At 57.7% G+C, this 114,115-nt stretch carries 103 protein-coding genes and 5 pseudogenes (2 of these 108 cut by a window edge); 44 read left to right on the plus strand and 64 right to left on the minus strand.

Translation table 11 applies throughout. The features are described from left to right. Positions 1-860: the 3' portion of an aromatic amino acid DMT transporter YddG gene (yddG, locus tag MKleb_RS14130; RefSeq protein ID WP_004850709.1), read on the plus strand. 19 nt of this gene lie to the left of the window's left edge; 860 of the gene's 879 nt are visible here — the last part of the coding sequence; the start codon falls outside the window, past its left edge; its stop codon occupies positions 858-860. Here yddG and benD read toward each other — a convergent pair. The 7 genes from benD to MKleb_RS14165 all read right to left on the minus strand — a co-directional run bounded on the left by benD (position 857) and on the right by MKleb_RS14165 (position 7,105). Next, complete coding sequence (benD, locus tag MKleb_RS14135) at positions 857-1,630, minus strand: benzoate diol dehydrogenase BenD (RefSeq protein ID WP_025108252.1); 774 nt, start codon at positions 1,628-1,630, stop codon at positions 857-859. The genes yddG and benD overlap by 4 nt on opposite strands. A gap of 9 nt (positions 1,631-1,639) precedes the next feature. Next, positions 1,640-2,656, minus strand: a complete 1,017-nt coding sequence (gene benC / locus MKleb_RS14140) for a benzoate 1,2-dioxygenase electron transfer component BenC (RefSeq protein WP_025108251.1) — start codon at positions 2,654-2,656, stop codon at positions 1,640-1,642. Positions 2,657-2,665: 9 nt separating this feature from the next. After that, positions 2,666-3,151, minus strand: coding sequence for an aromatic-ring-hydroxylating dioxygenase subunit beta (locus tag MKleb_RS14145; protein ID WP_217075946.1), 486 nt, complete (start codon positions 3,149-3,151; stop codon positions 2,666-2,668). Then, a complete protein-coding gene (locus tag MKleb_RS14150) occupies positions 3,151-4,533 on the minus strand; it encodes a Rieske 2Fe-2S domain-containing protein (protein WP_046878380.1) in 1,383 nt (460 codons plus the stop codon). The genes MKleb_RS14145 and MKleb_RS14150 overlap by 1 nt, the downstream gene beginning before the upstream one ends. Before the next feature lie 105 nt (positions 4,534-4,638). Further along, positions 4,639-5,565: a catechol 1,2-dioxygenase gene (gene catA, locus MKleb_RS14155; RefSeq protein ID WP_046878381.1), complete on the minus strand. Its 927-nt coding sequence runs from the start codon at positions 5,563-5,565 to the stop codon at positions 4,639-4,641. Between the two features lie 70 nt (positions 5,566-5,635). Continuing rightward, a complete protein-coding gene (gene catC / locus MKleb_RS14160; RefSeq protein WP_004101911.1) occupies positions 5,636-5,926 on the minus strand; it encodes a muconolactone Delta-isomerase in 291 nt (96 codons plus the stop codon). Positions 5,927-5,938: 12 nt separating this feature from the next. Further along, entirely contained in the window at positions 5,939-7,105 is a 1,167-nt protein-coding gene (locus MKleb_RS14165) for a muconate cycloisomerase family protein (protein WP_162557314.1), read from the minus strand. Positions 7,106-7,277: 172 nt separating this feature from the next. Between MKleb_RS14165 and MKleb_RS14170 the strand changes: the two are divergent. Continuing rightward, positions 7,278-8,115 (plus strand): annotated as a pseudogene (locus MKleb_RS14170) (IclR family transcriptional regulator domain-containing protein). Between the two features lie 3 nt (positions 8,116-8,118). On the opposite strand, the gene MKleb_RS14175 reads toward MKleb_RS14170, so the two are convergent. Further along, positions 8,119-9,609 (minus strand): MFS transporter, encoded by a 1,491-nt coding sequence (locus MKleb_RS14175; protein WP_109240334.1) that lies wholly within the window; start codon positions 9,607-9,609, stop codon positions 8,119-8,121. Between the two features lie 118 nt (positions 9,610-9,727). On the opposite strand from MKleb_RS14175, the gene MKleb_RS14180 reads away from it, so the two are divergent. The 6 genes from MKleb_RS14180 to narI all read left to right on the plus strand — a co-directional run bounded on the left by MKleb_RS14180 (position 9,728) and on the right by narI (position 18,628). Then, positions 9,728-10,303 (plus strand): TetR family transcriptional regulator, encoded by a 576-nt coding sequence (locus tag MKleb_RS14180; protein WP_163586390.1) that lies wholly within the window; start codon positions 9,728-9,730, stop codon positions 10,301-10,303. A 189-nt stretch (positions 10,304-10,492) separates the two neighbouring features. After that, complete coding sequence (locus MKleb_RS14185) at positions 10,493-11,881, plus strand: NarK family nitrate/nitrite MFS transporter (protein ID WP_025108243.1); 1,389 nt, start codon at positions 10,493-10,495, stop codon at positions 11,879-11,881. A 93-nt stretch (positions 11,882-11,974) separates the two neighbouring features. Continuing rightward, positions 11,975-15,715: a nitrate reductase subunit alpha gene (locus tag MKleb_RS14190; RefSeq protein ID WP_217075947.1), complete on the plus strand. Its 3,741-nt coding sequence runs from the start codon at positions 11,975-11,977 to the stop codon at positions 15,713-15,715. After that, positions 15,712-17,256 carry a nitrate reductase subunit beta gene (gene narH, locus MKleb_RS14195; protein WP_004101903.1) on the plus strand — a complete coding sequence of 515 codons (1,545 nt, stop codon included), beginning with the start codon at positions 15,712-15,714 and terminating at the stop codon, positions 17,254-17,256. The genes MKleb_RS14190 and narH overlap by 4 nt, the downstream gene beginning before the upstream one ends. Next, positions 17,256-17,951, plus strand: coding sequence for a nitrate reductase molybdenum cofactor assembly chaperone (gene narW, locus MKleb_RS14200; protein WP_014229273.1), 696 nt, complete (start codon positions 17,256-17,258; stop codon positions 17,949-17,951). The genes narH and narW overlap by 1 nt, the downstream gene beginning before the upstream one ends. Continuing rightward, positions 17,948-18,628, plus strand: a complete 681-nt coding sequence (narI, locus tag MKleb_RS14205) for a respiratory nitrate reductase subunit gamma (RefSeq protein WP_014838419.1) — start codon at positions 17,948-17,950, stop codon at positions 18,626-18,628. Before narW ends, narI begins: the two co-directional genes overlap by 4 nt. Positions 18,629-18,776: 148 nt before the next feature. Here narI and nhoA read toward each other — a convergent pair whose 3' ends face one another. The 4 genes from nhoA to MKleb_RS14225 all read right to left on the minus strand — a co-directional run bounded on the left by nhoA (position 18,777) and on the right by MKleb_RS14225 (position 23,305). Then, positions 18,777-19,622 (minus strand): N-hydroxyarylamine O-acetyltransferase, encoded by an 846-nt coding sequence (gene nhoA / locus MKleb_RS14210; protein ID WP_014229271.1) that lies wholly within the window; start codon positions 19,620-19,622, stop codon positions 18,777-18,779. 76 nt (positions 19,623-19,698) lie between these two features. Next, positions 19,699-21,354 carry an ABC transporter permease gene (locus MKleb_RS14215; protein ID WP_025108241.1) on the minus strand — a complete coding sequence of 552 codons (1,656 nt, stop codon included), beginning with the start codon at positions 21,352-21,354 and terminating at the stop codon, positions 19,699-19,701. Positions 21,355-21,635: 281 nt separating this feature from the next. Next, a complete protein-coding gene (locus MKleb_RS14220; RefSeq protein ID WP_025107866.1) occupies positions 21,636-22,604 on the minus strand; it encodes an ABC transporter substrate-binding protein in 969 nt (322 codons plus the stop codon). Further along, on the minus strand, positions 22,601-23,305 hold the full coding sequence (locus tag MKleb_RS14225) for an ABC transporter ATP-binding protein (protein WP_025107867.1): 705 nt from the start codon (positions 23,303-23,305) through the stop codon (positions 22,601-22,603). The genes MKleb_RS14220 and MKleb_RS14225 overlap by 4 nt, the downstream gene beginning before the upstream one ends. A gap of 210 nt (positions 23,306-23,515) precedes the next feature. On the opposite strand from MKleb_RS14225, the gene MKleb_RS14230 reads away from it, so the two are divergent. Further along, entirely contained in the window at positions 23,516-24,097 is a 582-nt protein-coding gene (locus MKleb_RS14230) for a flavin reductase family protein (protein ID WP_004850682.1), read from the plus strand. 146 nt (positions 24,098-24,243) lie between these two features. On the opposite strand, the gene MKleb_RS14235 is transcribed toward MKleb_RS14230, so the two are convergent. Then, complete coding sequence (locus MKleb_RS14235; RefSeq protein ID WP_014229266.1) at positions 24,244-25,065, minus strand: helix-turn-helix domain-containing protein; 822 nt, start codon at positions 25,063-25,065, stop codon at positions 24,244-24,246. A gap of 203 nt (positions 25,066-25,268) precedes the next feature. Here MKleb_RS14235 and MKleb_RS14240 point away from each other — a divergent pair, with 203 nt between their 5' ends. Genes MKleb_RS14240 through MKleb_RS14250 form a run of 3 tightly spaced genes read left to right on the plus strand, consistent with a single transcriptional unit; the run spans position 25,269 to position 29,898 of the window. Next, positions 25,269-26,840, plus strand: coding sequence for an alpha-L-rhamnosidase-related protein (locus MKleb_RS14240; protein WP_025107868.1), 1,572 nt, complete (start codon positions 25,269-25,271; stop codon positions 26,838-26,840). Between the two features lie 26 nt (positions 26,841-26,866). Further along, the gene (locus MKleb_RS14245) at positions 26,867-28,249 is read left to right on the plus strand and encodes a glycoside-pentoside-hexuronide (GPH):cation symporter (RefSeq protein ID WP_025107869.1); all 1,383 of its coding nucleotides are present in this window, start codon (positions 26,867-26,869) and stop codon (positions 28,247-28,249) included. 44 nt (positions 28,250-28,293) lie between these two features. Then, complete coding sequence (locus MKleb_RS14250) at positions 28,294-29,898, plus strand: carbohydrate porin (protein WP_025107870.1); 1,605 nt, start codon at positions 28,294-28,296, stop codon at positions 29,896-29,898. 248 nt (positions 29,899-30,146) lie between these two features. Here the strand turns inward: MKleb_RS14250 and nadS are convergent, their stop codons facing one another. From nadS to MKleb_RS14275, 5 genes are all read right to left on the minus strand, one after another. Beyond that, positions 30,147-30,443 carry a NadS family protein gene (gene nadS / locus MKleb_RS14255; RefSeq protein WP_004138143.1) on the minus strand — a complete coding sequence of 99 codons (297 nt, stop codon included), beginning with the start codon at positions 30,441-30,443 and terminating at the stop codon, positions 30,147-30,149. Positions 30,444-30,518: 75 nt separating this feature from the next. Beyond that, positions 30,519-30,836 carry a type II toxin-antitoxin system RelE/ParE family toxin gene (locus tag MKleb_RS14260; protein WP_014229262.1) on the minus strand — a complete coding sequence of 106 codons (318 nt, stop codon included), beginning with the start codon at positions 30,834-30,836 and terminating at the stop codon, positions 30,519-30,521. 249 nt (positions 30,837-31,085) lie between these two features. Beyond that, positions 31,086-31,313, minus strand: coding sequence for a tautomerase PptA (pptA, locus tag MKleb_RS14265; RefSeq protein ID WP_004850668.1), 228 nt, complete (start codon positions 31,311-31,313; stop codon positions 31,086-31,088). Positions 31,314-31,382: 69 nt separating this feature from the next. After that, positions 31,383-32,000: a glutathione S-transferase family protein gene (locus MKleb_RS14270; RefSeq protein ID WP_025107871.1), complete on the minus strand. Its 618-nt coding sequence runs from the start codon at positions 31,998-32,000 to the stop codon at positions 31,383-31,385. 125 nt (positions 32,001-32,125) lie between these two features. After that, positions 32,126-33,130: a LacI family DNA-binding transcriptional regulator gene (locus MKleb_RS14275; protein WP_029946962.1), complete on the minus strand. Its 1,005-nt coding sequence runs from the start codon at positions 33,128-33,130 to the stop codon at positions 32,126-32,128. A 304-nt stretch (positions 33,131-33,434) separates the two neighbouring features. Between MKleb_RS14275 and MKleb_RS14280 the strand changes: the two genes are divergently transcribed. Together MKleb_RS14280 and MKleb_RS14285 are read left to right on the plus strand one after the other, a co-directional pair. Next, positions 33,435-34,631 (plus strand): L-talarate/galactarate dehydratase, encoded by a 1,197-nt coding sequence (locus tag MKleb_RS14280; protein ID WP_025107872.1) that lies wholly within the window; start codon positions 33,435-33,437, stop codon positions 34,629-34,631. A gap of 218 nt (positions 34,632-34,849) precedes the next feature. After that, positions 34,850-36,160 carry an MFS transporter gene (locus MKleb_RS14285; protein WP_025107873.1) on the plus strand — a complete coding sequence of 437 codons (1,311 nt, stop codon included), beginning with the start codon at positions 34,850-34,852 and terminating at the stop codon, positions 36,158-36,160. A 65-nt stretch (positions 36,161-36,225) separates the two neighbouring features. On the opposite strand, the gene MKleb_RS14290 is transcribed toward MKleb_RS14285, so the two are convergent. From MKleb_RS14290 to MKleb_RS14325, 8 genes and pseudogenes are all read right to left on the minus strand, one after another. Then, positions 36,226-37,119 carry an ABC transporter substrate-binding protein gene (locus MKleb_RS14290; protein WP_029946963.1) on the minus strand — a complete coding sequence of 298 codons (894 nt, stop codon included), beginning with the start codon at positions 37,117-37,119 and terminating at the stop codon, positions 36,226-36,228. Then, positions 37,116-37,895 carry an amino acid ABC transporter ATP-binding protein gene (locus tag MKleb_RS14295; protein ID WP_014229256.1) on the minus strand — a complete coding sequence of 260 codons (780 nt, stop codon included), beginning with the start codon at positions 37,893-37,895 and terminating at the stop codon, positions 37,116-37,118. Before MKleb_RS14295 ends, MKleb_RS14290 begins: the two co-directional genes overlap by 4 nt. Beyond that, positions 37,879-38,805, minus strand: coding sequence for an amino acid ABC transporter permease (locus MKleb_RS14300; protein WP_014229255.1), 927 nt, complete (start codon positions 38,803-38,805; stop codon positions 37,879-37,881). The genes MKleb_RS14295 and MKleb_RS14300 overlap by 17 nt, the downstream gene beginning before the upstream one ends. 9 nt (positions 38,806-38,814) lie before the next feature. Continuing rightward, positions 38,815-39,324, minus strand: coding sequence for a GNAT family N-acetyltransferase (locus tag MKleb_RS14305; protein ID WP_025107874.1), 510 nt, complete (start codon positions 39,322-39,324; stop codon positions 38,815-38,817). 11 nt (positions 39,325-39,335) lie between these two features. Then, positions 39,336-41,609 (minus strand): annotated as a pseudogene (locus MKleb_RS14310) (NtaA/DmoA family FMN-dependent monooxygenase). A 30-nt stretch (positions 41,610-41,639) separates the two neighbouring features. Then, positions 41,640-42,757 (minus strand): annotated as a pseudogene (locus MKleb_RS14315) (amidohydrolase). Further along, positions 42,754-43,755 (minus strand): annotated as a pseudogene (locus tag MKleb_RS14320) (LLM class flavin-dependent oxidoreductase). The pseudogenes MKleb_RS14315 and MKleb_RS14320 overlap by 4 nt, the downstream one beginning before the upstream one ends. A gap of 578 nt (positions 43,756-44,333) precedes the next feature. After that, positions 44,334-44,873, minus strand: coding sequence for an AAA family ATPase (locus tag MKleb_RS14325; RefSeq protein WP_025107877.1), 540 nt, complete (start codon positions 44,871-44,873; stop codon positions 44,334-44,336). Positions 44,874-45,141: 268 nt separating this feature from the next. Here MKleb_RS14325 and ansP point away from each other — a divergent pair, with 268 nt between their 5' ends. Continuing rightward, a complete protein-coding gene (ansP, locus tag MKleb_RS14330; protein WP_025107878.1) occupies positions 45,142-46,602 on the plus strand; it encodes an L-asparagine permease in 1,461 nt (486 codons plus the stop codon). A 44-nt stretch (positions 46,603-46,646) separates the two neighbouring features. Here the strand turns inward: ansP and MKleb_RS14335 are convergent, their stop codons facing one another. Continuing rightward, positions 46,647-46,868, minus strand: coding sequence for a YgdI/YgdR family lipoprotein (locus MKleb_RS14335; protein WP_009652277.1), 222 nt, complete (start codon positions 46,866-46,868; stop codon positions 46,647-46,649). 232 nt (positions 46,869-47,100) lie between these two features. Next, positions 47,101-48,162, minus strand: a complete 1,062-nt coding sequence (locus MKleb_RS14340; protein WP_014229249.1) for a 7-bladed beta-propeller protein YncE — start codon at positions 48,160-48,162, stop codon at positions 47,101-47,103. Between the two features lie 263 nt (positions 48,163-48,425). On the opposite strand from MKleb_RS14340, the gene pqqU reads away from it, so the two are divergent. Then, positions 48,426-50,537, plus strand: a complete 2,112-nt coding sequence (pqqU, locus tag MKleb_RS14345) for a TonB-dependent receptor PqqU (RefSeq protein WP_025107879.1) — start codon at positions 48,426-48,428, stop codon at positions 50,535-50,537. A gap of 73 nt (positions 50,538-50,610) precedes the next feature. On the opposite strand, the gene MKleb_RS14350 is transcribed toward pqqU, so the two are convergent. Beyond that, positions 50,611-50,910: a DUF406 domain-containing protein gene (locus MKleb_RS14350; RefSeq protein ID WP_025107880.1), complete on the minus strand. Its 300-nt coding sequence runs from the start codon at positions 50,908-50,910 to the stop codon at positions 50,611-50,613. 293 nt (positions 50,911-51,203) lie between these two features. Here MKleb_RS14350 and rihA point away from each other — a divergent pair, with 293 nt between their 5' ends. After that, positions 51,204-52,139 carry a pyrimidine-specific ribonucleoside hydrolase RihA gene (rihA, locus tag MKleb_RS14355; RefSeq protein WP_025107881.1) on the plus strand — a complete coding sequence of 312 codons (936 nt, stop codon included), beginning with the start codon at positions 51,204-51,206 and terminating at the stop codon, positions 52,137-52,139. A 42-nt stretch (positions 52,140-52,181) separates the two neighbouring features. Here rihA and MKleb_RS14360 read toward each other — a convergent pair whose 3' ends face one another. The 3 genes from MKleb_RS14360 to MKleb_RS14370 form a co-directional block, all read right to left on the minus strand. Continuing rightward, a complete protein-coding gene (locus MKleb_RS14360) occupies positions 52,182-53,219 on the minus strand; it encodes an NADP-dependent oxidoreductase (RefSeq protein ID WP_025107882.1) in 1,038 nt (345 codons plus the stop codon). Positions 53,220-53,284: 65 nt separating this feature from the next. After that, entirely contained in the window at positions 53,285-53,860 is a 576-nt protein-coding gene (locus MKleb_RS14365) for a helix-turn-helix domain-containing protein (protein ID WP_025107883.1), read from the minus strand. A 162-nt stretch (positions 53,861-54,022) separates the two neighbouring features. Continuing rightward, on the minus strand, positions 54,023-55,318 hold the full coding sequence (locus MKleb_RS14370) for a porin (protein ID WP_025107884.1): 1,296 nt from the start codon (positions 55,316-55,318) through the stop codon (positions 54,023-54,025). Positions 55,319-55,829: 511 nt separating this feature from the next. Here MKleb_RS14370 and MKleb_RS14375 point away from each other — a divergent pair. Together MKleb_RS14375 and MKleb_RS14380 are read left to right on the plus strand one after the other, a co-directional pair. Next, the gene (locus MKleb_RS14375) at positions 55,830-56,348 is read left to right on the plus strand and encodes a GNAT family N-acetyltransferase (RefSeq protein ID WP_025107885.1); all 519 of its coding nucleotides are present in this window, start codon (positions 55,830-55,832) and stop codon (positions 56,346-56,348) included. Further along, positions 56,345-56,794 (plus strand): DMT family transporter, encoded by a 450-nt coding sequence (locus tag MKleb_RS14380; RefSeq protein WP_025107886.1) that lies wholly within the window; start codon positions 56,345-56,347, stop codon positions 56,792-56,794. Before MKleb_RS14375 ends, MKleb_RS14380 begins: the two co-directional genes overlap by 4 nt. 8 nt (positions 56,795-56,802) lie before the next feature. Here MKleb_RS14380 and MKleb_RS14385 read toward each other — a convergent pair whose 3' ends face one another. Then, positions 56,803-57,036, minus strand: a complete 234-nt coding sequence (locus MKleb_RS14385; protein ID WP_014229241.1) for a DUF2526 family protein — start codon at positions 57,034-57,036, stop codon at positions 56,803-56,805. A gap of 17 nt (positions 57,037-57,053) precedes the next feature. Further along, a complete protein-coding gene (locus tag MKleb_RS14390; protein ID WP_025107887.1) occupies positions 57,054-58,652 on the minus strand; it encodes an ABC transporter substrate-binding protein in 1,599 nt (532 codons plus the stop codon). Positions 58,653-58,921: 269 nt separating this feature from the next. On the opposite strand from MKleb_RS14390, the gene MKleb_RS14395 reads away from it, so the two are divergent. Then, positions 58,922-60,355 carry an aldehyde dehydrogenase gene (locus MKleb_RS14395; protein ID WP_025107888.1) on the plus strand — a complete coding sequence of 478 codons (1,434 nt, stop codon included), beginning with the start codon at positions 58,922-58,924 and terminating at the stop codon, positions 60,353-60,355. Between the two features lie 3 nt (positions 60,356-60,358). Here the strand turns inward: MKleb_RS14395 and MKleb_RS14400 are convergent, their stop codons facing one another. The 3 genes from MKleb_RS14400 to MKleb_RS14410 form a co-directional block, all read right to left on the minus strand. Next, a complete protein-coding gene (locus MKleb_RS14400; protein ID WP_217075948.1) occupies positions 60,359-61,615 on the minus strand; it encodes a putative acyl-CoA thioester hydrolase in 1,257 nt (418 codons plus the stop codon). An 80-nt stretch (positions 61,616-61,695) separates the two neighbouring features. Beyond that, on the minus strand, positions 61,696-62,466 hold the full coding sequence (locus tag MKleb_RS14405; RefSeq protein ID WP_025107890.1) for an alpha/beta fold hydrolase: 771 nt from the start codon (positions 62,464-62,466) through the stop codon (positions 61,696-61,698). A 71-nt stretch (positions 62,467-62,537) separates the two neighbouring features. Beyond that, entirely contained in the window at positions 62,538-62,711 is a 174-nt protein-coding gene (locus tag MKleb_RS14410; protein ID WP_217075949.1) for a GhoT/OrtT family toxin, read from the minus strand. Between the two features lie 197 nt (positions 62,712-62,908). Here MKleb_RS14410 and yncL point away from each other — a divergent pair, with 197 nt between their 5' ends. Further along, positions 62,909-63,001: a stress response membrane protein YncL gene (gene yncL, locus MKleb_RS14415; protein ID WP_004101822.1), complete on the plus strand. Its 93-nt coding sequence runs from the start codon at positions 62,909-62,911 to the stop codon at positions 62,999-63,001. A 52-nt stretch (positions 63,002-63,053) separates the two neighbouring features. On the opposite strand, the gene MKleb_RS14420 is transcribed toward yncL, so the two are convergent. Then, positions 63,054-63,338, minus strand: a complete 285-nt coding sequence (locus MKleb_RS14420) for a hypothetical protein (RefSeq protein ID WP_014229236.1) — start codon at positions 63,336-63,338, stop codon at positions 63,054-63,056. Between the two features lie 559 nt (positions 63,339-63,897). On the opposite strand from MKleb_RS14420, the gene MKleb_RS14425 reads away from it, so the two are divergent. Continuing rightward, entirely contained in the window at positions 63,898-64,020 is a 123-nt protein-coding gene (locus MKleb_RS14425; RefSeq protein WP_004138919.1) for a small membrane protein, read from the plus strand. Positions 64,021-64,376: 356 nt separating this feature from the next. Here MKleb_RS14425 and patD read toward each other — a convergent pair whose 3' ends face one another. The 6 genes from patD to MKleb_RS14455 all read right to left on the minus strand — a co-directional run bounded on the left by patD (position 64,377) and on the right by MKleb_RS14455 (position 71,585). Continuing rightward, positions 64,377-65,804: an aminobutyraldehyde dehydrogenase gene (patD, locus tag MKleb_RS14430; RefSeq protein ID WP_025107892.1), complete on the minus strand. Its 1,428-nt coding sequence runs from the start codon at positions 65,802-65,804 to the stop codon at positions 64,377-64,379. A 22-nt stretch (positions 65,805-65,826) separates the two neighbouring features. After that, positions 65,827-66,633 carry an ABC transporter permease gene (locus MKleb_RS14435; RefSeq protein WP_004850598.1) on the minus strand — a complete coding sequence of 269 codons (807 nt, stop codon included), beginning with the start codon at positions 66,631-66,633 and terminating at the stop codon, positions 65,827-65,829. After that, positions 66,623-67,552: an ABC transporter permease gene (locus MKleb_RS14440; RefSeq protein WP_025107893.1), complete on the minus strand. Its 930-nt coding sequence runs from the start codon at positions 67,550-67,552 to the stop codon at positions 66,623-66,625. The genes MKleb_RS14435 and MKleb_RS14440 overlap by 11 nt, the downstream gene beginning before the upstream one ends. Before the next feature lies 1 nt (position 67,553). Then, positions 67,554-68,564 carry an ABC transporter ATP-binding protein gene (locus tag MKleb_RS14445; protein ID WP_014229231.1) on the minus strand — a complete coding sequence of 337 codons (1,011 nt, stop codon included), beginning with the start codon at positions 68,562-68,564 and terminating at the stop codon, positions 67,554-67,556. A 19-nt stretch (positions 68,565-68,583) separates the two neighbouring features. Further along, positions 68,584-69,729, minus strand: a complete 1,146-nt coding sequence (gene ydcS / locus MKleb_RS14450) for a putative ABC transporter substrate-binding protein YdcS (protein ID WP_025107894.1) — start codon at positions 69,727-69,729, stop codon at positions 68,584-68,586. 443 nt (positions 69,730-70,172) lie between these two features. Continuing rightward, positions 70,173-71,585: an aminotransferase-like domain-containing protein gene (locus tag MKleb_RS14455; RefSeq protein ID WP_004850592.1), complete on the minus strand. Its 1,413-nt coding sequence runs from the start codon at positions 71,583-71,585 to the stop codon at positions 70,173-70,175. Between the two features lie 784 nt (positions 71,586-72,369). Here MKleb_RS14455 and MKleb_RS14460 point away from each other — a divergent pair. From MKleb_RS14460 to MKleb_RS14475, 4 genes are all read left to right on the plus strand, one after another. Next, entirely contained in the window at positions 72,370-73,767 is a 1,398-nt protein-coding gene (locus tag MKleb_RS14460) for a cytochrome ubiquinol oxidase subunit I (protein WP_014229228.1), read from the plus strand. Beyond that, complete coding sequence (cydB, locus tag MKleb_RS14465; protein ID WP_004850589.1) at positions 73,767-74,777, plus strand: cytochrome d ubiquinol oxidase subunit II; 1,011 nt, start codon at positions 73,767-73,769, stop codon at positions 74,775-74,777. Before MKleb_RS14460 ends, cydB begins: the two co-directional genes overlap by 1 nt. Further along, a complete protein-coding gene (locus MKleb_RS14470; RefSeq protein WP_064572360.1) occupies positions 74,777-74,902 on the plus strand; it encodes a DUF2474 domain-containing protein in 126 nt (41 codons plus the stop codon). The genes cydB and MKleb_RS14470 overlap by 1 nt, the downstream gene beginning before the upstream one ends. Positions 74,903-75,071: 169 nt before the next feature. Further along, the gene (locus tag MKleb_RS14475; protein ID WP_004850586.1) at positions 75,072-75,305 is read left to right on the plus strand and encodes a DUF2554 family protein; all 234 of its coding nucleotides are present in this window, start codon (positions 75,072-75,074) and stop codon (positions 75,303-75,305) included. Between the two features lie 11 nt (positions 75,306-75,316). Here MKleb_RS14475 and MKleb_RS14480 read toward each other — a convergent pair whose 3' ends face one another. Together MKleb_RS14480 and MKleb_RS14485 are read right to left on the minus strand one after the other, a co-directional pair. Continuing rightward, a complete protein-coding gene (locus tag MKleb_RS14480; RefSeq protein ID WP_032693487.1) occupies positions 75,317-77,281 on the minus strand; it encodes a peptidase U32 family protein in 1,965 nt (654 codons plus the stop codon). A gap of 166 nt (positions 77,282-77,447) precedes the next feature. Next, a pseudogene (locus MKleb_RS14485) lies at positions 77,448-78,060 on the minus strand (helix-turn-helix domain-containing protein). Positions 78,061-78,239: 179 nt separating this feature from the next. Between MKleb_RS14485 and MKleb_RS14490 the strand changes: the two are divergent. Continuing rightward, positions 78,240-79,406, plus strand: a complete 1,167-nt coding sequence (locus MKleb_RS14490; protein WP_025107897.1) for a benzoate/H(+) symporter BenE family transporter — start codon at positions 78,240-78,242, stop codon at positions 79,404-79,406. Here the strand turns inward: MKleb_RS14490 and MKleb_RS14495 are convergent. Continuing rightward, positions 79,386-80,252 carry an AraC family transcriptional regulator gene (locus tag MKleb_RS14495; RefSeq protein WP_025107898.1) on the minus strand — a complete coding sequence of 289 codons (867 nt, stop codon included), beginning with the start codon at positions 80,250-80,252 and terminating at the stop codon, positions 79,386-79,388. The two genes, MKleb_RS14490 and MKleb_RS14495, sit on opposite strands and share 21 nt — an antisense overlap. A gap of 182 nt (positions 80,253-80,434) precedes the next feature. Between MKleb_RS14495 and MKleb_RS14500 the strand changes: the two genes are divergently transcribed. Further along, a complete protein-coding gene (locus MKleb_RS14500) occupies positions 80,435-81,352 on the plus strand; it encodes a DMT family transporter (protein ID WP_014838374.1) in 918 nt (305 codons plus the stop codon). A gap of 75 nt (positions 81,353-81,427) precedes the next feature. Here the strand turns inward: MKleb_RS14500 and MKleb_RS14505 are convergent, their stop codons facing one another. Together MKleb_RS14505 and MKleb_RS14510 are read right to left on the minus strand one after the other, a co-directional pair. After that, positions 81,428-82,096, minus strand: a complete 669-nt coding sequence (locus tag MKleb_RS14505; RefSeq protein WP_025107899.1) for a DUF3313 domain-containing protein — start codon at positions 82,094-82,096, stop codon at positions 81,428-81,430. A 139-nt stretch (positions 82,097-82,235) separates the two neighbouring features. Continuing rightward, positions 82,236-83,828 (minus strand): ABC transporter substrate-binding protein, encoded by a 1,593-nt coding sequence (locus MKleb_RS14510; protein WP_025107900.1) that lies wholly within the window; start codon positions 83,826-83,828, stop codon positions 82,236-82,238. Between the two features lie 113 nt (positions 83,829-83,941). On the opposite strand from MKleb_RS14510, the gene pepT reads away from it, so the two are divergent. Continuing rightward, positions 83,942-85,171 (plus strand): peptidase T, encoded by a 1,230-nt coding sequence (gene pepT, locus MKleb_RS14515; protein ID WP_025107901.1) that lies wholly within the window; start codon positions 83,942-83,944, stop codon positions 85,169-85,171. Here pepT and tehB read toward each other — a convergent pair. Further along, on the minus strand, positions 85,168-85,764 hold the full coding sequence (gene tehB, locus MKleb_RS14520) for a tellurite resistance methyltransferase TehB (RefSeq protein ID WP_217075950.1): 597 nt from the start codon (positions 85,762-85,764) through the stop codon (positions 85,168-85,170). The genes pepT and tehB overlap by 4 nt on opposite strands. 2 nt (positions 85,765-85,766) lie before the next feature. Then, a complete protein-coding gene (gene tehA, locus MKleb_RS14525; RefSeq protein WP_025107902.1) occupies positions 85,767-86,765 on the minus strand; it encodes a dicarboxylate transporter/tellurite-resistance protein TehA in 999 nt (332 codons plus the stop codon). A gap of 110 nt (positions 86,766-86,875) precedes the next feature. Here tehA and ydcK point away from each other — a divergent pair, with 110 nt between their 5' ends. After that, a complete protein-coding gene (gene ydcK, locus MKleb_RS14530; protein ID WP_025107903.1) occupies positions 86,876-87,856 on the plus strand; it encodes a YdcK family protein in 981 nt (326 codons plus the stop codon). Positions 87,857-87,937: 81 nt separating this feature from the next. On the opposite strand, the gene rimL is transcribed toward ydcK, so the two are convergent. Then, the gene (rimL, locus tag MKleb_RS14535) at positions 87,938-88,522 is read right to left on the minus strand and encodes a 50S ribosomal protein L7/L12-serine acetyltransferase (protein WP_217075952.1); all 585 of its coding nucleotides are present in this window, start codon (positions 88,520-88,522) and stop codon (positions 87,938-87,940) included. 75 nt (positions 88,523-88,597) lie between these two features. Then, positions 88,598-90,253: a glucan biosynthesis protein D gene (locus MKleb_RS14540; RefSeq protein WP_217075953.1), complete on the minus strand. Its 1,656-nt coding sequence runs from the start codon at positions 90,251-90,253 to the stop codon at positions 88,598-88,600. Positions 90,254-90,375: 122 nt separating this feature from the next. Between MKleb_RS14540 and MKleb_RS14545 the strand changes: the two genes are divergently transcribed. Continuing rightward, positions 90,376-90,525, plus strand: a complete 150-nt coding sequence (locus tag MKleb_RS14545) for a hypothetical protein (RefSeq protein WP_157835621.1) — start codon at positions 90,376-90,378, stop codon at positions 90,523-90,525. Here the strand turns inward: MKleb_RS14545 and ycaC are convergent. The 3 genes from ycaC to MKleb_RS14560 form a co-directional block, all read right to left on the minus strand. Next, positions 90,503-91,126, minus strand: coding sequence for an isochorismate family cysteine hydrolase YcaC (ycaC, locus tag MKleb_RS14550; protein WP_004850558.1), 624 nt, complete (start codon positions 91,124-91,126; stop codon positions 90,503-90,505). The genes MKleb_RS14545 and ycaC overlap by 23 nt on opposite strands. Positions 91,127-91,299: 173 nt before the next feature. Continuing rightward, on the minus strand, positions 91,300-92,808 hold the full coding sequence (locus MKleb_RS14555) for a carboxylesterase/lipase family protein (protein WP_025107904.1): 1,509 nt from the start codon (positions 92,806-92,808) through the stop codon (positions 91,300-91,302). 42 nt (positions 92,809-92,850) lie between these two features. Next, positions 92,851-94,194 carry a 2-oxoadipate dioxygenase/decarboxylase HglS gene (locus MKleb_RS14560; RefSeq protein ID WP_004850554.1) on the minus strand — a complete coding sequence of 448 codons (1,344 nt, stop codon included), beginning with the start codon at positions 94,192-94,194 and terminating at the stop codon, positions 92,851-92,853. A 239-nt stretch (positions 94,195-94,433) separates the two neighbouring features. Between MKleb_RS14560 and pcaH the strand changes: the two genes are divergently transcribed. The 5 genes from pcaH (at position 94,434) to MKleb_RS14585 (ending at position 99,991) form a co-directional block, all read left to right on the plus strand. Continuing rightward, positions 94,434-95,174 carry a protocatechuate 3,4-dioxygenase subunit beta gene (gene pcaH / locus MKleb_RS14565; RefSeq protein WP_004850552.1) on the plus strand — a complete coding sequence of 247 codons (741 nt, stop codon included), beginning with the start codon at positions 94,434-94,436 and terminating at the stop codon, positions 95,172-95,174. Next, entirely contained in the window at positions 95,171-95,791 is a 621-nt protein-coding gene (gene pcaG / locus MKleb_RS14570; protein ID WP_004850549.1) for a protocatechuate 3,4-dioxygenase subunit alpha, read from the plus strand. The genes pcaH and pcaG overlap by 4 nt, the downstream gene beginning before the upstream one ends. Before the next feature lie 172 nt (positions 95,792-95,963). Continuing rightward, a complete protein-coding gene (locus MKleb_RS14575) occupies positions 95,964-96,887 on the plus strand; it encodes a LysR substrate-binding domain-containing protein (protein ID WP_004850547.1) in 924 nt (307 codons plus the stop codon). A gap of 292 nt (positions 96,888-97,179) precedes the next feature. Next, positions 97,180-99,552 (plus strand): membrane-bound PQQ-dependent dehydrogenase, glucose/quinate/shikimate family, encoded by a 2,373-nt coding sequence (locus tag MKleb_RS14580; RefSeq protein ID WP_025107906.1) that lies wholly within the window; start codon positions 97,180-97,182, stop codon positions 99,550-99,552. A 163-nt stretch (positions 99,553-99,715) separates the two neighbouring features. Continuing rightward, on the plus strand, positions 99,716-99,991 hold the full coding sequence (locus MKleb_RS14585; protein ID WP_025107907.1) for a hypothetical protein: 276 nt from the start codon (positions 99,716-99,718) through the stop codon (positions 99,989-99,991). 52 nt (positions 99,992-100,043) lie between these two features. On the opposite strand, the gene MKleb_RS14590 is transcribed toward MKleb_RS14585, so the two are convergent. The 3 genes from MKleb_RS14590 to cybB all read right to left on the minus strand — a co-directional run bounded on the left by MKleb_RS14590 (position 100,044) and on the right by cybB (position 102,157). Further along, positions 100,044-101,162, minus strand: a complete 1,119-nt coding sequence (locus MKleb_RS14590) for an S-(hydroxymethyl)glutathione dehydrogenase/class III alcohol dehydrogenase (protein WP_014229209.1) — start codon at positions 101,160-101,162, stop codon at positions 100,044-100,046. 22 nt (positions 101,163-101,184) lie between these two features. Further along, on the minus strand, positions 101,185-101,460 hold the full coding sequence (locus MKleb_RS14595; RefSeq protein WP_004101746.1) for a metal/formaldehyde-sensitive transcriptional repressor: 276 nt from the start codon (positions 101,458-101,460) through the stop codon (positions 101,185-101,187). A gap of 169 nt (positions 101,461-101,629) precedes the next feature. Then, a complete protein-coding gene (gene cybB, locus MKleb_RS14600) occupies positions 101,630-102,157 on the minus strand; it encodes a cytochrome b561 (RefSeq protein ID WP_217075954.1) in 528 nt (175 codons plus the stop codon). Between the two features lie 224 nt (positions 102,158-102,381). Here cybB and MKleb_RS14605 point away from each other — a divergent pair, with 224 nt between their 5' ends. Together MKleb_RS14605 and MKleb_RS14610 are read left to right on the plus strand one after the other, a co-directional pair. Beyond that, positions 102,382-102,624 (plus strand): DinI family protein, encoded by a 243-nt coding sequence (locus MKleb_RS14605; protein ID WP_004101739.1) that lies wholly within the window; start codon positions 102,382-102,384, stop codon positions 102,622-102,624. A 21-nt stretch (positions 102,625-102,645) separates the two neighbouring features. After that, positions 102,646-102,810: a hypothetical protein gene (locus MKleb_RS14610; protein WP_004850538.1), complete on the plus strand. Its 165-nt coding sequence runs from the start codon at positions 102,646-102,648 to the stop codon at positions 102,808-102,810. A 120-nt stretch (positions 102,811-102,930) separates the two neighbouring features. On the opposite strand, the gene MKleb_RS14615 is transcribed toward MKleb_RS14610, so the two are convergent. Continuing rightward, entirely contained in the window at positions 102,931-103,128 is a 198-nt protein-coding gene (locus MKleb_RS14615; protein WP_014229206.1) for a hypothetical protein, read from the minus strand. Positions 103,129-103,419: 291 nt separating this feature from the next. On the opposite strand from MKleb_RS14615, the gene ydfZ reads away from it, so the two are divergent. Continuing rightward, positions 103,420-103,623 carry a putative selenium delivery protein YdfZ gene (gene ydfZ, locus MKleb_RS14620; protein WP_004850536.1) on the plus strand — a complete coding sequence of 68 codons (204 nt, stop codon included), beginning with the start codon at positions 103,420-103,422 and terminating at the stop codon, positions 103,621-103,623. Between the two features lie 65 nt (positions 103,624-103,688). Here the strand turns inward: ydfZ and MKleb_RS14625 are convergent, their stop codons facing one another. Next, positions 103,689-104,660 carry a GGDEF domain-containing protein gene (locus MKleb_RS14625; RefSeq protein WP_014229205.1) on the minus strand — a complete coding sequence of 324 codons (972 nt, stop codon included), beginning with the start codon at positions 104,658-104,660 and terminating at the stop codon, positions 103,689-103,691. Between the two features lie 132 nt (positions 104,661-104,792). Next, on the minus strand, positions 104,793-105,716 hold the full coding sequence (locus tag MKleb_RS14630) for a LysR family transcriptional regulator (RefSeq protein ID WP_162557344.1): 924 nt from the start codon (positions 105,714-105,716) through the stop codon (positions 104,793-104,795). Between the two features lie 89 nt (positions 105,717-105,805). Between MKleb_RS14630 and MKleb_RS14635 the strand changes: the two genes are divergently transcribed. Both MKleb_RS14635 and gap read left to right on the plus strand, forming a co-directional pair. After that, entirely contained in the window at positions 105,806-106,300 is a 495-nt protein-coding gene (locus MKleb_RS14635; protein WP_014838362.1) for a GNAT family N-acetyltransferase, read from the plus strand. A gap of 255 nt (positions 106,301-106,555) precedes the next feature. Continuing rightward, on the plus strand, positions 106,556-107,554 hold the full coding sequence (gap, locus tag MKleb_RS14640; RefSeq protein WP_004850532.1) for a type I glyceraldehyde-3-phosphate dehydrogenase: 999 nt from the start codon (positions 106,556-106,558) through the stop codon (positions 107,552-107,554). Positions 107,555-107,719: 165 nt separating this feature from the next. On the opposite strand, the gene aldA is transcribed toward gap, so the two are convergent. Then, entirely contained in the window at positions 107,720-109,159 is a 1,440-nt protein-coding gene (gene aldA / locus MKleb_RS14645; protein ID WP_025107910.1) for an aldehyde dehydrogenase, read from the minus strand. Between the two features lie 271 nt (positions 109,160-109,430). Further along, positions 109,431-110,222 (minus strand): YdcF family protein, encoded by a 792-nt coding sequence (locus MKleb_RS14650; protein WP_025107911.1) that lies wholly within the window; start codon positions 110,220-110,222, stop codon positions 109,431-109,433. Between the two features lie 411 nt (positions 110,223-110,633). Here MKleb_RS14650 and MKleb_RS14655 point away from each other — a divergent pair, with 411 nt between their 5' ends. From MKleb_RS14655 to MKleb_RS14665, 3 genes are all read left to right on the plus strand, one after another. Beyond that, positions 110,634-111,908, plus strand: a complete 1,275-nt coding sequence (locus tag MKleb_RS14655) for a Glu/Leu/Phe/Val family dehydrogenase (RefSeq protein WP_025107912.1) — start codon at positions 110,634-110,636, stop codon at positions 111,906-111,908. 175 nt (positions 111,909-112,083) lie between these two features. Beyond that, entirely contained in the window at positions 112,084-112,515 is a 432-nt protein-coding gene (locus MKleb_RS14660; protein ID WP_014229199.1) for a MarR family winged helix-turn-helix transcriptional regulator, read from the plus strand. Next, positions 112,515-114,115: the 5' portion of an MFS transporter gene (locus MKleb_RS14665; protein ID WP_025107913.1), read on the plus strand. The gene runs 52 nt beyond the window's last position; 1,601 of the gene's 1,653 nt are visible here — the first part of the coding sequence; its start codon is at positions 112,515-112,517; its stop codon lies off the right edge, out of view. The genes MKleb_RS14660 and MKleb_RS14665 overlap by 1 nt, the downstream gene beginning before the upstream one ends.

Raw genomic sequence — 114,115 nt, forward strand, 5'->3', positions numbered from 1 at the left:
CGCTCATTGGATTGGCCGCTATCGTCTTGTGGAGCACCATGGTCGGGCTGATTCGTGGCGTAAGCGAAGGGCTTGGTCCGGTGGGCGGCGCGGCGATGATCTACAGCCTGAGCGGCCTTTTGCTGATCTTTACCGTCGGCTTCCCGCAAATACGCCAGATCCCTCGCCCCTATTTACTGGCAGGGAGCCTGCTGTTCGTCAGCTATGAAATTTGCCTGGCGCTGTCGGTCGGATTAGCCGGTAGCCGCCAGCAGGCTATTGAAGTGGGCATGGTTAATTATCTGTGGCCCAGCCTGACGATTTTATTCGCCATTCTGTTTAACGGCCAAAAAAGCAGCTGGTTGGTTATTCCGGGATTATTTCTCGCTTTATTCGGCGTCACCTGGGTATTAGGCGGTGAGCATGGTCTGAATGTAGATGAAATTACCCGCAACGTGGTTTCCAGCCCGCTGAGCTATATTCTGGCGTTCATCGGCGCGTTTATCTGGGCGGCCTACTGCACGGTCACCGCTAAATACGCGAAGGGCAAAAACGGGATTACCCTTTTTGTTCTGCTTACCGCCCTGACCCTGTGGCTAAAGTTCCTGTTCAGCGAACAGCCGCCCATGGTCTTTAGCTGGCCGGTGATAGCCAAACTGATCGCGCTGTCCGTTGCTCTGGGATTAGGCTACGCGGCGTGGAACGTCGGGATCCTGCACGGCAACGTCAGCCTGCTGGCCGCCGCCTCCTACTTTACGCCGGTGCTCTCCTCGGCGCTGGCGGCGGCACTGCTCAGCGCCGCGCTGTCGTGGTCGTTCTGGCAGGGCGCCGGAATGGTGTGCGCCGGCTCCCTGCTTTGCTGGCAGGCGACCCGGCGCTAACCGAGATCGCCGCCGGCGACCGGCAGCGTCACGCCGGTGATATAGCTGGCCTCATCGCTGGCGAGAAACAGGATGGCATTGGCCTGCTCCGCCAGCGTACCGTAGCGATGCATCAGGCTGCTGGCCACCGTCTGATCGACCACCTGCTGATACCACGCCTGCTCCTGCGCCGACGGCAGCTCCTCATTCCGCGGCGTCCGGCGCGCTGGCGCCTCGGTGCCCCCCGGCGCCACGGCGTTAATGCGGATCCCGTTTGCGCTATATTCAAGGGCTAGCGAACGGGTCAGCGCATTAACGCCGCCTTTCGCTGCGGAATAAGGCACCCGATTCACGCCCGCCGTCGCCACCGACGAAATATTAACGATACTGCCTTTGCCCTGCTTCAGCATCCACGGTAGCGCAGCCCGACAGCCCCACAGGGTCGGAAACAGCGAGCGACGAATCTCCTTCTCTATTTGCTCCGGCTGATATTCCGCGAACGGCCGCGCCCAGATGGTGCCGCCGACGTTGTTAATCAATACATCCAGGTGGCCAAAATGGGCCACGCCGTCGGCAAAAGCCCGCTCGGTGCTTTCCCATTGTTCAAGATCGGCTTCCAGCGCCAGCGCCTGGCTACCGGCGTCGTTCAGCGCCGCCGCCAGTTCATGAACATAGCGAGAGCGGTCAATCAACAGCAGTCGCGCGCCCTCACGCGCCGCTTGCTCTGCGGTCTGTCGGCCAATCCCCTGCGCGGCGCCGGTAATAGCCACGACTTTATGGTTAAATCGCATCGTTGCTCCTTATGCCGCCGCGCTCTGGCTGGCGATAAATTTTTCATACCAGAACCCCGACGGCGAAATTCCTCTCTCGCGCAGCGCCGTGGCTACCGCATTGACCATCGGCGGGGGCCCGCACAGATAGATATCCACATCCCCGTCGTTGAGTATTGCGTCATTAAGATGTTCGGTAACAAAACCGCGCTGCGGGCATTGGCTTTGCGCATCAGCAACCACCGGCAGCCAGCGATACGCGGGAAGCTGACCGGTAAATGCCTCAAGCTCGTCAGTTTTCACCAGATCGCAGTCGCGGGTCACGCCATAGAGCAAGGTGATGGGTCGGGTGCTGCGCTGGCTGGCCAGCGTTTGCAGCATTGATAGCAGCGGCGCTAAGCCGGTGCCCCCCGCCAGCAGTAGCAGCGGACGCTCGCCGCCGCGCAGGTAAAAGCTGCCCATCGGGCCGCTTAGCGTCAGACGATCGCCGGGAATGGCCCGCTGCGTCAGCCACTGGCTCATCAATCCGCCGGGCACGTTACGGATCAGGAAGCGCCCCTCACGCCCACCCGGCAGGGAGCTAAACGAATAGGCGCGAACCTGCGGCGTTCCGGGAACCTGAATATTGATGTACTGACCCGCCAGGAAGTCCAGCGGTTCATCCAGCACGATCGCCAGCTCAATGGCGGTGTCAGACAGGAGATTGACCGCTTTCACCGTCGCGCCCACGCTCGCCAGCGCGGTCTTGCAGCGGGCTGCCGCCGCCGGTACATCAATGACGCAATCGCTGGTTGGCACCATCTGGCAGGTCAGCACCTGGCGCTCTGCGGCTTCCTCTTCGCTGAGCGCCTCTTCAAGAAACTCATTGCCCAGGCCATATTCGCCGCTGACGCAGCGGCACTTGCAGGTGCCGCAAACGCCGTCCGAACAATCCATCGGCAGATTGACCTGCTGACGATAGGCGGCATCGAGAACTTTCTCCCCGGCGTTACACTGAATAAAGCGGGTGATGCCGTCTTCAAAATTGAGAGCAATATTAAAGGTCATAAGTGCCTCTTAAATATGGTAAACGTCAATCACATGACGGATGTAATCGTTATTCAGGCGCACGGTTTTACGGATGATTTGCGGTTTGCCGGAGTCCTCACTCAGCGTGCAGCAGGTCGAACCAAACCAGGTATCCGTCTGCTGATACCGGTGACAGTAGGTGACCCAGCTGTAGCGTACTTCCATGCCCTGTTCGGTTTCGCCAAGCAGTTCAACGTTGCCGATCATATGGGTGGTGCGCGGTTCCGGGGTGCTGGCCCCTGAGCGCTCGGTTTTGATGCGGTAAACCCGGTCTTCGAGGCCGTCGCGGCTCGGGTAATAGATCAGCGAAATTTCACGCTGAGGATCGCGGGTGAGCTTGTCGTCATCCCCCCAGGCGGGCATCCAGTACACCACCTGTGGACTGTAGCAGTTCAGCCACTCATCCCACAGGCGGTCGTCAAGCAGGCGGGCTTCGTAATAGAGAAACTGGCGAACCTGTTCGAGAGTGAGCATCAGACCACCTCCACGCGTTGTGTGATCGACTGCTCGTAACGCCGCTGCTCTGCTTCCAGCGCCGCCAGCATCACGTTTTGCCAGTGATGATGGTGGGCGATATACAAAGCTTCGTCTTCCGATTTCACGCCGCTCAGCAGCGGCCGCAAGCCGGCCTGCCGGGCGTGTTCGTCCGGACCATCGACCCAATGTAGCGCCCCGCGGCTGAGGTCGCTCCATGCGAGATTTTCCCCGAGATAGCCGCGCTGGCAGGCGCTGAACTCTTCCAGATCGTCAGGCGTTCCCATGCCGCTGACGTTAAAAAAGTCCTCATACTGGCGAATACGCAGCGCCCGCGCCTGGTCAGATTCGCCCTTCGGCGCAAAGCACCAGATGGTGACTTCGGTTTTATCCACCGCGATGGGGCGTATCACGCGGATCTGCGTCGAAAACTGATCCATCAGGTAGACGTTTGGATAGAGGCACAGGTTGCGCGTTTCGTTGACCATCTGCCCGGCGCGAGACTCGCCGAATTCCGCCTGCAGCCGTTCACGATGTTCGTAGACCGGCCGCACTTCCGGGTTCAGCACCCGGGTCCACAGCAGCATATGCCCATTATCAAAGCCGTAACCGCCGCCGACGCTTTTCGACCAGCCGTTTGCGTCTACCGCGTGCGTCCCTTCCGCTTCGTAGTTGCGGCGCGACATGGTGGAAGCGTAGTTCCAGTGGACCACGCTAACGTGATAGCCGTCAGCACCGTTTTCCGCCCCCAGCTTCCAGTTGCCTTCGTATACATAGCTCGACGATCCGTTAAGCACCTCCAGCCCTTCCGGCGCCTGGTCCACGATCAGGTCGATAATTTTGCAGGTTTCGCCCAGGTACGCCTCCAGCGGCTGCACATCGGCATTCAGGCTGCCGAACAGGAAGCCGCGATAGGATTGAAACCTCGGCAGCTTCTTTAAGTCGTGGGAGCCTTCATGCTTGAAAGTCTCCGGGTAACCGCCGGTACTTTCATCTTTGGCTTTTAAAAGCTTGCCGTTATTACTGAACGTCCAGCCGTGAAACGGACAGGTAAATGAACTTTTATTACCGGTTTTGCGACGACATAGCATCGCCCCGCGATGGGCGCAGCTGTTAATTAGCGCATGTAGTTCGTTCTTTTTATCGCGCGTTATTATTACCGGCTGGCGCCCAAGGGTCAGGGTGTAATAATCTCCAGGCTGCGCAATCTGGCTTTCATGAGCAAGGAACAGCCAATTCCCTTCAAAAATATGCTTCATTTCAAAATCAAATAGCTGCGGATCGGTAAATATTGAGCGATGGCAGCGATAAATATGTTTTTCACGATCAACAATTAATGCATTGTTGATTTTATCTTTTAATGTGGTGAACATTTTTTGCATGAGTCGGCCCTCCTGCATAATTCAGGAATAGAAAAACGGTGAAGTCGCAATTTCGCTTTATTCTCCGACCACGGCCTGGCCGGAGAAGAGAATTAACGCCGCGCGTTACTCCTGCGCACGCAGGCGCGTACCGCGGTGTTCTTCATCGGCGTTAAGCGCTTTACACAGAGTAAAATCAAAGCGCACTTCGGTATGTTCACCTTCCAGCTCACGCCGCTGAATAAGCTCGCGGTCGCTGACTTTTACCGGATCGGCAATCAGGCCGTCGCGGGTAGCGAACGCGAAATCATCCCACAGGTATTTGTCGCCGTTGAGATTGATTTGGCTGGTCAAATGTTTATGACCCGGCGCGGAAACGAAGAAGTGGATATGCGCCGGACGATTACCGTGACGCCCCAGCTGGTCAAGGAGTTTTTGCGTTGGCCCATCCGGCGGGCAGCCGTAGCCGGATGGCAGAATGCTGCGCACGCTATAGCAGCCATCGGCGCCGGTACGAATGCGGCGACGCAGATTATATTCACTCTGGCTTTGATCGAAGAAAGAGTAGTTCCCGAGGGTATTGGCATGCCAGATATCAACGATAGCGTTAGCTACCGGGTGGCCCTGGGTGTCGCGAACCTGGCCATAAAGCCACATCACCTCCCCCGCATCTTTACCATCATCCATGCGGGTATGTCCGTCTGCCAGCGGCGCATTCGCCACGTACAGCGGGCCTTCAATGGTACGAGGGGTGCCGGTTTCCCGCTGCGCTGCGGCATCAATCGCGTCCTGGCGCAGGTCGAGGAAGTGTTCAAGGCCGAGGCCCGCCGCCAGCAGTGCCGCTTCCTGGCGGCCGCCTAATTCATGCAGATAATTCACCGCATGCCAGAACTCTTCTTCAGTGACGTTATAGTCATCAATCAGCGTGCAGAGGTTTTCCAGCAGACGATGAACAATCATTTTAAAACGCTCGTCACCACCGGTTGCATTTAAACCCGCACTTTCACGCAATAAATGTTGCACAGCATCTTGTTGTACGAATGCATTACTCATAATATTTCTCACTTATCGTTGTAGGATATTCGCCGAATAGTTTCGGCGCGAGGTTAGTTATTATTTTTTATTAACGGTCGTCTTCGCGAATCGAGGAGGGATGACGACAGAGCGCCTCCACGCGAATTTGCATAAAGGGATATAATGGTAGAGCCATTAAAATTTGATGCAGCTCTTCAGCATCTTTCACATCGAAAATACTGACATTGGCGTAAAGGCCGGCGACGCGCCAGATATGTCGCCATTTACCTTCGCGCTGAAGTTGTTGTGAATACTTTTTTTCTCGCTGCTTAATTTCCTCAATTTCGTCGGCAGGAAATCCCAGCGGAATATTCACGGTCATATCGACTTTAAATAGCATAAAAATCCTCCATTATCCTTTGCGGCTATAGAAGCGCAGTTTGTCTTCATCCAGTTCAGCGCCAAGACCCGGCGCTTGCGGTAGCGTCACCTCGCCTTCGGCGAACGTTAGCGGCACGCTGACAATATCGTCCTTCAGCAATAGCGGGCCAAACATCTCGCTGCCCCACTGTAGGGGTAGCGTCGACCAGGCGTGCAGCGAGGCCAGTGTGCCAACGGTCCCCTCAAGCATCGTGCCGCCGTAAAGCCCAATTCCCGCCGCTTGCGCCACCTTCGCCAGCGCCAGCACGCTGTTTGGCCCGCCCGCTTTGGCAATCTTCAGCGCATAGGCCCCGCTGAATCCCTGCTGCGCCAGGCGATAGCCTTCGTAATGGGTCGCTACCGCTTCATCGGCCAGAATAGCCGCGTCGATGTGATGGCTGAGGCGCACCAGCGCAGCGTTGTCCTGAGCGCTGACCGGCTGTTCAATCAGATCGACACCCATCGCCGCCAGCTCGCGGCAGCCCTTTGCCGCGACGGTGGCTTCCCACGCCTGATTCACGTCGACGCGGATGCTGGCCCGATCGCCCAGGGCTTCAACAATCGCGCGGGTGTGGCGCAGATCCGTCGCCAGTTCGCGCGCGCCGATTTTTAGCTTAAACGCGCGATGGCGACGCTCCGCCAGCAGCCTTTCCCCCTCGGCAATATCTTTCTCGGTATCGCCGCTCGCCAGCGTCCAGAGAACCGGCAGCGAGGTCGTCAGCGCGCCGCCAAGCAGCGCGGAAACCGGCAGGCCAAGCGCCTTACCCTGCGCATCCAGCAGCGCGGTTTCGATCGCTGATTTGGCAAAGGTATTGCCTTTAACCGCGCCGTTTATCCGCGCGGTCAGGACATTCAGATTATCGGCCGCCTGGCCCTTGAGCAGCGGCGTCAGGTAATGATTAATCGCCGACACGATAGCTTCCGGGCTCTCCACGCCGTAGCTCAATCCACCGATGGTAGTGGCTTCGCCAATACCGCAAATCCCGTCCGAACGGGTTATGCGGACGATCGCCAGCGTCTGACAGCCCATCGTGGTCATGGAGAGTTTGTGCGGTCGAATGGTCGGGATATCTACCAACCAGCTTTCAATACGTTCAATGGTCGCGGTCATCTTTTTTTCCTGGTGATGAAATACATAACTTTTCATACCCCTGTTCATAACGCGGGGTAACGATTCTGTTGACAATAGGTCTGCCCAATCGTGACGGTCAACGGCGATAATCGAAATGTTGTGCGATTATCGACGCGGTTGTTAAATTGGGGTTAATAATGTGATCGACGTGGTAAAACCAGAACAAGGAATCGCCGCGTTTTTCACCCGCGATATAGTGATGCCCCATGAACTTTTATCTTCAATAAAAGAGGGGTTGTATGAGCGAAAAAAAACCAGGTACTCTCAGCGCCCGCCAGTCTGAACACGACCCTAACTTTATGCTGTCCCTGGCGCGCGGGCTGGAAGTCCTTAACGCGTTTACCCCGCAGCGGCAGCGCCTGACCATCTCCCAGCTTAGCCAGAAAACGCAGATCTCCCGCGCGGCTGTGCGCCGCTGCCTCTATACCCTCGCCGCGCTGGGTATGGTGCATAGCCCGGATGGCCGCAGCTATGAGCTGCTCCCCCGCGTGCTGGCGGTGGGCCACGCCTACCTGGCCGGAACGCCGCTGGCGAAAGTCGCGCAGAGCGCCCTGGATAATCTGGGCAAAAACCTCGGAGAATCCTGCTCCGCCGCCACGCTGGACGGCGATAACGTCCTGTATATTGCCAGAGCGGCGGTGAATAACCTGCTCAGCGTGGATATCGGCCGCGGCAGCCGTCTGCCTGCGTGGGCCACGTCGATGGGACGCGTGCTGCTTAGCGCGTTGCCGGAAGAACAGCTTGAAGTGACACTGTCACGAGCCAATCTGATCCGCTATACCCCGTATACGCTATGCGATATGCCGGGTTTACGGCAGGAAATCACCAGAGTGCGCATGCAGGGCTACGCGCTCGCTGACCGGCAAATTGAGGTGGGATTATGTTCGCTGGCGGTACCGCTGCTCTCCCGCAGCGGCCAGGTGGTGGCGGCGCTTAACGTTGGCGTTCCGGCAGGCTATACCAACGCCGCCGCGCTGAAAGAGAAAGCCCTCGCCCCGCTACGGCGGGCGGCGATGGCGCTTTCTCTTCAGCTGTAAGGGTTAATTCAGCTCAGGCGCTTTTGCCAGACTACGCCAGATGCCGGCCGCCAGCAGCAGAAGCAGGACGCCAGCCGTCGCCAGCACGATGCTGTGCGAATGAATAAACGCCGCCTTCGCCGCTTCAAGCAGGCTTTGCGCCGGTATGGCGGGCAGCGACTGCGTCAGCTTAATCGCCTCGCTGATGGAGGACGACGCCTGCTCCGCCGCCGCGCCCTCAATTCCACCCGGCAGAACAATTGACGAGGTGTAGCTGCGGGTCAGGATCAGGCCAAACAGGGCAATCCCCAGTCCCGCGCCCAGCTCATAGGCCATGGTTTCGATGGCCCCTGCCGCCGCCGCTTTTTCCTTCGGCGCGGCGGCCATGATCGCCGAGCTGGAGGCCAACAGCGCGCTGGCGACGCTGAAGCCCAGCAGCGTCATCAGTCCCCAGGCCTGCCACTGCTGGGTACTGAAATCGGTCATCGACAGGCCGAGGAAGCTCAGGGCGCTGAGCAGCATTCCGCCGGTGGCGACCTCGCGCAGCCCCAGCCGCGATACCAGCATGCCGGCAATGGGCCCGCTGAAACCGCTCGCCACCATCACCGGCAGCATAAACAGCCCGGCTTCAAAAGGCGTTTTGCTGTGCACAAACTGCAGCTCCTGGGCCATCAGCAGTTCAAAACCCACCAGCGTAATCAGCGCGGTCATCGCCATCATCACGCCGCTTAAAATAATGCGATGGGTAAACAGGCGCATATCGACCATGGGACGCGATGCCGAGAGCTGTTTGCGCACGAACCAGAACAGCATCGCGGCGCCAGATAGTGCCACCAGCCCGGTTAACCACAGCGCCATTTGCCCTTTGAGCGCCGTTTTAGCACTAAAGACCAGCATCAAAATGGCGGCGATCAGGATTAGCGCCTGGAAAAGATTCAGCGGCTGCTCGCGCCGCGCGGGCTGACGCGGCACCACTTTGGCATTAATCGCTATCACCAGCAGGACGATCGGCACGTTGATCAGGAAAACCGATCCCCAGTAAAAATGCTCCAGCAGCATGCCGCCAACCAGCGGACCGAACGCCGCGCCGCCGGAACCGACAGCTGCCCACAGACCAAGCGCCATATTACGCTGGTGCGCCTGCGAAAAGGTGCTGCGGATCCCGGCCAGGGTCGCAGGCACGATCATTGCCGCCCCCACCGCCAGCAGCGCGCGGGATGCAATCAGCGTCTCTGCCGTGGGCGAAAACGCCGCCGCCAGCGACGCGGTGCCAAAAATACCGCTGCCGAGCAGCAGCAGCCGTTTAAAGCCGATTTTATCGCCCAATGCGCCCATAGGCAGCACCATACCGGCCATTACCAGTGAATAAATATCAATAATCCACAGCAGCTCGTTACCGCTGGTCCCCAGCGCTACGCTGAGCGTTGGCGCAGCCACGTGGAGAACAGTGGCGTCAATCGCCACCGGAATATAAACCAACAAAATCGCCATCAGCGTCAACCATTGCCGAGACATACTACTTTCCCTCAACGTTAAAACTGGACAAGCGTCCAGGAAACGGATCCTGCCGGATTGTTGAACGAGTGTCCAACTTTTTGTTACTATCGCCAAAAAAACCGGGGTCACTAACGTTATGGGCTACTTAAATCGCGATGCGCGTCGGGAAGTTATTGTGCTGGCAGCCATGCGCGTAGCGCTTCGTGGCGGGTTTAGCGCTATGACCGTCCGCCAGATTGCCGCCGAAGCCGGCGTCTCCGCCGGTCAGCTGCACCACCATTTCACCTCCGCGGGCGAGCTAAAAGCCCATGCCTTCATACGGTTGATCCGCGAAATGATGGATATGCCGCTGGTCGCCGACGACGCCACATGGCGTGAACGCCTGTTTTCTATGGTGGGCAGCGACGACGGCAGGCTTGAGCCATACATTCGCCTGTGGCGCGAAGCGCAGCTGCTGGCCGATAGCGACAGCGATATCAAGGGGGCCTATCTGCTCACCATGAACATGTGGCATGAAGAGACCCAGAAGATCATCCGCCAGGGAACCGCTGCCGGTGAGTTTAAGCCAAGGGACGATATGGAAAGCATTGCCTGGCGGCTCATTGCTCTCGTCTGCGGCCTCGACGGTATTTATGCGCTGGGAATGCAGGAAATAGATGATGCCGCCTTCAATCGGCATATCAATTATTCTATCTCGATGGAACTTTTTTAATTTTAAGTTACATTTAGTAACAAATAATCCTGAGCTAATATTCGCGCGTCTTCTTTCGGCGCGCTTTTCTTATCTATTCTTCATTTATTACAACAGATACATCCCCATCCCTGATTTTATTTCTTTTATTAATTTGCTGTTTTACCAGTTTATTCTTTTTTGACGGGTTACTGTGCATTCGAGGGCAATATGCTGAGCAAAAATGAGAAAAAGAATCATTATCTTTTAAAAGAGTGGAAACCAGAAAATGCGGCGTTTTGGGAGAATAAGGGAAAGCAAATAGCGCGCAGAAATCTTTGCATTTCCGTAGGTTGTTTGCTACTCGCCTTTTGCGTCTGGATGCTATTCAGCGCCGTCGCCGTCAATCTCAATAAAGTCGGATTTAATTTCACCACCGATCAGCTCTTTTTATTAACCGCTCTACCCTCGCTTTCCGGCGCAATATTACGCGTCCCCTACTCCTTTATGGTACCTATATTTGGCGGGCGCTACTGGACGGTATTAAGCACGATTATTCTGGTGGTGCCCTGTATCTGGCTGGGTATCGCCATTCAAAACCCCGCTACTCCATTCTGGGTATTTATCACCATTGCCCTGCTGTGCGGTTTTGCCGGTGCGAACTTTGCTTCCAGCATGGGAAATATCAGTTTTTTCTTTCCCAAAGCGAAACAGGGCAGCGCGCTGGGTATCAACGGCGGCCTCGGCAATCTCGGCGTCAGCGTGATGCAGATGATCGCGCCGGCGGCGATTTTTCTGCCCATCTTCGCTTTTCTTGGCATCCATGGCGTGCCTCAGGAGGATGGCTCTCTTCTCGCGCTGAGCAACGCCGCCCTCGTCTGGGTTCCGCTGCTGGTGATAGCCACCTTCGCCGCCTGGGTAGGAATGAACGACATCGCCAGCTCAAAGGCTTCGATTCGCGAGCAGCTGCCGGTGCTGAAACGCCCGCATATGTGGCTGCTGAGCCTGCTCTATCTGGCCACCTTTGGCTCGTTTATCGGCTTCTCCGCCGGTTTCGCCATGCTGGCGAAAACGCAGTTCCCTGATGTTAACATCCTTAAGCTGGCCTTCTTCGGGCCGTTTATCGGCGCGCTGGCGCGTTCTTTCGGCGGGATTATATCCGACCGTCTCGGCGGCGTACGCGTCACGCTGGTGAACTTTGTGCTGATGGCGCTGTTCACCGGCCTGCTGTTTCTCACCCTCCCCGGCAGCGGCTCAGGCAGTTTTCTCGCCTTTTACGTGGTGTTTATGGGGCTGTTCCTGACCGCCGGTCTCGGCAGCGGTTCCACCTTCCAGATGATCGCCGTGATCTTTCGCCAAATCACCCTCGACAGCGTGAAGAAACGCGGCGGCAGCGACGAACAGGCCCAGCACGAAGCGGTGACCGACACCGCGGCGGCGCTCGGCTTTATCTCCGCCATCGGCGCGATTGGTGGCTTCTTTATCCCTAAAGCCTTCGGTACCTCGCTGGCGATGACCGGCTCCCCGGTCGGGGCGATGAAGGTCTTCCTGGTTTTCTACGTGGTTTGCGTGCTGGTGACCTGGCTGGTCTACGGCCGTCGTAAACCGGCAAAACAATAACGGCATATTCATCGGGTGGCGGCTGACGCCCTATCCGGCCTGGGGATCGTACGGTCTTTTCAGGCCGGACATTATCGGAGCAGGAGGAAGGTCATGAGTAAACTACTGGATCGCTTTCGCTACTTTAAGCAGAAAGGCGAGAGCTTTGCCAACGGCCACGGTAAGGTGTACAACACCAACCGCGACTGGGAAGACAGCTACCGTCAGCGCTGGCAGTTCGACAAAATCGTCCGCTCAACGCACGGCGTGAACTGCACAGGCTCCTGCAGCTGGAAAATTTACGTCAAAAACGGGCTGGTCACCTGGGAAACTCAGCAAACGGACTACCCCCGCACCCGCCCGGACCTGCCCAACCACGAACCCCGCGGCTGCCCGCGCGGCGCAAGCTACTCCTGGTACCTCTACAGCGCTAACCGCCTGAAGTATCCGCTGGCGCGCAAGCGGCTGATTGCCCTATGGCGCGAAGCGCTGGCTCAGCACCCGGACCCGGTGCAGGCGTGGGACAGCATCATGCAGGACCCGGTCAAAACCCTCAGCTACAAGCAGGTACGCGGCAAAGGCGGGTTTATCCGTTCAAGCTGGAAGGAGCTGAACCAGCTGATTGCCGCCGCTAACGTCTGGACCATCAAAAACTACGGCCCGGACCGCGTGGCGGGCTTTTCGCCGATCCCGGCGATGTCGATGGTATCTTACGCCGCCGGCACCCGGTATCTGTCGCTGCTCGGCGGCACCTGCCTGAGCTTCTACGACTGGTACTGCGACCTTCCCCCCGCCTCGCCAATGACCTGGGGCGAGCAGACCGACGTTCCCGAGTCCGCCGACTGGTACAACTCCAGCTATATTATCGCCTGGGGCTCCAACGTCCCGCAGACCCGAACCCCGGACGCCCACTTCTTTACGGAAGTGCGCTACAAGGGCACCAAAACCATCGCGATTACCCCGGACTTTTCGGAGGTAGCCAAGCTCAGCGACCAGTGGCTGGCGCCGAAACAGGGTACCGACAGCGCGCTGGCCATGGCGATGGGCCACGCGATCCTCAAAACGTTTCACCTTGATAACCCGAGCGATTATTTCCTCAACTACTGCCGCACCTACACCGATATGCCGATGCTGGTGATGCTTGAGCGTCGCGAGGAGGGTTTCTACGTTCCCGGCAGGATGGTCCGCGCCGCCGATCTGGTTGACGGGCTGGGCGAAAGCAATAACCCGGAGTGGAAAACCGTCGCCTATAACAGCGCTGGTGAACTGGTGGCGCCCAACGGTTCGATTGGCTTCCGCTGGGGAGAGAAAGGCAAATGGAACCTTGAACAGCAGGCCGCCGGGCAAGCCATTGAACTCAAACTATCGCTGCTGGATAGCCGTGACGACGTGGTGACGGTGGGCTTTCCCTACTTCGGCGGCAACGAAAACCCGCACTTTCGCAGCATCAAGCAGGATCCGGTGACGCTGCATCAGCTGCCGGTTAAGCAGCTCCCGCTGGCCAACGGTGAATCCGGCCTGGTGGTTAGCGTCTACGATCTGATTCTCGCCAACTACGGACTCGATCGCGGTTTAGACGATCCCAACGCCGCGCAGGACTTCGGCGAGATGAAAGCCTATACCCCGGCGTGGGCCGAACAGATTACCGGCGTCCCGCGCCAGCACATCGAGCAGATCGCCCGTGAATTCGCCGATACCGCGCATAAAACCCACGGACGGTCGATGATTATCCTCGGCGCTGGCGTCAACCACTGGTATCACATGGATATGAACTACCGGGGGATGATCAATATGCTGGTGTTTTGCGGCTGCGTCGGCCAGAGCGGCGGCGGCTGGTCGCACTATGTCGGCCAGGAGAAGCTGCGTCCGCAAACCGGCTGGCTGCCGCTGGCGTTCGCCCTTGACTGGAATCGTCCGCCGCGCCAGATGAACAGCACCTCCTTTTTTTACAATCACGCCAGCCAGTGGCGCTATGAAAAGCTGACCGCCCGGGAGCTGCTGTCGCCGCTGGCCGATGCCAGCCAATTCAGCGGCCATCTGATCGACTTTAACGTTCGCGCCGAGCGCATGGGCTGGCTGCCCTCCGCGCCGCAGCTGGGCGTCAACCCGCTGACCATCAAGGCGCAGGCCGCCGCGGCCGGACTGACTCCCGCCGACTACACCGCCCGGGCGCTGAAGTCCGGCGAGATCCGCTTCGCCTGCGAACAGCCGGATAACGGCAAAAATCATCCGCGTAATCTGTTTATCTGGCGCTCCAACCTGCTGGGCTCTTCCGGCAAGGGCCACGAGTATATGCTCAAATATCTGCTGGGCACCGACAGCGGTATTCAGGGCGATGAGCTGGGCGCCAGCGATGACGTGAAGCCCGAAGAGGTGGAGTGGCAGACCGCGGCCATCGAAGGCAAGCTCGACCTGCTGGTGACGCTCGATTTCCGCATGTCCAGTACCTGCCTGTTCTCCGATATCGTTCTGCCGACCGCCACGTGGTATGAAAAAGACGATATGAACACCTCGGATATGCATCCGTTTATCCACCCGCTCTCAGCCGCCGTTGACCCGGCGTGGGAGGCGAAAAGCGACTGGGAAATTTACAAAGATATCGCCAAAACCTTCTCCGAGGTCTGCGTCGGCCACCTCGATAAAGAGACCGACGTTGTGCTGGTGCCGCTGCAGCACGACTCCCCGGCGGAGCTGTCGCAGCCCTTCGACGTGCTGGACTGGCGGAAAGGGGAATGCGAGCTGACGCCGGGTAAAACCGCGCCGTCGATTGCCGTCGTTGAGCGCGATTATCCGGCGACGTATGAGCGCTTTACCTCCCTCGGGCCGCTGCTCGACAAACTGGGCAACGGCGGTAAAGGCATCACCTGGAACACCCAGAACGAGGTCGACTTCCTCGGCAAGCTTAACTACGTCAAGCTTGATGGCCCGGCCAAAGGTCGTCCGCGCATCGACAGCGCCATTGACGCCTCGGAAGTGATCCTCGCCCTCGCCCCGGAAACCAATGGCCAGGTGGCGGTCAAAGCCTGGCAAGCGCTCGGCGAGTTTACCGGCCGCGAGCATACGCACCTGGCGCTGAATAAAGAGGATGAAAAAATTCGCTTCCGCGATATTCAGGCCCAGCCGCGCAAAATTATCTCCAGCCCGACCTGGTCCGGCCTCGAGAGCGAGCATGTTTCCTACAACGCCGGCTATACCAACGTTCACGAGCTGATCCCCTGGCGCACCCTTTCCGGCCGCCAGCAGCTGTATCAGGATCACCCCTGGATGCGCGCCTTTGGCGAAAGCCTGGTGGTTTATCGTCCGCCCATTGACACCCGCAGCGTCAGCCAGATGAAAGCGATTCCGCCTAACGGCTTCCCGGAAAAAGCGCTCAATTTCCTGACGCCGCACCAGAAATGGGGCATCCACTCCACCTACAGCGAAAACCTGCTGATGCTGACCCTGTCGCGCGGCGGGCCGATCGTGTGGATCAGCGACACCGACGCTCGCGAGCTGGGTATTGAAGATAACGACTGGATCGAGGCCTTCAACGCCAACGGCGCGCTCACCGCCCGCGCGGTGGTCAGCCAGCGCGTACCGCCGGGGATGACCATGATGTACCACGCGCAGGAGCGCCTGATGAATATTCCGGGCTCGGAAGTCACCGGACGGCGCGGCGGGATCCATAACTCGGTCACCCGCGTGTGCCCGAAACCGACCCATATGATTGGCGGCTACGCCCAGCTGGCTTACGGTTTCAACTACTACGGCACCGTCGGCTCCAACCGCGACGAGTTCATCATGATCCGCAAAATGAAAAATATTGACTGGCTGGATGACGAAGGTCGCGATGGGGTACAGGAGGCGAAAAAATGAAAATACGTTCACAGGTCGGTATGGTTCTCAATCTCGATAAATGCATCGGCTGCCACACCTGCTCCGTCACCTGTAAAAACGTCTGGACCGGACGCGAAGGGATGGAATACGCCTGGTTTAACAACGTCGAAACCAAACCGGGCATTGGCTATCCGAAAAACTGGGAAGATCAGGAGGTGTGGGAAGGCGGCTGGGTGCGCGATGTTAATGGCAAAATACGCCCGCGTCTGGGCGGCAAAATGGGCGTCATCACCAAAATTTTCGCCAATCCGGTGATACCGCAGATCGACGACTACTATGAACCCTTTACCTTTGATTACCAGCATCTGCACAACGCGCCGGAGGGAAAACACCTGCCCACCGCCCGTCCGCGTTCGCTTATCGACGGCAAGCGGATGGATAAAATCATCTGGGGCCCCAACTGGGAAGAGCTGCTCGGCGGCGAGTTTGAAAAGCGCGCCCGCGACCGAAACTTCGACAAGATTCAGAAGGAGATGTACGGCCAGTTTGAAAATACCTTCATGATGTATCTGCCGCGCCTGTGCGAGCACTGCCTGAACCCGAGCTGCGTCGCCACCTGCCCCAGCGGCGCCATCTACAAGCGTGAAGAAGACGGCATCGTGCTGATCGACCAGGACAAATGCCGCGGCTGGCGTCTGTGCATCAGCGGCTGCCCGTACAAGAAAATCTACTTCAACTGGAAAAGCGGCAAATCGGAGAAGTGCATCTTCTGCTACCCGCGTATCGAGTCCGGACAGCCCACCGTCTGTTCAGAAACCTGCGTGGGACGTATCCGCTACCTCGGCGTGCTGTTGTACGACGCCGACCGCATTGAAGAGGCTGCCAGCACCGAGCGCGAAACCGACCTCTACGAGCGGCAGTGCGAGGTGTTCCTCAACCCCCACGACCCGGCGGTGATTGAAGAAGCGCTGAAACAGGGGATTCCACAAAACGTGATTGATGCCGCCCAGCGCTCGCCGGTGTACAAAATGGCGATGGACTGGAAGCTGGCGCTGCCGCTGCATCCGGAATACCGCACCCTGCCAATGGTCTGGTACGTGCCGCCGCTGTCGCCGATTCAGTCCTACGCCGACGCCGGCGGTCTGCCGAAAAGCGACGGCGTGCTTCCGGCCATCGAAAGCCTGCGCATTCCGGTGCAGTATCTCGCCAATATGCTCAGCGCGGGCGATACCGGCCCGGTACTGCGCGCGCTGAAGCGCATGATGGCAATGCGTCACTACATGCGCTCGCAAACGGTGGAAGGCGTCACCGATACTCGCGCCATCGAGGAGGTGGGCCTGAGCGTTGAGCAGGTCGAGGAGATGTACCGCTATCTGGCGATCGCCAACTACGAGGACCGCTTCGTGATCCCGACCAGCCACCGCGAAATGGCGCGCGACGCCTTCCCCGAGCGCAACGGCTGCGGCTTTACCTTCGGCGACGGCTGCCACGGCTCCGACACCAAATTCAACCTGTTCAACAGTAGCCGCATTGACGCCATCAACATCACCGAAGTACGCGATAAAGCGGAGGGGGAATAATGCAAATCCTCAAAGCGATCGGCCTGCTGATGGAGTATCCGGATGAGTTTCTTTGGCAGTGCAAGGACGAGGTGCTGAGCATGGTGCGTCACGACGCCCCTGTGCTCAACGACTTCGCCGCGGAGATGCTGAATGCCCCGCTGCTGGACAAGCAGGCCGAATGGTGCGAAGTGTTCGACCGGGGCCGCGCCACGTCGCTGCTGCTGTTTGAACACGTGCACGCCGAGTCCCGCGACCGCGGTCAGGCGATGGTCGACCTGCTCGCTCAGTATGAAAAGGCGGGCCTGGTGCTCAACTGTCGCGAACTTCCCGACCACCTGCCGCTGTATCTGGAATACCTCAGCATCCTGCCGGAAAACGAAGCGCGCGAAGGTCTGCAAAACGTCGCGCCGATTCTGGCGCTGCTGGGCGGGCGGCTGAAGCAGCGCGGTGTCCCCTGGTATCAGCTGTTTGACGCCCTGCTGAGCCTAGGCGGGATCCCGCTATCAAGTGACAGTGTCACTCAACAGGTCAACAACGAGTCCCGTGATGACACCCGGCAGGCGCTGGATGCGGTCTGGGAAGAAGAACAGGTGAAATTTATTGAAGACAACGCTACGGCCTGTGACAGCTCACCGTTACAGCAATATCAACGACGCTTTAGCCAGGACGTGGCGCCGCAGTACGTCGACGTCAGCGCGGGAGGCCCGAAATGATACAGTATCTGAACGTCTTTTTTTACGACATCTACCCCTACATCTGCGCGACGGTCTTTTTTCTCGGCAGCTGGCTGCGCTATGACTACGGCCAGTACACCTGGCGCGCCTCCTCCAGCCAGATGCTGGATAAACGCGGGATGGTGATCTGGTCGAATCTGTTCCATATCGGCATACTCGGCATTTTCTTTGGCCATCTGTTCGGCATGTTAACGCCGCACTGGATGTATGCCTGGTTTTTACCCATTGCGGTCAAGCAGCAGATGGCGATGGTGCTCGGCGGCGTCTGCGGCGTCCTGACGCTGATTGGCGGCGCCGGTTTGCTCTGGCGTCGTCTGACCAACCAGCGCGTTCGCGCCACCTCGACCGCGCCGGATATCATCATCATGAGCATTCTGCTGATTCAGTGCCTGCTCGGGCTGAGCACCATCCCTTTCTCGGCGCAGTATCCGGACGGCAGTGAAATGATGAAGCTGGTGGGCTGGGCGCAGGGCATCGTCACCTTCCGCGGCGGCTCGTCAGAAATGCTCAGCGGCGTGGCCTTTGTTTTCCGCGTGCATCTGGTGCTGGGGATGACGATTTTCCTGCTGTTTCCGTTCACCCGGCTGGTTCACGTCTGGAGCGCGCCGTTTGAATATTTCACCCGCCGCTACCAGGTGGTACGTTCAAGACGCTGAACAAAATCCGCAATCATCCCGGGTCGCGGCAAAAACGCCTAACCCGGGCGACAGGCTCGCCCCGTAGCCCGGCTAAGCGTAGCGCAAGCCGGGTAACATCCCCGTTTGACCGTCATCCCCTATCCAGCCAACGGCTCCTGTACGATATTTATTTTCCGGCCTCGGGATGGGTATCAAACGCCGCCATCACCGCCGCCAGCTCCGCTTCGCTAAAGCCGTATTTGGCATCATCCACGCCAAGGCCAAAACGCGTTTGCAGCGCCTCATACAGCGCCGGAACGTCCGCTAAATCGAGCTTTTCGACGACGTGGTTTTTATCCCAATGGGTAAAGTGGAAATTGGTCAGCGTCATTTTGCCGCCGTCCGGCAAGTGGCGGCACATCAGCAGATGATGGCGGAAGTGCGACTGCGGCCAGTGCGCCGACCAGAAGTTGCCCATCACATAGTCGGAAGCGTACTGGCGACCTAAATCAAAATGGTACATCGACTGCCAGTGACCGTGATGGCTGAACTGCAACGCCCACTCTTCTCCTTCGTAAATCAGGCGATATTCGCCGTGCGGGGTGGATTGTTCTATATCCGCCAGCAGCTTAATCGGCGCGGTCAGCGTCTGGCCGCCGAAACCAACGTCGGCAATCCAGCGTTCCCCCTCCACCTCCACCAGCAGCAGCCGATGGGTACGCGGCGGCATATGCGGCGGATTGGCCAGCACCACACGCCCCAGAAGGCTGCGCACGGTAAAGCCGATCTCGCGCAGCGCTCTTTCCAGCAGGCCGTTTTGCTCGAAGCAGTAGCCGCCGCGACGACCGTGAATCAGCTTCTCTTCGAGGGTGCGATCGTCGAGATGTATCTCTCTGGGCAGCAGCACATCCAGATTTTCAAAGGGGATCGCGCCGTTATGGTGAATATGCAGTTCGCGCAGGGTGTGAAGTGAAACGTCCGGGGTGCCCGTCCAGCCCAGACGAGAAAAATAGGCGCTTAAAAAGGGACTCATCAATGCCTCCAGCAATCGGTGTCCGACATTTATAGCCTGTTTTTCCCGCCTGACCAGCTATTTTGTGCGATCGTATTTATCCGCGCGTGCCCCGCTGCATCAGCGCCAGCGCGCAGAGCATCAGTCCCAGACCGGTAAAGAGCGTCAGCGATGCCATTGCCATTCCCTCTCCCGCCGAGCCCTGCTCAAACTGGCGCCAGATAAACACCGCGACGGTTTGCGTTCCTGCTGGCGCGAGCAGCAGCGAAGTTACCAGCTCGCGGGAGGCGACGGCGAACACCATCAGCATCGCCGCCAGCAGCGCGGGAAAGACCAGCGGCAGAACGATCAGACGCAGCGCCTGTAGGGCCGTCGCCCCATGTACCCTTGCCGCAGGCTCAAGATTATTGCCAAGCTGACGCAGCGCGCTGCTGACGTAGCGCACCGGCCAGGGCAGCAGCAGACAGCAGTAGGAAAGCAGCAGCATAAACCAGGTGTTGTAGGGGGACACCGGCCAGAACGGCTGGTTCCACAGCAGAATCAGCCCGACGCCCACCACCACGCCCGGCAGCGCCGCCGGCAGCAGCGATAGCGCATCAACAAAGGCGCTCCCCTTCATTTTTTGCACCACAACCAGCCAGGCGGCGAGCAGCCCCACCAGGCCGACAACCCCTGCCGAAGCCAGCGCCAGCGAAAGGCTGGTTGCCAGTGCCGACAGCGCGTCGCCCTGCTGAGCAAACAGCGCGGCAAAATGACGAAGGGTAACATTGTCAGCGTGGATACCGCCCGACAGCGTGCTCATCAGGCTGGTCAGCACCATCGACGCGCCCGGCATCACCACCGCCAGCCCCCCGACGCCCGCCATCACTAGCACCGCCGGAAGCGTCAGCCAGCCCAACTCCGCCCCGCTATTCTCTCCCGGCTTGCCGGTGACGCTGGTGACCTCTTTATCGCCAGTCAGCCGTTTTTGCAGCCACCAGGCCAGCAGCGCCACCGCGATCAGCAGCAGCGAAAGCAGCGACGCGCCGGGCAGATCGACAGGCCAGTCGGCAAGCTTTTTCTCAATGCCTACGGTCAGCATGACCAGCCCTGCCCGCGACCCCAGGGCCGCCGGAACGCCGTACTCTTCAATGGCCAGGGTAAACGCCAGCAGCATCCCCGCCGCCAGAGCCGGAGAAAGCATCGGCAGCGTGATGTGCCAGAACGCACGCCAGGCGCTGGCGCCGTGCACCCGAGCGACAATCGCCAGCCGCTGACCGCTGGCCAACAGGCTGCGCGAGACGGCAAAGTAGACCACCGGAAAGATATTGAGGGTCATCACCAGCACGATCCCGATGCGGCTAAAAAGCAGATCGTTAAGATCCCAGCCGGTCAGCTGCTGGAGATAGCCATGACTTTGCAGCATCAGCATCCACGACAGCGCGGCAATATAGGGCGGCGTCAGAAACGGGATCAGAAAGAGCAGATCCCACAGCCGCGGCAGCGGGATAGTAAACAATCCCCGCAAGACGCCCAGCGGTAGACCGATGACCACGCTCATCAGCGCCACGCCGCAGGCCACCCACAGGGTACCGCCGAGCATCGTCGGCAGCTGCGGGTCGGCAATCAGCGTTGATACGCCGCTAAACGCGCCGCCCAGCGAACCGGCGCTAAAGTGGGGAAAAATTGCCTGGAGGACAATAAAGAGCAGCGGCAATGCCACCAGCACCAGTAGCGCCGCCAGCGTGCCCGCTGAAATCAGTCTCTGTTTCACGGTATTTTCCTGGATACGATCTTACCCGGCTCGCGCTGCGCTTAGCCGGGCTACGGGTCACAGCCGTCTGCGGTCCGGTAGCCCGGACAGGCGCGCCAGCGCCGCCTCCGGGGAATGTGCCCGGGCTGATGCCCAGGCGTTGCCTCTTCCCGGCTCGCGCTGCGCTTAGCCGGGCTACGGGGTCACAGCCGTCTGCGGTCCGGTAGCCCGGACAGGCGCGTCAGCGCCGCCTCCGGGGAACGTGCCCGAGCCAACTTTCGAAGCCCGGGGGAAAAGTCAGTTTACTGGGCGAAAAGCGTATTAAAGCGGGAAAGCACCGCGCTACGTTCGCTAGTGCCCTCGGCTGCGGTCGGCAGAATTTTCAGCTCGTTGAGCAGCGGGCGCTTCGCCGGAATATCGCTGCGGGCGGGCATAAGCCAGGCGTCGGCGACCAGCGCCTGGCCTTCCGGCGACAGCACATAATCAACGAAGGCTTTTGCGTCGTCAGCATGCTGGCTGGTTTTGAGGATCATCATCGGCCGCGGTGCAATGACCGTGCCGCTGGCCGGGAAAATCACCTTTAGCGATTCGCCCTGATGGATATTGCCGTAAGAGACATAATCAACCGCGCCGAATACCGCCGCTTTCGCCCCCTGCATCACCGGCGTTACCGCCTGGGCGTTCGGCCCGCTGACCACCATGCCATTCTTCTTTAACGCATCAAATAGCGCCCAGGCTTTATCGCCCATGCCATTCTGTAACCCGATCAGCAAATCCAGCGACGCGCCGGAAAGCGCCGGGTCCGGCGTCGTCACTTTGTCTTTGAACGCCGCTTCGGTCAGGTCGCGCCACTCTTTCGGCTCCGGAGTGCCGCTTTTGGTATTCCAGACGATCCCCAGGGCCGAAATACCCTGAGCAACGTAATCGGCGGATTTCAGGTTCGCCGGGACCTTATCGGCATTGGCACTCTGATACGGCAGCAGCCAGCCGCGGTGATGCAAATCTTCCGCCGTATCCCACGAGGCGGAAATCAGCACATCCGCCTGCGGGTTAGCCTGCTCGGCCTCGAGACGCGCCATCACCTTACCGGTGGTGGCCTGGAAAATATTTACCTTAACGCCGGTTTTCTTCTCATAGCCGCTGGCAAGGCTTTTCGCCAGCGAGCCCGGCCCGGCGGTGTAGACGGTGAGCGCCTGGGCGCTGGAGATCGTGGTGGCGGACAACATCATCGCGAGCGCGGCTCCTTTGGTAACGGTGATAACGGTTTTCATACGGATTCCCCTGAGGTTGAAGTCACGTCGCGGACGGCGGCAATGCAGCCCGCAGATAAATGAATAATTTTGTCGGCCAGCAGTTCGGCTTCGCGACGGTCGTGGGTGACGTAGACAGCAGTGATGCCCAGCTGGCGCAGCAGGCGGCTCATTTCGAGGCACAGCGACTCGCGCAGCTCGCTGTCGAGATTGGAGAGCGGCTCATCGAACAGCAGCACGCGCGGTTCTGCGACGATGGCGCGGGCCAGCGCAACGCGCTGCTGCTGACCGCCGGAAAGACCCGACGGTTTGCGGTCGGCGAACCCGCTGAGACCGACCATCGCCAGCGCCTCCTCGACCCGTTGCTGTCGCTGCTGACGCCCGACGCCGCGCATACGCAGCGGGAAAGCCACGTTCTGCGCCGCCGTCATGTGCGGCCACAGGGCGTAATCCTGAAAGACCATGCCGAGATCGCGCTGCTCCGGCGGCAAGCCCCAGCCGGTTTTCGCCACCAGGCGATCGCCAAAGTGAATGCTGCCGCTGGCGGGTACGGTTAATCCGGCGAGCAGGCGCAGCAGCGTGCTTTTACCGCAGCCAGAAGGCCCCAGCAGCGCAACAATGCTGCCCGCATCGATATGCAGATCGATCTGATTAAGCACGGTGTGAGCGCCGAAGGCGAAAGAAACGCCGTCGAGTTTAATGCTGGTAAGCGCGCGCATTATCGCCCTCCCGTTGGGAAAGCGAGACTCTGCCCGCGGTCAACATCCGCCGGCGCGCGCTCACCTGAGACAAATTCAGGGGAGCTAACATATTGTTATCCTCTTTGGGACTTAGTGACGCCGACTATAGGGACCCTCGATGACGTATTGATTACATTTTCATTGCGGATTAACGTGTTGTCTGGCATCAGACCCATTTACCAAGGAACGCATATGAGCCGTTTTCGCCACGTGGAACTTCAGTACGCCAGTCGCCTGCTCAACCATGGCCCAACAATTTTGATAACCAGCTATGACGCCCACTCTCAACGCCGTAACGTCATGGCCGCCGCTTGGTCGATGCCAGTGGAGTTCGCTCCGCCGAGGCTGGCCATCGTGGTAGATAAAAGCGCCTGGACGCGGGAAATTATTGAGCGCAACGGCGCATTTGGCATCGTCGTTCCCGGCGTCGAGGCCGCCAGTTGGACCTACGCGGTCGGCAGCATCAGCGGACGCGATGAGGATAAATTTAACGCTTACGGCATCCCGGTCGTGCAAGGTCCGGAGCTGGGCTTGCCGCTGATTGAAGAGAAGTGTCTTGCATGGATGGAGTGCCGACTGCTGCCGGCAACAGCGGCTCAGGAGCAGTACGATACGCTGTTTGGCGAAGTGGTTTCCGCCGCCGCCGATGAGCGCGCGTTCGTCAGCGGACGCTGGCAGTTCGACGACGATAAGATCAATACCCTCCATCATCTCGGCACCGGCAACTTTGTTGCCAGCGGCCGCCACGTCCGCGCCAATACCCCGGAAGAATAGCCCCCGCTCGCCTCCGGGGCAATTCTTCACCACCCTGCGCGTCTCTCCCGGGGGCGGCGCACAGCGCCTTGCCCGGGCTACCGGACCGCAGACCGCTGAGGGCGCGTAGCCCGGACAGATGCGCAGCATCGCCTCCGGGAGGTGAACTAGCGCAGCAAACGCCGCCGGTCTTCGCTGGGCGTCAGGCCAAAGACCTTTTTATATAAGGTGGTAAAGTGGTTGCTGTTGGCAAAACCGCATAAATAAGCCACTTCGGTAATCGTCATATCGGTCTCGCGTAATTTGACGCGCGCCGAAACTAAGCGCAGACGCTTTAAATAATTATCCGGCGTCAATCCCGTCGCCTCTTTAATATGGCGAAAAGCGGTCCGCGTGGTCAGGTGGAATTTCTCCGCCAGCTGCGGCCAGTTATGTTCTTCAAAACAGTGCTCCTGTAGCCAGGTCAGCAATTTATGCAGCTTATATTTGGTGGTGCTATATTCGGCTTCGGTTTCCGCATGCAGAATCGTCGTCACCAGCTGGAAAAAGGCGGCTTCGCGCAGGGCAATATTTTGCCCCCGCCGCAGCTCGGCAGAAAATATTTTATCTACCAGTTCCTTGCAGATATGGCGGGTATCCGGCGCCAGCCAGCCGTAGCAGGAAGCCTTTCGTGCGGAGAACGTCTGCAATAAGGTGTCGAGAGGCTGTAAATAATGAAATTCTACCAGTGGGTTAATTAATACGTTAATTAACTTAAGCGTTCCCAGCTCATCATAATAGTGAACATCGCCCGGCTGAACGTAAAAAACGTCGCCCTGCTGTATATATAATGGCCGGCCATTAATAACGTGTAAGCCGTGTCCTTCTTCAACGATCACCAGTTCAGCAAACTCGTGACTATGTTCATGGCTATTATCTTCCGGATCGCTGGCGTACATTCCCAGCTTATCCTGCGGATGGGTGAAATAATACTCAACGGTTAGCATCATCGATCGGGTCCAAAACGGCATACGGCGCAGGGGCAAGATAATGCATTTAACCGGCCGCCACGAGCAAGATTTATGGAATTGTGATCGGCGACCCGCTCATCTCATTATCAGTGCCATTTTGCCAGATGCATTGGCATTGCCAGAGTGGTTGCCGCGGGCGGCGGCGTCTTATGCTGCGGACAAATCAACACAGAGGACGCAGTATGTCACAGGCAATTCAGCATAATTCTCAGGTCATGATGACCCGCCACCCGAATTTTTTACGTACCGCCGAGGCGCTCCGGCCCGCGCTGAGTCGTCAGGCACACCCGCCGATCGCGGTAGTCGAAGCCCACGCCGACGCCGCGGCGCTCTTCGGCTGGCGCGCCGAGCCGGTGAGCACCCTGGCCGCGCTTTACCAGCGCGAGCTGAGTAGCGGCGATAGCGTCATTATTGATTTTGGCAGCCACTACGTTGGCTACCTGCATTTTCTCTGCCAGAGCGCCGGGAGTCCGCCGGACGCTCCGGCCCATCTGCAGTTGACCTTCGGCGAAACGCTGAGCGAAGTGTGCGAACCGTTCAGCGACTATCAGGGCTGGCTCAGCAGCAGCTGGCTGCAGCAGCAGGATCTGTGGCTTGATGTCCTGCCCGCCGAAATTGACCTGCCGCGCCGCTACTGCTTCCGCTATCTGAAGGTGGAGGTCAAAGCCGTTTCGCGCAAGTTTCGCCTGCAGTTCACGCAGATTGAGGTTAACGCGGTCACCTCGGCCAGCGGCGCATGCCCGGCGGCGACAACCTCCGACCCGCAGCTCCGGGCCATCGATAACGTTGCCGTGCTGACCCTGCAAAACTGCATGCAGGAAGTGTTTGAAGACGGCCCCAAACGCGACCGCCGCCTGTGGCTCGGCGATTTACGTCTGCAGGCGCTGGTCAACGATGTCACCTTCGCACGCCACGATCTGGTGCGCCGCTGCCTGTACCTTTTTGCCGGGCATACTCGCGAGGACGGCATGGTATCGGCCAACGTGTTCGTGCAGCCGGATGTCATTGCGGACGATACCTTTCTTTTTGATTACTCATTGTTTTTTGTCGACGTCCTCTACAACTATCTGCAAAGCGCGGAGGATATGGCCACGGCCCGCGAGCTGTGGCCCACGGCGCGTCGTCAGGTAGAACTGGCGCTGACCCGCTGCGACGCCTCCGGCGTTGTGCGCGATAGCGACGACTGGTGGGTGTTTATCGACTGGCAGGCGTCGCTGAATAAACAGGCGGCGGCGCAGGGGGTACTGATTTACTGCCTGCAGCGCGCTATCTGGCTGGCGGAGCGTTTCGAACCTGAACAGGCCGCAAGCTATCGCCAACGTTTACAGCAGCTCAAAGCGGCGGCCCTCGATGCGTTATGGGACCCGCAGCAGGGCTTTTACGTCAGCGGCGCCCGGCGGCAGGTCTCCTGGGCATCGCAAATCTGGCTGGTGCTGGCGGAAGTCGGCACGCCGCAGCAGCGCCGGGAGATCATGCGCAACCTGGAGAAAAATCCCCCCGCGGTCGCCATGAACACACCCTACCTGCGTCATCACTATATCGCCGCCCTTCTGCAGTGCGGGCTGCGCGACGAGGCAATTGCGCAGATCAAAGCCTACTGGGGAGCCATGGTCGACTACGGCGCCGATACCTTCTGGGAAATCTTCGACCCGGCGCATCCTGATTTTTCCCCTTATGGCAGCAAACTGATAAACAGTTATTGCCATGCGTGGAGCTGCACCCCGGCCTGGTTTATTCGCCAGTACGGACTTTAACAACAACGATAAGCGAGTGTATTTTTATGGCAGAAACAACCTTTACTCTGTGGCGGCAGCGCCTTGGCTATGGCATCGCCGACCTCTCCTGCAATCTCGTGTGGCAGATGATCTCTCTTTATCTGATGTTCTTTTACACCGACGTGATGGGCCTGCCCGCCTATTACGTTGGCCTGATGTTTCTCGTGACGCGTCTGGTGGATGGCGTTGCCGACGTGCTGATGGGGCTGGTTATCGACAATACCGCCACCCGCTGGGGACGCTGTCGTCCGTATCTGCTTATTGGCGCGATCCCTTTCGGATTGCTGTGTATTCTGGCCTTCTACGTGCCGGATTTCGGCACCATCGGTAAGCTGATCTACGCTTTTGTCACCTATCTGTGCCTGTCGTTTCTCTATACCATCGTCAACATTCCGTTCTGCGCCATGCTGCCATTTCTGACGAACGACTCGCGGGAACGCACCACGCTGTCGGCGGTGCGTATTCTGCTCGGTTCGCTCGGCGCGACCATCGTCGCGGTCGCCACTCTGCCGCTGGTTGGCGCGCTGGGGAAAGGCAATCAGCAGCACGGCTTCTTCTACACGGCGGTGGTTTTCGGCGTTATTGCCACCTTCTTCCTGCTGGTGAGCTTCCGGAACGTTAAGGAAAATATCAGCATTACGCAGGAGCGCATGACCTTAAAACGCGCCTGGGTCAGCCTGCGCGCCAACCGGCCGTGGTTCGTCTTCGCCATCAATATTTTCCTGATGTGGGGCGCGTTTTTCTTCCAGACCGGGGCGCTGGTCTACTTTTTCCATTATTACGTCGGCAATAACGATCTCACGGCGATCGTCGCCGGGATCTCCACCTTCGTGCCTCTGCTGGGTACCCTCACCGTGCCGCTGCTCGCCAGCCGGATGAAAAAGCGCCACGTTTATCTGGTCGCCAGCGCGATCAACCTGGTCGGCATGGGCATGATGATGGCGGCAGGCGTTAACAGCTGGGGCCTGGTTGCCGGTGCGGTGGTGCTATCGCTTGGCGCCGGACAGCGCACGGCAATTTACTTCTCCATGCAGGCCGATCCGGTGGATTACGGGGTGTGGAAAACCGGCATCAATACCGCCGGCATCTTAACCTCTATCAACGGCTTTCTTGGCAAGGTGGCTATGGCGGGCGCGGGCGCTATTACCGGGGTACTGCTCTCATCCGGCGGCTATATCGCCAACCAGGCCCAAAGCGACGGCGCGATGCTGGCGATAAAAGCCTGCTACCTCTATATCCCGGCGCTGCTGATTGTCGCCTCAATGCTGTGGATTGGCCGCTTCTATCGCCTCGACGACCAGTATGAACAGATCCGCGCCGACCTTGATGCCGGACGCCGCGCGCCGTCGGACACATCTTCAGTCGCCGGAGAAAACCACGCCCTGTAAGGCGCAGCACACCCTTCATACCTCTGAAAAAAATAAGGATTAATATGCGTATCTCTTTGATTAGCGCGGCGGTTTGCTGCGCCCTTTTTTCGGCTTACGGCGCAAATGCGGCCCCGCTCACCGTCGAACAACGGCTAGCGCTGCTGGAGGCCCGGCTTAATCATGCGGAGCAGGAGGCCGGAGAGGCTAAACGTCGGGCGCAGCAGGCGGAGCTGCGCACCAGCGCGGCAGAACAGCGTGCGGCGGCGGCGGAAAAACAGGTGCAGACGTTAAGCCAGCGCACCGATGCCACGGAGCAAAAGCAGCAGGCTGCCGACAAACAGCTGGCGAAAAGCCGCCTTACCGACGGTTTTGAATTTAACGCCTACGCCCGCTCCGGAATGCTGGTCAACAGCCACGGCAAAGGCGCGCGCGGCGGTCCGGGGATCTCGCCGGCCAGTTCGCTCAACGGTGACGCCCACGTTGGCCGTCTCGGCAATGAGAAAGATAACTACGTGGAGCTCAGCTTCGGCAAAAAAATGACCTTCAGCGACGGGTCGTGGGCGCACTTTAAAACCATGCTTGCCGACGGCGCGACCAACCCGGATCCGTGGGTGCAGGATAACGACAGCCACCATCTGAACGTGCGCCAGCTGTACGTCGAGATGGGTAATTTCGCCGATTTTTCCGGGCCGTTCAGGAGCGCCTCCATCTGGGCGGGCAAGCGTTTCGACCGCGATAACTTCGATATCCACTTTACCGATAGCGATATTATGTTCCTCGGCGGTACCGGCGGCGGGATCAATGACGTCAACTGGAACAGCACGCTGCGCGGCGATTACTCGGTCTATGCGCGCAGCTTTGGCGACCTGGGCAGCGATAACTATCAGGATAACGATATACAGAACCTGATGTTTACCGCCAACCACTTCTGGAACAACTGGCAGCTGATGACCACGGCGATGACCGCCCAGGGTAACGATGACCTGAAAGATACGACGTCGACAACCGGCAGCTACGCCCTGCGCAGCGATAATACGGCGAAAAACGGCTACTACGCGATGCTGGCGTATCACGACAAACAGCGGTTTTATGGCCTGGCGCCGGGCGTTTCGGAGAGCGCCCTGCAGTACGGCGGCGGGCTGGGCGCCGAAGCGCGGCAGCCGGGCAGCGACGGCGATCTTACCGAAAACGCCAAATCTCTGCGCTTTGCGTCATACGGTATTTTGCCGCTGGGGAAAAACTGGCAGCTTGCGCCATCGGTTATCGCCCAGCATAGCGAAGACCGCTATCGCGACGGGGACCGCTACGATTGGGCAACCTTCAACCTGCGGGTTTCCCAGGGGATCACCCGCAACTTCGCCCTGCTGTACGAGGCGTCCTGGCAATATATGGACCTGAATCCCAACGGACGAACCTATCGCTACGACAGCGGCGTGCATCAATACCAGGCGGTGAGCGGCGATTTTTACAAGCTGACCTTCGCCCCGACGTTTAAAGTGGGCGATGTATTGGATATTAAAGCGCGGCCGGAGATACGTTTCTTTGTTACGTGGATGAACTGGGATAAAGATCTGGATCGCTACGCGATCAACGATGATTTCGGCAGTAAAGGCTTTACCGCCGGGGGGAACTGGAACTTCGGCGTGCAGACGGAGATTTGGTTTTAATAAAATAGCCCGTCCGGAGCAAACGCCTGGGCGGGTTTATTTAAATACGCGTTCTTACTTTGTCACTATGCTAGTTCAGTATAAAGTACATTAAACTAATAAAATAAAAACCATAAAATATGAGCGCTCTATTTCTCGACTTCTGTCAAAATAGAATCATTGGTTTCCATACGTAATACTCTCCTTTTTAAAGGCGCTGGTTACGAAATGGGGCAAACTCTGTCATTTTCCTTGCGAAGAATAACGTTTCAAATAACCTTCAACAAGTTGATAATCAATGGATTGCCCTGAAGCAATAAAAGCAGCTTCCTGGATGCACCGGTTGGATGACGTCGTTTCGTTTCCCAGCTTTTAACCAGCTCATAGCTAACGCCAACGGCGGCGGCGAAGTCCTGCTGTTTTAAACCTGTGGCTTCGCGTATCGCTTTCACATCAACTTCGCTGAAGGTATGAACGTGGTGCACCTTCGGCGTTTGTTCACCCTTCTCAATCCTGACCATTTCTTCTGCACTAGCCAGCAGATCGGCAAACAATTCGTCTTTCATACACACCTCAGTTGGCTCTCTGGCGCTATCAATGTATCGATCATTAATAGCTCAGCCTCACTTCATGTTTATTGGCTAGTTTAATAACTCAGCAACCTGCCTTAACATCTTTTTCTGCTCCTGGCTTAACTCATCCTGTTCATTTTTAGGATAGATGAGCGCCAGGTAGATTCTTCCCTTTATCGTTACATTATAGTAAATCACCCGCACGCCGCCGCGCTTTCCCGTTCCGGGACGACTCCAGCGGATTTTACGAAAACCTCCGGTTCCCGAAATGGTGTCACCTGCCTCAGGATCATTGATCAGGATTTCCTGGAAGGCCCGAAATTCATCATCCGGTAACAGCGCCTGGCGTCGTTTACTGAAACCTTGTAGTTCAATAAAAGTAAACATCTCATTCCCTGATGTCCTTACGACTTATCAGACAAAATACATGTACAGGGTACATTAATCAAGGGGTTTTATGTACCCTGTACATGGTGACGCGTTTACCCATGACAAGATGCATCGCTCATGACTTCGCTTCAGTGCCCCCCCGCCCGGGGGCGGCGCAGAGCGCCTGCCCGGGCTACCGGACTGCAAACCGCCGGGAACGCGTAGCCCGGACAGATGCGCAGCATCGCCTCCGGGAAAGAAACCGGGTTACATGCTATAGCCCGGTTTCTTAATCAACTGTTCCATCTGCGGGGCGATTTCGCTGTCCCACACCTGCTGCCAGTCGCTCGGCTCAACCTGCTTCAGGGCCACGCTCACTGAACTCTCTTTGCTGTTGAGGTGGCGAATCAACACCTCGGTAATATCGGCGGCCAGCGCCGCTTTTTGTTCATCATTCAGGTCGCGGGGAAAACATTTAATATCAACGTGCGGCATAGCAGGCTCCTTTATTGTCTGGACGATAAAACTAGCATAACCCGCGTCATCCGGATCGCTTTTTGTACTTTAAATCAGCTCGTTGCGGCGCAGAACGGCTTCGAGTTTGGGATGTCGATACACCGCATCCGCCACGGCGAAGAATTTTGGCGTCTGCGCCGCAAACCACTCCCGGCGCGGGCCCCAAGCGCACATCGCCGCAATATAGCAGTCCAGCAGGGTTATCTCCGTCCCCAGCGCATACGGCGCGGCGGCAAGCTGCTCCTCCAGCCATAGATAGAGCGATTTGCGATAGCTGATGCAGCTTTCCCGCAGCTGTTCTGGCGCATCGGCGGCCCAGCGCTCCGGGTAATCCGCAAAGGTAAAGGTGGGATAGACGTTCGCCACCAGCCAGATGAGCAGACGCTGAAAGGCATGCCGCTGCGGCGATCCCGGCGCCGGAGCCAGATCCGGTCGAACGTCGAGGATCATCAGGGCAATCGCCGCGGATTCGGTCATCACGCTGCCGTCTGCAAGCGTCAGGGTCGGCACCTGACACAGCGGGTTTATCTTTTTGAGGCGGTCGCGCTGCGGGCCCGGCTGGTCAAAGCCCTCAACGTTAACAAAATGGTACGGGATATCGGCCAGCGTCAGCATCAGTTCACTAATTGTTGAGCCCCAGCCGGGTACGCCATAGACGGTGATCATATTCTGCGCCCTCGATGAATTTGCCGCTCAGGAACAGAGCGGCGACGGGTTTAGCAATTTTGCAGTATAGATTTGATTACGCCATGCCGCTATTGAGGCCCCCTCGCACATGCGAAACGGCAGAGCTACGCCGACTCGCGCGCCACCAGGTGAAAGCCGATATCAATAATCGCTTCCCCTTCTTCTCCGCCTTCTATGCGGTCGGCAAGCAGCGTGGCCGCCTGCTCGCCGATGGCATGACGGTCGACGCTGACGGTGGTGATGGCCGGGCGGTTGCTGGCGGCGAAGTCCAGATCGCCAAAACCGATCACCGCCAGATCCTGCGGCACGCGCAGCCCCCGGCTTTCGGCTTCCATAATCGCCCCCTGGGCAAGGGTATCGGAGCTGCAGACGATAACGTCAAACTCGCCGCCGGCGAGCAGCTCGGCCAGCCCGCGACGCCCCAGCGCCAGCGATGCCGGAAGCGGCACCTCGACCTGCGGCGCATCGTCAATGCCGTTTTTGGCCAGCCGGGCGCGGAGCCCCTGCTTTCGCAACGTCGCGCGCGCATCGCCGGCCCACAGCAGACCCGGGCGGCGGTAGCCTTTCTCCAGCAGGTACTCGCCAATGGTTTCGCCGACTTTTTCATGCGAAAAACCGACCAGCATATCCAGTGGCGTCGGGGTGAGATCCCAGATTTCCACCACCGGCGTGGCGGCGTTGAGGATCGTCTTCTTCAACGCCGGGGCGTGCTGAATGCCGGTCAATACCACGCCATCCGGACGCCGGGAGAGTAAGGTTGCTACCAGCTCGGCTTCGGTCTGTCGGCTGTAGCCCGCCACGCACAGCAGCATATGGTAGCCGCGCGCCGCCAGGGTATCGCTCAGCGCCTGGATGGTATCGACAAACATATTGTTATTGATTTGCGGCACCACCACGGCCACCAGCTTGCTGCGCCTGGAGGCCAGGCCGCCGGCCAGCGCGTTAGGGATATAGCCCGTTGCCTGCACCGCCTGCATCACTTTCTCGACCGTTTTTGGCCTCACCAGCTGCGGCGTATTCAGCGCCCGGCTGACCGTCATCGACGACAATCCGGCGCTACGGGCTACGTCATCCAGCGTCGGCGCGCGCGTCGGTTTTCTGCTTTTCACGACTAAGCCCCTGTGTTGAGTCGTTTTCTGTGGGCATTATTGATGATGGCCCGCGCAATTGCCAGCGCTCACCTCGACATCCTCAATAGAATCAAATACCTGAAACACAAAATGTTATCGCTATCATTTTGATTTGTGATTTTTCACAAACATTTTTGGATCGTGACCTGAGCTGCATAATTTTACCCTTTATAACCGCTAATTGTGATCGTTTGTACAAATTAAAATCACTGTCGTAGCGCCAGGACAATTTCACGATTAAAAATGTTAGCGCAAACATTTTACCACTGAAAAGGAACTGACTATGACCTCGAGCGCTAATTCCGAGTCCGTGACCTACGCCAAAGCTTCCGGCGTCAAAACCGCCGCTGAAACCGGCGACCGCATTGAACACGTCAAACTGTCGCTGGCCTTTCTGCCGCTGGCGACCCCCGTTAGCGATGCAAAGGTTCTGACCGGTCGGCAAAAACCGCTTACCGAAGTAGCGATCGTTATCGCGGAAATCCGCTCCCGGGACGGCTTTGAAGGCGTTGGCTTCAGCTATTCCAAGCGTGCGGGCGGCCAGGGCATTTACGCCCACGCCAAAGAGATCGCCGATAATCTGCTCGGCGAAGATCCGAACGATATCGACAAGATCTACACCAAACTGCTGTGGGCCGGCGCATCCGTTGGCCGCAGCGGTATGGCGGTACAGGCCATCTCCCCTCTTGATATTGCGCTGTGGGATATGAAAGCCAAACGCGCCGGACTACCGCTGGCGAAACTGCTCGGCGCGCACCGCGATTCCGTTCAGTGCTACAACACCTCCGGCGGCTTCCTGCATACGCCGCTGGATCAGGTGTTAAAAAACGTGGCTATCTCCCGTGAGAACGGAATTGGCGGGATTAAGCTGAAGGTCGGTCAGCCGAATACCGCCGAAGATATTCGTCGCCTGACGGCGGTGCGTGAGGTGCTGGGCGATGACTTCCCGCTGATGGTGGACGCCAACCAGCAGTGGGATCGCGAAACCGCCATCCGCATGGGGCGCAAAATGGAGCAGTTCAATCTGATCTGGATTGAAGAGCCCCTTGACGCCTACGATGTTGAAGGCCACGCGCAGCTCGCCGCCGCGCTGGATACGCCGATTGCCACCGGCGAGATGCTGACCAGCTTCCGCGAACATGAGCAGCTTATCCTCGGCAACGCCAGCGACTTTGTCCAGCCGGATGCGCCGCGCGTCGGCGGGATCTCCCCGTTCCTGAAGATTATGGATCTGGCGGCGAAGCACGGTCGCAAGCTGGCCCCGCACTTTGCGATGGAGGTACACCTGCATCTTGCCGCCGCCTACCCGCTCGAGCCGTGGCTGGAGCACTTCGAGTGGCTGAACCCGCTGTTTAACGAACAGCTGGAGCTGCGCGACGGGCGGATGTGGGTTTCCGAACGCCACGGTCTGGGCTTTACCCTGAGCGAACAGGCCCGCCGCTGGACCCAGCAAAGCTGCGAGTTTGGTAAACGCCCTTAACCGAATTCCCCGGATGGCGGCACAAGGGCTAAAGGCCCCTTAACCCGGGCAAGGCGCGTCAAGCGCCGCCCCCGGGAGAATATCGCGTTTTCCCGGAGGCGATGCGGCGCATCTGTCCGGGCTACCGGTCCGCAGATGACTGAAAACCTGTAGCCCTGCCGGGGAAATACCTCTTATTGACTGTACCCACAATAAACAACCCTGCAAAGGAGTTGAAGATGACTACCCCCTTAAAACGCAGCAACGTGCGTTACGGCATATTACTGTTTTTATTTCTGGCTACCGTATTTAATTATGCCGACCGGGCAACGCTGTCCGTCGTCGCGCCTATTATGAGCAAAGAGTTAGGCTTTGATCCCGAGGCGATGGGGCTGGCCTTTTCAGTTTTTGGTATCTCCTACGTCATTATGCAAATACCCGGCGGCTGGCTGCTGGATAAATATGGTTCGCGGCTGGTCTACGGCTGCGCGCTGATTGGCTGGTCGATCGTCACCATGTTTCAGGGAACGATCTATCTGTTCGCCAGCCCATTGATCGTACTGGTGATTCTGCGTCTGATGATGGGCGCGATTGAAGCCCCCGCCTTCCCCGCTAACAGCCGTCTCAGCGTACAGTGGTTTCCCAATAAAGAGCGTGGATTCGTCACCTCGGTCTATCAGGCCGCGCAGTATATTTCCCTGGGAATTATTACGCCGCTAATGACGATTATTCTGCATAATTTAAGCTGGCACTACGTATTTTATTATATTGGCGCTATCGGCGTGGTGCTGGGGATATTCTGGCTGGTAAAAGTAAGAGATCCCTCTTACCATCCAAAAATTAACCAACAGGAGCTCGACTATATTCGCGAAGGCGGCGGCGAGCCGGAATTAGGTACGAAAAAAACGCAGCAGAAATTAACCCTCGCGCAGATTAAAAGCGTCTGCGTTAATCGCATGATGATCGGCGTGTATATCGGCCAGTTCTGCGTAACGTCCATTACCTGGTTCTTCCTGACGTGGTTTCCCACCTATCTCTACCAGGCCAAAGGTATGTCGATCCTCAAGGTCGGTTTTGTCGCCAGTATCCCGGCCATTGCCGGATTTATCGGCGGACTGCTCGGTGGGGTATTCTCAGACTGGCTGCTCAAACGCGGCTACAGCCTGACGACCGCCCGCAAGCTGCCGGTGATCTGCGGCATGCTGCTCTCCTGCGTGATTGTCGTCGCCAACTACACCACCTCAGAAGTGGTGGTGATCGCCGCCATGAGCCTGGCCTTCTTTGCTAAAGGTTTCGGTAACCTCGGCTGGTGCGTGCTGAGCGACACCTCGCCGAAGGAAATGCTGGGAATTGCCGGCGGGGTGTTCAACATGTGCGGCAACCTGGCGAGTATTATCACGCCGCTGGTTATCGGCGTGATCCTCGCTAATACCCACTCCTTTGATTACGCCATCCTGTACGTCGGTTCCATGGGCGTGCTGGGCCTGTTCTCCTATCTGTTTATCGTCGGGCCGCTGGATCGTTTGACGCTGACCCCGCGCGCCGCCTGATTTAAAACCCTGGCGAGCATTCGCCTCCGCTGTTTCGCATCACACTCCTGCGAAACAGCGGTTTTTTAGTAGGTTATCCCCGGCGGATTCACTTCCGATTGAGTCACCTCTTCGCCCTGCTCTCCCCAGCGTGCCAGCACTTTCTGATACTCGCCGCGAGCAATCGCGCCGTTCAGCGCCGCCTGCAGCGCCGGAGCCAGGCCGTTGCCCTTTTTGGTCGTGGTGGCAACGTACGCTTTTTTCGGCCCCAGGCCGACGACTTTGGTTTTGCCGCTGAGCGCTGCTTTATAGGCCGCCACCGACTGCGGCCCAAAGAACACGTCCGCGCGACCGGACTGAATATAGAGGTTGCCCGAGGCGTCATCGGTCAGGTAGACCGGCAGCGCGGGTTGCCGCCCGGCGGCTTCGTTTTCGGCGTTCCAGCCGAGCAAAATCCGCTCCTGGTTAGTCCCGGACCCGACGATCACTTTTTTACCCGCGAGATCCGCCGGACCGCTCACGCGGGCGATATCGCTGGTTGATTTCACGGAAAAGGCCAGAGAGTCAACGCGATAGGTGGCAAAATCAAACTTCTCTTTCCGCTGCTCGGTCACCGCAATATTGACCAGCGCGACGTCGTAGCGTCCGGAAGTAATCCCCAGCGGCCAGTCCTCCCAGGCGGTGGGCACCAGCTTTAGCTTCAGCCCGAGGCTGCCGGCCAGCAGCCGGGCAATATCCGGGTCGCTGCCGATACGCGTGCGGTTATCGCTGGCCAACAGCGCCAGCGGCGGCGAATTGAGCGCCGAAATCGCCACCGTTAAGGTACCCGGCTCGACGAAGGCGTAATTTGCCGGGATCTTCGCGATCGCCTGCTCATCGCGGGTCACCGGCAGCGGCTGCTCGTTGGCGCGCAGGTCGATAGCCGCCTGCGATGCCGCAGATAAAGAGAGTAGTGTCAGGGCCAAAAGTCCGTTTCTCATGCCGCTAATACCCTCGATAAGAACTGCCGCGTACGCGGATGCTGCGGTTGGTTCAGCACGGCGTCGCTGCTGCCCTGCTCGACTATCTTGCCGTCGACCATAAACACCACCCGGTCCGCCACCTCTTTCGCAAAACCGATTTCATGGGTGACCACCACCAGCGTGGTGCCGGAGCGCGCCAGCTTTTTAATCACGTCCAGCACTTCCCCCACCAACTCAGGGTCGAGCGCGGAGGTCGGTTCATCGAACAGCATTACCCGCGGGTTAAGCGCCAGCGCCCGGGCAATAGCGATGCGCTGCTGCTGGCCGCCGGACAGGTGCCGCGACCAGGCGTCGGCTTTATTGCGCAGTCCGACCACGTCCAGCAGTTCATACGCCCGCGCGATCGCCTCTTTGCGGGTCGCCTGCTTATGGGCGATGGGGGCCTCAATCAGATTTTCCAGCACCGTCAGATGCGGGAACAGGTTGAAGTTCTGAAATACGTAGCCGACGTTAACCCGCTGGCGGAGGATCTCTTTCTCTTTCAGCTCGTAGAGCTTGTCGCCTTTACGGCGATAGCCGATATAGTCGCCATCGATCTGAATAAAGCCTTCATCCACGCGCTCCAGATGATTAATCGCCCGCAGCAGCGTCGATTTTCCCGAACCGGACGGCCCGAGGATCACCGTCACCGTGCCGGGTTCGATTTCCAGCGATACGTCATCAAGCGCTTTATGGCGGCCAAAATATTTGCTGACGCCGGTGATGGAGATATGGCCGTTACGAGAGTTGGGCATGGGCGGACTCCTGGGGTTGTGGGCGACGAATGGACTCAACGCGGCGGCTGCTGCGGGCGCTATTGACCGCCGAGCGGCGTTCGCTGCGGGCCAGTCCGCGCTCGACCAGATACTGGATCAGCGACAGCACGCTGGTGATCGCCAGATACCAGGCGGCGCCGACCATCAGCAGTGGGATAACTTCCTGGGTGCGGTTATAGATCATCTGGATGGTGTAAAACAGCTCCGGCATCGCCAGCACGTAAACCATCGCCGTCCCCTTGGCGAGGCTGATAATTTCGTTAAAGCCCGCCGGTAAAATGGTGCGCAGCGCCTGCGGCAGAATAATGCGCAGGGTCCGACGGCTGGCCGGAAGCCCCAGCGCCGCCGCCGCTTCATACTGCCCGTGATCGACCCCGAGAAAGCCGCCGCGGATAATTTCGGCGGTGTAGGCGCTTTGCACCAGGGTCAGCCCGACAACGGCGGTAGAAAACTGCCCCAGCACGTTGATGGTCTCAAAGCTGGCCCAGCGAATCGCGGTGAACGGAATGCCTATCGCTAGCGTGTCGTAAAGATAGGAGAAGTTGTAGAGAATAATCAGCACCACGATCAGCGGCAGCGAGCGGAACAGCCAGATATAGCCCCAGGCCAGGCTGCTCAGCAGCCATGAACTGGAGAGCCGTGCCAGCGCCAGCAGGCCGCCGAGAATAACGCTCAGCGCCGTTGCCAGCAGGGTCAGCAGCAGCGTCTGCCCGAGACCTTCAAGGATCACCGGGTCAAAGAACCAGCGGGCAAAGACGCGCCACTCCCAGCGCGGGTTAAAGGCGACCGATTGAATCACCACCGCCAGCACCAGCAGCGCCAGCAGCGCGCCTACCGCCCGCAGCGGATAGCGCGCGGGGACAACCTTAATCGTTTCCTGGGTATGCATATTGGCTCCTTAAGCGCTCTGGCTCAGCGCGCTGACCGCCAGCGCTTTCGTAAAGCGCAGTCGACCATCGAACGGCGGCAGGCTGTACTCTTCCGGATCGCGGCTGAGGTCAAACTGCGCCTCGTAGCCTTGGCTCAGGTAGAGCCGCACCGCTTCCGGCTGCCGAAAACCGGTGGTCAGATAGATATGGCTGTAGCCCGCGAGCAGCGCCCGTCGCTCCAGCTCCTGCACCACTTTCGCCGCCAGCCCCTGCTGGCGCAGACGACGATGGGTCCAGATACGTTTGATTTCTGCCGTATGGGAATCTTTCGGTTTGTACGCGCCGGTGGCGATAATTTCCCCTTCGCGCTCCAGCACGATAAACAGCCCCTGCGGCGCCAGATACCATTCAGTCAGCTCGATTTCGGCATCGCGGGAGAAATAGTCGCCGTAGCGCGCGGCGTACTCGCCGAACAGGCCCTCAATAATCGGCTGCAGCTCCGGCGCTTCCGGAGAGACATCGCGGAATAGATCGCTCATCATGCCTCCTGTTAGTCGCCGAGTCCGGCCGGGTTGATTTCCGATTGCGGAATGCTCTCCACGCCTTCCCCCCAGCGGTTCAGCACCTTCGCGTAGTCGCCGCTGCGGATTGCGCCGTTCAGCGCCGTCTGTACCGGTTCAACCAGACCACTGCCTTTTTTCACCGTCACGGCAATATGCGCCGCCTTCGGCCAGCCGCCGTCAACGCTGCCTACCAGCTTGGTTTTGCCGGTCAGCGCCGCTTTCCACGCGCCGATCACGTTGGGACCGAAGAAGGCGTCGGCGCGCCCGGACTGCAGCGCCAGGGTCTGGGCGGCGTCGTCTTTGGTGTAGACCGGCGTAAACGGCTTCAGCCCCTTCTTGAGATTCTCGGCGTTCCACGCCAGCAAAATGGCTTCCTGATTGGTGCCGGAGCCGACGATAATCCGCAGCCCGGCAATATCTTCCGCTTTTTCAATTTTGCTCAGCGGACTGGTGCTCTTGACGTAAAAACCCAGCGAATCTTTGCGGTAGGTGGCGAAATCAAACTTCTCTTTGCGCTCTTTGGTCACGGTGATATTGCTGACCGCCGCATCATATTTGCCGGAAGCGACGCCGAGCGGCCAGTCCTCCCACGAGGTGGGTACCACATTCAGCTCCAGCCCGAGGCTGTCGGCCACCAGGCGCGCGATATCCACCTCGCTGCCGAGCAGGGTTTTGTTATCGTCAGAAAACACGGTCAGCGGCGGTGAGTTCAGCGCGGCGACCGCGACCGTCAGCTTACCCGGCACCGCCAGGTGGAGACCTTTCGGCAGCTGCGCGATAGCCTGCGGGTTTTTCGCCGTATGAATCGGCGTTTTGTTGGCTTCGAGGCTCACGCCGGTGCCGTTGATCGTGACGTTCTGCGCCCAGGATGACGCACTAACGGCCAGCGCCAGCGCCAGTAATAGCGATTTTTTCTGCGTTTTCTGCATAGCGGGTGTTCTCTATTATTGTTTTTGGAATTGATTCACGGGCTCTGCCAGCCCTAAGCTTTCGCGCAGCGTGGTGCCGGGATATTCCCGGCGGAATAGTCCGCGCTGCTGAAGAATCGGTACCACCTGGTCCACAAAGCGCGGGAAGGTATCCGGCGTACCGCCCTGGATAATAAAACCGTCCGTCGCGCGCTGTTCAAACCACTGCTGCAGACCATCCGCCACCTCTTCAGCGGTTCCGGCAAAGCGCGGTCGCGGGCTGGCCGCCTCCAGCGCCACCTGGCGCAGCGTCAGGCCGCGTTCGCGGGCATTGCGTTTTATCTCGTCGGTGGTGCTGCGAAAGCTGTTCTGCCCGAGGTCGCCGATATCCGGGAACGCCTCATCCAGCGGATACTGAGCAAAGTCGTGATGTTCAAAATAGCGGCCGAGATAATTCAGCGCGTCTTCAATCGACACCAGCGCAGCGGTGGTCTGGTATTGCTGCTCCACATCGTCGGCGCTGTCGCCAACGATGACGCTGACGCCCTGGAAGATATGCAGTTCGCTCTCCCGGCGGCCGTGCGCTGCAAGCTGGCTTTTGACGTCGCGATAAAAGGCCTGCGCCTCCGCCAGCGACTCCTGATGGGTAAAAATAGCGTCTGCGTGGCTGGCGGCTAACTTTTTACCGTCATCGGAGGCGCCCGCCTGAAAGATAATGGGCCGGCCCTGCGGCGTGCGGGCAATATTTAGCGGACCGGCTACTTTAAAGAAATCGCCGTGATGATTAAGCGTGTGCAGCTTGTTTTTATCAAAGAACTGGCCGCTCTCTTTATTACGAATAAACGCGTCCTGCTCCCAGGAGTCCCACAGGCCTTTGACAACCTGCAGATATTCATCGGCAATACGGTAGCGCAGCGCATGATCGGGATGCTGGGCGCGGGAGAAGTTTTTTGCTGAGCCTTCCAGCGGCGAGGTGACCACGTTCCAGCCCGCGCGGCCGCCGCTCAGATGATCGAGGCTGGCGAACTGGCGGGCGGTGGTAAAGGGTTCGCTGTAGGAGGTCGACAGGGTACCGACTAGGCCTAAACGCGAAGTTACCGCCGCAAGGGTAGATAATACGGTGAGCGGTTCAAAACGATTTAAAAAATGCGGGATCGATTTTTCATTAATATATAAGCCATCGGCAACAAAAATAAAATCGAGCTTGCCCTCTTCCGCTTTTAACGCCGTCTGCTTGACGAACTCAAAGTTAATACTGGCGTCGGCCAGCGCGGCCGGATGACGCCAGGCCGACATATTTCCCGATGCGCCGTGTAATATAGTACCAATGCGCAGCTGCCGTTGTTCAGACATCGTTAATCCTTAGTCAATGACCCTGAATAATTAAAGTGCTTTTAATGCCTGCTCTGCCAGATCGGCAAAGTAGTGCGCCGCCGGGGCGATTAAACGCTCATCCGGGTTAAACGCCGGATGGTGAAGACCAAATTCGCTGGCGCTGCCGATGCTGACGAACGCGCCGGGAATATGCTGAAGATAAACGGCAAAATCCTCCCCGCCGAGATGGAGATCCGCATGGTGCGTGCGGTAGCCAGACTTATCGGCCACGTCGCTGGCGAAAGCGGCCCAGCGCTCATCATTAACCAGCGCGGTCGGTCCGGCGTACCAGAAGACATCTATCTGCGCGCCGAAGGCGCTGGCGAAGCCGGCGGCAATCTCGCTCACCCGCGCTTTCACCCGCTGCTGGACTTCGCTGCTGTGGGTGCGCAGCGTACCTTCCAGCTCGACGCTTTCCGGCAGGACGTTCCAGGTATTGCCGCCCTGAATCCGCGTGACGCTAAGCACCACGGAATCGAGGGTATTCACTTCGCGGCTGGCGACGCTTTGCAGCAGGGTCACCAGCTGGCCAGCAGAATGGCGTCCTTCCCTTCATGAGGCCGGGCGGCGTGAGCGCCTTTGCCGGTCACCTTAAACACAAAGCGATCGACGTTGGCGTAAAACGCGCCGCCTCGGGTGGCGAATTCGCCCACCGGCAGCCCCGGTTCATTATGCATACCGAAAATGGCGGAAACGCCCTCCAGCACGCCGGCGCGAATCAGGGTTTTCGCGCCGCCGAAGCTCTCCTCCGCCGGCTGGAACAGAATACGGACGCGTCCCGCCAGCTGCGCTTCGCGTTGTTTCAGCAGTAAGGCCGCGCCAAGGATCACGCTGGTATGAATATCATGCCCGCAGGCGTGCATCACGCCGGCATTCAACGAGCGAAACGGCACGCTGGCCGCCTCTTCGATAGGCAGCGCATCGATATCGGCACGCAGGGCTATCACCTTATCGCCGCTGCCCACTTCGGCAACCGCGCCGGTTTTCAGTTCATAAGGCAGAAGGCTGATGCCGCCGCTCTGCAGCCAGTCGCGAATACGTGCGGTGGTGTCGACCTCCTGCAGCGAGAGCTCGGGGTACTGGTGCAGTTCGCGCCGCCAGCGAATTAACTGTTCGGAAAGGCTCATGGCTGCACCTCCGCGCTCAAATGCGCCCGGGCCAGCAGACGCAGGGAGTTAAGGCGCGCCGCGCCATCGTTAATGGGCGTGTCGATAATAAATTCGTCGATGTTCCAGGCCGACTGCAGGGCATCCAGCTGCGCTTTCACCTGTTCCGGGGTGCCGAACAGCACCGTCGATTCCCGCCGGGCGATGCACGTCGGCCTGCTGCCCGCCTGACGGGCAAAGGCGGCCGCCTGCGCTTAGCTGCCGACGGTGACCCGCTGGCCGTTTTCCAGCTCAACGCCCCACGTTTCGACGGATTTTGCCAGCTCCGCCGCCGTCGCGGCCTCTTCGGCCACGATGACCTGGACGGCAATAATCGCGTCTCGACGGCTCAGTTCACGCCAGCGGGTTAACACCTCGCGCAGCAGCTGCTTATCGCCGTTGAGATGGGCGGCGAAGACGAAGTTCCAGTCCAGCTGCGCCGCCAGCTGCGCGCTCTCCAGGCTGGCGCCGAGCAGAAAGCCGTCGGCGCGACGCGGCGGGATCGGCGTTGCGCGGACGCTCTCCTCACCGTCGGTTTCGGTCAGCGACAGCCAGTTGTCGAGCTGCGCCAGCTGGTCGGCAAAACGCCCCTTTTGCTGGGGGTCAAGCCCCTGCTGTAACGCGCGAGTGGAGAGCGGCAGTCCGCCAGGGGCTTTGCCCACGCCCAGATCCACGCGGCCCGGAGCGAGGGAAGCCAGCATATTGAAGTTTTCCGCCACTTTATACGGGCTGTAGTGCTGCAGCATGACGCCGCCGGAGCCAACGCGAATCCTGCGGGTCTGGCCGAGGATCCAGGCAATGGCCAGCTCTGGCGACGGACTGGCGAGCTGGTCAGTATTGTGGTGTTCGGCTATCCAGAAGCGATGATAGCCCCAGGCTTCCGCCTGTTGCGCAAGCGTTAATGTACGCGCCAGCGCCTGGGCAGCCGTTTCTCCGGCTGCCAGCGGGCTTTTATCCAGGATACTGATTCGATAAGACATTTCGCAGGCTCATGTGGATTAACATGACTGCATTATTAGAAGCGCCCGCGGCTGGTGAGAAACAATTTATTTACATGTGCTCTGCCGGAAATTAGATATGCGGTGAGGTAACTGCCCCGGAGGCGATGCTGCGCATCTGCCCGGGCTACGCGTCCTCAGCAATCTGTGGGCCTGTAGCCCGGGCAGGAGCAGCGCAAGCCGGGAAGAAGCCGCAGCAATGCCAAGTTACGGCATATTCCCCGGGTTGCGGCGTAAACGCCTTACCCGGGCTACGGGTTACCAGCAATCTGTGGCCCTGTAGCCCGGCTAAGCGCAGCGCAAGCCGGGAAGAAGCCGCAGCAATGCCACGTCACGGCATATTCCCCGGGTTGCGGCGTAAACGCCTTACCCGGGCTACGGGTTACCAGCAATCTGCGGTTCGGTAGCCCGGCTAAGCGCAGCGCAAGCCGGGAAGAAGCCGCAGCAATGCCACGTCACGGCATATTCCCCGGGTTGCGGCGTAAACGCCTTACCCGGGCTACGGGTTACCGACAATCTGCGGTCCGGTAGCCCGGCTACGCGCAGCGCGAGCCGGGGGATTATCGGCTATTCTGCCGAAGCTCGTGCACCAGCGCCTCGGTCTGCTGCTGGTTGCGTAAACGAACAAAGCGAATGTGTTGATACTGCGGGTCCTGCATATCCGCCAGGTAACGCCGGCGATTGTTGCGCCAGGTTTTCAGCGTCCAGAGAATAATAGAGTCCCGGCTAAAGAAAGAGCGGCGGAAGGTTTCGCAATTGCCGGTGCCGGGCCACAGCTCCTGCCGTCGGCTTGCGCGTGAAGCCGCGCGACGGACCGCCTGGCGGATCGTGCGCCAGAAGCTGTAGTCCACCCATACCACCAGATCCACATCGCGCCATTTTACCGGGCGGCTGCGGTTATAGTTGCCGTCCAGCACCCAGCCGGGCGTGGCGAGCGCGGCGGTGAGTTTGGCGTAGAACTCATCGTCCGGCGTCCCTTGCCACTCGGGCAGCCAGTAGAGCACATCCATTTCAATATAAGGCAGTGACAGTTCCTGAGCCAGCCGACGCGCGAGGGTGGATTTGCCGACGCCGCTGGTCCCTACTACGTTGATTTTCATCGTGGTCTCTCGGGCAAAACGCGGGCGGAGAATAATAGCGCAATAACGTTAAAACGATGAGCAAAATTTCCCCATCATGCGCGAACGCCGAAAAGCTCCCGATCTCATTGATATTTAAGCAAGTGCTGTCCGCAAATCTTTTGCGTGCGTCCATTTTCCGATACGTGTAGGATTCTCCGCCATGCTCGCTTATCTCATTCCTCAGAATGATGAGAGAGCCAGCAGCACGAACCACTTCATGGACATTGACAGGAAAATAGCGACATCAATGAATACAAAACACTCTAGCGTGGCGGAGCAGCACGCTGCCAAACGCCACTGGCTGAACTCGCAGGAGTCGGGCTACCACAAGGCGATGGGCAACCGTCAGGTGCAGATGATTGCCATCGGCGGCGCGATTGGTACCGGCCTGTTCCTCGGCGCGGGCGCGCGCCTGCAGATGGCCGGACCGGCCCTGGCGCTGGTTTATCTGGTCTGCGGCCTCTTCTCGTTCTTTATCTTACGCGCGCTGGGCGAGCTGGTGCTTCATCGCCCCTCCAGCGGCAGCTTCGTCTCCTACGCCCGCGAGTTCCTCGGCGAAAAAGCGGCTTACGTTGCGGGCTGGATGTACTTTATCAACTGGGCGATGACCGGGATCGTCGATATCACCGCCGTCGCGCTGTATATGCACTACTGGGGCGCGTTTGGCGACGTTCCACAGTGGGTCTTCGCCCTCGGCGCGCTGGCGATTGTCGGCACCATGAACATGATCGGCGTGAAATGGTTCGCCGAGATGGAGTTCTGGTTCGCGCTGGTGAAAGTTCTGGCGATCGTCGCGTTTCTGGTGGTCGGGACTATTTTTCTTGGCAGCGGAAAGCCGCTGGATGGCAATGCCACCGGTTTCCACCTGATTACCGATAACGGCGGCCTGTTCCCGCACGGCCTGCTGCCGGCGCTGGTGCTGGTACAGGGGGTGGTGTTCGCCTTCGCCTCTATCGAACTGGTGGGTACCGCCGCTGGCGAGTGTAAAGATCCGCAGACCATGGTGCCGCGCGCCATTAACAGCGTTATCTGGCGTATTGGTCTGTTCTACGTTGGCTCCGTGCTGCTGCTGGTGCTGCTGCTGCCGTGGAATGCCTATCAGGCCGGGCAGAGCCCGTTCGTCACCTTCTTCTCGAAGCTGGGCGTGCCGTATATCGGCAGCGTGATGAATATCGTGGTGTTAACCGCCGCGCTCTCCAGCCTCAATTCCGGCCTCTACTGCACCGGGCGTATTCTGCGCTCCATGTCGATGGGCGGTTCGGCGCCGAAGTTTATGTCGAAAATGAGCCGCCACCACGTGCCCTACGCCGGGATTCTGGCGACGCTGGCGGTGTATGTCGTTGGGGTATTCCTCAACTACCTGGTGCCTTCGCAGGTGTTTGAAATTGTCCTTAACGTCGCGTCGCTGGGGATTATCGCTTCATGGGGCTTTATTGTGGTGTGCCAGATGCGCCTGCGTAAGGCGATCAAGGAAGGCAAAGCGGCGGACGTTAGCTTCAAGATGCCGGGGGCGCCTTTTACCTCCTGGCTGACCCTGCTGTTCCTGCTTAGCGTGCTGGTATTAATGGCTTTCGATTATCCGAATGGGACTTATACCATCGGTTCGCTTCCGCTGATTGCCGTTTTGCTGGTCGCCGGCTGGTTTGGCGTGCGCAAGCGCGTGCATGACATTCATAGCACCGCGCCGAATATTGAAAAACAGCAATAAATCACTTTGCGGTTTGCCTCACGGGCAAACCGCAACCGCACAACTTAATTATCTTCCACCAGCTGGGCCACATCGCTGCTGTTAATCTGGCGCTTATTGCCCGACTCATCAGTATAGCTGGTCATTCCGGTATCTTTATCCAGCTTCGGCTTGCCCTGCGTTACGATAGTCTGCCCGCTTTTTGTCGTCATGACATAGTTTGAGCTACAGCCCGCCAGAAGAGCCAGCATCGCGCCGGCGCAAACAACCATTAATGATTTTTTCATCTTTTCTCCAGGATTAATGCCACCGTCCCGCTTGCGCAGGAAAGCCGTAAGTTTATAGCCATTACATTTATCAGGCTAATAAGTGTTTGTAACAGAGGGTGATATCTGGATGGGTGCGGTTTTCGGTCAGACAGCAAACAGTGCATTTTGTAGGCCGGGTGAGGCGTAAGCCGCCACCCGGCTGCAGTGCGAGCACACTGATGGCGGGAGAGGTTGCCCCCTCCCGTCAGGATCACAGCGCGATGCGGATAACGTCATCTGGCTGGGTCGCCTCTTTCTGACGCGTCGACTCCTGCTTCACGCTGACGTACAGCGTTTTACCATCGGCGGAGAGCGTCAGGCTGTTCGGATGAGTCGGCGTTTTGAAGGTCTTGACCACTTTGTAGGTCTTACCATCGATCACACTCACTTCGCCGGCTTTACGGTGCGTCACGTAGGCTTCATTGCGGGTCGGGTTAAACAGCACGGCCAGGGACTCCGGCGCGGCGATTTTCTCCAGCACTTTGCCATCGCGAATATCGACCACCAGTACTTCCGGCTGTTTACCGTCGGTGATAAAGGCGCGATGTCCGGCGGTATCCAGGCTCAGGTTGAGATAGAAGTGCTCTTTGCCATCATCCTGCAGCTTTTTACGCGACAGGATTTTGTTGCTGGTGCTGTCGATAGTCACCAGTTCCCCATCGGCATTGGTGGTATAGATACGGTTCGCTTCCGCGTCCAGCGCCAGACCGGTCGCCATTGCGCCAGTATTGGCGATGGTGTCTTTCAGCGTTAGCTTGTCGCCATCCACCACCCAAATCACGCTCTCTTTACCCAGCCCGGTGATGTAGACGGTGTTGGTTTTCTCGTTGACCGCCAGCTCGCGCGGGGCCAGCGGACGTACGGTTTCGCTGCGCTGGCGGGCGTCAAGCACCAGACGCCCTTTCACTTTCCCGGTTTTAGCATCAATGGCGGTGACGGTGCTGTCGGTGGTGTTGCCAAACCACAGGGTCTGAGTGGCGTTATCGATCGTCGCGCCGAAGGGTTTCAGATCGTTATGAATAATCTGCGTGACTTCGAGAGTCGTCGGATCGAGACGGTAAACGATACCGCCTTTATCCAGCGAACGGCTTTGCGAGGTGGCCACCCACAGCGCATTCTCCTGCTGGCTATAGGCCATTTCGTATGCGCCCTTGCCGACGGCTTTGCGCAGCATTTCTTCCGCCGCGTGGGCGCTAAAGCTCCCCGCCAGCAGTAACGAAGTTAACAACAGTGAACGGCGCAGACGCGGCGCGGACAGATGACGTAATGACATGACGACTCCCTTTGATAAAACAAATATATGCCTGCTCGACAGTGCTTCCGGGGCGCAAAATCATCGCTTTGCGCTCTTCTTTGGAATGCGAATAGTAATCATTATTTATCGCAATGTGGAGCGTTAATTACCCGTAGCGCTTTCGGCATCACGCAATTCTTGCTATTTGTTAACTCAAATTCCGTTAAGTCTTTTCAAAAAATTTACAAAAGAGCTAACATATATACATATGTTCCGTTTGGTTCGTTTTGTGAGTAACTTTGATGAAAATCCTTTCCGTGCGCGCCGCCGCGCTCCCCGCTCTGATTTTGCCGCTGGTCTCCGCAGGGCCAACCGCTCTCGCCGCTGAACAGACCATGGTGGTTACCGCCGCGCCGTCGGCGGTTTCCGAACTCGATACCCCCGCCGCCGTTAGCGTGGTTAACGGCGATGAGATGCGCCAGGCCGCGCCGCGGGTAAACCTCTCCGAGTCGCTGGGCGCGGTACCGGGACTGCAGGTGCAAAACCGCCAGAACTACGCGCAGGATCTGCAGCTTTCGATTCGCGGCTTCGGGTCCCGCTCCACCTACGGCGTGCGCGGGCTGCGTATTTACGTCGACGGTATCCCGGCCACCATGCCCGATGGCCAGGGGCAAACCTCGAATATTGATATTGGCAGCCTCGATTCGCTCGAGGTGCTGCGCGGGCCTTTTTCCGCCCTGTACGGTAACTCCTCCGGCGGGGTGATCAACGCCACCAGCCAGACCGGAAGCCAGCCGCCCACTATCGAAGCCAGCAGCTACTACGGCAGCTTTGGCACCTGGCATTACGGTATGAAAGCGACCGGCGCGGTGGGCGACGGCAGCCACGCGGGCGACGTCGACTACGTGGTTTCCACCAACCGCTTCACTACCCACGGCTCCCGCGACCATAGCGGCGCGCGTAAGAATCTCGCCAACGCGAAGCTCGGCGTGCGCATCAACGACGTCAGTAAGCTGACCCTGCTGTTTAACAGCGTGGATATTAAAGCTAATGACGCGGGCGGCCTGAGCTATGACGAATGGCAAAATAATCCGCGCCAGTCGCCAAGAGGCGATGAGTACAATACCCGCAAAACCATCAAACAAACCCAGGCCGGTTTACGCTACGAGCGACAGCTGAGCGAGCAGGACGATCTGAGCGTGATGATGTACGCCGGTGAACGTGAAACCACGCAATATCAGTCGATTCCTCGCGCGCCGCAGCTCAAACCCACCCATGCTGGCGGCGTTATCGACCTGACGCGTCACTACCAGGGGATTGATACCCGCTGGACCCACCGCGGCGAGCTGCTGGTGCCGGTCACCTTAACCACCGGTCTTGATTACGAAACCATGAGCGAGCGCCGCAAAGGTTACGAAAACTTTGTTATGAGCAACGGCGCGCCGCAGTACGGTGAAAAGGGAGACCTGCGCCGCAACGAGCGTAACCTGATGTGGAACGTCGATCCCTATCTGCAAACCCAGTGGCAGCTCACCGAGAAACTCTCTCTGGACGCGGGCGTGCGCTACAGCTCGGTTTGGTTCGATTCCAACGATTATTACATTACGCCGGGCAACGGCGATGACAGCGGCGAGGCCAGCTATCATAAATGGCTGCCGGCAGGCTCGCTGAAATATGCGGTAACCGACGCGTGGAACGTCTACGTCTCCGCCGGCCGCGGTTTCGAAACGCCGACCATTAATGAGCTTTCCTATCGCTCCGGCGACCAGGGCGGGCTGAACTTTGGCCTGCAGCCGTCCACCAACGAAACCGTTGAAATTGGCAGCAAGGCGCGTATCGGCAACGGCCTGTTGACCGCCGCGCTGTTCCAGACCGACACCGACAATGAGATTGTCGTCGACGCCAGCAGCGGCGGGCGTACCAGCTACAAAAACGCCGGGAAAACCCGTCGCCAGGGGATGGAGCTGGGGCTGGATCAGCAGTTCGGCGAGAGCTGGCGTTTAAAAGCGGCCTGGACCTGGCTGGATGCGACCTATCGTACCAACGTCTGTGATGATGCCAGCTGTAAAGGCAATCGCATTCCGGGGATCGCCCGCAACATGGGCTATGCCTCCTTTGGCTACCAGCCCGAAAAAGGCTGGTACGCGGGCAGCGATATTCGCTATATGAGCGATATTATGGCTAACGATGAGAACACCGCCAAAGCCCCATCCTGGACGGTGGTCGGCCTGACGACCGGCTATAAATGGAGCTACGGCAAAATGGATATGGATCTGTTTGGCCGCGTCGATAACCTGTTCGACCGCAGCTACGCGGGCTCGGTTATCGTTAACGAATCCAACGGCCGCTACTACGAACCGGCGCCGGGCCGTAATTACGGTATCGGTCTAAATCTGGCATGGCGGTTTGAGTAACGCTTAATTGCGGGACCTCAACGGGATCGCTCGCAGGATCCTGTTGAGGGTTAGCCGTGGATGCTCGATGGCGTTAAATCACGTTTCTTAACGACAATTCGAAAATGATCTTTTCCGCCTGGCAGGAGAAGGCAATCGAAGCCTCAAGCTTTGCCTCATCGCCGGCGGCCACGATGGTATAGTCGACCTGCGGCGGCTCGCTGGCGGGCGCGGCGGCCAGGGCACGTTCGCGGACGGCCGCGATGGTGGACTCGGCCTCTTCGCGGCTGGCGAAGTTTTTCTCTACCCGCCAGACGCAGTCCTCATTATCAATAATCGAGCCCACGTCAATGGCGCAGCCTTTGGTACTGCATTTATCTACAACATCTTTCATTGCGGTTACCTCTTGAAGTTTTCTTTAGAATAAGAATCCGTTGGCGGAAAGCAAACCATGAATATTTGTATGGTTGAGTCGTTTTATCATTATAGGCCTCCGCGAGAAGCGACTTTTTGCGCCACCGCATGGCTACCCCCTGATTGCGCAAGGATCAGGCAGATAGATTGGCAAGGCGTCGCGCGATATCGGCGCTCAATCGTGCACGTCATCACACTATCCTGCGCTAAGCCTCGTCTATACCGCTTTACGGCGTTACCCTTGTCACAAAATAACGCCAACAAGGAGCTGCTATGGCACTGCCAGTGATTATCGATTGCGATCCGGGTCATGATGACGCGATTGCCCTCGTTCTTGCCCTCGCCTCACCCGAACTCAATGTTAAAGCCGTCACCTCTTCCGCGGGAAATCAGACCCCGGACAAAACCCTGCGCAACGTCCTGCGGATGCTCACCCTGCTTAAGCGCCCGGATATTCCGGTAGCCGGCGGCGCGCTCAAGCCGTTGATGCGGGAGCTGATTATCGCCGATAACGTGCATGGCGAGAGCGGTCTTGACGGTCCGGCGCTGCCGGAACCGGGCTTTGCCGCCCAGACGTGCACCGCCGTCGAGCTGATGGCCAAAACCCTGCGCGACAGCGCCGAGCCGGTCACCATCGTCGCAACCGGCCCGCAAACCAACGTCGCCCTGCTGCTCAACAGCCACCCTGAACTGCATGCCAAAATTGCCCGCATCGTGATAATGGGCGGTGCGATGGTGCTGGGTAACTGGCAGCCGGCGGTCGAGTTTAATATCTACGTCGACCCGGAAGCGGCGGAGATCGTTTTCCAGTCCGGCATTCCGGTGGTGATGGCCGGGTTAGACGTCACCCATAAAGCGCAAATTCACGTTGAGGATATTGAGCGCTTCCGCCGCATTGGCAACCCGATATCCACCATCGTCGCCGAACTGCTCGACTTCTTCCTTGAGTACCATAAGGATGAGAAATGGGGCTTTGTCGGCGCGCCGCTGCACGACCCGTGCACCATTGCCTGGCTGCTGAAGCCGGAGATGTTTACCACCGTTGAACGCTGGGTCGGCGTGGAAACGCAGGGGAAATATACCCAGGGAATGACCGTGGTCGATTTCTACAATCTGACCGGCAGGAAGCCGAACGCAACGGTGATGCTCGATGTCGATCGCCAGGCGTTTGTTGACCTGCTGGCGGAGCGGCTGGCGTTTTACGCGTAAATCATCATAAAACCGGCAGGCGCGATGCCTGCCGGGAAAAAGCTACTCGTCAGGAGAGACGCGAACCACCACTTTACCGAAGTTCTCGCCCTTCAGCAGACCGATGAGCGCCTGCGGCGCGTTCTCCAGGCCGTCAACCACCTGCTCGCGGTATTTGATTTTCCCTGCCTGCACCCAGCGCCCCATCTCCTGCTGGAACTCGGCAATCCGGTGCCCGTAATCCTGGCCGATAATAAAGCCCTGCATACGGATGCGTTTTTTGAGGATTGTCGCCATCAGCAGCGGTAAACGATCCGGGCCGTCGGGCAGCGCGGTGGCATTGTAGCCGCTGACCAGGCCGCAAACCGGCACGCGGGCCGAGGTGTTCAGCAGCGGTAGTACTTCATCAAACACTTTCCCACCGACGTTCTCATAGTAGATATCGATCCCCTGCGGGCAGGCTTCAAGCAGTTTGACGGCGAAATCGGGCGCGCGGTGATCGATGCAGGCGTCGAAGCCGAGGGTTTCTACCGCATAGCGGCACTTCTCGCTGCCGCCCGCGATGCCCACCGTACGGCAGCCTTTCAGCTTCGCAATCTGTCCGACCGTTGCGCCAACCGGCCCGGTGGCGGCGGCGACCACCAGCGTTTCGCCCGCTTTCGGCTGACCAATATCCAGCAGCCCCATATAGGCCGTAAAACCCGGCATGCCGAGGATCCCCAACGCCCAGGAAGGGTGTTCCGGGCTCTCGCCTAACTTCACCAGCCCGCTGCCGTCGGAGAGTTCATAATCCTGCCAGCCGCCGTACCCCAGCACCCAGTCGCCGGGCTGATAATCATCATGGTTCGATGTCACGACGCGGCTCACGGTGCCGCCCACCATCACCGCGCCAACGGCGACCGGCGGCGAATAGGAAGGCGCGTCGCTCATCCGCCCGCGCATATAGGGATCTAAAGACAGAAAGACGGTGCGCAGCAGTAGCTGTCCCGGCCCGGGAGAAGCGACCTCACCCTCTTCCAGGCGGAAGTTTTCCCCGGTCGGCTCGCCGTGCGGACGGGATGCCAGCAGCCAGCGGCGGTGGCGTTGCGGATTGAAAGCCATAACAAACTCCTCTTTTGACAAGTCTGTATTGAGGCTAGCTGCTTTCCCGGCAACGCGCATTGACATTATGAGGCAGATTGATTGAGCCGGACCACCAGATAGATGCAGGGCTGCGTGGTTTCATTAATAAAGCGGCAGTCGTTCGGCGGCCCGAGCTCCAGGCAATCCCCCGCCTGCATTTCGTGGCGCGCGTTGCCTTCGAGAAAGACCAGTTCGCCCTGCTGTAGCCAGATGAGCTGCCGGGCCAGCGCATAGGATGACGCGGGCATAGGAACGTCGCTGCCAGCCGGAAGTTCCACCTGCACCAGATCGATAGGCAGGTCGCTACGCGGGGAAACGTGACGCCGAAGATAGTGGCTCTGCGGATCGTGCCACACCGGCTGATGAGCAAAACGCAGCAGCTTGCCTTCCTGCATCTCCGCCCTGGCGATCAGCGTCGACATGCTAATGCCGAAGGCGCCGGAAAGTCGTCCAAGCATCGACGCCGTCGGGCTGCTTTCGCCGCGCTCGATCTTGTGGATCATCGCCCGCGACGCCCCAGCCCGCTCGGCGAGTTCGCTGAGCGACCAGCCGCGGGATTCCCGCTCGATTCGGATGCGTGCGCTGATGCGCTGGTTGAGGTTGTCTTCTATAGTATTCATAACGTGACACTATAGTGTAGCCCTACTGTTTCTACAACCAGACGCCGATAGCGGCGATTATCGTGAAAAGGCCCGGCGTAATACACCGCCGGGCAAGGCAGAAAAGGATGCAATCCGTAAACTAAAGCACCCTCAAGACCATAAATGAAAAGAAAATGCCCGTCAGATAAAGACGCGCAGCCCCACTGCGCCGAGATTGTCGTCAATATTCCACGCTTCATTATCGTTGCCCCAGGCTTTTTCGTAGCCGTATTCAAGATAAGTCACCGCGTTTTTCCCCAGCCAGTAATCGGTACCCAATACCGTCGACTGGAAGTGCTGTCCCTCCATCGCATCGCCGCCCTGCGACCAGTTAAAATCAACGTAGACGCTCCAGGCCGGGGTGATTTTAAATTGCGAGTCATATTCCAGACCGAGAACCGTTTCCTGGTCATCCCCCTGCTGGTTATTATGTTCGTAATGGCCGCTGGTCGCCGCTGTAACATCATTCACTTTATTGAGGTAATAAGTCACTTCCGCGCCGTTATACCAGGCATGATCGCCAACGCTTGTCGTATATTTCGCGTTCATGCCCATGCTATAAGTATTGCCGTCATAGGCATCGCCGTTATTATCGGTGTAATTAAAACAGTGGCCATTCGGGCCAAAATTCTGGCAGCCGCTGACTGACCCGCTATTTACCGTGTAATTGTTATACGCCACCGCGCTGGAGACGGAGAAGCCGTTATCCCAACGGTACTGCGCGGCAACCGCGGCGCCGCCGTGAACGGTGGCTGAACCATCGCGGTAAGCATCATGCAGGTTCGGCCCATCGCCGTAGGCCGCAAAGCCGATGCTGTCGACGTTGTCATTGCCTTGCCCCATGACGCCAATCGTCATATTTTTATCATTGTAATAATAGATTGCCGCGGAATTAATAATATCCGTCGACATTCCGGCGGTATCATGTTTCGCTTTACCGCCCCAGGCATAAGTCGTATCAATACCCAGCCCCCAGTCCGTGGGAGCATACTGTTTGCCGAAGGTCACCACGCCATAGCGGTCATTGCCAATACCGGCATAAGCCTGCCGGGTATAAACATCATTGCCCTGGTCATCGGTGGCGGAATCTAAACCATGAACGCCGGTCTCATAATAACCGACGGCATAATTACTCAGGCCGTTCAGGTCAAAATTATGCCGCACGGCAACCCCCAGCCGCGAGTCATTATTCTGTATATTATGTTCCTGAGTATGATTAGAGTCCGTTTTGGCCATTAAACGTACGGATCCTAAAATACCAATTGCCGTATCGTCATTGCTCCACAGCGTCTCCCCTTTAGTCTGCGTCGCGGTATAAGCCGGTGCTGCCTGTAGCGCGGTGGTTTCAGCCGCCATAGCGGAATTGCCCAATATAGCCCCCATGGCCATTGCCAATATTGACGGCATTAATTTCTTCATATTTTGTGTACGCGCCATTGCTTCACCCTTGTTAGCAAAATCATTCCCTGCGTATAAATACGCATAATAGTGTAAACAGAATATCGTTATATAAAATCCAACAGAGCCACATTGAATAACTTCTCGACATGCACTCTGCTTAACCGAAATATATCTTCAGGGGTTAGACTAGTTCTATTGGGTGAAAATAAAAAGCGGACTGCCATCACAATGATTTACATCATCACCAATATAATCAAGGATTTATGATAAAAGTAATTTCTTTTCTGCATGTCAGGAAAATCCAAATCCGGTAAATAAAAATGTAAAATATGACGGCAGATTAACAGTAATATATTTAATAAATCCTCCAATCATGAAATATAAATACGAATGATGTTTCTGCGAAGGCAAGCCAGGGTCGCGCAGTCATCGCACACAACGGACCCGGCCGGCCAGAGGAAAAATTTATGGCTAAAACAGATGACAGCCTTGCGTACATTATTGTAATAATATCGTACTACTATAGTGTACAAGCCTGAGGGTTACCATGAGCATCCGCCATGCCAGCAAAGACGATTGCGCGGCAATCGCTGAAATCTACAACCATGCGGTCGTCCATACCGCCGCCATCTGGAACGACAAAACCGTCGATACCGACAACCGTATTGCCTGGTTCGAAGCCCGGCAGATAGCCGGTTATCCCGTGCTGGTGAGCGAAGAAAACGGGGTGATTACCGGTTACTCCTCCTTCGGCGACTGGCGCGCCTTTGACGGCTTTCGCCACACCGTCGAACATTCCGTCTATGTCCACCCCGATCATCAGGGGAAAGGGCTGGGCCGCAGCCTGCTCGTCGCCCTCATCGCCGAGGCGAAACGGCTGAATAAGCACGTCATGGTCGCCGGCATTGAAGCGCAAAACGAGGCTTCATTGCATCTGCATGAAACGCTGGGCTTTATCACCACCGGGCATATGCCGCAGGTCGGCACGAAATTTGGCCGCTGGCTGGATCTGACCTTTATGCAGCTGCAGCTTGACGATCGCCGCGATCCGGACGGCAGCGCATGAATCAAACGCTGACCCTGGCCTGTTTAATCGCCGCTGGCGTCGGGCTGGTGCTGCAAAACACGCTGATGGTGCGCATTACCCAGTCCGCATCGACCATCCTGATCGCCATGCTGCTTAACTCGCTGGTCGGCATCGTGATTTTTGTGACAATACTGCTGCTTAAGCACGGCGCGGCGGGGTTTCAGGAGCTGGCGGTCAGCGTAAAGTGGTGGACGCTCATTCCCGGTCTGCTGGGCTCGTTCTTTGTCTTTGCCAGCATCAGCGGCTATCAGAACGTCGGGGCGGCAACCACGATTGCGGTATTGATTGCCAGCCAGCTGGTTGGGGGCTTAGTGATAGATCTGATTCGCGCGCACCACGTCCCGCTACGCGCGCTGGTTGGCCCGCTCTGCGGGGCGGTGATGCTGGTTATCGGCGCCTGGCTGGTGGCCAGGCGCCAGTTCTAGCGGCGTAACTAGTGAATCTCGCCGCCGCGGGTCAGCTGCTCCCGGCGAGCTTCCTGCTCCTCGTGCTGCTGGCGGCCGTGGTGGGCGATGGCGTTACGCAAACGCTGCTGCTGAACGTAGCGCTCTTCCCGCCCCAGCCCCGCGTCATCGCTCAGCGCGATCAGCAGTTCATTCATATGGCTAATAACGCTTTCGGCAATCGCGGCGTCCACGCGCGCGACGACCTCATCCAGATGCGACATGCTTCTCTCCTTCCGGCTTAATTGAGTTTAACTTTGGAAAAATCGCTGCCCATCAGGCTCACGCTGTAGCCGCTCACGTTGCTGCGCGTCGCGTAGAAGGTGTTACCGGTCGCCAGGGTGATCCAGGGGGCCTGCTGCTGAAAAATCTCCTGCGCCTGAGCGTAGAGTCCGGCGCGCACCTGCGGGTCGCTGACCAGGATAGCCTTTTTCACCAGCGCATCGTAGGATTTATCGCACCAGCGGGCAACGTTAGAGCCGGTTTTAATGTTATCGCAGCTTAACAGGGTGCCGGCGAAGTTATCCGGATCGCCATTATCAGACATCCAGCCAAACAGCGCGCTGTCGTGCTCGCCTTTGCGCATGCCGGCGAGGTATTCACCCCATTCATAAGTAACGATTTTGGCTTTGATCCCAACCTTGCTCCAGTCATTTTGAATCATCTCGGCAATACGTCGGGAATTGGGGTTATACGGCCGCTGCACCGGCATCGACCACAGGGTGACCTCGGCCCCTTTTTCCAGCCCGGCCTGCTTAAGGAGATCTTTCGCTTTTTGCGGATCGTAGTCGTAATCAGGCAGATCTTTCTTATAGCCCAGCATATTGGCGGGGATCGGCGATTTCGCGACGCTGCCGGAGTCCAGGAAGACCGCTTTCACGATTGCCTGCTTGTCGGTAGCGTAGTTCAGCGCCTGGCGCACCAGTACGTTATCAAACGGCTTTTTCTCGGTATTAAAGGCCAGATAGCCAACGTTGAGCGCCTCAACCGCATGCAGCGCCAGATCTTTATTGCCCTTAATCACCGGGAACTGTACCGGCGACGGCGCGGGGATAATCTGGCATTCATTGGTTTGCAGCTTCGCAAGCCGCGTCTCAACGTTCGGTGTGATCGAGAAAATCAGGTGTTTGGTCGGCACGTCACCGTCCCAGTAGTGCGGGTTAGCGACATAGCGGATCAGCGAATCCGCTTTATATTGCTGCAGCGCGTAGGGTCCGGTACCAATAGGCCAGGTATCGACATACTCCGGGGTGCCTTTTTTCAGCATCGCATCGGCATATTCGGCAGACAGAATCGACGCAAAATCCATTCCCCAGTCGGCGAGGAACGCCGCGTTCGGCTCGTTCAGCACAAACTGCACGTGATAATCATCGATTTTTTTGACGTCTTTGATCAGCTTATCCAGCCCAACGTCGTGGAAGTATTCGTAATGTCCCTGGGAAACATTATGGTACGGATGGCTGGCATCTTTCTGCCGCAGCACCGAGAACAGCACGTCATCGGCGTTGAAATCACGGGTCGGCTTGAAGTATTTGTTGCTGTTGAACTGCACGCCCTTACGCAGGGTGAAAGTCCAGGTTTTACCGTCCGGGGAGACGCGCCATTCGGTGGCCAGCGAGGGAATCGGCGTATTTTTGACCGGGTCAAAGTTTATCAGGCGGTTATAAAGCACCTGGGAACTGGCGACGAAAGATGGGCCCGAGCTGGCAATCTGCGGGTTGAAAGATTCCGGCGAAGCTTCGGAACAATAGACCAGCGTATCGTTGCCCGCCGCCCAGGCGCCTGCCGCCGGCAGTAGCGCGCTCAACGCCAGCGCAAGAAACGTTTTCCCTGTAGACATGGTTATAAGCCTTATGAATTTGTTATAAGTCCTTTAATAACAGCACAGGAGAATTCAACCGGCAAATAATCAATTGCTATCAGGTTATGCTAAAAACCGCGTTTTCGACGATAAATTCAACATCCTCTCAATTGGCGTCATCGAACTTCTTCATAAATGTGAACCCTGCGCAAAGTTACGAAAAAAGCGGGCGATAACCGCCCGACCGCCACCGCGCGGCGGCGCAACCCGATACACTCGGCAAATCGTAACGCCAGGAGAAGCCAATAATGACAATAACCTGCAATCTGTACACCAACGGCCAGTGGCATGATGCTGAAGGTCATGCCACCTTTACCCGCGATAATCCGCTCACGCACGAACGCGCCTCCGTTGCCAGCGCCGCCAGCCTGGCGGACGCCCGCCGCTGCGCCGCTGCCGCCGGCGCGGCGTTCCCGCAGTGGCGCGATACGGTACCCGCCGAGCGCCGACGCCTCCTGCTGGAGGCAGCGGAAGAGATGCTGCGTCGTGAGGCGAAATTTATCGCCGCGATGGCGGCGGAGACGGGAGCCACCGCGCACTGGGCCGGTTTTAACGTTCATCTGGCCGCCGATATCCTGCGCGAAGCCGCCGCCCTGACCACGCAAATTGAGGGCCAGGTGATCCCTTCCAACGTGCCGGGAAACCTGGCGTTGGGCATCCGCCAGGGTGCAGGCGTGGTGCTTGGCATGGCACCGTGGAACGCGCCATTAATCCTCGCGACCCGCGCTATCGCCACGCCGCTGGCCTGCGGAAATACGGTTATCCTCAAAGGCGCGGAGCTTTCACCGGCGACCCAGGGGCTGATTATCGATGCCCTGGCGGCGGCAGGCTTTCCCGCGGGCGTGGTCAATTATCTGACCTGCGCCCCCGCCGACGCGCCTGCGCTGGTGGAGTTACTGATTGCCCACCCCGCCGTACGCCGCATCAATTTCACCGGCTCCACGCCGGTGGGACGGATAATCGCCCGCACCTGCGGCGAACATCTGAAACCCGCGGTGCTGGAACTCGGCGGCAAAGCGCCGCTGCTGGTGCTGGATGACGCCGATCTCGAACAGGCCGCCGCAGGCGCAATTTTTGGCGCATTCGCCAACGCCGGACAAATCTGCATGTCCACCGAGCGCATCATCGTTGACGCGACCGTCGCGGAAGCGTTTGTGGCGCAGCTGGCCAGACGCGCCGCCGCCCTGCCCGCCAGCCTGCTCGGCCCGGTGGTGGACATGAAGACCGTCACCCGCTGCAATGCCTTGATAGAGGACGCGCTGGCGAAGGGGGCGCGCCTGCTGGCCGGCGGCCTATCCGATTCGACGCAAATGCGCGCCACCCTGCTTGATGGCGTCACCCGGGAAATGCGCATCTGGCATGAAGAGTCGTTCGGTCCGGTGAAATCGATTATTCGCGTTAAGGACGAAGCCGAAGCGCTGGCCGTCGCCAATGAAAGCGAATATGGCCTCTCGTCGGCGATATACAGCCGGGACAGCGCCAGGGCGTGGAACCTGGCGCAAAATCTGCAAACCGGCATTTGCCACATCAACGGCCCCACCGTACACGACGAAGCGCAAATGCCGTTTGGCGGCTGCAAATCGTCAGGCTACGGCCGCTTTGGCGGCCGCGCGGGAATTGCCGAGTTTACCGAGCTACGCTGGATAACGCTGCAAACGGTCCCGCGCGAGCTCCCGTTTTAAGCCTCAGGGCTGCCAGCGGTTATTGAATTCCCACAGGCGATTGAAGGCAACATCATCAAGCTGCCGTTCTGCGGAAGTGTTGCCGCGGAACGGCCGGGCGGTGGTGGCCGCAGCGCCCCAGGGGGAAAGCCGATCGTAGCTTTGATCGATAGTACTGTTGGCAATAAGCACCTGCCCGTTAGCGGTTTTACCCGCTAAATAACCGGTCTTCCCCGCCCCCTGATCCCAGGCGCGGCCCAGCTTCGCCTTGAAGTTGCCCTGATAGCCGCCGTCACCGGTAAAGCGGCTATTCTTCACCAGAAAGCCGTATGGATTATCCGGCAACGTATTCGGCGCAAGCACGTATGCCTCGGGCGAGCGGCGCGTTGAGACGGTGTGAAAATGGACGTTATCAAAAACGGCGTTCGCCCGGCCAAAGACGTAGTCCACATCCCCTTCGACGTAGCTGTCTTTCACGTATACCCGGCTGATACGGTCGGTTACCGCCTCATTGCGCCGATTGCTGGTATTTACGTAGAGCGTGTCCTGACGTCCGAGCAGGCGGACGTTCTCCAGCTGCACGCGATCGCCGTCCGTCCGCAGCGCCACGCCCTGATGAGTCCCACCGTCGACGGTATCCAGCAGGCTATTGGCTACGCTGAGATTCAGCAGCTGAAAATCCGCACTTTGCGACCAGACCACCGCCGCGCAGTTGGTGCCTATCGTCTTGCTGGTTCGCCCGGCGCACAGCGCATACTGATACCATGCCGGATCGCCTTCGCGGTATTGCTGTTGGCTATTTACCCGCTGGCGATAGCGCGCTACCGAGAGCTGCGAGTCTATTACCAGCTCAATTCTCACCTCTTCAGGACTATCTCCGGCGCCGTAGAGGGTTATCGGCGGCGCGCCTTCAGGGATATAGACCGTCTCCCGATAGATGCCCGGTTCGATGCGGATATAGATGCGCGCCTCCTGCGCCCCATGCTGGTCTATTGCCGCGTTAACCGCCTGCTGAATGCGGGTGAACGGCGCTCCCGAGGGTGCCACGCGCCACGCACTCTCGGTTTGCGGGAGGTGAACTGCCGATGGCGACCAGGGGCCATCGGGGGCACTTAACGCGCCGCCTTGCGCAAAATAGCGCTCAATGGTGAAGGTTGCCGCTTCTGCCGCCGTAAGCTGCGGACGGGAGGTCGTCCCGCGCGGAGTTTGCGTCGCGCACCCTTGCAGAAGCAGCGGTGTAAAGAGTAAAGCCGAGATACCCAGGATAGTGATTTTTCGCATTTCACGCTCGCCATGAATAAAAGAAACCATATATCAAAATAAATGAAATATAGTTTCTTTTTATATGCGGCGATCACGAATCAGGCTTCTGCCTCTATGGTGGAGTAAAAATCGGCCAGCGTACGGGCCAGCGCCGATGGGTTTTCCCACGCCATTGAGTGCCCGGCCTGGGGTATCACCAGCAGCGGGATCCCGGCGGCTTCGCTATCCGTCGCTTCCCGGGCCGGTAGCGAATCTTCACCGTATATCAGAGCCTTAGGACAGGATAAGTGGATAAAGCGGCTAAACCAGGAGGGATTAACGCCCTTCACCAGGCTGGTCGCGCCGCGCCATACCGCCCAGGGGGCGCTGTTTTGCAGACAGCCGGCCCAAGGCGAAGCGTCGGCGGACAGCATGTCGGCGTAGCCGCGAGCAATAAAGCGTTCTTCAGTTTGTTCGGCGATACGTCTGCTGTACATGCCGCCCCCGGGATAGAGATTAGGCTCGGCCACCAGCAGCGCCCGCACCCGTCCGGCGAGCCGCTCGGCCGCTTCAATCGCGACGCTGCCCCCCATGCTGTGGCCATAAAGATAGCAGCGCTCAAGCCCTAAGCGGTCCAGCAGCTCAACCACCACCCCGGCCTGATCGCCAATACGGTAGCCGAAGGACTCGGGTTTATCGCTGTAGCCGAAACCGGGTAAATCGACAAGAATCATTCGCCGCCCGGCCAGCGCCGGGTCGGCGGCAACGCGCGGATAGTCATAGGTCGAGGCGCAGCCCAGGCCGTGGATAAAAACAACAGGGTCGCCGCGACCGGGCAGGTCGAGCCAGCGCACTATAGCGCCAGCCTGTGAAGAGTAAAAACTAAGCATCGAAAAGGCTCCGTGAGTGATGACTGTTTTTTTATACAGTCATAACCAAGAGTGAGCCATCGATTTTTCCTTCAAAACAGGGAGACCAGCAGCGCCATGGGAAAACTGAACGGCCATGTCGCACCAATCAACAGCGCCGCCAGCAGGCGGATCCAGCGGCTCTCTTTCGTTAAGAACCAGCTGATTACCGCGCAGATGAAGCCCATAACTCCGTAAAGAATCAGCATTTTCTGGTATAACGTCATTTTTCTTCTTCCTTCCCTGACTGGCATTTTCGCCGACCGCGATGCCTTTTCGCACCCCCAGAGTGCGTCAGAGATTATGGTATTTTAAAACAGGTAACAGGGTTAATTTCAGAAAAACGCCCGATTCGTCTTTGTCCGATAGCGCAAACTTTGAGCTCGTACTATAAATGTAGAGGCTTATTTATAAAGGTGGCGTTATGGATGTTTCCAGCAAAACCGTCCTTCTGATAAATGTCGGCGCGGCACTTGCGCTTATCGGCCTGTTATCCGTTCGTTTTGGTTGGTTTTAGCGATTTTACTCAGCAATGAAACCTAAAAAAGCAGCCCGTGAAGGCTGCTTTTTTACGATTTGAAAGACCCCGGCTCCGCAGCAGACAGGGTCTTTTGCGCGGTAATCAGCTTCTGGACGTCGGGATTCCAGGCCGGCAAAAGATCGACTTTTTCACTATCCCATGCGGCCGCCATGCAGACCGGTTCCGCGACGCCCTGCTCTTCACAGCCCATAATCTGTTTGGCCGGAAAATTCCCGTAAAGCATCGCCGTGGCGCAGGCCACAAAAAGGAAACACGCTATTTTTTTCAAAACAATATCAACTTCGAAGCAACAAATTGCGCCGAATGTTCGCATGAGCGGCTATAGAAAGTCAAACCTGCGTCCTTTCTCTTATCCACGTCCTGGATATGCGTAATATTTAACATAAATATTACTATTACACAGAATCTAAAGATTATCGCGCGCGAATAAATATCACCGGATTTATATTGCCGATCGCAGGCATAATAATTTCATCTGCCGCGTTCAATAACATGATTATTAATAGGGTTAATGCCGGACCTTAATATCATCCCGGCACGACCACCTACGCTTAACGGTACAGTGAAAAACAAAGGCGCTTTTCATACCGGTGGGGAATTGTTTACTGTTCTTTATACTCGCCTGGACGCGATGCCGGTATGCGATCATCATTATTAGCAGGTTCCAGGGCAGCCAGGATTGCAGTAGAATGAGCCCATAATTAGAAATTATTTATACATCAATAGATTACAACGACAGCAAACAGCCAGACATCCCCGCCAGGTTTTAAATGATAAGAAATATCATTTGCGTTATTTAGCACAAAATCATACATTCATAATCACAAGTTATGCGAAGCTTGTTTTTTACTCATTTATTTTTGAGGTGGTACATGTCAGGAATCGCCGTTCTCATTGTGGCGCTTATTTTACTCATTGCTGCAATTTATAATCTTTTTTCCTATGTTCGCGAACGTCGCCAGGCGAGTTTACCGAGCAAAAAAACAAAACGTTAGTCTGATAATCATTTTCGAAAAACCAGATGACCTGATACGTAATAAATTGATGACGCTACGATATCAGGCGCACTCGCAGTAACAAACCCGCAGCGACCGTACAACAAAAAGCCCCTGCATATCATGCAGGGGCTTACGAATCATTATCAATCGTTGCAGTGTCCCGTTAAGGGTGCATCCTGCACCCTGGGGGGTACCAGCCCCATCCGGCGCTTATCTCCGGCACTCATCATGGCTTAGCTCTTGAAGGGGCATGAGAATATTCTCATAAACCAGCGCTTCCGTTTTAGCTTTTTTTGCTATGACTAACTATTAGCAGGGTAATCTGTCCGCTTCGCGATTATCACGAACGCGTCCTATCCGTGCTTAATCATGACGTGCCGGATCGTGGTGTAATCTTCCAGACCGTACATCGACATATCCTTGCCGTAGCCCGAAAGCTTCTGCCCGCCGTGCGGCATTTCGCTCACCAGCATGAAATGGGTGTTAACCCAGGTGCAGCCATACTGCAGACGCGCGCTCAGGCGATGCGCCCTGCCGACGTCCCTGGTCCAGACCGACGAAGCCAGACCATACTGCGAATCGTTGGCCCAGCTCAGCGCCTGTTCTTCGTCATGAAATGAGGTAATACTGATCACCGGGCCGAAGACCTCGCGCTGGACAATCGCATCTTCCTGCTTCGCTCCCGCCAGCAGCGTCGGCTGATAGTAGTAACCGTTGCCTGGCCCTTTGCTGCCGCCGGTGACCACCTGAATATGCGCTAGCGCGCGGGCGGCATCGACGGCGGCGCAGACTCTGTCCAGATGCGCCTGCGAGCTCAGCGGCCCCAGCTCTGTCGTTTCGTCTTCCGGCGGGCCCATCTTCAGGCTGGCGACCGCGGCGCCGAGTTTTTCCACCAGCTGGTCATAAATTCCGGCCTGGGCGTAAATCCGGCAGGCGGCGGTACAGTCCTGGCCGGCGTTATAGAACCCAAAGGTCCGTACGCCCTCCACCACCGCGTCGATATCCGCGTCATCAAAGACGATAACCGGCGCTTTCCCGCCCAGTTCCATATGCGTACGTTTAATCGACGATGCGGTATGGCCGATGATATGCGCGCCGGTGGCGATCGAACCGGTCAACGACACCATGCGGACCTTCGCGTGAGCGGTCAGCGGATCGCCGACCGTGGCGCCGCGGCCAAACAGCACATTAAGCACCCCGGCGGGGAAAACGTCTTTTGCCAGCTCACCCAGCTTGAGTGCCGTTAAAGGGGTGATCTCCGAGGGTTTGATCACCACGCAGTTGCCTGCCGCCAGCGCCGGGGCCAGCTTCCATGCCGCCATCATCAGCGGGTAGTTCCAGGGCGCGATGGAGGCCACCACGCCAACCGGGTCGCGGCGAATCATGGAGGTGTGGCCTTCGAGATACTCACCCGCCGCCATGCCCGGCAGACAGCGGGCCGCGCCGGCAAAGAAGCGGAAGACATCGGCGACCGCCGGTAGCTCATCGTTGACCACGCAGTGCAGCGGCTTACCGCAGTTGAGCGATTCAAGCTCAGCCAGCGCCTGCGCATGTTCAGTAATCACGTCCGCCAGCGACAACAGACATTCGGCGCGGAACTTCGGCGTGGTCTGACTCCAGCTAACAAAGGCCCGATCCGCAGCCTCAACCGCAGCGTCTACCTGCGCCGCCGTGGCCTCAGCAATCGACAGGATCTCATCACCGGTGGCGGGATTAAACACCGGCACGGTCTCGCCTTCTCCAGCCACTAACTTACCGTTAATTAAAAGGTTATTTTGCATAGCATTATCCTGTATCGATATTTTACTTTCCGTTTTCAGCGCTGACGTCGCCGTCACGGGTGAGCCACCAGGCCCCCAGAATCGGCATCATCGTCACCAGCATCACCAGCAGCGCAACCACGTTGGTCACCGGGACATCGCGCGGGCGTCCGAGCTGATTGAGCAGCCAGAGCGGCAGCGTGCGCTCGTGCCCGGCGGTGAACGTGGTGACGATAATTTCATCAAACGACAGGGCAAACGCCAGCATGCCTCCCGCCAGCAGCGCCGAGCCCAAATTGGGCAACACCACATAGCGAAAGGTTTGCCAGCCCGTGGCGCCTAAGTCCATCGACGCCTCCACCAGGCTCCAGGAGGTCCGGCGGAAGCGGGCAATAACGTTGTTAAACACCACAACGACGCAGAACGTCGCATGCCCCACGACGATCGTCAGCAATCCGGGTTCCAGATTGACGGCCTTGAAGGCAGTGAGCAGCGCCAGTCCGGTGATGATGCCGGGCAGTGCTATCGGCAACAGCAGCAGTAGCGAGACGGCGTTCTTGCCAAAAAACGTGCTGCGCCATAGCGCACCTGCAGCCAGCGTGCCAAGTAGCAGAGCGATAGCGGTGGAGAGCGCGGCGATTTTAAGTGACAACGTCACGGCATCGATAATATCCCCGCGCCCCGCCGCCTCGCTAAACCAGCGCAGCGTCAGCCCCTGTGGCGGAAAGCTGAAGGCGGCGTCTTCGGTATTAAACGCATAGAGCGCGATAATCAGCAGCGGGAAATGGAGAAAGATCACCCCTCCCCAGGTTGCCACTTTCAGGAGCAGCGGTGCGCGTTCAGAGTGCATCAAACGCTCCCAGACGTTTCACAAACGCCAGATAAAGGGCAATCAGCACGATGGGCACCAGGGTAAACGCCGCCGCCATGGGCATATTGCCAATCGCCCCCTGCTGGGAATAGACCATATTGCCGATAAAGAACCCCGGCGGCCCCACCAGCTGCGGTACGATAAAATCGCCGAGCGTCAGGGAGAAGGTAAAAATCGAACCTGCGGCAATGCCGGGAATCGCCAGCGGCAGCACCACGTAGCGGAAGGTCTGGCGCGGACGAGCGCCCAGATCGGCAGAGGCCTGAAGCAATGATGGCGGCAGGCGTTCCAGCGCGGCCTGCACCGGCAGGATCATAAACGGCAGCCAGATATAGACGAACAACAGGAAGCGACCCAGTCCGGACGTCGATAACGTATTGCCGCCGACCGCCGGAATCGTCAGCACCATGCTCAGTACGCTTTCCAGGCCAAGATGGCGCAGGAACCACTGCGCAACGCCATCTTTCGCCAACAGCAGCGTCCATGCATAGGCTTTGACGATATAGCTTGCCCACATCGGCAGCATCACGGCGATGTAGAAAAACGCCTTCATCTTGCCCCGGGTATAGCGGGCCATGTACCAGGCCATAGGCAAGGCCAGAATCGCGCTGGCGACGGTCACCGACAGCGCCATCGTCAGGGTACGAATAATGATGTCGTAGTTCGCCGGGTTAAACAGCGCCTGCAGATTGGCCAGCGTCAGGTCGTGAGTGACCGACATGGTGAAATCGTCGAAGGTGTAAAAGCTTTGCCATAGCAGAGTCAGCAACGATCCCAGATAGACAATGCCAAACCACATGAGCGGGCCAAGCAGAAGCAAAAACAGGGCCAGCGAGGGTTTACGCCAGAACAGCGCGGATACGCGCCCGGTGGTGGCGGACGGAATCGCCATCGTCATATCAGCCTCCGCTCTCCAGCGGCACCATCGCCGCTCGCGACCACGAAGCCAGCACCGTTTGCCCTACCGGCGGCGCGTTTAGCGCGGCATGACCATCACTATTCGCCTGGCTCACCAACAGTTTCTCGCCGTTCGCCAGCTTGAGTTCGACGCGGGTCGCGGCCCCCTGATACTGCACCGCCTGCACAACGCCCTCCGTCTGGATCTCCCCGGCAACGTTCAGCCGGATATGTTCCGGGCGCAGCGACCACGTTCCCGCCATCGCGCACAGCTTGTGCGCCTGCTCGCTGCTGAATACGTTGGCGGTGCCGACAAAGCCGGCCACAAACGCCGTTTTAGGCCGCAAATAGAGGTCCTGGGGCGCATCAACCTGTTCGATTCGCCCATTATTAAACACCGCCACGCGATCGGACATCGACAGGGCTTCGCCCTGATCGTGGGTCACAAAAATAAAGGTAATGCCCAGCGCCTGCTGCAGTTTCTTCAGCTCCAGCTGCATCTGTTCACGCAGTTTTAAATCCAGCGCCCCGAGCGGCTCATCCAGCAGCAGGACGCGCGGCTGATTCACCAGCGCGCGGGCGATCGCCACCCGCTGGCGCTGGCCGCCGGAAAGCTGCGATGGCCTGCGCGCGTGGACAAACGCGAGCGCGACCTTCTCCAGCGCCTCCAGCGCGCGGGCATGCCGCGCTTTCTTACCGACGCCTTTGACCATCAGCCCGTAGGCGACATTATCGAGGACCGACATATGAGGAAACAGCGCGTAATCCTGGAACACCGTATTCACGTCGCGCTGCCACGGCGGCAGTTCGCTGGCCGCTTTACCAAAAATGCGAATGGCGCCGCCCGAAAGCTGTTCAAACCCGGCAATCAGGCGCAGGCAGGTGGTTTTGCCGGAGCCGGAGGGCCCCAGCATGGAGAAAAATTCGCCATCGCGAATGGCGATGCTGACGCCGTCCACCGCCCGCACGTCGCCGTACAGCCGCGAAACATTATCGAACTCTACCGCGTGCATGTTCTTCGCCTCCGGCGACTTAACGACCGCCCATAATCGCAATGTAATCCTGGGTCCAGCGGCTATAGGGAACAAATTTCCCGCCTTCCGCTACCGGCGTTTTCCAGAACGCGATTTTGGCAAATTCGTTGTAACCATTGGTCTCGCAGCCTTTGTCCCCCAGCAGCGCGCTGGCTTTGCACCCCTCGGGTACCACCGGTAGCGAACCAAACCAGGCCGCGACATCTCCCTGCACTTTCGGCGTCAGCGACCAGTTCATCCATTTATAGGCGCAAACCGGGTGTTTCGCGTCGCTATGCAGCATGGTGGTATCCGCCCAGCCGGTGACGCCCTCTTTCGGGAAAACGGTCGCAATCGGCTGACCTTCCGCCTTCAGACCGTTGGCCTGATAGGGCCAGGCGCTGGAGGCCACGACACCTTCGTTTTTAAAATCGCTCATCTGTACGGTGGTATCGTGCCAGTAGCGATGAATCAGGGCGTGCTGATCGCGCAGCACCTTGAGTACCGCCTGATATTGCGCTTCGGTAAGCTGATAGGGATCACTGATGCCCAACTGCGGCTGGGTGGCTTTGACGAACAGCGCGGCATCGGCAATATAAATCGGCCCGTCATAGGCCTGCACGCGGCCCAGGTTGGTTTTACCGTCCGGCAGGTTTTGTTTGACGAACACCACGCTCCAGCTGTCCGGCGGCGTCGGCAAGGTTTTCGTGTTGTACATTAGCAGGTTCGGCCCCCACTGGTAGGGAGTGCCGTAAACCTTACCGTTGACGTTGAACCACGCGCCATTTTCCACGCGCGGGTCGAGGGATTTCCAGTTAGCGATCAGCGCGGTGTCAATCGGCTGCACGCGCTTGCCCATAATCAGGCGCAGCGAGGCGTCGCCGGACGCGGTGACCAGGTCATAACCGCCTTTCGCCATCAGGCTGACCATCTCGTCGGACGTGGCGGCGGTTTTGACGTTGACCTGACAGCCGGATTCTTTTTCAAACTGGGTTACCCAGTCGTAGCTTTTATCGGTCTGTCCCCGTTCGATATATCCCGGCCAGGCGATAATATCGAGACGGCCTTCGCCTTTATCGAGAGATGTCGGCGGCTCGGCGGCCTGCGCCGTCAGGCATACCATACCCAGCATGCAAAGGCTGCCACGGGCAATTTTTTTGCTCATCAGGTCTTACTCCTGTCACAAGAAAATGAGCGGCAGCCATGCCGTAAAAATATCTCCCTTAATAACAGTAGACGGCGCGCTATGGCCTCCCGGGGAAATTTATTCAGGTTGTGACAAGGGGCGCATTACGCACAAAACGTGCGACACGGGCTGACTTTGCGGATTATAGACAAGCGGTTAGCGAGTTAATATGACTATGCAAATTTCATATGGTTTACCGCGAAACAATAATAACGGGCATGATATTCAGCCTGCGTCAGCGGCATATTTTTAAGGAAAGTGATAACCGCTGGATATAAACAAAACCCCGGATAAATGAAAAAACCGTTTTCTCTGCCGCCGCGGTTTTTTGCCGGGTGGCGGCCGGACCGGTCAGGGATATTCTGCGCTTGCCCGGGCGCCAATAAACTTCCCCTGCCCGGGCAAGCGGACCGCCATCCCAGCTACGCCAGCATCTCGCGAATCAGTTCGCCCAGCCGCTTAACCCCCTGCTCCTCTCTTTCGCCCCAGCCCCACGCGGTATTAAAGCGAAAAAATGCGGTCCAGCTGGCGGAGGTGGAAAACATTTTCCCCGGCGCAATGCTGATATTATACGCCAGCGCGCGGGCGCTCAGCTCCCCCGCGTCGCTCCCGGCGGGGAGCTCAAGCCAGAGAAAATAGCCGCTGTCGCTATGATGGATTTTCACCTCAGCGGGCAGATGGCGCAGCAGCGCCTGCCAGGCCAGCTGCTTGCGCTCGGCAAGCTGGCGGCGCAAACGCCGCAAATGGGCGTCATAGCGCTTGGTCGAGAGGTAATCCACCAGCGCCAGCTGCATGGGTGAACTGGTTGAGAGCGTGCTCATCAGCTGTAGCTGCTGAATGCGTCGGGCGTGCCTGCCCGCCGCCACCCAACCAATGCGGAACCCGGGCACCAGGCACTTGGAAAAAGAGCTGCAGTGCAGCGTCATATCGTCGCGATCCCAGTACTTTGCCGGCAGCGGTTTCTCGCGGCCGAAATAGAGCTCGCTGTAGACATCATCTTCAATCAGCATCACCTTGTAGCGCGCCAGCAGCGCGACCAGCTGCGTTTTTTTCTCCGCGCTGAGGGTAAAGCCGAGCGGATTTTGCCCGTTGGTCATCAGCCAGCAGGCTTTAACCGGGTAATTCTGCAACGCCTGCTCCAGCGCGTCGAGGTCAATGCCCTCTTTGACATCGGTCGCCACCGACAGCGCCTTCAGGCGCAGCCTCTCCAGCGCCTGCAGCGCCCCGTAGAAGCAGGGGTTTTCCACAACGACCCAATCGCCCGGTTCAGTAACGGCCTGCAGGCTAAGGTTCAACGCCTCCAGCGCTCCGGCGGTGATGACGATTTCATCCGGCGAGATATTCATTCCCTGCAGCGCGTAGCGGCGGGCAATGGCATGGCGGAGTTCATCATTCCCCGGCGGCAGGTTTTCAATCACGCTCATGGCGGTGGCGGTTTTGCTGACCTGCGCCAGAGAGCGGTTAAGCTGCGGCAGCGGAAACAGGCGCGGATCGGGAAAAGCGGAGGCAAAGGGCAGCATGGACGCCTGACGGCTGGCCTGCAGCACCTCGAAAATGTAGGTGTTGATATCAACGGACTCATCGCGCGTCACCTGGGCGGGCGGCTCAGGCTGGCGCTGTTTGATCGGCTGCGGCGCGACATAATAGCCGGACTGCGGGCGGGCAATGATCCGGCCCTGGCTTTCCAGCAGCTGGTAGGCGTGGCTGACGGTCATGAAACTCATCCCGCTGCTGACCACCTGTTCACGCAGTGAGGGCAGCCGGTCGCCGGGTAACCACACCCCAAGGCCAATCTGTTCGGTAATCTGCTGCGCCAGCTGCTGGTACTTTTTCATATAACAATCCGCAAGAAAATGTCAGCACAATTGTATATCAGTTTATAAAATAGGCCAGTATTTATATACTGACCTATTTACAAAGATTGGCATTGGCGATAGCACGAATTACTTAGAGCTAAGCCATTCGTTTATTGCTCATATATCCACCTGATGCAGAATAAACTCAGGTGATTAAACGATAAGCTATTATTTAAAATAGCATAACCATCCCACTAACAACCAGTATCCAGAAAAAAGTCATAATTAACAAAACAGTACATAAGCTACGAAGTCCATTAGTCGACACAATCACATCCTCTGTAAAATATAATCAATAAATACACTATCCAATAACAACCCATAAAATTACGGGTATGTATTAAACATATCCTTAACTCAGCGCTCAAATCAGGCTGAGTTAAAATCCCAGATTAAAACCCACAGCATACGAAACCAGCGTTAATGAAGGCATACGTGCGTGCAGTAAAAACAATCAATTATTTTATTGTAGGATTGATACACAATTTATGAATTATTCAGCACATCTATATTTATAATAGATATATAAATATTGCTTACCCAAAGGAACGTTTAAATGCTGACTTGCAGCCCTAACGTCTAATTAAAATAACATACTATCCGCGGGTGTGAAATAGCTTGATTTTAGAAAAAAGGATTTATCACAAGATAACCGAAACTCAAATCCATAACTGTTATAGATAAAAACAGGGTTTCTGTTCCTGCTAACCGCCATGGTGGAGGCCTAGAATTGCGCTGAATCAATTTTATTGCGGAGTTCTGCATGTTCGGTCTTGATGCATTCCACCTGGCGCGGATCCAGTTCGCCTTCACCGTGTCATTTCATATCATCTTCCCCGCCATCACCATCGGGTTAGCCAGCTACCTGGCGGTTCTCGAAGGCTTATGGTTAAAAACGAAAAACCCGACCTGGCGCTCGCTCTACCACTTCTGGTCGAAAATTTTCGCCGTCAACTTCGGCATGGGAGTGGTCTCAGGTCTGGTCATGGCCTACCAGTTTGGTACCAACTGGAGCGGATTCTCCGAGTTTGCCGGGAGCATAACCGGCCCGCTGCTGACCTACGAAGTTCTGACCGCCTTCTTCCTTGAAGCCGGATTCCTCGGCGTCATGCTGTTCGGCTGGAACCGCGTCGGGCCGGGCCTGCACTTCTTCGCCACCTGCATGGTGGCGCTGGGGACGATAATCTCCACCTTCTGGATCCTCGCGTCCAATAGCTGGATGCAAACGCCGCAGGGGTTTGAGATCGTCAATGGCCAGGTGGTGCCGGTGGACTGGTTCGCGGTTATCTTTAACCCGTCGTTTCCCTACCGTCTGCTGCATATGTCGGTGGCGGCCTTTCTCAGCAGCGCGCTGTTCGTCGGCGCATCGGCAGCCTGGCACCTGCTGCGCGGCAACAACACGCCCGCCGTTCGCGCGATGTTCTCCATGGCGCTGTGGATGACGCTGATTGTCGCCCCGGTTCAGGCCATGATTGGCGATATGCACGGGCTGAATACGCTCAAGCACCAGCCGGCGAAAATCGCCGCTATCGAGGGGCACTGGGAGAATATCCCCGGAGAACCCACCCCGCTGCTGCTGTTCGGCTGGCCGGATATGCAGCAGGAACGGACGCGCTATGGTCTGGAGATCCCGGCCCTCGGCAGCCTGATCCTCACCCACAGCCTGGATAAACAGGTTCCCGCGCTGAAAGAGTTCGCGGCGGAAGATCGCCCGAACGCCACCATCGTGTTCTGGTCCTTCCGTCTGATGGCCGGTCTCGGCATGCTGATGATCCTGCTCGGCGCGCTGGCCCTGTGGCTGCGCTATCGCGGTCGCCTCTATCACTCCCGACCCTTTTTACGCTTTGCGCTATGGATGGGGCCATCAGGGCTTATCGCTATCCTCGCGGGCTGGGTGACCACCGAGGTGGGCCGCCAGCCGTGGGTCGTCTACGGCGTACAGCGTACCGCAGATGCCGTCTCCGCTCACGGCGATCTGCATATGTCCATCAGTCTGCTGACGTTTATCGTCGTCTACGCTTCGGTATTCGGCGTCGGTTATAGCTATATGCTGCGTCTGATTCGCAAAGGGCCGCAGGACGCGCAGCCGCCTGGCGCCGGTACGCCTGCCCGCCCGCTTTCCGCCGCAACGGACCATGTACAGCAGAAGGAGTCCTGGTAATGGGTATCGATTTATCGGTTATTTGGTTTGTCATCATCGTCTTCGCCACCCTGATGTATATCGTGATGGACGGCTTCGACCTGGGCATTGGCATTTTATTCAGTACCACGCGGGACGCGGCGGATCGCGACGTCATGGTGAACAGCGTCGCGCCGGTCTGGGATGGCAATGAGACCTGGCTGGTGCTCGGCGGCGCGGGCCTGTTTGGCGCTTTTCCGCTGGCCTATGCGGTAATTATCGACGCGCTGGCAATCCCCCTTACCCTGATGCTGATCGGGCTTATTTTCCGCGGCGTCGCTTTTGAATTCCGCTTTAACGCGACGCCATCGCACCGCCCGTTCTGGGATCGCGCCTTTATGGGCGGTTCGATTCTGGCCACCTTCACCCAGGGGATGGTCGTCGGCGCGGTGATCAACGGCTTCGCGGTCAGCGGCCGCAGCTTCAGCGGCGGGATGTTTGACTGGTTTACGCCGTTTACCCTGTTCTGCGGCCTGGGACTGTGCATTGCGTATGCGCTGCTGGGCGCCAGCTGGCTGGTGATGAAGAGCGAGAATGCGCTCCACCGCAATATGCGCGTGACCGCGCGCGGTTTGCTGCTGGCGCTGCTGGCGGTAATTGTCGCCATCAGCATCTGGACCCCGCTGGCGCAGACGGCCATCGCCGAGCGCTGGTTTAGCTTGCCAAATCTCTTCTTCCTGCTGCCGGTACCGCTGCTGGTCGCGGCGATAAGCGCCTGGCTGTGGCGAGCGCTGCGCAACAGCGCCAGCCACCTGCTGCCGTTTGTCCTCACGCTGGGGCTGATCTTTCTCGGCTTTAGCGGGCTGGGGATCAGTATCTGGCCGTATATTATTCCACCGGGCATCACCCTCTGGCAGGCCGCCGCGCCGCCGCAAAGCCAGGGCTTTATGCTGGTTGGCGCGCTGCTTATTCTGCCGGTGATCCTCGGCTACACCTTCTGGAGCTACTACGTTTTTCGCGGCAAAGTTCAACACGGCGAGGGGTATCACTGATGCAACGAGTATGGCTTAAGCGCACGTTATGGATGGTGGTCCTGTGGGGAGGCAGCGTACTGGCGCTGGCGGCGGTAAGCATGGGATTTCGGCTGCTGATGACGGCCGCCGGGCTGAAGGACTGATCCGCCCGTCACGTTATGTTATTCGGCCCGATGGCGACACCATCGGGCTTTTTTTCGCCATCCGTCAGGCGATGCTGACAAAGCCTTTTCTCTTCTTTGACAACCGACGTAATAAGCTCACCCAGCCCCTGGCATAGTAGCCTCATTCGCCGAAAGCATGGAAAAAGAGATGTTCAGAAGAAGCGTTTCAACATTACTGCTGGCGTGCGCCCTGTTTTCCGGGCACGTGCTGGCCCGCCAGCACGGACACGATTTCTTCCCGGTACAGAGTCTCGAACAGCAGTTACAGCACGAAGCCGATAGCGACGAGCTGCGCAGCCAGGCGGAAGACGCCGCCTCCGATCTGCGCGAGCAGCACCACTGGCAGAATGCGCGGAAACCAAAAATGCATCACTACCAGTAGCGATTTCGTTATCAGGCGCCCTTGCGTTTCGGCAGGGTTTTCATCAGCTCATCGGGACTCACGGACGCCACGATGCTGCCCGGCAGCGGCATTTTCAGGATATGGTTTTTTATCTTACCGACCACGTGCATTTCGCATGGGCGGCAGTCAAACTTCAGCGTCAGCACTTCATCGCCGTGGATCAGCTGCATTGGCGTCGCTTTCCAGCTTTTAATCGAACCTTTGGCCTGTTTCGGACACAGGTTGAAGGCAAAGCGCAGGCAGTGCTTGGTAATCATGACCGGCACGTCGCCCTTCTCTTCATGAGCTTCATAGGCGGCGTCGATCAGCTGGACGCCGTAACGTTGATAAAACTCGCGCGCTTTGTGGTTGTAGACGTTAGCCAGAAACGACAGATGCGTTTCCGGATAGACCGGCGGCGGCACCGAAACCGGCTTGCGGCTGCCGCGCACCACGGCCTTCAGACGCGCATCATCAAGCATTTCCGCCGTTTCACGGCGCAGCTGGTTCAGCAGACTGTTTGGCACGAACAGCGCGCCGGGCAGGTTAATCTCAACGTTGCGCGAATAGTAAAGGGTCTGGCCGAGCTTCGCCACGCCATCGCGCAGGTTCGCCAGCGCTTTCTCCGCCTGGGTCGCCTCGGCAAACTCGCCGTCCAGCGTGTGGGTGACGCTCACGCCCTCTTCGCTGGTCATCGTCAGGACCAGCTGCTCCTGCCAGCCGCTCAGTTCGATATCGACGGCGATGCGGCGCTCGCTGGAGGTTTTCAGCAGCGCCTGCTGCCAGTTATGATCGAGGTTGCGGTTTAACGGCTGATGCGGACGCACTTTGTGTAAATCCGCGGGCATCTCGTTCGGCCATACGCGATAGCGGTTTTCGCCGGTTTTCTCCACCGTGTTGGCGCGAAAGCCGACGATTTCACGTTTGATCATCACGTTCAGGCCGTCGCCGTTGGTCAGCGTTTCGCTCACCTCAACGTCGAGAAAATCTTTACCGACTTTCAGGACTTCCCCCACCGGCAGACCAATAAACTTTGGCGAGTCAAACGCGCCAATATCGCCTTTGCGCGCGTTGACAAAATAGTCGGTGCTGCCGCGATGGAAGGTCTTATCCGTTGACGGAACAAAGAAGTGTTCGGTACGCCCCGCCGAGGCGCGGGCCAGGTCGCCGCGATCGTCAATAATGGCGTCGAGCATCTGGCGATAGTGCGCGGTGATGTTCTTCACATAGCTCATATCTTTGTAGCGGCCTTCAATTTTGAAGGAACGTACCCCGGCATCGATCAGCGCGGCCAGGTTGGCGGTCTGATCGTTGTCTTTCATCGACAGCAGGTGCTTTTCATACGCCACCACGCGGCCCTGGTCATCTTTCAGGGTATAGGGCAGACGGCAGGCCTGCGAGCAGTCGCCGCGGTTGGCGCTGCGCCCGGTCTGAGCATGGGAAATATTGCACTGGCCGGAATAGGCCACGCACAGCGCGCCGTGGATGAAGAACTCAATGGTCGCGTCGGTGTTATCGTAAATCGCTTTGATCTGCTGAAGATTCAGCTCGCGGGCGAGCACGATTTGGCTGAAGCCGACGTCGGAGAGAAATTTCGCTTTCTCAACGCTGCGGATATCGCACTGGGTGCTGGCGTGCAGCTCAATCGGCGGAATATCCAGCTCCATGACCCCCATATCCTGGACAATCAGCGCGTCGACGCCGGTTTCATACAGGTCGGTTATCAGGCGCTGCGCCGGCTCCAGCTCATCATCATGAAGAATGGTGTTCAGGGTCACGAACACTTTCGCGCCGTAGCGATGGGCAAACGGTACCAGACCGGCGATATCGCTCAGGCTGTTGCTGGCGTTGTGGCGCGCGCCAAAGCCCGGCCCGCCGATGTAGACCGCATCCGCGCCGTGTAAAATCGCTTCACGGGCGATCCCGGCATCGCGGGCAGGACTCAGTAGTTCAAGATGATGGTTTTGCAGGCGCATACGCTCGTCGTTATCCATTATAGGGGGTCGAAATGGCGGCTATTGTAGTCAGAACCTGGCGCAGACCAAAACATTTTCCATCGCCGCCGCGGAAGGAATTTTCAGTTTTTAGCAAAGCATTGAAGGAAAAGATATTTCCCAGAAAAAGTGCCTGAGGATAGAGTCATCACATATTCCGGATTTTCCTCGTCAGGTTGTGATTTGTTGTCTCAGTCATTTGCCTGGCCGCGAGTTTACTCGCGGCTTTTTTATTTCGGGTAGTGGATCAGCGAATGAAAATGGGCAGTCTGCCCACCGCTATTGCGATAGGCGTGCGCTAAATCGCCGGCGAAACGCCGCCCTTCCCCTGGCTGCAGCGATTGCCAGCTGTCCTGCAGGCAAAGATCCAGCACGCCGCTAATCACCACCACATGTTCGATAACCCCTTGCTCATGCGGCGTTGACTCACTCAGCGCGCCCGGGGCCAGGGTGATGGAGAAGTGATCGAAGCGCAGCACCGGGTCCCAAGGGAATAGCGGCGTGACCACCATGGCCTGCTGCTGGGGATCAAATGCCGTCGGTTCACCGGCCTCATCGGCAACGATAAAGGCGGAAAACGGCACGTTAAGCCCGGTGGCGATTTTCCATAACGTCGCTACCGTCGGGCTGGATTCGTTGCGTTCAATCTGGCCCAGCATGGCCTTCGACACGCCGGTCTCTTCCGCCAGGCGCGACAGGCTCCAGCCGCGCTGCTGGCGCAGCGTTTTTAACGTTGCCGACAGGTGTTGCGCAATATCCATTCAACCTCCCAATAATATCTGAAGGAATTATACGCACATTCACCTGATTCTACAGGGAATTGACGTATAGCGCTCGCCCGGGCTCCGCTATCCGGGTCTGGCGTTGCCGAAAAGCCAGTTGTGCGTTATAACGCACAATGCTACATTATACCGACCGTTATAACGCACAAGACACCCCCATGCGCTCTTTCACTCTCCCTTTTCCGAGTCTACTCGCCGGCTTCGTCGCCGTGCTGGTCGGCTATGCCAGCTCTGCCGCCATTATCTGGCAGGCAGCGGCGGCGGCAGGCGCCGATGCTGCGCAAATCGCTGGCTGGATGACCGCCTTAGGTCTGGGAATGGGCATCAGCACCCTGGCCCTCACCGTCTGGCGAAAGGTGCCCATCCTGACGGCCTGGTCAACGCCCGGCGCGGCGCTGCTGGTCAGCGGCCTGCAGGGGGTCACGCTCTCCCAGGCGGTTGGCGTCTTTATTTTTGCCAACGCCTTAATCGTGCTTTGCGGCATCACCGGCATATTTGCCCGGCTCATGAAGATTATTCCCCATTCGCTGGCGGCGGCGATGCTGGCCGGCATATTGCTGCGCTTTGGCATGCAGGCTTTCGCCAGCCTGCAGGCTAATCTGCTGTTATGCGGCAGTATGTTAGCCGTATGGTTACTGTGCAAAGCCTGGCTTCCCCGCTTCGCGGTTGTCGCCGCTCTGCTGACAGGAAGCGCGGTGGCCGGATTGAGCGGAGAAGTGACAATGTCACAAATAAACTTCAGCATTGTCGCCCCTTCCTGGATCGCCCCTGAATTTACGCCAGCGCTGTTGATCAGCGTCGGTATACCATTTTTCCTCGTCACCATGGCGTCGCAAAACGCCCCCGGCTTCGCCACCCTCCAGGCCTCAGGCTATCGGGTCCCCGCTTCAACGCTTATTGTCGCCACCGGCGGCCTGGCGCTGCTGCTGTCGCCTTTCGGGGTCTACTCGATCTGCATCGCCGCCATTACGGCCGCGATTTGCCAGAGCCCGGAAGCCCATCCGGACCCGCAAAAACGCTGGCTCGCGGCGGCGGCGGCGGGCGTTTTTTATCTGCTGGCGGGGATATTTGGCGGCTCAATCACCTCGTTGATGTCGGCGCTGCCGATAGCATGGGTCCAGATGCTTGCCGGTCTGGCGCTGCTCGGTACCATCGGCGGCAGCCTGTTTCAGGCATTGAATCATGAGAGTGAGCGCGATGCGGCGGTAGTAACGTTTCTGGTCACCGCCAGCGGCGTGACGCTGGCCGGTATCGGCTCAGCGTTTTGGGGGCTGGTTCTCGGCGGCGTCAGCTACGTTTTGCTGTCAACGCTGCGCCGCGCGTAGCTGCGAGGGCGTCAGGCCGGTGGCGCTTTTCACCCGGTTGCTGAAGTGGCTGGCGCTGCTAAAACCGCAGGCCATGGCGATATCGGTTAACGGCAGCCGACTCTGGCTAATCAGCGCCTGCGCTTTAACCATCCGGCGCTGCATAACGTACTGATGCGGCGCCATCTTCATCGACTGGCGAAACATCCGCGCAAAATGGTATTCGCTTAACGCAGCTTCCTGCGCCAGTTCGGCAAGAGTGAGCGGCTGGTCGAGGTTCTCCTCAATCCATGCCAGCAGATTGCGCAAGACGTGCGGCGCCAGCCCGCCGGTCACCGTCGGTAAACGCCACTGAACGTTCGAATAGTGCTGAATCAGGTGGGTGAGCAGCAGCGTGCTGGCCGAACTCAACGTTAGCTGATTCGCCTGCTGCTGCCAGTCGTTGTCGAGGAGAAACTGGCGGTAGACGGCGGTGATTTTGTCATCGCTGGAAAACGTTTTCTCCTGCAGCGTGAACGAGGCCGGGCTGCGGTCCCAAATCTGCTCGCCTACCCGGCGCAGGTGCTCATCGGTGCAGTAAAGATGCACAAAAGAGAGATCGCCGCGGATATCCCAGGTGCTCTCATCGCCTTTCGGCATCAGGCAAAAACGATCCGGCCCGCCGCCGTTTTTCCAGCCGTGGGGCGTTTTTTGGTAGCTTTCGTAGCCATCGGCAATATAGAGGCTCAGGGTATGGTGGTCACTTTGTACCGTGATGGTATCAAGATTGTTATACCACGCCGCCAGTTGAATACCGGAGTTGAGGTTCACCGTCCCCCGCAGCACGGCATTTTTTTGACGCAATGTTTCGAAAGTCCCGTAAGCCATAGCCTTCACAGTTCAGATTCCGCAGATCGCTAGTCTAAGAAGAGTCGCCGGCAGATACCAGCATTCCCCCGCCGCTAATGAAAAATAAGCGCAAGAATTTGCAAGTCGGCGACAAGCTGATGACAGCGCCGAATTCGCCCGGGCCGCAAAATGACCGGTACAACACTCACAGGAGAGACATTTTGAACGCATTACTCTACGGGTTGGTCGTGGTTATCTGGGGCACCACCTGGATTGCTATCTTTTTGCAGCAGGGGCCGGTTGCCGCGCCGGTGTCTATTTTCTGGCGCTTCGCCGTCGCCAGCGTCGCGATGTTGACCATTCTGCTGGTTACCCGCCGCCTGCGCCCGCTGGCCGCGCGCGACCATCTCTTTTGCCTGCTACAGGGCTGCTGCGTTTTCTGCTTTAATTTCTGGTGTTTCTATACCGCCGCCGCGTATATCAATACCGGGCTGGAGTCGGTGATCTTCTCCATGGCGGTGTTGTTTAACGCCATCAATAGCTTTCTCTTCTATCGCCAGCAGCCTCCGGGCCGATTCTGGCTGGCCGCCGCGCTGGGGCTGGCGGGGATCGTGACGCTATTCTGGGATGATTTATGGGCCAGCGGCCTGAACGCCTCGCTCCTGCTGGGTATTGCCCTCAGCGCATTGGGCACCTATGGGTTTTCGCTCGGCAATATGCTCAGCATCCGCCACCAGCGCCGCGGTCTGGAGACGTTGACCACCAACAGCTGGGCCATGCTTTACGGCACCCTGGTCATGGGCGCGATCGCGCTGGTTCGCGGTGATAATTTCGCGCCGCAGTGGACCCTCAGCTATATGGGCGCGCTACTGTATCTCGCCGTGTTTGGCTCGGTGATTGCTTTTGGCGCCTATTTTACGCTGGTGGGGCGAATCGGCGCGGGTAAAGCGGCATACAGCACCCTGCTGTTTCCACTCGTCGCGCTGACCATTTCGACTTTTTATGAAGGTTACGTCTGGCACAGTAGCGCCGTGGCAGGACTGGCGCTGATCCTGGTCGGAAATCTGGTGATGTTCGCTCGCCCGGAGCAGTGGCTGCTGCGGCGCAGGCTGGCCTGGGTTCGCTCGGATCGCTGCTGACGCTCGCGCTGCCGTCGAGGAGAAATGAAAAAGGCGCTATCAACCACTAGCGCCTTTATTCACGGATACGCCTGATTAACGGTTATTGGGGTCGAATTTCACCGCGTCAATCGCCATATCATCAATGACCTGCTTCAGGGTCTCGACGGTGAGCGGCGTATTTTCGTTGGACAGGTTTTTACCTTCGCCCTTACGGACCACTTTGATAACCGGCTTTTTGGTCGCCGCATCAATCAGCTCCCCTTCAAAAAACAGGTTGGTGTCCATGGTACGGTGGCCCGTTGCCGCCTGCGTACCGGCGATAATCATCGCCACCGGAATCACTTCGTAGAACTGCAGCCCTTCTTTGCTGGAATCCACGCCGGTGATGGCGCCGCGGAAGATCAGGCTGCGCTTGCCCGGGGTGGTTGCCAGCGGTTTACGCTCGGAAATAGCCTGTTTCATCTCTTTATTGGTGTAATTCAGGATATCCCTGAGCGCCTTCTCGCCCACCTGGGTGGTGGGTTTTGGTACCGGGTAATAGGTGATCGGGTTATAGACGATATTGTCATAGTTGCTCGGATTGTAATCCGGCGAAATCCAGCGCAGTTCCGGTTTGCCGGACGCCGAGGTGGTTTCTTTTAAGTTAGAGTAATCTTTTAAAAATCCCGAATATTGTTCCGGCTGAGCGATTTTGGATGAGCAGCCGGCCAATGCTAACAGGCCAGCAAGCGCGGCGACTTTAAAAAATAACGGAGTACGCATATAGGTTAATCCCTGTGAATACCATTTATCGGCAAGAGTTATAGCAAATAACAGGGGTAAGTTTTGTGGCAAAAGCGGTGCTACGTCAAGTAGCTGGAAAAAATAAACCCGCCGTTACCGGCGGGCCGTGATTGGCTGTTTATCTGATATCAACCTGATAAAAAATATGCTTGCCGAAGGGGTCTATTTCGTAGCCTGACACGTTTTTACGCACCGGTTCAAATATTGTCGAGTGGGCAATCATGACTGCCGGCATCTGGTCATGCATCATCTGCTGCGCCTGGCGATAGAGCGCTTCGCGTTTTTGGCGATCGGTTATCGATTTTGCCTCGGCGATAATTTTATCAAACGGCTGATAGCACCATTTTGCCGAGTTTGACCCGCCGTTCGCCGACTGGCAGGTAAAGAGTGGGCCGAAGAAGTTATCCGGATCGCCGGTCGCGGTCGTCCAGCCCATCAGCGCCGCCTGATGTTCGCCATCCTTCACCCGCTTTAAGTATTCACCCCACTCATAGGTTGTGATTTTCGTTTGCACGCCAATTTTCGCCCAGTCGGCCTGGATCATTTCGGCCATGCGTTTGGCGTTCGGGTTATAGGGTCGCTGCACCGGCATCGCCCACAGATCGATGGTAATTGGCCCCGCAACGCCCGATTCCGCCAGCAGCGCTTTGGCTTTCTGCGGGTCGTAGTCATAATCCTTCAGCTGGCTATCCGCGCTCCATACGCCCGGCGGCAGCAGGTTTTTCGCCGCCGTACCGGTACCGTGGAACACCGCTTCAATGATCGCCGGTTTATTGATCGCCATCGCCAGGGCCTGACGCACCTTAACGTTGTCCAGCGGCGCTTTTTGGGTGTTAAACGCCAGGAAACCGGTGTTAAGGCCCGCTTTGCTCATCAGGTTGATCGCGTTGTTCTCTTTCATTCGCGGCAGGTCGGCCGGATTGGGGAACGGCATCACCTGACACTCGTTTTTCTCCAGCTTGGCGTAGCGCACCGAGGCGTCCGGCGTGATACTAAAAATGAGACGATCGATATGCGCCTTCCCCTGCCAGTATTCCGGGAACGCGGTGAAAAGAATTCGGGAATCTTTTTGATATTGCGCGAGTTTGAAAGGTCCGGTACCAATCGGGTCCATATCCACGCGCTCTGGCGTGCCGGCTTTTAGCATCGCATCGGCATATTCCGCCGATAAAATAGAAGCGAAATACCAGGCAAGATCGGCCACAAAGGGCGCTTCGGGATGGGCCAGCGTGAAACGCACCGTATATTCATCAGGCTTATCAATCGCGGTAATTAACTGGCCAAATTCCAGGCTTTCAAAATTGGAGTAATTGCCGCTGGAGATATTATGATAAGGATGGTGAGGATCTTTTTGCCGCATAAACGAAAAAATAACGTCGTCGGCATTAAAATCGCGGCTGGGTTTAAAATATTTATTACTCTGGAATTTAACGCCTTTGCGTAAATGAAAAGTATAAACTTTCCCATCTTCGCTGACTTCCCAGCTTTCGGCGAGGCTCGGCACCAGTTCTGTGGTACCGGCTTTGAAATCGACCAGTCGGTTATAGACCGGCACCGCGCTGGCGTCCACGCTGGTCCCGGAGGTGTAGAGTTGCGGGTTAAAGTTTTCCGGCGATCCTTCTGAGCAGTAGACCAGCGTTTTTGCGCTAATGGCCGAGCTGGCCGTCAGGGCCGCTAACGCCAGAGCAAGCGTCGTGAATCTGCGTTGCATAGGTTTTCCTTTTTCATTTGTCAGCTAATGAATAGCTTGTTGTTTTCCCTTCCATACATAACACTAAAGCCTGATTGCAAACACCTGAAAACTCGAATAAAGAAGGAATCACTATGTCATCAGCCCTGGCCAGTCAATTAACCCAACGCTTCTTTCGCTACCTGGCGATAACCAGCCAAAGCGACCCGCGAGCCACGACGCTGCCTACCACCGCCGGGCAACACGCGATGGCGCAGGCCCTTGCGGATGAGCTACGCCTGCTGGGGCTGGATGAGATTGTGATTGACGAGCGCGCCACCGTCACGGCGGTGAAAAAGGGCAACGTCGCAGGCGCGCCGCGGATTGGCTTTATTACCCACATCGATACCGTTGACGTCGGTTTGTCGCCGGATATTCATCCACAAATTCTGCGTTTTACTGGTGAAGATCTCTGTTTGAACAGGGATAAAGATATCTGGCTGCGCGTTGCGGAACATCCGGAAATCCTCGCTTATCCCAATGAAGAGATTATTTTCAGCGACGGCACCAGCGTGCTCGGGGCGGATAACAAGTCCGCCGTTACGGTGGTGATGACGGTGCTGGAAAACCTGACGGCGGAACACCGCCACGGCGACATCGTGGTCGCGTTTGTGCCGGATGAAGAAGTGGGCCTGCGCGGCGCGAAGGCGCTGGATCTCGCGCGCTTTGCCGTCGATTTTGCCTGGACCATCGACTGCTGCGAGCTCGGCGAAATCGTCTATGAGAACTTTAACGCCGCCGCGGCGGAGATTCGCTTTACCGGCGTGACCGCTCACCCTATGTCGTCAAAGGGGGTGCTGGTGAACCCGCTGCTGATGGCCACGGATTACATGAGCCATTTCGATCGCCAGCAAACGCCGGAGCATACCGCCGGACGCGAGGGCTACGTTTGGTTCAACGGTATCCAGGGCGATCAGAACAGCACCCTGCTGCAGGCCAGCATTCGCGATTTCGACCTCGAAAGTTTTCATCGCCGTAAGCAGCAAATTAGCGAGGTGGCGCAGAAAATCGCCGCGCAGTATCCGACCGGAAAGGTGGAATTTCACATCAGCGATACCTATAGCAACATCAGCAATGCCATCGGCGAAGACCGCCGCGCCGTTGATCTGATGTTCGAAGCGATGGAAAGCTTAGGCATTACGCCGAAACCGACGCCGATGCGCGGCGGCACCGACGGCGCGGCCCTGTCGGCAAAAGGCGTATTAACGCCCAACTTCTTTACCGGCGCGCACAACTTCCACTCGAAATTTGAGTTTCTGCCGCTGCGCGCCTTTGAGGCCTCTTATCAGACCGCATTACAGCTCTGCCTGTTAGCGGCGCGTTAAGCCGGTTTGCGCGCCAGCATCGTGGCGAAACGCAGCTTAATCCGGTTCCCGCTGGCGTCGGTGCGGTGGAGTTCACCGACGTCTTCGTTATATTTGAGTAACGTCCAGCCTTCATAATTATTGCGCAGCTCTCCCGGTTTAAACGCGAACGGGAAGCCGACGCTGCACGGATAATCGTCGGTATCCATAGCCGCAACAATCAGATTGTAGCCGCCGGGTCTGGTGCAGCGCTGCATGTTAGCAATCAGACCCGGGATGGTCTTCGCGTCGAGGAACATCATCACCACGGTCGAAAGAATAAAGTCATACTCGCCGTCAAAGCTGAGGGCGTTAAGGTCCTTAATCGCCGTCCGCAGATTCTCCAGCCCTTCCGCCTGACGAATGCGCTCAAGATTTCCGATGCTGGCCGGATTTATATCCCACGCGGTGACATCAAACCCGTTGGCCGCGAGGTAGAGGCTATTGCGCCCGTTGCCGCAGCCCAGATCCAGCGCCTTGCCCGGCGCGATCAGGGTGGCGGCGTGCAGCACCTCAGAGTGGGTGCGGGTCATCCCGTATTTATCGGTGAAGTAATTTTCGTCACGAAGCGTCATGGTTAATCCTTATTTTTTAATAATGTGTCGCGCTCAACGCGAATCAGCAGTTTACCGCGCATCAGCAGCAGGAAGGTACGAATCAGCAGCAGCCCGACGATCAGATTGGTGAAGAGAAACAGCGGGAGCGCGAGAGTATGGAAAAAGCCGTCCGGATGCTGATGACCGAGATGCAGGCCGGTGGTCGCCAGCGCGGAGATGCCGAACGAGAAGCTCCAGAACGAGGCGTTAAACGGCTGGCGCAGGTACCACGGCATCAGGCGCAGCATAAACAGCAGCTGCAGCAGACCATAGCCGAACAGCAGCTTAGCGAAGGTATCCGCCTCGCCGCCGTTCACGCTCAGCCAGGCGCTGCACGCCACCAGCGCCGGCGCCAGCTGAATGCCGAGGGCGGTGCGCATGGCCATCGGCAGTTCGCCGTCGCTGCGCAGGCGCTGCAGAATCACCGGTTCAAGGCTAAGCCAGGAGAATAAGCCGGCGCCAAGAAACACCAGACCGGCGTCGGTAAAGCCCAGCGCGCCGCAGGCCATGGCGCTGATAAAGTTATTCGCCACCGCCGGCAGATAGAGACCCGGGGTGGTCGCCTCATTGGGATGCTTCCCCCGCCATAGCCCGGCGCTCTGCCAGGCCGCATAGCTTAGCTGCAGCACTACGCCAATCGCGAATAACACCAGCGAGAGCGGCCGCAGCCAGGGAACAAAGCCGATGGCCACCAGCATGGTCGTCGCCGGAAACAGGCTGACAAAACTGCTGGCCACCGGATGGCGCATCTCCTGCAGTACGCTGTGCGGGAAACGGACCGCCCGGCTGATAAACGCCAGCGCCAGCAGCGCCCAGATGACCGTCGCCGTGACCACCAGACCGTCGCCGACGATCCGGCTCACCGGCCAGATCGTGCTGGCGTAGCGCCAGGCGAAGCCCATGCCGATAATGCCCAGAACCATACCAAAATAGCCCGCCGGGAGATTCAGCACCCGGCTTGTGCCCAGCTTTTTATTCATTTTGTTTAAATTTTCAATTTATCTTAAGTTGCATTCTAAAGGAACCTTCAAAAACGCGCTACGGCGTTTTTTGCTATGTTTATGTTAACCATACGTAATGAGAAAGGCAGATGCGCAAATATTACCTCAGCGAGAAGGTTCGCCAGTTTCACTATGACGCCGACGGAAACAAACATAGCGTCAATCTGCGGCAAATTGTCGCCTTACGCGATTTCGCTGACGTGAAGCGCGGCGATGAAGGCGGCTGGCTGGACAATGAAGCAGCCCTGAGCCACGAAGGCGAGTGCTGGATTTATGACCCGAATAGCGCGGTGTTTGCCGGTGCGAAAATCGAGGGCAATGCCCGCTTAACCGGCGAGTGCATTATCAGCCATGGCGCCATCGTCAGCGATAACGCGCGACTGGACAGCGTGCAGGCAAGCCACTGCGCGCGAATAAGTGACAACGTCACCGTTTCGCATTCGCAGATTCGGGGTTATTGTCACCTGGCCGACAATGCGCAGATCCTCCCCCACTCGCTTATTATCGCCGCCCAGGGTCTGACCGCCGACAGCGACAAAATCCTGCGCATTTATCAGCGGGCAACGGTCAGCGCTTCGCGCATCGTTCACCAGGCGCAAGTTTACGGCGACGCGTTTGTCGAACACGCGTTTGTTGAGCATCGGGCGGAAATCTTCGATTGCGCGCGGCTGGAGGGTAACGACGAAAACGACGTCTGGGTCTGCGATAACGCGCGAGTTTATGGCCACGCGAGGATTATCGCCGGGCGGGAAGAGGACGCCATCCCCACCCTGCGCTACAGCTCGCAGGTGGCGGAGCACGCGGTGGTCGAAGGCAACTGCCTGCTGAAGCATCGGGTGATGGTCGGCGGGCATGCGCACCTGCGCGGCGGGCCGATTCTGCTGGACGATAGCGTGTTAATTGAAGGGCATGCGGTGATTTGCGGCGATGTGGTGATTGAACATCAGGTGACGATCGGCGACAGGGCGCGAATTGAAGCCAGCGCGGGCGACGCCATTTCTATCAGAGGGGAGAAAGTGATAAACGGCGACGAACTTTTTACCCGCACGCCCATTGTCGGCTTTCTATAACCTTTGCTCCCGACCGCGTGGTTTATCAGCTTCAGGCCCCTGCGCGCTGTTCCCCGGGCTACATCTCAGCGCGGCCCGTAGTCAGCCGCGAGCCGGGAATTGCCCGGTGTCACAATCAATAATGCGCCCGTAGATATTCTGGTCATCGTACGAACCGTTCAGATACTCGGCCTGCTTCAGGCACCCTTCGAGGGTGAAACCGTTACGCAGGGCGACCTGATTGCTTCTCTGGTTTGCTACCCGACATTTAATCACGAAGCGGCGAACCGTCCCGCTGCGGGCAAAAGCGTCCATCAGCGCCTGCAGCGCCTGAGAAAGCAGCCCCTGCCCCTGGTGGCTTTCATCTATCCAGTAGCCGATGTATGCGGTCTTATTGATCGGCTCAATCTGGTTAAACGACAGCACGCCGACGATCTCTTCGCGCAGAAAGAGCAAAAACATTTTGGCGTAACCGCGCTGGTGCAGCATCACGTTGCCCTGCACGTGGCGGCGGGTTTCGTCTTCGTGACTGACGTCAGCGGGCCAGCTCAGCGATTGCTGGAGCCAGCGCTGGTTCTTGATCACCAGCTGATGCAGCTCAGCGACGTGGCTTTCATCCACCGCGTGCAGAGAAAGCGACTCGGTGACGGGGATAGTTTCTCTCGCAGGCGCGTTTTCGTCAGTCATAATGGACTCTGATTAATAGTCTGATTAAAAAACAAACGCCCGCTAAGTTACCTTAACGGGCGGAATAAAGGGCAATTATTTCATTACCCGATCGTCAACATAGTTACGCTTGTCTGGCGCTGGCGGGAAGTACTGATAGAGCCAGGTTTCGCTGATCGCTTCCCCCTGGCAGCGCAGGAACATGCGCATTTCGACCGGGTCGGTCGAATCCGAGGTCGGGTACCAGTCAAACTGGATGCGATAGCCATCAAACGGTTCCACGTAGAGAATTTCTATCTGCTTCGCTTCGCCGCTCGACAGGGTAATCACCGGCTCAATGCCTCTTGGCGCCGCGGCCTTCAGGTCGCCGCCGACAAAATCGATAGCAAAACGACGGGTCCATTTATCCGGGTAGTGCTCACCCGGCGCCCAGCCTTCAGGGAAACCGCCCATTCCGGTGCGCGTGGCCAATACCCGCGCCAGCGGCGAACGGACCGGCGGCTGCGCGCTCCAGTAGAGTCGATAGCGGAAGTCCAGCTCATCCCCTGCTTTAACCGGCTTCTCGGGCTGCCAGAAGCAAACGATATTGTCCAGCGTTTCACCGGTCGTCGGGATCTCCATCAGGTTGACGGCCCCTTTACCCCACTGGTTGCACGGCTCCACCCACAGGCTCGGGCGCTTGTTGTACCAGCCCATGATGTCCTGATAGTGGGAGAAGTCGCGATCCAGCTGCAGCAGGCCAAAACCGCGCGGATTTTTATCCTGGAAAGCGTTGAACTGCAGCTTTTGCGGGTTGTTCAGCGGGCGGCATACCCACTCGCCGTTGCCCAGCCACATCGACAGGCGGTCGGAGTCGTGGATCTGCGGATGGATAGTGTCGCACATCCGCCGTTCGTTATTGCCGCAGCTGAACATACTGGTCATCGGCGCGATGCCCAGCTGTTTGATGTCTTTACGCGCGTAGATGTGGTTTTCCACATCCATAATCACCTGCGTCTCCTGACAGTTCACCACGAACTTATAGGCGCCGGTGACGCTTGGGCTGTCGAGCAGCGCATAGACGGTAAAGACCGTCGCCCCCGGTTTAACGGTCTCAAACCAGAAAGAGGTGAAGTCCGGGAACTCTTCCGGCGTATCGGTAAAGGTATCGATCGCCAGGCCGCGGGCGGAAAGACCGTACTGGTAAGTGCTGTCTACCGCGCGGAAGTAGCTCGCGCCGAGGAAGGCGACGATATCGCGGCGCGCCAGCTCCGGCGCCTTAAATACGCGGAACCCGGCAAAGCCGAGATCGCTCTGGCCTTCCAGCTGTTTGGTGTCGACGCCGGCGTCATTATATTTAAACAGCTCGGGACGGAAGTGAATTTCCCGCGCCTGCTGGGTTTGTGAATCCAGGGAGAACATCCGTACGCGGCGGCGGAACCCCATCCCGACGTGGAAGAACTGAATATCCAGCTTGCGCTCTTCGATATTACTCCACAGGGAGTGCGCAGCATCATACTGAATGCTGTTGTAGGCCTGCGGGGTCAGGTTTGCCAGGGTTGGCGGCAGATCGCGCGGCGCGCCGCCCCAGGGCTGACGCGCAAGATCGTGGGCCATCGACTGAAGTACGGAATAGTCAAAGCGACGGGTCTGGCCGTCGGCAATTCCCGAGTCCTCGGCGAAGGCCGCTTTCGAGAATAGAGAGGCAACTCCTGACGTTCCGCATACGGCGGCAACAGCCATGGAAGATTTGAGAAAACGTCTGCGGTTCATGCCTGAGAGAGCATCCTTCTTCATATGTGAATTGAGACGCGACGTAACAAACCCATGCGTCGTGAATGTCGCTCACTCTAGACAAAAATGATTGATAATCCAATTGTTGACGGCAGAAATGCGTGAAAAAAATATGTCCACCGGACCAGACCGAATTACCGATATCCGGGGGCGGCGATGATTTCGCCAACCGGCGGCGTTTCATGCTGAATCAGGAAGCGGCCAGACGAACGCTGGCCGCGCAGGCGATTATTTTTGCTGCAGAAGGTTAAAACTGGTCATCAGGTTGCGATAATCCGGAATATGGTTGGAGAACAGCGTTCCCAGCCCTTCGATATCATTACGCCAGTCGCGGTGTAGTTCACAGGCAACGCCAAACCACGACATCAGCTGTACCCCGGCCTGCGACATACGATCCCAGGCGGCATCGCGGGTAATCGGGTTAAAGGTACCGGAAGCGTCGGTCACCACAAACACCTCAAACCCCTCTTCAATGGCCGAAAGCGCCGGAAAGGCCACGCAAACTTCCGTCACCACCCCGGCAATAATCAGCTGCTTTTTGCCCGTCGCTTTGACTGCTTTAACAAAATCTTCGTTATCCCAGGCGTTAATATTACCCGGGCGCGCGATATAGGGCGCATCGGGGAATTGCGCTTTCAGCTCCGGTACCAGCGGGCCATTGGGGCCGTTCTCAAAGCTGGTGGTTAAGATAGTAGGCAGACCGAAGTACTTCGCCAGGTCGCCAAGGGCAAGGACGTTGTTCTTGAATTTATCGGGATCGATATCGCGTACCAGAGAGAGTAATCCGGTCTGGTGATCGACCAGCAGCACGGCGGCATCACTTTTATCCAGACGAACATACGGTTTGGCCATGGTTTCTTCCTCATTTTAACGTCAGATCTTCCGTCAGAACGCAGGTTCTGCGGATGCAGGGTTAACAGAGCCGATCTTAGTGTAATCGCTGGCTGAGGATTAGCCGCCTAAAGTGGGACGCATTGTTCCATTTGCAGAACGTACCGCGGCAAACGGAGATCTTCCGGACAGCGTTAATCCAGCGTCACATGGTGCTTCATCACCCGCCGAAACAGCGCCAGACGCGCGCGCATAAAACGGTTTTCCACTTTAAAACCGGCCCGCTTGTGCAAACCGATGCGCAACAGACGGTCCCGTCCGCGCACGCTGGCGGGCCAGCGCACCGGCCCGGATAGCTCGTGGCAGCCGTTACCCGCTACACGGGCAAAGCTAGCCCAATAATCGGCAACCCGGGCGGCAAAGGTCCGGTCGCGCTCGTTCGCATACTGTCGTACCGGCTCGGCAAGGTCGAGGTTGTCAAAAACGTACGCCACTTCATTACCGTGCCACGCGCCGTGCGGATAGGTTTGGTGTTCCGCCTCGGCAACGTAGTCAAACCAGTAGCGCCAGCACGGTTGCCCTACCCGCTGCTGCGCCTGCATCACCACGTAACCCAGGGTGGTAAAGGCCATATCGCGGCAGACTTCACGCCCTAATGCCTCATCGCCCTTGACGCCGGGATAGAGCAGCTTAATCAAACCGAGACCAAAACGGCGTTCGCGGCGAAGCTTCTGGATCTGCCCGGCGATATCGACGCCAAACACCGCCATGACGCTGGCCTCATCGCTGTTCGAGCCAATCATCACCGGCAGCGGGTGCTGACGCCCGCTAAAAAAAGTCTCCAGCATCGGCTGCGGCAGTACGGCATCGCCAACAATGGGCGCCGGGCCGATGGTAAGCGGTGCGGTCAGCGACCAGAACGCGTCCGCCGGAATCGCCCGCAGCTGTTCGGCGCTGGCCTGCGGTAAAGAGAAGTGCTCCGCGATGAGCTGCCCTTTGGCCAGCGCCTTTTCCCGCGGCAGATCCGGCAAGGTATAGCCGCTCTGAATAATCGCCTTATGGAACAGCCCTCTGGATTTTGGCGAAACCATGAGCGACAGCACGCTGCGCGCCCCGGCGGACTCGCCGAACAGCGTCACGTTGGCCGCATCGCCGCCGAAGGCGTGAATGTTCTCCTGAACCCACTGCAGGGCGGCGATCTGATCGAGCAGCGCAAAATTATAGATGCGCTCCCCCTCTTCTTCCTCCAGCGCCGGATGGGCAAAAAAGCCCAGATGCCCCAGCCGGTAGTTAACCGTGACTACCACTACGTCACGGGACGCTAAGGCTTTACCATCATAGGGCGGTAAGCTTCCCGCGCCGATGGTATAGCCGCCGCCGTGCAGCCAGACCATCACCGGCAGCGGCTGCGCGCGCGAAGCGGGTGACCAGACGTTAAGGTACAGGCAATCCTCGGAAAAGCGGCCGGGATCGCCGCCGCCGAGCTCACGACAGTACTCAATATCCTGCCAGCTGGAGGCCGAGAAACTCTCCGCCCGGCGCACGCCCTGCCAGCGGGCGGCAGGCTGCGGCGCGCGCCAGCGGAGATCGCCGACGGGCGGCGCGGCATAGGGTATACCGCGCCAGATATGCATGTACTCTTCAGCGGTGCCGGATAGGGTGCCCTGCCGGGTTTTCACCAGCGGGGTAGACGGATTCTGCATGACCTGCTTCCTTTAACGACTCATGCCAGCAGAGTACTGATTTTACAGCAGACCGCAACGTCGTTTACTGCGCTCTTCCGCCTGTTGATAAAGGGCAAACTCATCATAAACCGGACAGCCCAGCGCCTCCTCAAAGGCCTGGCGGCTGGCGTTGCCGTGGCTGCGGGTCTGTATCTCGTTGCCCAGGTTAGACTGAAAAATCCCGGCGGCGCTGACCGGCAAAAAGTCTTCATAAATAATCGGTTGTGCGATGACCCAGCCGCGTTCAATCAGCGGCTGCGGATCGTCGCCCGGACGAAACGCCTGACGGTGCGCTTCGCCGGCGGGCGTCAGGCGATAGCGAAAGTACGCCAGCCCCTGCTGACGCAGCAGGAATTCGCTGTCCGGGAACGGGCTAAACACCTCCTGCAGATGACGCTGATGGGTGAGATTATCCTTGCCCACCCCCGCCTCGCCAAGCAGTCGGTCGTACAGGGCGCGGCCCTTCGGCGTTAAGGCGATACCGCGCTGCTCAATTTCGCCAAAGCGAGCCGTATGCGTGCCTCTATGCTCTCCGGCAAACATCACCGGTTCCTCAAGGGCCTTAAAGCTGGTCTGGCGCAGTAAAATGGGCACATCGCGGCGCGGCGGCCCTTCTATCAGCGCTTTTGGCGCGATACCGCACTCGGGCATTAACGCCTGCACCCGGTCAATATCCAGGGTGCGGGGCGTCAGATGATTAATGTGGCAGCCGGGGAAACAGACCACATCGGCAATCAGCCGGTGCTCTTCATGCAGCGCGTGATAGGTTTCCTCATCGACGGTGGCGTGTCGATGCCAGCGAAAGGTTTCCAGCGCCTGTTGCACAAACTCGCGGGCCTCTGCGGCGGTAAACTCCCCTTTCTGTTCATGTAACGCGATCAGTTCACGACAGCGCGGCGTGAAGATATCGCGTCGGGAAAGGATATCCGCCGCCCGCTGACGCAAAGCTTCATTGGCGATAAGTTCAAGTCGCAGAAGCGAGGTAAAAACGCGAAACGGATTGCGCGCCAGCGCGGCGTCATCTATGGGGCGAAACGCGGTGGAGTGAACCGGTACGCCGGCCTGCGACAGATCGTAATAGCTGACGGGATACATTCCCATAATGGCAAACATGCGACGCAAGGTCGCCAGTTCCTCCGCCGTACCGACGCGGATCGCGCCGTGGCGTTCAACGTTCAGCCGCGCCAGTTCATCGGCGTTGGCCAGTTGTTCGTGCAGCGTCGGGTTATTCTCCAGTATGGCCAGGTTAACGTCGGCCACCAGCTCCAGTAGCGTCCCGTACTGCGGAACTTCCTGCTGGTACATCGCCGACATCGCCTGCGAAAAGCTTTCCCGAATCTCATCAGCCGTGATGGTGTTCGCCATGATGTCTTACCTCCAGTGAATTCTCCCTGGAGTGTAGGAAAGCTCTCTGCAGACGGCGGGAAGAATTTACAAACTGTGATGCCGGTAGCTGGCCGGTTTATTTTCACCCGCTCACTTCATAACCGCCGGTTATGTTAAACACCCTTTAATTTCACTTTAAATTAACAAAGCATTTACACACACTGCGAGTGGCGACATTACAACAACATGCCTCTCTACCGATAATATGGAGTACCCTCATGAACGACAAATGGTCACCGCGCGAGGTCCTGCACCGCGACTACAGCAGCCATCCTCCCGCTTACGCCCCGGGCTATAAAACCAGCGTGCTGCGCTCGCCGCGCAATGCGCTCATTTCCCTGCAGAATTCCCTTTCTGAAATCACCGGACCGGTGTTCAGCAGCGACGATCTCGGCGCGCTCGATAACGACCTGATCCTCAACTACGCCAAAGACGGCCTGCCGATTGGCGAAAGGATAATCGTCCACGGCTACGTTCGCGATGGATTTGGCCGACCAATGAAAAATACGCTGGTCGAAGTCTGGCAGGCCAACGCGGGCGGACGCTACCGGCATAAGAAAGATCAATACCTGGCGCCTATCGACCCGAACTTTGGCGGCTGCGGACGGGTGCTGACCGACGAAAACGGCTACTATTGTTTCCGCACTATCAAGCCCGGCCCCTATCCGTGGCGCAACCAGGTAAGCGACTGGCGTCCGGCGCATATTCACTTTTCGCTCTCCGGCGACGCCTGGGCACAGCGCCTGATCACGCAGATGTATTTCGAAGGCGATCCGCTGATTAAACAGTGCCCTATCGTCAAAACCATCAATAACGATGATGCCATCAGGACATTAATCGCCGAGCTGGATACCCATGCCGCCGTACCGCTGGACTCTCTGGCTTACCGTTTTGATCTCGTGCTGCGCGGCCATCGCGCAACGCTGTTTGAAAACCGCACGCAGGGGGCCGCCCGATGAAAGATTATTTACCTGAAACCGCGTCACAAACCGCCGGCCCTTATGTGCATATCGGCCTCGCGCCGGACGCCGCCGGTTTCCATATCTTTGAGAAAAATTTTGGCCCGACGCTGACAACGGCAGACACCGAGGGCGAACGCATTACTATCGAAGGCAGAGTCATCGACGGCTCCGGCACGCCGGTGCGCGATGTGCTGCTGGAAATCTGGCAGGCCAACGCCGCCGGGCGCTATAACCATCCCGACGACCGACAGCAGGGCAAGAAGCTGGATGCGGCGTTTCGCGGTTGGGGACGCAGCTGCTCGGACTTCACCAGCGGCGTCTGGCGCTTCGAAACCATTAAACCCGGGGCCGTGGTAGGTCGCGATGGGCGCACCATGGCGCCGCACGTCAATCTGTGGGTGGTCGCCCGCGGGATTAATATTGGCCTCAACACGCGGATGTACTTTTCCGACGAGCAGGATGCCAACCAGGTCGACCCGGTGCTGAATCTGATTGAGTGGGAAGTGCGTCGCCAGACCCTCATCGCGCAGCGCGAGGTTCGCGGCGCGGAGATCGTGTATCGCTTCGATATTCACCTGCAGGGCGAAAACGAAACCGTCTTCTTCGATATCTGAGTTTTTTCTTCCTTTTTCCGCCCCTGCCGGTCAGGGGCGACGCTATATGGCAAACTCAATAAAATCAACTTGTAAAATAATAATATAAAATGTTAATAATATTTTGCTATGAAGTTAACAATTTTAATCGCCCTTACTTGTCACTGGGACGCCTCTGTTTTTAACATTGATTATGCAAAAAAATGGTCTTTTCAGTCAGCGCATTCGCTTGCGCCATCTACATACTTTCGTGGCCGTCGCTCAACAGGGAACTCTTGGGCGCGCGGCTGAAACCTTAAATCTGAGTCAACCGGCCTTATCCAAAACGCTAAACGAACTGGAGCAGCTGACCGGTACCCGGCTGTTTGAGCGTGGACGCCTCGGCGCGCAGCTCACGCTGGTCGGCGAACAGTTTCTCACCCACGCGGTTAAAGTGCTCGACGCGCTCAATACCGCGGGACAGGCGCTAAACCGTAAAGAAGGCCTCAACAGCGATATCGTGCGCATCGGGGCGCTCCCCACCGCCGCACTGGGGATCCTGCCCTCGGTGATCGGCCAGTTCCATCAGCAGCAAAAAGATATCACCCTGCAGGTGGCGACCATGAATAACACCATGCTGCTGGCCGGACTAAAATCGGGAGAAATCGATATCGGTATCGGACGGATGTCCGATCCGGAGTTGATGAGCGGGTTGAACTATGAACTGCTGTTTCTCGAATCCCTGAAGCTGGTGGTTCGTCCGGGGCATCCGCTGCTGCAGGAAACGGTTACGCTGAGTCGGGTCATGGAGTGGCCGGTGGTGGTTTCGCCCAAAGGTACGCTGCCGCGACAGAACGCCGAAACCCTGCTGCAAAGCCAGGGCTGCAAAATTCCGTCTGGCTGCATCGAGACGCTGTCGGCTTCCCTGTCGCGCCAGCTCACCGTCGATTACGACTACGTCTGGTTTGTCCCCTCCGGTGCGGTCAAAGACGACCTGCGCCGTGGGCTGCTGGCCGCGCTGCCGGTGCCCACCCAGGGCGCGGGCGAACCGATAGGTATTCTCACCCGGGTGGACGCCACGCTCACCGCGGGAACACAAACCCTGCTGAGCGCCATTCGTAAATCGATGCCCGTCTGATCGCCCTCTCCCCGACCGTTATCCGCGTCGGGGAGATCTGACCGCCTGATTTCCTTTTCGCACCCACCATATTCACCACAATAATCAATTAGTGCGAAATCATTCGTTAACAATTGCGTAAATTTCTTTAACAGATCTATCATAGCCACGATTTCACCAAATGGTTCACTCGAAATCAATAACAGTAAAAAACCTGCTTTTATGAAGGTCAACATCGCTTCATTCAAAAGCCTTCACTTGAGAAATTGATTCATCTGGTTCACGCCTGTTCAGGGGTGGTTAAGGAGAAAAAATGGCAACTGGCAACGCGCCGCGAGGATTCCCCCGGGTCCTGCAGTGGCTTCTCGCCGGGCTGATGCTGATCATCGGCCTGGCTATCGGTATTCTTGGTGCAAAGCTCGCCTCCGTTGGCGGGACCTTCTATTTTGCGATTATGGGCCTGGTGATGGTTATCGCCGCGGTGCTCATTTTCCGCAGCCGTCGCGGCGGTATCATACTGTACGCGATAGCGTTTATCGCCTCGATCGTCTGGGCCATTAGCGATGCCGGCTGGACCTACTGGCCGCTGTTCTCGCGCCTGTTCGCGCTCGGCGTACTGGCCTTCCTTGCCGCGCTGGTCTGGCCGTTTCTGTCCCGGCAGCCGGCGAAAAAAGGGCCGGCGTTTGGCCTGGCAGCGGTGCTGGCGGTGGTACTGTTGGTCAGTTTCGGCTGGATGTTTAAATCCCAGCCGCTGGTCAGCGCCAGCGAGGCGGTGCCGGTTAAACCGGTCGCCGCGGGCGAGCAGCAGAAAAACTGGGCGCACTGGGGCAACACCACCCACGGCGACCGTTTCGCCGCCCTCGACCAGATTAACAAACAGAACGTTGACCAGCTGCAGGTTGCCTGGGTCGCCCACACCGGGGATATCCCGCAGAGCAACGGCTCCGGCGCGGAAGAACAGAATACGCCGCTGCAAATTGGCGATACGCTTTACGTCTGTACACCCTACAGCAAGGTGCTGGCGCTGGATGTCGATAGCGGTAAAGAGAAATGGCGCTATGATTCAAAAGCTACCGCGCCGAACTGGCAGCGCTGCCGCGGCTTAGGCTATTACGAAGAGAGCCAGGCCCAGGTTTCCCCTGCCGCCGACGCGCAGCCGGCCGCCTGCTCCCGCCGCCTGTTCCTGCCAACCACCGACGCCCGTCTGATCGCTATTGATGCCGATAACGGTAAACTGTGCGACGCCTTCGGCGACCACGGTATTGTGGACCTGAGCGTTGGCATGGGGGAAATCAAAGCGGGTTACTACCAGCAGACCTCCACGCCGCTGGTGGCGGGTAACGTGGTCGTGGTTGGCGGTCGCGTGGCGGATAACTTCTCCACCGGCGAGCCCCCGGGCGTCGTTCGCGCCTATGATGTTCATACCGGCAAACTGGCGTGGGCATGGGATCCGGGCAACCCGAACCTGACCGGCGAACCGCCGGCCGGACAGACCTACACCCGCGGTACGCCGAACGTCTGGTCGGCCATGTCCTATGACGCGAAGCTGAATCTGATTTATCTGCCGACCGGTAACGCGACGCCGGACTTCTTTGGCGGCGAACGTACCGCGCTGGACGATAAATACAGTTCCTCCATCGTGGCCGTTGACGCCACGACCGGCCAGGTACGCTGGCATTATCAGACCACCCATCACGATCTCTGGGATTTCGACCTGCCTTCCCAGCCGCTGTTGTACGATCTGCCTGACGGTAAAGGCGGCACCACGCCGGTGCTGGTGCAAACCAGCAAGCAGGGCATGATCTTTATGCTGAACCGCGCCACCGGTGAACCGGTCGCCAAGGTTGAGGAACGTCCAGTCCCGGCGGGCAACGTCAAGGGCGAGCGCTACTCGCCGACCCAGCCCTACTCCGTCGGCATGCCAATGATCGGCAACGAGACGCTGACCGAGTCGGATATGTGGGGCGCGACGCCTGTCGACCTGCTGCTGTGCCGCATCCAGTTTAAAGAGATGCGTCACCAGGGCGTTTTCACCCCGCCGGGCGAGGATCGTTCGCTGCAGTATCCCGGCTCGCTGGGCGGGATGAACTGGGGCAGCGTGTCGGTTGACCCGAATAACAGCCTGATGTTCGTCAATGATATGCGCCTTGGCCTCGCCAACTATATGGTGCCGCGCGCCAAAGTGGCGAAGGACGCCAGCGGTATCGAAATGGGGATTGTGCCGATGGAGGGCACGCCGTTCGGCGCCATGCGCGAACGCTTCCTGTCTCCGCTGGGCATTCCGTGCCAGAAACCACCGTTCGGCACTATGTCAGCGGTTGATTTGAAAACCGGCAAACTGGTGTGGCAGGTTCCGGTGGGCACCGTTGAGGACACCGGCCCGCTGGGGATCCGCATGCACATGCCAATCCCTATCGGTATGCCGACGCTGGGCGCCTCGTTATCAACCCAGTCCGGCCTGCTGTTCTTCGCGGGCACCCAGGACTTCTACCTGCGCGCGTTTGATACCGCCAACGGGAAAGAGATCTGGAAATCGCGTCTGCCGGTCGGCAGCCAGTCCGGCCCGATGACCTACGTATCGCCGAAAACCGGCAAACAGTACATCATCATCAACGCGGGCGGCGCTCGCCAGTCGCCGGACCGCGGCGATTATATTATCGCCTACGCGCTTCCGCAGCAGAAGTAACCACCAGGGCCCCAAACGGGGCCCTTTTTGCGGCCCGGGAACCGCCCGGTGGCGGCTGGCGTGAAAGCAAAATCATCTTCAGCCCCCTAAGCAAGCCATTTTCATTCAGCTATGTTACTATTGCGAATGGTTATCAATAATAACAACTGAACAAGGATAATGGATGAAAAGTTCACCCTGCCGCCTGCTCGCAGGCACCTTCATGTTAGCCGCCGCCTCGGCTCAGGCGTTAAAAGCCCCGGAAGTGGACCTGCGCGATCCGACGATTTGGGAAGAGAAAGCGGCGTCTCCGCTCACCGCCAGCCCACAGCCCTGCGAGGTGTTCAGCGGCCCGCACTGCGCAGTCTGGGAAGATGAGAAATCGGATATTCAGCGTGAACGGGAGCGGCGGGAACAGCGGCGATGGCAGAATGGTTATGAAAACCTGCGGCGGGAGTAATCCCTCTTAAACGATAACCCGGGCATGCCCGGGTTATTTTTCACCAGGAAAATCAATTCTCGCCGAAATGAATGACGGTACGAATGGATTTACCTTCATGCATCAGATCAAACGCTTCGTTGATTTGATCCAGCGGCATACGGTGGGTAATAAACGGATCGAGGCGAATTTTCCCCGCCATCGCCTCTTCAACCATTCCCGGCAGCTGGGTACGCCCTTTCACGCCGCCGAACGCGGAGCCGCGCCAGACGCGCCCGGTGACCAGCTGGAATGGGCGGGTTTTAATCTCCTGGCCCGCGCCGGCAACGCCGATGATGACGCTTTCGCCCCAGCCTTTGTGGCAGCACTCCAGCGCCGCGCGCATCACGTTGACGTTACCGATACACTCGAAGCTAAAGTCGACGCCGCCGTCGGTGAGTTCAACAATCACATCCTGCACCGGCTTATCGTAATCATTCGGGTTGATAAAGTCGGTCGCGCCCATCTCTTTCGCGAGTGTGAATTTTTCCGGGTTGGTATCCACCGCCAGAATGCGCCCGGCTTTCGCCTGTACCGCGCCCTGGATCACCGCCAGGCCGATCCCGCCGAGGCCGAAGACGGCGACGGTATCGCCCTCTTTTACTTTCGCCGTATTGTGCACCGCGCCGATGCCGGTAGTGACGCCGCAGCCCAGCAGGCAGACTTTATCCAGCGGCGCCTGCGGGTTCACTTTTGCCAGCGAAATTTCGGCCACTACGGTGTATTCGCTGAAGGTGCTGGTCCCCATATAGTGATAAATCGGTTCACCGTTATAGGAGAAACGGGTGGTGCCGTCCGGCATCAGGCCTTTACCCTGAGTGGCGCGCACCGCCTGGCAGAGGTTAGTTTTGCCGGATTTACAGAACTTACACTCGCGGCATTCGGCGGTATACAGAGGAATAACGTGGTCGCCCGGCTGCAGGCTGGTCACGCCTTCCCCCACTTCGACGACAATCCCGCCGCCTTCATGGCCCAGTACCGCCGGGAAAACGCCTTCCGGATCGTCGCCTGAGAGGGTAAAGGCATCGGTGTGGCATACGCCGGTATGGGTGATTTTGACCAGCACTTCGCCTTTTTTTGGCGGCGCGACGTCAATCTCAACGATTGAAAGCGGCTGGCCTGGGCCAAACGCGACGGCTGCACGTGATTTCATATCTCTCTTCCTCGTGGTGATTTTATTTTAAATAGGACCGTAGCAGATGCCCGACTTCCGCCATTCTGGCGGCGCGCTGGTCTGGCGTCGTTTCGCCGCTGACCAGTTCATCCTGCAGATGAATTTCAACCATCTCTCCCATCAGGCCGTTGGCGGCGCCGCGAATTGAGGCGATTTGTTGCAGAATGGTCATACAGGGTTCGCCGGATTCCAGCGCCCGCTCGAGCGCTTCAACCTGGCCACGGATGCGCCTTACCCGACTGAGGGCACGCTTTTTATCTTCAGGTGAATGTGGCATGGTGACGCCCTCCATATCATATAGGGGGGTATACTATATTTATTGTTGCCATGAGGCAAATGGCTTCGCCGCTTTAACCGTAGCATAGCGGCGAGAATTTGCGCTTAGCGGAAGTTGAGGCCCCCGAAGAATGAGACAAAAAAACCCGCCGAAGCGGGTTTATCGAGGTTTAACGCCTGCGCGGCATCATCCTCAGCAGCGTGTTATCTTTCCAGAAGTAGTGGTGCAACAGCGCCGCCAGCGCGTGCAGGCCAATGATAAAGTAGCCGGTATTGGCCAGCAGCTCGTGCCACGCTTTCAGGGTATCCACCAGCTCAAAGTTGCTTTCCGCCGCGTGCGGCATGGTCAGGCCAAACGCGAACCACGGGTTACCGCGGGAGTACATCATGACCATGCCGATGGCCGGCAGCGCAATAAACAGCAGATAGATAACCAGATGCCCCAGATGAGCGAAGCCGGTCATCATCGGCGACGGCTTAGGCACAATTGGCGGCGCCGGGGATTTGAGACGCACCAACAGGCGCACCACCATCAGAACAAAAATAGAAATCCCGCAGGAGACGTGAATCATATTGATGACGGGCCGCGCGCTGCGGGGGAAAAAGCCCCGCAGCTCCATCGCCGCGTAAGCGCCTATCACTAAAAGAAACACCAGCCAGTGGATGCCAATTTGCAGGCCAGAATATTTATCGCGCATGAGAAACCCTTAATAAAACGGTGATATCGCCAACATAAACACCTTTTATTAAAAATTCATTAACTTTTACGTACTTATAAAAAACAATTGTCGGTTTCACGCATTTAATGCAAAAGCGGCGAGTTATCCCCGGCGCAGGAATACGGGGAACGTATACCTCGGCCTTGACGCTGTATATAATCACAGTACAATACTCCCTGCTATTATCATCAACGGGATAAAAAATGTTCGTAGAGCTGATTTATGACAAAAGAAATTTCGAGGGATTGGCCGGCGCTAAAGAGATCATTCTTAATGAACTGACGAAGCGAGTGCATCGCATTTTTCCCGATGCCGACGTCCGCGTTAAGCCGATGATGACCCTGGCTTCCATCAATACTGACGCCAGCAAGCACGAGAAGGAGCAGATCAGCCGCGCTGTGCAGGAGATGTTCGAAGAAGCCGATATGTGGATGCAGGAAGATTAACGGACGAGTGTTGAGGAAACGATGAATACTTTCAGCATAATAGCCATCCCCCTTTTTGCCGCAGCGGTGGTGATGTTGACGTTGGGGGCGACCCGGAAAAACCGTGCCTGCGCTATCGTCGGCGGCGTTTTGATGGCCGCGACCGTGGTTAACGCGGTGACCGGCATGGCGCTACAGGGCGGGTAACAGAATGAGTTTTGTCTGGTACATGGCGCTGATATGCATTGTGATAGCGTATCTTATGATGACCTTCCTCCCCGTTTAATCCCGGGTTTTCGCCTACCCGGGCTTCTTCTACCGGCGGGATCATACCCCCTTGCGCACCAGCGTTGCCGCCTGCATAAAAATCTCGTCCTCGACGCCATCCCCCTTCTGTCTGCCCAGCCTCACCAGTTCTTCAACAATGCTTTCCCGGTTGATTGGCTTCTGGCCAGAGACCAGGCCAATAACCGCCGCGCCAATGGCAAGACCAATCAGCCCCGTTTGCTCTTCTTTGTTCTTCATCGTTCCGCTCCGTTATGCCCGAAAAAAGTTTAGCAGCCGCATCAGCGACTGCAACCCGGGCCTCCACGGGGGTTGATACCCGCGAAATCGTCTTCAAAAGCAGTACGGATTCCGGGTCAGGCAAAGCCTGCCTACGGCTCGTTGGCCCGTTGAGGGACGCTAAAAAGTGTGAAGTTGATCAAAAACAACAAAATGACGGGCCGAGAGGCGTATTGGTATTACGTCCGCGCCGGGGGCAGCCCGGCGCGAGAAGCGATTGTTACCACCCGATGATTAAAAGGAGAAATCAGCATGATCACTTACGATCGTAACCGCAATCCTATTACTAACGGCAGCCAGGTGATGATTAACGGGACGGGTAAAACCGGTAAAATTATCGCTATCCACGCGACGGGCTTAACGCCAGCCCAGCTGCGCCGTAATAAGACAGTCGAAGTGGAAGGGACGGAAGGTAAGTTCGAGCCCGTTGAACTGATCCGCCTTGGTCTCCACTAAGGAAGCGCAAGCCGCCGCGGCATCAGCCAGACGCCGAATATCGGCTGGCGACGCCGGGCGGTTCCCTACCGGCGCTCGGCGCCATGGCTGGTCTTCGCCTGATACATGCGCCGGTCCGCCACCGCAACGATCTCATTGAGGCTATGATGCGTTGCAGGGTCGTATTCAACGCAGCCCCAGGAAAAGGCCAGCTGCCACGGATTGCCCGCCTGTTGATTATACTCAGCAACGTTATTGCTTAGCTGCGCCATCGCGATGCCCGCCGCCTGCTGGGCAGTATTAGCAAGCAGGATAATAAACTCATCTCCGCCCTGCCTGGCAATGATATCCGACTCCCGGAAGGTGGCTTTCATCAAATCAGCCATCGCCGTCAGGGCTTTATCCCCCTGTTCATGACCCCAGGTATCGTTAATCAGCTTAAAGCGATCGAGATCGATAAATACGAGGCTCGCCGGTTCATTGCGCCGCCTGGCCGTCAGCAGCGCGTACTCCGCTAACGACATAAAACCCCGGCGGTTGAACAGCCCCGTCAGCTCATCGGCGGTCGCCGCGTCGAGCACCTTGAATTCATCTTCAACGATGGCGGCCAGGTCGCTTAATATTTGTATCTCATGCACGGAAAAGGCGCGCGGCTTGTGGTCCATCAGGCAGAACGCGCCGACCGTCGCGCCGTCAGGCAGCTGTACCGGGTATCCGGCATAAAAGCGGATAAAAGGCGCTTCCGTGACCAGCGGGTTATCGTGAAAGCGCAGATCCTGCTGCAGGTCATTAACGATTAAAGGGTCGGTCTGCAGGATAGTATGCGCGCAGAACGTGATATCCCTCGGCAGGGTATCGACTTCAAGTCCGGCGCAGGATTTAACATGCAGGGTATTTTCTCCCACGAGGCTAACCGACGCCACCGGCAGATCGTAGAGCGTACGCGCAAGCCGGGTCAGGCGATCGAAACGCTCTTCTTTTCCGCTATTAAGTAATCCGGATGCCCGCAGCGATTGCAGGCGACGCAGTTCATCGGGATGGAGTCCGGCTAATTTCAATTTTTCTCTCTTACGTTATCAGGATAGATGACGCTGCGCTTACCATTGAAGCGCGCATCAGGCTGTTAACAGACGATTCACATTTGTTGTCTCATGAGTTAAGCATATTTCGCTGACTCGTCAAACGAGACATCAGGTTCGTTCCGTCGCGGCCCACTCCCTCAGCCTCTCTTTCAGCCACTGGCTCGCGCCGCGCTGCCCGCTCCGCTTGTGGGAATAGATTTTCACTTCAAACGGCGGAACCTCAAACGGTAATTCAAAGACCTTCAGCGTCGCCGCGTCAGTCATTTTTGCCGCGGCAGAGCGCGGTATCGCCATAAGCAGTTCACTTTGCGCAATAATAGCTGGCGCGCTCAGCATAGAGGGGGTTTTGATGGTGATATGCCGCGAGAAGCCCATTTTCGCAAGCTGCACGTCGAGAACGCCCTGGCTTTCATTCCACGGGGTGACTACCAGATGCTGTGCTGCCAGGTAGTCCGTCAGCGTGAGCCGGGATCGCCTGGCGCTGCTTATCGCAACATAATCATCTTTCAGCCAGCAAATCTCATCCAGCTCCGGATGCTCTGCTTCATCCAGCGCGCTAAATCCCAGCGCTAAATCCACCTCGCCGGCCAGCAGTTCCGTCAGCGCCGGGCTGTGCGGCAGATAGCGCAGTTCGAAACGCAGGCCTGGCGCCTGTTGCTGTAGCCTGGGCATCAGCGTCGGGAAAACGCACTGCGCGGTGAAGTCCGTGATCGCTATCTGTAGGCAGTCGGTACTGGCTGAGGCAACAAACTTCGGCTGCGGAGTAAGCTCCTGATCTAAAAACTTGAGCGCCGAAGCGATGGAAGGCGCGAGCTGGGTGGCGTATACGCTGGGGCACATACGATGACCTTCGCGATAGAAAAGCGGGTCGTTGAGCGCGGCGCGCAGTCTGGATAGCGCGTGGCTTAACGCTGATGTGCTCATCGCCAGCTCTTCCGCCGCCAGGCGCACCGAACGATAGCGGTAGACCGCCTCAAATACCGGCAGCAGATTCAAATCAAGACGGCGAAGCGCAGGATGCATAATATTCATCATTGGGTGATTTCATTGCACTTAATTCTTCTAACCTTAACGTTTATGCTTGGCGGTATCAAACTCACGATGGCACAACAGGTACTCCAATGAATATGACCATTCGTCAGGCCCGCCCGGCGGACGCAAAAGCAATTTATGACATGATTTACGAGCTTGCGGTTTATGAAAAAGCGCCGGAGCAGGTGGTCACCACGGTAGATGAAATCCAGGCATCGCTTTTCGCCAGCGACAGCAAAACGGAAGCGCTAATCTGCGAGATTGACAATAAGGTTGCCGGGTACGCGGTGTTCTTCACCAGCTATTCCACCTGGCTCGGTCGAAACGGCATCTATATGGAAGATCTGTACGTCACTCCCGAATTTCGCGGTCGCGGCGCTGGAAAAGCGCTATTGCGAACCATCGCTCAGCTGGCGGTAAAAAGAGAGTGCGGTCGCCTGGAGTGGAGCGTGCTCGACTGGAACCAGCCGGCCATTGATTTTTATCTGAGCATTGGCGCCGTTGCGCAAAGTGAGTGGGTTCGCTATCGCCTTGACGGCGCCGCGCTTGCCGCTTTTGCTGAACGGGGCGGGAACGCCGAATAATCGGCCACCCGGCGGGCCCTTCCCGGGCCCATCTTTTCAACCCCTTGCCAATATGCCCGCGGCGTATAAAGCTGAAACAAAAAATTATTAACCCTTAATGCCCCGCCCACAACCCGCCGAATTTATTCACTTTTCCGTACACGTTTTTATCAGCATATAACGGCGCCGGAAAAATCGTTGGTTGCCCTATTCCGCCAGCTGAACTAAGCCTGGAGAAGTTTTCACCTGACAGTTCAACTGACCTGGAGATTCTTCATGAGTAAACTCGGGATTAATGGATTTGGGCGTATTGGACGTTTAGTACTGCGCCGATTACTGGAGGTTAATAGTCCTTTAGAGGTCGTCGCTATCAACGACCTCACCTCCCCCAAGGTACTGGCCTACCTGCTTAAGCATGATTCTAACTACGGACCTTTCCCGTGGAGCGTCGATTTTACTGAAGATGCGCTTATCGTTGACGGCAAAAAAATTACCGTTTATGCCGAAAAAGAGGCTCAGCATATTCCGTGGAAAGCGGTCGGTGCCGAGCTGATTGTCGAGTGTACGGGTTTTTATACCTCCGCGGAAAAAGCGCAAGCTCATCTGACCGCCGGCGCTAAAAAAGTGCTTATCTCCGCGCCCGCTGGCGATATGAAAACCATTGTCTATAACGTTAACGACGACACGCTGGAGGCAAACGATACGATTATTTCCGTGGCCTCCTGCACCACCAACTGCCTGGCGCCGATGGCGAAAGTGCTGAATGACGCCTTTGGTATTAAGGTGGGGACCATGACCACGATTCACGCCTATACCGGTACGCAATCGCTGGTTGACGGCCCCCGCGGCAAAGATCTACGCGCTTCCCGCGCGGCGGCGGAAAATATCATTCCGCATACAACCGGGGCGGCGAAAGCTATCGGGCTGGTTATTCCAGCGCTTAGCGGCAAGCTGAAGGGCCACGCCCAGCGCGTGCCGACGAAAACCGGGTCGGTGACTGAGCTGGTGTCGGTGCTGGAGAAAAAGGTCTCCGCCGAAGAAGTCAATCAGGCGATGAAAAACGCGGCGACGAACAACGAATCATTCGGTTACACCGAAGAGGAGATCGTCTCGTCGGACGTGATTGGCAGCCATTTCGGTTCCATTTATGACGCCACGCAGCTGGAGATTGCCGAGGTTGGCGATCTCCAGCTGGTGAAAACCGTCTCCTGGTACGATAACGAGTATGGCTTCGTTACCCAGCTTATCCGCGTACTGGATAAGTTCGCCAAATAAATCCCGGGGGCGGCTGACGCCTTGCCCAGGCTACAGGTACGTGCGGCCTGCGTTTGGGTAGCCCGGGTAAGGCGTCAGCCGCGACCCGGGAGGCGGTCTGCGGGCTGGGTAGCCCGGACAGATGCGCAGCATCGCCTCCGGGAAGCCCACCGGTTCTCTGCTGACTCAGACCTGCAGATAGACCACCTGGGTTTGCAGATACTCATTCAGACCATGACGCCCGTCGGCGCCGCCGATGCCCGATTTACGCCATCCGGCATGGAAACCCTGCATCGCTTCGAAGTTCTCGCGGTTAATATAGGTTTCACCAAACTTCAACCCTTTGATCGCCTTCATCGCGACGTTCAAATCGCGGGTATAGATTGACGACGTCAGCCCGTAATCGCTATCGTTGGCCATCGCCAGCGCCTCTTCAAGGGTATCAAACGCCACCACCGGCAGCACCGGGCCGAACGTCTCTTCATGCACGATATCCATCTCCTGGCGCACGTCCAGCAGCAGCGTCGGCGGATAGAAATAGCCCTTACCCGTCACCGCTTTCCCACCCAGGACGACGCGCGCGCCCTGGGCCACCGCTTTCGCCACCTTCTGCTCCACGCGCTCCAGCGCGGCGGCGTTAATCAACGGCCCCATTGCGATATCGTCGCGAGACGCCGGATCGCCAAACTGCACCGCCTTCAGCGCTTCACCCAGACGGTTAACGAAGCGATCGTAAATGCCCTTTTGCACATATACGCGCTCAACGCAGTTACACACCTGCCCGCTATTAATTACGCGAGAATCCACCACCGCCTTAACCGCCAGCTCAAGATCCGCATCGTCCATCACGATAGCGGGCGCTTTACCGCCCAGCTCCAGACACACTTTGGTGATGTTTTTCGCCGCCGCGGCCATAATCTTCTCGCCCGCGGCAACGCTGCCGGTCATGCTGACCATCGCCACTTTCGGATTGCTCGCCAGCTCCTGGCCCACGGTTTCGCCGCGCCCCAGCACCAGGTTAAAGACCCCTTTCGGCAGGCCGATATCATGGACGATTTGCGCAAAAGCGATGGCGTTATTCGGCGTAAATTCACTCGGTTTAATCACGATGGTATTACCGGTAATGAGCGCCGGCGCCAGCTTGCGGGCAATCAGGAAGAACGGAAAATTCCACGGCAGAATGCCGGTGGTCACGCCCAGCGCGCGCTTGAATACCAGAATATTTTCCCCCGGCCGGTCGCTCTGTACAATTTCACCTTCATAACGGCGCGCCCATTCGGCCATATAATCCAGATAATCGGCGGTAAAGGAGACCTCCACCGCGGCCAGCTGCTGTATTTTTCCGCCCTCGGCGACGATCAGCGCGGCGATCTCCTCGGCCCGCTCGCGGATACCGGCAGCGATTTTGCGCAGCCACCCCGCTCGTTCAATCGCCGGCAGGGCTTCCCAGCCCGGCTGCGCGCGCTCAGCGGCCAGAATCGCGCGCCGGGCATCTTCCGCGCTGCCGTCGGGAATACGCGAAATCAGCGCTTCCGTCGCCGGATTGATCACATCAATCCATGCATCACCGCGGCCGGGTTCAAACTGGCCGTCAATATACATAGGGTGTTGAACGGGTGCTGTCATGGTCTGCTCCTCAGGATTATTGTTTTTAACAGGTGAACTAGATGTTAAAAATTATCGCCCCTCAGGCAAAGGGACAGCATGAGCGCTTGTTTTTGTGAGATATTTCATAAAAACGGAGCAATCCGGGGCGTAAAAAATCACAATTCAATAACAGATGATGCCCGTTTGCGATATCGCTAACGCAAACGGGCAGGATGAGAGTTACCGGCTAATAGGTCCTGCGTTCGAAGGGGAAACGCGGGCTGGCTATCATGGCATGCCGCGCCATTCCCTAAGCCAGCTGACGCGCGCTTAGCGCATCGGAGAGCAGGCGGTCGTCGCGCAGCGTCTGCCACGCCTGAGCGATGTGCGGCGGAATATCCACATGAGCGATAAATCCCTTACCCAGGGGGCCGTAGCCCTGCGGGTTATCCGCCAGCCGCGGCAGTTCACCGAGGATTAGCGCCAGATAGCGCCCCACCGGCCACAGACCCGCCTCTTTCCCGCTGAACGTGACGCCGTCACGCCCGTTACACAACACCGGTGAACCGCCCGGCGCGCTGTACCACGTAGGCGCACGCGGGTCGTCTTGCCAGACGCGGGCAAATGTCGCCATCGTTCGCCGCTGCATGGTCGGATCCTGAACCACCACGCCCGTACGGTGCGCAATGCCGTTGTGCTCCAGCATCTGCCGGGTAAAACGCGCGTTCTCGCCGCAGTTGGTGGAGCGGTCTTCCACCACGATTCGTTGGCGCGGAATCGCCCAGAACTGATGGGCAATGTCGGCCAGAATATGCGCCTCGGCGCGATCGTCTACCGGAATGGTGCTGTAGCGCGGGTCATTCAACACCGACTGGTATAAAAACGAGGTGGAGTGGCCGATACCGCCGCTGATCAGCAGAGGAACGGCGTGATGCGCTGCCAGCCGGCAGGCGAAATCAATGGTCGGGATCACCGCATTGCCTGCCAGCACCACCAGCTCTATTTGCGGATCCTGCGGTAAATCATCCTGCGCCAGCCAGGCCCCCAGCTGGTTCGCCGCGGCCAGTACCGCCTCCGGCAGCGATGGAAAATGCTCTGACATGTTCTCTCCTTTTAGCGTTCTTAGCCTGACATTATCGGCCACCATCTTAGACGGTACAGCGTACTTTGGGGTAATAAAGTGCGAACAGAACACCCACGCCCGTTAAGCAACAAAGTCAACACATATACATAGCGTTTTATTCACTTTTTGAAGAGGGTCAAGATTCTGATAAATAGAGATAAAGGGTCACAACTACGGCTTTAATGCACAAAGGTGCATATTCATCCATTGATGGCCTTGTTTTCCGTTTTTTTATTCATAAAAAGCCGAACCCCAGCCGCAACGACAGCATATTCTGCATTTTTGCCAAATACCGTCCCATTAAATTGGTGATAACATTCTCGTTACAGAGTTTATAGCTGCACCTTTCCACGGTTAACAAAATAATTATCACTGCGAAACAGGACTCTTATGGAAAAGTTATCTTACGCTTCTGAAAGTAGTACATCTCCATGGACCACCTACCTGCGTCAAATCGATCGCGTTGCGCCCTATCTCGGCGATCTCGCCTACTGGATCGAAACCCTGCGCCATCCGAAACGCGCGCTGATCGTTGATATTCCGGTACAAATGGATGATGGCACTATCCGCCACTTCGAAGGCTACCGCGTCCAGCACAACCTCTCGCGTGGACCGGGTAAAGGCGGCGTGCGCTACCATCCGGATGTCGATTTGAATGAAGTGATGGCGCTTTCAGCCTGGATGACCATCAAGTGTGCGGCAGTCAATATTCCCTACGGCGGCGCCAAGGGCGGTATCCGCGTCGACCCGTTCTCACTATCAGAGGGTGAACTGGAACGTTTGACCCGTCGTTATACCAGCGAGATCGGCATTATCATCGGGCCGCAAAAAGATATTCCGGCGCCGGACGTTGGTACCAACGGTAAAGTGATGGCCTGGATGATGGATACTTACTCCATGAACCACGGCACCACCATCACCGGCGTGGTCACCGGCAAGCCTATTCACCTCGGCGGTTCGCTGGGCCGTGAAAAAGCCACGGGCCGCGGCGTATTCGTCACCGGTCGTGAAGTGGCTCGCCGCAGCGGTATCGAAATCGAGGGTGCCAAAGTCGCGCTGCAGGGTTTTGGTAACGTGGGCAGCGAAGCGGCCCGCCTGTTCGCAGGCGTCGGCGCGCGGATTGTGGTGATCCAGGACCACACCGCCACGCTGTATAACGAGGGCGGCATTGATATGGCCGCGCTGACCGCATGGCAGGCGGAGAACAAGCAAATTGCCGGCTTCCCGGGCGCCCGCGAAATTGAAAAAGAAGCGTTCTGGACGACGCCGATGGATATTCTGATCCCGGCGGCGCTGGAAGGTCAGATTACGCGCGAGCGCGCGGAAACCCTCAGCTGCAAACTGGTGCTTGAAGGCGCTAACGGCCCGACCTATCCGGAAGCGGACGACGTGCTGGCCGAGCGCGGCATCGTGGTGGTGCCGGACGTTATTTGTAATGCCGGCGGCGTCACCGTGAGCTACTTCGAATGGGTGCAGGATATGGCCAGCTTCTTCTGGAGCGAAGAAGAGATCAACGCCAAAATGGACCGTATCATGACCGATGCGATCGTTCACGTTTACGAAAAAGCGGTGGAAAAAGCGTGCTCTTTACGTACCGCCGCCTATATCGTGGCCTGTGAGCGAATTCTGATGGCGCGTAAAGATCGCGGTATTTATCCGGGATAATCCCCCTTCTCAGCCCGGTTAATGCCGGGCTGAGATCAGAACTCTCTTCCCCCCTCCCAAAGCATCTTCCACAATAAACGCACATACCGTTAACCTGTTTTTATCAATCAGGCTTGAATTCTCGTTCTGGTCAGGCAAAAATCATTAGAGCTCTAACGATATTGCAGACTGACCTATGGATAACCGACAGCTTAACTTTTCCCATCTTTTATATCTGACCGCCCACCACTGGCGCCTGGCGGTCAACCGTCGGCTCAAGGACCTCGGCATGAGCCAGGCCAGCTGGGTCGCCGTTTCCGCCATCGCGCGCAACGAAAAGCCGCTATCGCAAAGCGAACTGGCCCAGGAGCTGGGCGTCGAAAGCGCAACCCTCGTACCGCTGCTCAACCGGCTGGTCGATCTCGGTCTGGTCGAGCGGGTGAAAACCGAACGCGACAAGCGTAAACGACTGCTGATCGCTACCGCCAAAGGCCTTGAGGTGTATCAGCAGGTGAAAACGGTGGCCGATGATTTGCGGGAGGAGATCCTTACCGCCATTACCCCCGAAGAGCAGCGGCAGACGCAACGGGTACTGGAGAAGCTGCTGCGCGAGGTTGAGAAAAAATAATGCCGCGTCGTCACGCTAATCCCTATGTTCCTCACGACTGGGCCCCGCACGAAAAACCGGCGATCCTCGGCTCGCCGTCGACCCCCATCCACAGTACGCCAAAACGTATTGCCTACGGGATCGTCGGGCTGCTGGTCTGCCTGACGGGCGCGCTCGGCAACGCGGTGGTGACCGCCAATCTTCAGCTGTTACAGGGTACCTTTGCCGCCTGGTCAACCGAGATTGCCTGGCTCCCGGCGGTCTACGTGATGACCAACGTCTCCATCAACCTGCTGCTGGTGAAGTTTCGCCAGCAGTTCGGCCTGCGCGCTTTTACCGAGGGTTTTCTCGTTCTCTACGTGCTGGTGACCTTTTTCCACCTGTTCGTCAACGACCTCAGTTCAGCGCTGATGGTGCGCGCCGCCCACGGCATGGTGGCCGCAGCGCTAAGCTCGCTGGGGATTTATTATCAGGTGCAGGCCTGGCCCGCCCGCCATCGGCTCAAAGCGCTGACCATCGGCATCACCGGTTCATCTCTGGCGATCCCGCTGGCGCGCCTGTTCTCAACCGAGCTGCTGCAAATCGACGAGTGGCGCGGGCTGTACTTCTTTGAGCTGGGGCTGGCGCTGGTGTCGCTGGCCTGCGTGATCGCCCTCAAGCTGCCGCCAAGCGATCGTAAAAAGGTGTTTGAGAAGAAAGACTTCATCACCTTCTTCCTGCTGGCGCCGGGGATGGCGCTGGTCACCGCGGTGCTGTCGCTGGGACGACTGGACTGGTGGTTTGAAGCGCCGTGGATCGGCTGGGCGCTGGCGGGCGCGGTGGTGCTGATTGTCTCCGCGATTGCCTTTGAGCATAACCGCAGCAACCCGCTGCTCAATATCAAATGGCTCTCCAGCGGCAGTATTCTGCGCCTCGGGCTGATTATGCTGCTGATCCGCATCGTGCTGGCGGAGCAGAATACCGGCGTTATCGGCTGGCTGCAGTACGTCGGTTTGCAGAATGAACAGATGACCAACCTGGCATGGTCAATTTTTGCCGGGATCGTCTGCGGCATCGTCGCCAGCTGCCTGACGCTCAACCCGCAGCGCCTCTACTGGCCCACCGCCACGGCGCTGGCGTTGATTATGGTTGCCTCGCTGCTCGACAGCCAGTCGACGATCCTCACGCGACCGGAGCAGCTGATGTTCAGCCAGTTTCTGCTGGGCTTCGGCAGCGCCTTTTTCCTCGCCCCGGCGATGCTGGCGGGGATTGGCGGCGTCATTGCCGACCAGCGCAACCTGGTGAGCTTCTCGGTGCTGTTCGGCATGAGCCAGAATATCGGCGGCCTGCTGGGTTCCGCTATTCTCGGCACCTTTCAGACCTGGCGGGAGAAGTTTCACTCCAGCCAGCTCGCCGACCAGCTCACCACGCTCAATCCGCTGATTACCGAGCGCTTGCAGCAGTACAGCCAGATGTATCAAAACCAGATTGGCGACAGCACGTTGCTCAACGTTCAGGCCACCACGCTGCTGCAAAACGCCGCCACCCTGCAGGCCAATATTCTCGCTTACAATGATACCTATCTGCTGACGGCGGCGATTTCAGCCGCCACGCTGGTATGGGTTTTCTGGCGCTTAATAAG

Origin of the sequence: Klebsiella sp. PL-2018 (assembly GCF_019048985.1) — a bacterium.
Lineage (GTDB): Bacteria > Pseudomonadota > Gammaproteobacteria > Enterobacterales > Enterobacteriaceae > Klebsiella > Klebsiella michiganensis.

Excerpts from the sequence above, each read along its gene's own strand:
- MKleb_RS14605 (WP_004101739.1), top strand. The coding sequence starts at position 102,382 with ATGTTCGTAGAGCTGATTTATGACAAAAGAAATTTCGAGGGATTGGCC.
- narH (WP_004101903.1), top strand. The coding sequence starts at position 15,712 with ATGAAAATACGTTCACAGGTCGGTATGGTTCTCAATCTCGATAAATGC.
- MKleb_RS14540 (WP_217075953.1), bottom strand. The coding sequence starts at position 90,253 with ATGAACCGCAGACGTTTTCTCAAATCTTCCATGGCTGTTGCCGCCGTA.
- MKleb_RS14655 (WP_025107912.1), top strand. The coding sequence starts at position 110,634 with ATGGAAAAGTTATCTTACGCTTCTGAAAGTAGTACATCTCCATGGACC.
- MKleb_RS14440 (WP_025107893.1), bottom strand. The coding sequence starts at position 67,552 with ATGACGATGGCGATTCCGTCCGCCACCACCGGGCGCGTATCCGCGCTG.
- MKleb_RS14385 (WP_014229241.1), bottom strand. The coding sequence starts at position 57,036 with ATGTCGCATCTGGATGAGGTCGTCGCGCGCGTGGACGCCGCGATTGCC.
- pepT (WP_025107901.1), top strand. The coding sequence starts at position 83,942 with ATGTCATCAGCCCTGGCCAGTCAATTAACCCAACGCTTCTTTCGCTAC.
- MKleb_RS14455 (WP_004850592.1), bottom strand. The coding sequence starts at position 71,585 with ATGAAAAAGTACCAGCAGCTGGCGCAGCAGATTACCGAACAGATTGGC.
- ycaC (WP_004850558.1), bottom strand. The coding sequence starts at position 91,126 with ATGGCCAAACCGTATGTTCGTCTGGATAAAAGTGATGCCGCCGTGCTG.
- MKleb_RS14360 (WP_025107882.1), bottom strand. The coding sequence starts at position 53,219 with ATGGCTTTCAATCCGCAACGCCACCGCCGCTGGCTGCTGGCATCCCGT.
- MKleb_RS14575 (WP_004850547.1), top strand. The coding sequence starts at position 95,964 with ATGCAAAAAAATGGTCTTTTCAGTCAGCGCATTCGCTTGCGCCATCTA.
- MKleb_RS14305 (WP_025107874.1), bottom strand. The coding sequence starts at position 39,324 with ATGAGCGATCTATTCCGCGATGTCTCTCCGGAAGCGCCGGAGCTGCAG.
- MKleb_RS14260 (WP_014229262.1), bottom strand. The coding sequence starts at position 30,836 with ATGTTTACTTTTATTGAACTACAAGGTTTCAGTAAACGACGCCAGGCG.
- MKleb_RS14165 (WP_162557314.1), bottom strand. The coding sequence starts at position 7,105 with ATGAACAGGGGTATGAAAAGTTATGTATTTCATCACCAGGAAAAAAAG.
- narI (WP_014838419.1), top strand. The coding sequence starts at position 17,948 with ATGATACAGTATCTGAACGTCTTTTTTTACGACATCTACCCCTACATC.
- MKleb_RS14325 (WP_025107877.1), bottom strand. The coding sequence starts at position 44,873 with ATGAAAATCAACGTAGTAGGGACCAGCGGCGTCGGCAAATCCACCCTC.
- MKleb_RS14335 (WP_009652277.1), bottom strand. The coding sequence starts at position 46,868 with ATGAAAAAATCATTAATGGTTGTTTGCGCCGGCGCGATGCTGGCTCTT.
- MKleb_RS14610 (WP_004850538.1), top strand. The coding sequence starts at position 102,646 with ATGAATACTTTCAGCATAATAGCCATCCCCCTTTTTGCCGCAGCGGTG.
- pcaH (WP_004850552.1), top strand. The coding sequence starts at position 94,434 with ATGAACGACAAATGGTCACCGCGCGAGGTCCTGCACCGCGACTACAGC.
- MKleb_RS14635 (WP_014838362.1), top strand. The coding sequence starts at position 105,806 with ATGAATATGACCATTCGTCAGGCCCGCCCGGCGGACGCAAAAGCAATT.
- MKleb_RS14650 (WP_025107911.1), bottom strand. The coding sequence starts at position 110,222 with ATGTCAGAGCATTTTCCATCGCTGCCGGAGGCGGTACTGGCCGCGGCG.
- ydfZ (WP_004850536.1), top strand. The coding sequence starts at position 103,420 with ATGATCACTTACGATCGTAACCGCAATCCTATTACTAACGGCAGCCAG.
- cydB (WP_004850589.1), top strand. The coding sequence starts at position 73,767 with ATGGGTATCGATTTATCGGTTATTTGGTTTGTCATCATCGTCTTCGCC.
- gap (WP_004850532.1), top strand. The coding sequence starts at position 106,556 with ATGAGTAAACTCGGGATTAATGGATTTGGGCGTATTGGACGTTTAGTA.
- MKleb_RS14585 (WP_025107907.1), top strand. The coding sequence starts at position 99,716 with ATGAAAAGTTCACCCTGCCGCCTGCTCGCAGGCACCTTCATGTTAGCC.
- MKleb_RS14560 (WP_004850554.1), bottom strand. The coding sequence starts at position 94,194 with ATGGCGAACACCATCACGGCTGATGAGATTCGGGAAAGCTTTTCGCAG.
- MKleb_RS14180 (WP_163586390.1), top strand. The coding sequence starts at position 9,728 with ATGGGCTACTTAAATCGCGATGCGCGTCGGGAAGTTATTGTGCTGGCA.
- MKleb_RS14555 (WP_025107904.1), bottom strand. The coding sequence starts at position 92,808 with ATGCAGAATCCGTCTACCCCGCTGGTGAAAACCCGGCAGGGCACCCTA.
- MKleb_RS14470 (WP_064572360.1), top strand. The coding sequence starts at position 74,777 with ATGCAACGAGTATGGCTTAAGCGCACGTTATGGATGGTGGTCCTGTGG.
- MKleb_RS14445 (WP_014229231.1), bottom strand. The coding sequence starts at position 68,564 with ATGCACGCGGTAGAGTTCGATAATGTTTCGCGGCTGTACGGCGACGTG.
- aldA (WP_025107910.1), bottom strand. The coding sequence starts at position 109,159 with ATGACAGCACCCGTTCAACACCCTATGTATATTGACGGCCAGTTTGAA.
- catA (WP_046878381.1), bottom strand. The coding sequence starts at position 5,565 with ATGAGTAATGCATTCGTACAACAAGATGCTGTGCAACATTTATTGCGT.
- MKleb_RS14175 (WP_109240334.1), bottom strand. The coding sequence starts at position 9,609 with ATGTCTCGGCAATGGTTGACGCTGATGGCGATTTTGTTGGTTTATATT.
- MKleb_RS14630 (WP_162557344.1), bottom strand. The coding sequence starts at position 105,716 with ATGAATATTATGCATCCTGCGCTTCGCCGTCTTGATTTGAATCTGCTG.
- MKleb_RS14270 (WP_025107871.1), bottom strand. The coding sequence starts at position 32,000 with ATGATCACCGTCTATGGCGTACCCGGCTGGGGCTCAACAATTAGTGAA.
- MKleb_RS14590 (WP_014229209.1), bottom strand. The coding sequence starts at position 101,162 with ATGAAATCACGTGCAGCCGTCGCGTTTGGCCCAGGCCAGCCGCTTTCA.
- MKleb_RS14300 (WP_014229255.1), bottom strand. The coding sequence starts at position 38,805 with ATGCATACCCAGGAAACGATTAAGGTTGTCCCCGCGCGCTATCCGCTG.
- MKleb_RS14400 (WP_217075948.1), bottom strand. The coding sequence starts at position 61,615 with ATGCGAAAAATCACTATCCTGGGTATCTCGGCTTTACTCTTTACACCG.
- cybB (WP_217075954.1), bottom strand. The coding sequence starts at position 102,157 with ATGCGCGATAAATATTCTGGCCTGCAAATTGGCATCCACTGGCTGGTG.
- MKleb_RS14185 (WP_025108243.1), top strand. The coding sequence starts at position 10,493 with ATGCTGAGCAAAAATGAGAAAAAGAATCATTATCTTTTAAAAGAGTGG.
- MKleb_RS14595 (WP_004101746.1), bottom strand. The coding sequence starts at position 101,460 with ATGCCACATTCACCTGAAGATAAAAAGCGTGCCCTCAGTCGGGTAAGG.
- MKleb_RS14410 (WP_217075949.1), bottom strand. The coding sequence starts at position 62,711 with ATGACGTTATACCAGAAAATGCTGATTCTTTACGGAGTTATGGGCTTC.
- benC (WP_025108251.1), bottom strand. The coding sequence starts at position 2,656 with ATGACCTTTAATATTGCTCTCAATTTTGAAGACGGCATCACCCGCTTT.
- catC (WP_004101911.1), bottom strand. The coding sequence starts at position 5,926 with ATGCTATTTAAAGTCGATATGACCGTGAATATTCCGCTGGGATTTCCT.
- ydcS (WP_025107894.1), bottom strand. The coding sequence starts at position 69,729 with ATGAGCAAAAAAATTGCCCGTGGCAGCCTTTGCATGCTGGGTATGGTA.
- nadS (WP_004138143.1), bottom strand. The coding sequence starts at position 30,443 with ATGAAAGACGAATTGTTTGCCGATCTGCTGGCTAGTGCAGAAGAAATG.
- nhoA (WP_014229271.1), bottom strand. The coding sequence starts at position 19,622 with ATGAGTCCCTTTTTAAGCGCCTATTTTTCTCGTCTGGGCTGGACGGGC.
- MKleb_RS14480 (WP_032693487.1), bottom strand. The coding sequence starts at position 77,281 with ATGCGCCTGCAAAACCATCATCTTGAACTACTGAGTCCTGCCCGCGAT.
- ydcK (WP_025107903.1), top strand. The coding sequence starts at position 86,876 with ATGCGCAAATATTACCTCAGCGAGAAGGTTCGCCAGTTTCACTATGAC.
- MKleb_RS14145 (WP_217075946.1), bottom strand. The coding sequence starts at position 3,151 with ATGCTCACTCTCGAACAGGTTCGCCAGTTTCTCTATTACGAAGCCCGC.
- MKleb_RS14375 (WP_025107885.1), top strand. The coding sequence starts at position 55,830 with ATGAGCATCCGCCATGCCAGCAAAGACGATTGCGCGGCAATCGCTGAA.
- rimL (WP_217075952.1), bottom strand. The coding sequence starts at position 88,522 with ATGACTGACGAAAACGCGCCTGCGAGAGAAACTATCCCCGTCACCGAG.
- pcaG (WP_004850549.1), top strand. The coding sequence starts at position 95,171 with ATGAAAGATTATTTACCTGAAACCGCGTCACAAACCGCCGGCCCTTAT.
- MKleb_RS14220 (WP_025107866.1), bottom strand. The coding sequence starts at position 22,604 with ATGAAAACCGTTATCACCGTTACCAAAGGAGCCGCGCTCGCGATGATG.
- benD (WP_025108252.1), bottom strand. The coding sequence starts at position 1,630 with ATGCGATTTAACCATAAAGTCGTGGCTATTACCGGCGCCGCGCAGGGG.
- rihA (WP_025107881.1), top strand. The coding sequence starts at position 51,204 with ATGGCACTGCCAGTGATTATCGATTGCGATCCGGGTCATGATGACGCG.
- MKleb_RS14495 (WP_025107898.1), bottom strand. The coding sequence starts at position 80,252 with ATGGCTTACGGGACTTTCGAAACATTGCGTCAAAAAAATGCCGTGCTG.
- MKleb_RS14250 (WP_025107870.1), top strand. The coding sequence starts at position 28,294 with ATGCGTATCTCTTTGATTAGCGCGGCGGTTTGCTGCGCCCTTTTTTCG.
- MKleb_RS14365 (WP_025107883.1), bottom strand. The coding sequence starts at position 53,860 with ATGAATACTATAGAAGACAACCTCAACCAGCGCATCAGCGCACGCATC.
- MKleb_RS14380 (WP_025107886.1), top strand. The coding sequence starts at position 56,345 with ATGAATCAAACGCTGACCCTGGCCTGTTTAATCGCCGCTGGCGTCGGG.
- MKleb_RS14290 (WP_029946963.1), bottom strand. The coding sequence starts at position 37,119 with ATGAGAAACGGACTTTTGGCCCTGACACTACTCTCTTTATCTGCGGCA.
- ansP (WP_025107878.1), top strand. The coding sequence starts at position 45,142 with ATGAATACAAAACACTCTAGCGTGGCGGAGCAGCACGCTGCCAAACGC.
- MKleb_RS14420 (WP_014229236.1), bottom strand. The coding sequence starts at position 63,338 with ATGCGAACATTCGGCGCAATTTGTTGCTTCGAAGTTGATATTGTTTTG.
- MKleb_RS14660 (WP_014229199.1), top strand. The coding sequence starts at position 112,084 with ATGGATAACCGACAGCTTAACTTTTCCCATCTTTTATATCTGACCGCC.
- MKleb_RS14285 (WP_025107873.1), top strand. The coding sequence starts at position 34,850 with ATGACTACCCCCTTAAAACGCAGCAACGTGCGTTACGGCATATTACTG.
- MKleb_RS14510 (WP_025107900.1), bottom strand. The coding sequence starts at position 83,828 with ATGCAACGCAGATTCACGACGCTTGCTCTGGCGTTAGCGGCCCTGACG.
- MKleb_RS14405 (WP_025107890.1), bottom strand. The coding sequence starts at position 62,466 with ATGCTTAGTTTTTACTCTTCACAGGCTGGCGCTATAGTGCGCTGGCTC.
- pqqU (WP_025107879.1), top strand. The coding sequence starts at position 48,426 with ATGAAAATCCTTTCCGTGCGCGCCGCCGCGCTCCCCGCTCTGATTTTG.
- MKleb_RS14295 (WP_014229256.1), bottom strand. The coding sequence starts at position 37,895 with ATGCCCAACTCTCGTAACGGCCATATCTCCATCACCGGCGTCAGCAAA.
- yncL (WP_004101822.1), top strand. The coding sequence starts at position 62,909 with ATGGATGTTTCCAGCAAAACCGTCCTTCTGATAAATGTCGGCGCGGCA.
- MKleb_RS14240 (WP_025107868.1), top strand. The coding sequence starts at position 25,269 with ATGTCACAGGCAATTCAGCATAATTCTCAGGTCATGATGACCCGCCAC.
- MKleb_RS14340 (WP_014229249.1), bottom strand. The coding sequence starts at position 48,162 with ATGTCATTACGTCATCTGTCCGCGCCGCGTCTGCGCCGTTCACTGTTG.
- MKleb_RS14245 (WP_025107869.1), top strand. The coding sequence starts at position 26,867 with ATGGCAGAAACAACCTTTACTCTGTGGCGGCAGCGCCTTGGCTATGGC.
- MKleb_RS14505 (WP_025107899.1), bottom strand. The coding sequence starts at position 82,096 with ATGCGTACTCCGTTATTTTTTAAAGTCGCCGCGCTTGCTGGCCTGTTA.
- MKleb_RS14370 (WP_025107884.1), bottom strand. The coding sequence starts at position 55,318 with ATGGCGCGTACACAAAATATGAAGAAATTAATGCCGTCAATATTGGCA.
- MKleb_RS14580 (WP_025107906.1), top strand. The coding sequence starts at position 97,180 with ATGGCAACTGGCAACGCGCCGCGAGGATTCCCCCGGGTCCTGCAGTGG.
- narW (WP_014229273.1), top strand. The coding sequence starts at position 17,256 with ATGCAAATCCTCAAAGCGATCGGCCTGCTGATGGAGTATCCGGATGAG.
- MKleb_RS14150 (WP_046878380.1), bottom strand. The coding sequence starts at position 4,533 with ATGCAAAAAATGTTCACCACATTAAAAGATAAAATCAACAATGCATTA.
- MKleb_RS14235 (WP_014229266.1), bottom strand. The coding sequence starts at position 25,065 with ATGATGCTAACCGTTGAGTATTATTTCACCCATCCGCAGGATAAGCTG.
- MKleb_RS14230 (WP_004850682.1), top strand. The coding sequence starts at position 23,516 with ATGAGCCGTTTTCGCCACGTGGAACTTCAGTACGCCAGTCGCCTGCTC.
- MKleb_RS14435 (WP_004850598.1), bottom strand. The coding sequence starts at position 66,633 with ATGCACTCTGAACGCGCACCGCTGCTCCTGAAAGTGGCAACCTGGGGA.
- MKleb_RS14490 (WP_025107897.1), top strand. The coding sequence starts at position 78,240 with ATGCGCTCTTTCACTCTCCCTTTTCCGAGTCTACTCGCCGGCTTCGTC.
- MKleb_RS14615 (WP_014229206.1), bottom strand. The coding sequence starts at position 103,128 with ATGAAGAACAAAGAAGAGCAAACGGGGCTGATTGGTCTTGCCATTGGC.
- MKleb_RS14475 (WP_004850586.1), top strand. The coding sequence starts at position 75,072 with ATGTTCAGAAGAAGCGTTTCAACATTACTGCTGGCGTGCGCCCTGTTT.
- tehB (WP_217075950.1), bottom strand. The coding sequence starts at position 85,764 with ATGACGCTTCGTGACGAAAATTACTTCACCGATAAATACGGGATGACC.
- tehA (WP_025107902.1), bottom strand. The coding sequence starts at position 86,765 with ATGAATAAAAAGCTGGGCACAAGCCGGGTGCTGAATCTCCCGGCGGGC.
- patD (WP_025107892.1), bottom strand. The coding sequence starts at position 65,804 with ATGCAAAATAACCTTTTAATTAACGGTAAGTTAGTGGCTGGAGAAGGC.
- MKleb_RS14350 (WP_025107880.1), bottom strand. The coding sequence starts at position 50,910 with ATGAAAGATGTTGTAGATAAATGCAGTACCAAAGGCTGCGCCATTGAC.
- MKleb_RS14190 (WP_217075947.1), top strand. The coding sequence starts at position 11,975 with ATGAGTAAACTACTGGATCGCTTTCGCTACTTTAAGCAGAAAGGCGAG.
- MKleb_RS14395 (WP_025107888.1), top strand. The coding sequence starts at position 58,922 with ATGACAATAACCTGCAATCTGTACACCAACGGCCAGTGGCATGATGCT.
- MKleb_RS14390 (WP_025107887.1), bottom strand. The coding sequence starts at position 58,652 with ATGTCTACAGGGAAAACGTTTCTTGCGCTGGCGTTGAGCGCGCTACTG.
- MKleb_RS14280 (WP_025107872.1), top strand. The coding sequence starts at position 33,435 with ATGACCTCGAGCGCTAATTCCGAGTCCGTGACCTACGCCAAAGCTTCC.
- pptA (WP_004850668.1), bottom strand. The coding sequence starts at position 31,313 with ATGCCGCACGTTGATATTAAATGTTTTCCCCGCGACCTGAATGATGAA.
- MKleb_RS14425 (WP_004138919.1), top strand. The coding sequence starts at position 63,898 with ATGTCAGGAATCGCCGTTCTCATTGTGGCGCTTATTTTACTCATTGCT.
- MKleb_RS14460 (WP_014229228.1), top strand. The coding sequence starts at position 72,370 with ATGTTCGGTCTTGATGCATTCCACCTGGCGCGGATCCAGTTCGCCTTC.